Genomic DNA, 115,343 nt, shown 5'->3' with positions numbered 1-115,343 from the left:
GTGGTACAGCGCCGTGCGGATGTTGTCGGACATGCCGCCGTCCACCGCCACGTACTTGCGGATGCCCGGCAGCGTTTTCAGGATGCCCACCGTGTACAGCGTCACGCCTGCGGTGGCCACGAGGCTGCGGCCCGGCTCGGTGAGCAGGCGCGGCTCGGGCACGCCGAACTTCGCGCACGCCGCGTGCACCGCCGACGTGACCGTTTCGGCGAACTCGTCGATGGAGGCCGGCTTGTCGTCGGCCGTGTAGGCGATGCCCAAGCCGCCGCCCACGTCCAGCTCCTCGATACGATAGCCGTACCCGTCCTCGATGCGCGCCATGAGCTCCACCATGACCTCGACGGCCTCGGGGTAGGAGTGCAGCGCGAAAATCTGCGAGCCGATGTGGCAGTGCAGGCCCGCCAGCTTCACGTTCGGCGCCGCCAGCACGTCCTTCACGCACCCGTAGGCGAAATCCTCGCGCATGGTGAAGCCGAACTTCGAGTCCTCGCAACCGGTGCGGATGTACTGATGGGTGTCGGCCTCGACGCCCGGCGTGATGCGCATGTAGATGGCCTGCTCGACGCCCAACTCGCCGGCGATCTCGGAGATGCGCTTGAGCTCGATGCGGCTGTCGATGATGATGCGGCCGACGCCCGCCTGGATGGCCTCGCGCAGCTCGCGCGGCGTCTTGTTGTTGCCGTGCATGAACACGCGCTCCATCGGGAAGCCCGCCGCGCGCGCGATGGCCAGCTCGCCGCCGCCCGACACGTCGAGGCACAGGCCCTCGTCGGCCACGATGCGCGCGGCCTCCTTGTTGAGGAACGCCTTGCTGGCATAGACGACGTCGGAGTTCTCGTAACGGCTGCGGAACGCCGTGAGGTAGGTTTCCATGCGCGTGCGCATGTCCTGCTCGTCCATCACGTACAGCGCGGTGCCCTGCTCGCGCGCCAGCTCCACCATGTCGACGCCGCCCACGTACAGGTGGTCGTCCTTCACCTCGGCGGTCAGGGGGAGCACCGCGCCCAGCTCCATAGTGGTGCGATTGTCGGGTTGCTTGCTCAAGTCGGCTGCGGGAAGAGACATGTGATTCCTTTCGTGCATCCTGGGGATTCGCCTAGTTTACCATCCCACTCCGCACACGTATTGCACACCAAGAAAATGTGGCAATCATCCACCGCGCGGCGGGTGGCCGCGGGTCGCACGAACGGCGCCCAGAACACGCGCGGCAGCGACCTCGGCTGCACGTGCGGGCGCGCAAATCCGCTCGAAGTAAGCAATTTTTTCGTTTTGCGTACGATTTCGGAACTTTCGGGCCGCTCAGCGCACCTCCGAGATAAGGCGAGCTCGCATTTCCCCAGGTCGGATTTGTTCGCATCGACAAGAATCGTTGGAGCAGCAGCCCAAACGTACGCAAAACGCAAAAATTGCCTAGAACGCCGCGATTTGCGTGTCCGTGACACGCAAATCGCGATCGTCACGCACGCCAAGCTCCCGCCCTTGCGTCAAGCAGCTCTGCGCCACGCTGCGCTTGAGCAGGAATACGCTTGTACCCAAACGCCAACCACCCGTGGTATATTTATCCACCAAGGGGACAGGGGGTCTTTATGGCGAAAGACGACCGCGACATCAAGGGCGCATACGTCGCGGCCTTGCTTGAGCTGTGCGCATCGAAGCCCTTGAAGAAGATCACCGTGGGCGACGTGTTGAGCGAGGCGGGCACCGCTCGCCAGACGTTCTACAACCATTTCAGAGACATCAACGATCTGATCGCCTACGTCCACATTTCCATCCTCGAAGAAAACTACCCGCCGTTCTGCCCGCCCGATGCCTCGGAGCAGGTATTTCGCTTCATGCTCGAGCACAAGGAGTTCTACCGCCAGCTGCCGTACCACGACGGCCAAAACTGCTTCAGGGACAGCTATCTGGCATGGCTCAGGGAAAACTACTACGCGGTGGCGTTCAAAGACATCCCCGCCGGGAGCGAGGAGTATCTCAGGAGAAAGGCCCTCGTGGACGCCTATCTGTACGGCAACGTCGACCTCTTCATGGAATGGTGCAAAAGCGGGCTGGAATGGCCGATCGAGGCGCTCATGGCCGTGATCTACGAAACATCGCCCGACTTCATCCTCGACGAAATGCTGCCCGACTTCAAAGCGCCGCGCTAGGCGGCCGCACCGTCGACTAGACGACTGCACCCTCATTGTCTGTTTTCCCGCAGAACGCCGCTTCCTAGAATGAAAGCGGGAGGTTGCCGCATGCGGCAACCGAGAACATTTCTGGCTGAGAGGGGCAGACATGCACGCAGACGAGACCAAGCACGTGCAAGAACCGACGAATCACGAGGGGATCAAGCGCCGCGACTTTTTGAAGGGGGCCGCATTCGGAGCCGTCGGCATGATGCCCATCATGACGCTGTTCGGCTGCGCGCCGGAATCGGCGGCGAACGCTGCGGGCGCAACGGACGGCCAAGGCGCTGACGGAGCGCCGACGAAAACGTACGAATGCGTGCTCGATAGCGACGAGCTGATGGAGGCGGTCCTCAACGAATCCGAGGTGACCAACGACCTCACGCTGACCGACGGCACCGTCATTCCCGCTGTCTACCTGCGCATGCGCAATCGCATCAACCGCATCGGACGCGGCATCGGGTCGACGCCCGCCGAGAACAGCTGGGACATGATCAAGTACCTCTGGAGCGAAGAGGACGCCGAGCACTACCTGGAAATGCCGCTGCACGAGTACTTCACCGCCAGCGACTACGCCGGCGTGTCGGGCCGCTCGGAAGAGGAATGCGCCGCCATCCTGGAAGACCAGGCCGACCGCTGCCTCATCTGGCGCGTCCGCCGCGGGGGCCTGCCGTTCTACGCGCTCATGCCGTACATCAACGGCTTCTGGGAGTTCAACGAGCTCAAGGCCCTCTATTCGGGCGTCGAAGGTGCCGTTGCCGAATTCGACACCCAGGGAATCGCCGGCACCGACCCGAACGGCGAGAGCGGCTTCGACACCACGTTCCCGCTGTTCCGCTCCTATCCGGTAAGCGCCGAGGTCGTTGCCGAGGACCAGCTGCAGCCCTACCACGATTGGCGCGCCCTCATCAAGCGCAACTCCACTATCACCGTATCGGCCTGCCAGTGCCGCACCATGTGGGATGCGCTCGGCGTCGAGTTCCCCGAAGAGCACCCCCATCGCACCTGCCTGTCGCTGGGAGAGATGGCCGAGTACTTCATCGAGACGGGCATCGGCGAGCAGATCACCCAGGACGAAGCCATCGAGATCGTCGAGGACATCATCGAGCGGGGCATGGTAGTGGAATCCATCTGCGCCAAAAATGCCGACATCATCTGCTGCTGCCATTCGAAAAGCTGCGGCAACCTGATGGCCTATCGCGGCATCAACGGCGAGGGCGCGGCGTCGACATACTACAACGCGTATGTTCTCAGCTACGACGCGGATGCGTGCACAAAATGCGGAACGTGCATCGAGCGCTGCCCCATGGAGTCCATCAGCTTCGGCGACGACGGGGCCTGCGTCATGGACAAGGCGTGCGTGCGCTGCGGCCAGTGCGTTGCGGTGTGCCCTTCGAGCGCCCGCATCCTCACCGCCAACCCGAGCTATCCCGAGCTGCCCGCCGACTACGTGGAGTGCAACAAGTTCTTCGCGAAAGACCGCATGCAGCGAGGCCAGCTCGTCGACTTTGTCGCGTCCAGCCTGTAGGAGGGCGTTATGCACGAGATGGCGCTGGTGCGCAACGTGGTGGACGTCGTGCTCGACGAGGCCGAAGCCGCGCATGCAGCCGAGGTTCGCGCGGTTCACCTCGTCATCGGCGAGGGGCGCGACGTGGTCGAGGAGTATTTCGAGAGCCTGTTCCAGTTCCTCGCGCGCGGAACGGTTGCCGAGCGTGCCGAGGTGATCATCCGCCGCGTTCCCTACCGCGTGCAGTGCAACCGGTGCGGAGCCGTGTTCCACGTCAACGTGATCGACCGCGCGACGTGGGCATGCCCCGCGTGCGAGGCGTATCAGGATTACACGCTGGTCAGCGGTATGGAGTTCTCCATCAGCAAGATCGAGGCGGTTGAGCGAGAAAGGACGAGCGCATGAACGAGACGCGCGTTATCGAAGTCAAGCAGAACATCCTCGCACGCAACGACCGCGCCGCCGACGCGTTCCGCGCGGCGCGCAAGGCCGACGGCACGTTCTTCCTCGACGTGATGGCGTCGCCGGGCGCGGGCAAGACGACGCTTCTGCTCGCCCTCATCGAGCGTCTGCGGGCTCAGGCGACATGCGGCGTGATAGAGGCCGACCTGGAATCCGACGTCGACGCCCTCAAGATCAAGGAGGCGGGCGTGTCGTCCGTCGAGCTCAACACGCGCGGCGTCTGCCACGTGGAGATGGGCATGGTGCAAAAGGCGTACGACGCGTTCGGCGGAGCGCATTTCGACTACCTGTTCCTGGAGAACATCGGCAACCTCGTGTGCCCTGCGGAATTCGACACGGGCGCACACGCGCGCACCATGCTGCTGTCGGTGCCCGAAGGCTACGATAAGGTGTACAAGTATCCGCCCATGTTCGCCGTGGTCGATGCGCTCGTGGTGACGAAATCCGACTATCTCCCGCTCAACCCCGATTTCGACATGGAGGCGCTGCATGCGCAAGCGCGCGTGCTCAACCCCGGCCTCGACATCTTCGTCACGTCGGCCCGGACCGGCGAAGGCGTCGACGAGCTCGCAGCGTGGGTGCGGGAGCGCCGGGCGGCGGCGCTGGCGTAAACCCGGGGACGGGGGTGCCCTGCGGCGTGCGGGGTGCCCCTCCGGGTCGCGACACGCGAATCCGCTCGAAGTAGGCAATTTTTTCGTTTTGCGTACGTTTGGACCTCTGCTCCAACGATTCTTGCCGATGCGGACAAATCCGACCTGGGGAAATGCGAGTTCGCCTTTTCTCGGAGGGGCTCTGAGCGGTCCGAAAGCTCCGAAATCGTACGCAAAACGCAAAAATTGGTTACTTCGCCGCAATTTGCGTGTCCGAGCCGCCGGCTCACAAATAAGCGCGCAACAGGGCGATCTCTGGCACTACGCAGAAGCGGATGGTGAAGCGCGAGGTGCCGAGGCCCGTGTTCACGTGGAGCGCTTGGGTGGCCGTGCGGCCTTTGATGGTGTAGATGCCGTTCGTGTACGTTTTGCCCAGCTTCGTGGTGACGGGCGGCTTCATGAACGGGAGGCGCACCTGCCCGCCGTGCGTGTGACCTGCCAGAACGATATCGTAGTCGTAGTCGACGTACTGGTCCACCACGTCGGGTTCGTGGACGAGCAGGATCTGGAAGTCCCAGGGCGAGCTCTTCGACTCGTCGGGCATGTAGGGCTTGCCGCCCAGGTAATCGTCGATGCCCGTGACCATCACGGCGTGGCCGAGGTCGGTGTACAGGTAGCAGTTCTCGTCCTGCAACAGCGTGAATCCCGAACCCTCGATGACGTCGCGGTAGCCCTTCACCTCTCCGCCCGCGCAATCGTGGTTGCCCCAGATGGCGATCTTGCCGTACCGCGCCTTCAGGCGCCGCAGCTCGCGCACGACGTTCTCGTCGTCGCGATAGGCGTTGTAGCGGTCGTACAGGTCGCCCGTGAACACGATGAGGTCGGGGGCGAGCTCGTTCGCCTTGTCCACGATGCGTTTCAGCTGGCGGACGGTGTATTCCGGCTTGATGTGGATATCCGAGAGCTGCACGATCCTCAGCTCCTCGGACCCCTCGAACGGCTCGTTGAGGCGATGCTCGTTCACCGTCAAGCGGTACGGCTCCACCTTGAGGGCGTAAAGCAGCAACCCGGCCACCAGCAGCACGATCGCGCCCGCAATCGACAATCCCGCCATGGCCGCTCCTTCCCGTCGCCGCACCGCACCTTGCCGTCGCGCTGGACGATGCCGTTGCCGTAGCCGCATTATACCCTCCCCCATTGTCGCACGCCCGCGCGCCCAGCCGTTCGTCGCTGGCGTATAATGGGGCGATCATCCTCAAGGAAGGGAGCAGCATGGCTCAGCAGGAACCGTCGATCGACCAGTGGCTCGCGGAAGCGAAGCAGGACCCGAAGGCCGCGCAGTGCGGCATGTTCCTCACCCACAACGGCATCGTGCGCATCACGCCGAAGCAGCAGGTGCGCGAGGGCGTCGAAGGCCTGGGCGAGGTTGCCCAGGTGGAGTTCTCCTACGACGCGGCCGGCGTCGAGGCGGCGGTCGAAGAGGCCCTCACCTGGCCGGGCGTGTACTACGTGCGCACGTGGCTCAACGAGGGCGTGCTGAACGTGGGCGACTCCATCATGTACGTGCTCATCGGCGCGGACATCCGCCCGAACTGCATCGACGCGCTGCAAAAGCTCGTCGGCACTATCAAGAACGATCTCGTGGTGGAAAAAGAGATCTACGCGTAAAGCGAAGCCGGCTCCGCAAAGCGGGCGACTTCACGCGACGGCCTCCGGCGAAGGGCCGTCACTCGAGCGGCACGCGGAAAGCGGCGAAGCGGGCGATTTCCCGCTTCGCCGCTTTTTTCTCGTTCTGGGCACATTTCCGCACACCGCTTCGTGTTGACGGCAAGGAGGCGATACCCCGTATGCAACCAACGCTCAGGCAGGACGACTTCATGGAGCACGCCATGCGCACCTGGGGAAGCACCGTCTACCGCCTGGCCCTCAACCAAACGCAGTCCCCGCATGACGCGGACGACGTCTGCCAAGACGTCTTCCTGCGCCTGCTGAAAGACGCGACCAGCTTCGAAGACGACGAGCACCTCAAGGCGTGGCTGCTGCGCGTCACCGTCAACTGCTGTCGCGACCTGCATCGTTCGGCTTGGAAACGCCGTGCCGAACTCACCGATGCGGTTCCCGATGCAACGGCCGAAGACCCGTGGGGCGACGATGCCGTGCGCGCCCTGCACGAAAGCGAGCTCGGGCGCGCGCTGAGACGCCTGCCCGACAAGATGCGCTTGATCGTGCACCTGTATTACTACGAAGGGTATTCGACCGAAGAGATCGCGCACCTCGCGCACTGCGTGCCCGCCACGGTTCGCACGCGCTTGCGCCGGGCGCGCACGCAGCTGGGGAACATGCTGGGAAAGGAGGCATCCTTTGGGACGGACAGGACAATCGACTGAGCGGGACGACTACCATGCGCTGATGGACGACATCGAGATGCCGAACCGCGTGCACGACCGCGTCATGCGCGAGGCGCACCGCCTGCGGAGGGCCGAAGCGACGCGCGCGCAGCCGACCCGTCGCGGTGGCAGCCGACACCAGCGACGCCGTTTCGTCGGAGCCGTCATCGCGGCGGCTTGCGCGCTCGCCCTCGTGGGCGGCGTCGCGTTCGCCATCTCGCGACAGCTCGACGGGCCGCCAGCGGAAAACTCGTTCGCCCTCGACACGCACACCACCAACTTCGGCCACGGCGGCTTCTGGAAAGTGTGGCACAGCGATCCGGAAATCGACCCGAACAACGCCGACGACGCGCCCGACTCGGGACAACGCTACCTCTCGGTGGCCTACCTGTTCGACCTCACCTGCACGGGAACGAACGTCGCGTCGCTCACGTACACGGTGGAAGGCGACCGCGTCCCTTCTGGCAGATTCCGCTTACCGGGAGGGCGACGATCCCTTCGTGGAGGATCGCGCCACAAGCTTCACCGTCGGCTACGACGAGCAGAACGTGAACAATGCCGAAACCTGGCGCGCCTTGCGGGTGTCGTTCCCGCTGGAGGGCGAGACGGCGACGCTGCACGATGCGGCAACAGAGGAGTTTTACAGCGGCCGTCGCGAGCGGGACGTCGAGCTGCACGAAAACCTCAACGCGCTTCTCGTCCGCCGGTATGCCGACATAGTCTCCCAGGCGCGCCTCGAAGTTACGGCGACGTTCGAGGACGGGTCGACCGAGACGAAAACCTACGTCATCGCCCCGGTCGACAACCTCGAGGAAACGCTGCGCGCCTACGGCGACGCCCTGCGCGCGCAAGCCGCGGAGGCGGAGGCGAACCCCGGCCCGACCAACCCGATCGACCAACCGCAGCTGTTCACGTTCACGCAGGTCGAATAGGAGGGGGAAAGCGCCGCTCCGCGCGCCTACGCCTTGCCCAGGATGTGGAGCACGGCGTGGCGACCGAAGGTGATGGTGCGGCCGTTGGCGCTGCCAATCAGAAGCTCGGGGTACGAGCCCGCGAACAGGCTTCCCGAGCAGTTGCCCACGGCGTACAGGCCCTCGATGGGCTCGCGCGCCTCGTCGATCACGCGCGCATGCTCGTCGATCTTCAACCCGTCGAGCGTGCACAGCACGTGGCCGCCGAAGTACGCCCCGAAGTACGGGGGCGTGCCCAGCGCCAGCATGTCCTTCGACTCCTTGCCGAAGTCCTCGTCGACGCCCCGCTCGCACAGCTCGTTGTAGCGCGCGACCGTCGCCTTGAGGGCGTCGGCCGGCATCAGCAGCTTTTCCGCCAGCTCCTCAAGCGTGTCGGCCTGCTGGATGATGCCGTTCTCGATGGCCTGGAAGATCATGCCGTCGTTCGCCTCGAACGTCAGGCCCTCGCCGTTGGGGTTGCCCTCCGGCGTGAGCGTCTCGGACGGCGCGATTCGCGAGCAGCCGATGGTGTGGAACGCCTTGATGTGCTCCTGGTAGTTCGCGTCCCAGATGCTGGCCAGCTTGTGGCCGGGATGCGCCGTCCCCACGAACAGCGGGTAATCGTACGGCGAGCTCTCGCAGCACACGCGTTCGCCGCGCATGTTCACCTTGAGGAACGGCTGGTCGCCCATCCAGCACGACGTGCCCGCGTACGGATAGCCCAGCTCCACGTCGGGCGCCACGGCCGCGCGAGCGAAGGTCATGAGCGTGGGGATCTCGTCCTTGACGCCGCCAGCCCACAGGCCGGCCTTGATGCCGTCGCCCACGCATCCCATCTGCGCCATGGACACGCCGCCGATCGACGCCGCGTCGGGGTTGAGCTGCGCGAGCAGGTCGGGGTCGGCCTCGTAGCCGCCCGTCGCCAAGATGACGCCCTTCGATGCGTTGATGCGCACGTACGAGCCGTTGTTGTCGGCAATTGCGCCGGTCACACGCCCGTTGTCGTCACGCTCGAGCTGCACGAGCGCCGTCAGGTAGCGCACGTCGGCACCCCACTCCACGGCCTTCTGCAACAGATACGTGCTGGCCTTCGGAAGCGCCTGCACCATGGCTGACGGGTCGGCGTTGTCGCCCACCTTCTCCTGCGCGGCAGCCATCTCCTCATCCGTGTACGAGTAGCTGAACCCGTGCTGCAGCGGGTACACCGGCCAGCAGCCGTGGTAGGCGCCGCCCGTGTCGGTCTCGAAGTAGGGCGTCACGCCGAACTCGGCCACGGCGTCGCAGATCCAGTCGAACGCCTCGCCCGACTCGTTCACCCACACGCGCGCCACCCGGGGGTCGCACCACCCGTTCGTGTAGCGGGTGAACTCGTTGAGCACCGCCATCTTGTCCACGCTCACGCCCGCCGCCTCATCGATACGCGAGCCGACGACGCCCACGTACGTCTTCATGCTGCCCGACGAGCCGCCCTTCTCGATGCAGACGACCTTCGCGCCTTCCTTCGCCGCCACCGCGGTGGCCATGATGCCGCCCGAGCCCGCGCCGCACACCAAGATCTCCGTCTCCACCGTCTCGGCGATGTCGAGCGTCGACACGTCGAGCGGGCTACCGTACCACTCCGCAGCGGTCGCGACCTCGCTCTCCTTGGCCGCCGCGCTCGATCCCTTGGCCGCGCATCCGCCCAAAGCGCCCGCCGCGAACGTCGATCCCGCCACGACCAAGCCGCCCTTCAAAAAGGTCCTTCGATCCATCGTGCTCCCCTTTCGTATCCGAAGCCGAACCCATTCGGCATATCCAGATCAAGCGTAGAGCGGCATTCTCGACCTGCGTATCACCGATTGGTATTAAAGTGGAAAGGTGCAGGTAATTGAGGGTATGGGAGGTGCTCGATGGATATGGCGAACCGGCGCTGGCCGTCGCTCGCGCTGACGAGCGTTCTGCTGGTCGGCTCGTTCTCGTATCTTCAGACGCTGCTGTTCCGTCCCAAAATGCTAACCGCCTACCTCTCGGGCGACGCGCTGCTCGTGTCCGTGGAAGCGCAAACCCTCATCACCGTCGCCTTCATCGTGCTGTCGTGCGTGCTGGGCGCTGCGGCGATCCGCCGCCGCACGCGCATCGGCGCCGCAGCCCTGCGCCTTTCGTGCGCGGGCCTGCCGCTGGCGTGCTCGGTGCTGCTCGCCACCACGCAAGCCCCCTTCGTGCCGCTGACGGTTTCGGTGCTCCTCGGCGTATCGTGCGCCTCGCAGATGCAGCTCAACTTGAAGAAGCGCCCCTTCGATGCGCGCTCCTCGCTGGACGACTACGTGCTGAGCGCCCTCATCAGCCTCTGCCTCTCGTCGCTGCTGTCGCACGGAGGCTACGTGTTCGCGCAGACCGACGCCGAGGGTTCGCTCGTGCTCGCCTGCATCATGACCGTCACAGGATGCGCGATCTGCCTCGTGCGAGCAACGCCGTCCGGGCAAGACGAGCCGTCCGAACGCGCGCCGGGCGACGCGCCCCTGCGCTGGAAGATGGTCGCGAAGTCGGTGGCCCCCATCCTGCCCGCCGGCATCATCTGCTCCATCAGCTTGGGCATGTCGCTGCACAACGACCTGTTCGAGGAGGCGCTGCGCGCGCCGGGGCTGTTCGCCCTGGGCATCGCGCTGACCGTCGCGGTTCTGCTGGTGCTGTTCAGGCGTTGGCGCGAGCGCGACGACGAGCGCGACGCGGAGATCGTCCTGGCCATGGCCGTGCCGGCCACCATCGGCATCCTGGCATCGTTCCTCGCCGGCGTGCTGGACCTGTCGGCCACGTTCGTCCTGCTCGTGTGCTCGAACCTGCTGTTCCTTTCCCTCACCTGGGTGGAGGTTCTGCACCTCTACGGCAGGAAGGCCCTGTCGTCATCGGCGCTGCCCTTCCTCTCGATCATCCTGCTGCTGGTGGCGTTCGCGGCGGGCATGACGCTGTCCGCGGTGGTCCCAACGGCCGTGGCGAACATCGTCGTCCCCATCGCCGCGCTCGCCTACCTGGTGTTTCTCGTCTTCCATTCCCAGCGCGAGCTTGAGTACCGGCCGCGCGAGCAGCCGTCGGACAACCGGCTGTCGTACGATCTCATTCGCGAATCGGCCTGCCGGAGCATGGGCGAGGATTTCCGCCTGTCCGCCAAGGAGACGGAGGTGCTCGCGCTGCTGGTGACGGGCATTTCGGCCCCGGCCATCGGGAAGCGCCTGTTCATCTCGCATGAGACGGTGAAGACGCACAAGTACCACATCTATCAGAAGATGGGCGTGCACAACTTCGAGGAGGCGGTCGACGTGTTCCATCGCTACGCCGACCAGGCCTGCGAAGCGGAAGCGCGACCGTAAGGAAGCCCGGCCCCGCGCTGCGGAACCGGGCTCATGGAGGGGTGGGCGCAGTACCGGCCCACGGAGAGGGAGAAGCGGGCCGGCAGAGCCGACCCGCCGGGAGGATGCGTTACGCGAGGGCCTCGGCCACCACTTCGCCGACGTTCTTGCCGAACACGGTGATGTCGCACACCGCGTTGCCGCCGATGCGGTTGTTGCCGTGGATGCCGCCCGTCACCTCGCCGGCCGCGTACAGACCGGGGATGGGGTTGCCGGACGCGTCGAGCGCCTCGTTCTTCTCGTTGATCTTCACGCCGCCCATCTCGTGATGGATGCCCGGGGCAACCTTGATGGCGTACATGTTGCCGTCGGCGAAGGCGATGCAGCCCTCGGTGCGGCCGAACTCGTCGGTCGCGCCCGACGTGGTGATGGCGTTGTACGCGTCGATGGTGGCCTGCAGCGTCGCGGGGTCGACGTCGATGGCCGCCGCGAGCTCGGCCACGCTGGCGCCCTTCTGCACGAGGCCCGATTTGTCGTACTTCGCGATGGCCTTGTTCGCGTCGTACACCTGCTGGTCGAACGTGCACCAGGCGAAACCGCCCGGCTGCTCCAGCTCGGCCGCCGACACCTTGTCGCGCGTGGACATCTCGTCGAAGAAGCGCTTGCCCTCGCTGTTCACGAGGATGGCGCCGCCGCCGCGCACGCCCTCGGCGATGAGCGTCGAGGACTCCTGCTCCACCGTCGGGTGAATCTGGATCTGGTCCATCTGCACGAGCTCGGCTCCTACGCTTTCGGCCATGGTGTAGCCGTCGCCCGTGGCACCCGGCTGGTTCGTGGTCACGTAGCCCTTGAGGTCGGGGCGGTACTGCACCACCATGTCGGGGTTCGAGCCGAGGCCGCCCGTAGCCAGAATGACCGCCTTCGCGCCCAGCACCGTCTCCTTGCCTTCGAACTTCACCTTGACGCCCGTCACCGCGTCGCCATCCTTGACCAGCTCTTTCGCTTCGCAGTTCATCTTGATGGGGATGTTGCGCTCCTCGACGGCGGCCACGAGGCCGGGCACGAGCGTGAGGCCCACGGCCGAGCCGTCCGTCGGACGGTGGCAGCGCTTGACGGACATGCCGCCGGTCAGCGTGATGTTGTCCAGCGTCACGCCCAGACCGTCCAGCCAGTCGATGGCACCGGCCGAGTTGTCGCACATGAACTTCACCAGCTCGGGATCGCCCGTGTTGTGCCCGCCGTCGAGCGTTTCCTGCGCGAACAGGTCGTTGCTGTCCTCGATGCCCTGCTCCTTCTGGAACTTCGTCTCCGAGGCGTTCATGCCGCTCGACGAGTAGTTCGTGTTGCCGCCGTTCACGCCCATCTTCTCCAGCAGCACGACGTTGGTGAGACCCTTGTCGTACGCGGCGATGGCCGCGGAAAGGCCGGCGCCGCCGGTGCCGATGACCACCACGTCGTACGACTCGCCCGCAGCCGCGCCCGCCTCGCCGGACGACTCCTCGTCCTGAGGCGCGCAGCCCGTCAAGCCGAAGCTTCCCAGCACGCCCAGCGCGCCCATCGCGCCCACGCCTGCGATGAAGCTGCGGCGCGTCAGACGATGCGGTGCGTGCATGCCGTTCTCGAATTCTGCCATGGTTCTTACTCCTCCCTTGAGCCCGTGCGCATTCGACCGCGCCGGGCATTGCCTTGCGAATTCAACAGTATCGAAATGGTTGAAGTTGCCTACACCCATGATGGGCGTACTTGCATAAACCCGTATAATGATGCCCGCAATGAAAGTGCGCTATCCGGGAGGGAATTCGCACGCCAATGAAACCCGCACGCGAACAGAGTGCCGCGCGAAGCGTGCCGTTCGGCATGGTCGCAGCAGGATTGGCCTGCCTGTTCGCGGGAATCTGGACGAGCGACGGGGCCGCCTTGACGCTGCTCGAACCGCCCGGCGGCGACCTCGCCATGCGCGTCTCCTCGCTCATCGTGTACATCGCCCTGTTCGTCGGGGTGCGGCGGCGCATGCGCGGCGCCCGCACCGAGCAACGCGACCTCAAGCGCTTCCTGATCATCGCCGCCGGAGCCGCCCTCGTCGCCTACGCGTTCGGCACCGCGATCATGCTGAGCGCGGGCCCGTTCGACGGCTCCACGCGGGCCGTTGTCGCGTCTCTCGCGTTCTTCCTGCTCAAGGGTATCGGCGCGCCGTTGAGCGTGGCGCTCGTCTGCTTGAGCGCCACGCTTCCCTACCGCCTCGTGGCGCAGGTGTCGGCGCTGGGCATCCTGGGCGCATTCGTGCTGAAGGAGGCGGCGGAGGCGTTGGCCGCGTTCGCTCAGCTGGGAGACGTGGGCGCGTTCGCCGTCGGGAGCGTCCTGATCGCGGCGGCAGCCGGCCTCGTCATCGCGGCGCTGCAACGTCGGCGCTCGGTCGTCAGGCTCGACGCATCCGCAGAACCGCCGGAGGAACGCGCGACGGTGCTGCTGCCCTTCCGCACGCTCGCCAACCGCAACCTCGTCGTCGGGGTGGTGGTGGCGTCCATGATGCTGGGGTTTTTGCGTTCGAGCTCCTCCATCGGGCCGGTCGATTCCCCGCCCGCCGTGATGGTGGCGCTCGTGCTCATCATCGCGGCCATCGGGCTTGTGCCGAGCATCGGCGTGCACGAGCTGTTCCGCGGGGCGCTCGTGTGCACGGCGGCCGGCTTCCTGCTGGGACCCGTGCTGGATCTGTTCGCAACCGGCGGAGGGGACGTGCTGGTCAGCATCGGCACGTCGCTGTTCGAGGTGGTGGTGTGGGTGGTCGCCGTCGTCATCGTGCGCTCGTGCACCGAACCGCTGCTGGCCGCCGCGGCGGCGCGTCTCGTCATCGTCGTGGGGCATCTGGCCGGCGCGGCCCTCGGCATGCTGGCCGAAGCGTGGGCGCGGGTGGACGCCACTGCCCCCGAAGCGTTCTCCCTCGTCATCGTGTTCGCCTACGTCATCATGCTCGTGTACCTGTTCAACGACCCGGTGGCGAAGCTGCCGTTCACCGCGGGGCGCTTCGCCGCGCCGCAACCCGCAGCGCCCGTCGCTTCCTCCCCGACGACCGCCTCCTGCGCGCCCGCCGCCGCGGCAGCGCCCTCCGCCGGAGCGCCCGCCCCGAGCGACCCCGATCCGTGGGAAGCGCGCTGCACCGCCGTCGCGCGCGAGCACAATCTGACGCCGCGCGAAACCGACGTGCTCGAGCAGCTTGCGCGCGGACGCGACCTCGCGTTCATGGAGGAGAAGTTCGTCCTGTCGCGCAACACGGTGAAGATGCACATCAAGCACGTGTACGAGAAGCTGGGCGTGCACAGCAAGCAGGAAGTCATCGACCTCGTAGAGTCCGCGCGCCCGCAATCGTAGCCATCGCCTACAGGGTCTCAACGACACGGCAAACGTCCGGCGGCACTTCCGCACCATCAGCTACCCCGACCCTCGCTTTCTTCTAGAGTAGTCCCACTCTATCCGGCAGCGCATCGCCATCCGGCGTGCGCATTCAAGAAGAAAGGCGGCATCTATGGGAAAGTTTAAGCGCTTTTGCATGATCGTGTTCGTCGTTGCTGCCGTGCTGGGCGTGGGCGTGCTCGCAACCCTCTGGTTCGCCTGGGAACCGCTGTTCCCGGCAATCGCATGGCTCATGAGCATGCCTTGGTTCTTCATCGTCGAAGCCGTGCTGCTGGGCATCACGGCGCTGGGACTGCTGGTCGTGCTGATTCGCGCCATCACCGCTCCGGGCAAGAACTCGCAGCTCGAGCTTGAACGCGACAACGGCAGCATCGCCATCACGCAGAACGCCATCCAGTCGACGGTCAAGCACGTCATCGAGGGTCATCACGGTCTGGCGACGGACAACGTGAAGGTCCACATCACGAACAAGCACGATCCGCGCATGAGCATCCACGCGAAGATCGATCCGGGCCGCAACGCCGAGCTGGGACAGCTGGGCGCGAAGCTGCAGGACGAGATCGCCGCGACGCTCGAGGCCTTCACCGGTTACCCGGTGGATTCCGTGCGCATCACGTTCGCCGGCGACGCCGACGTGGTGACGCCCGCGTTCACGCAGCAAGCCACCAAGTTCACCGACGACACGCACCGCCAGCACCAGACCAAGCCGGTGCCGGCCCACGTGGTCGAGTAGGTGATGCGCTCATGACCCAATCCACGATGCGCATCCACACCGCGCCGGCCCCGGTGGCGGCGCCGAAACCGACGACGAAGCCGGTAATGAAGCCGCAGCCGAAGCCGACCGTGGCGACGGTGGCGACGAAGCCGAGTCCCGCGCCGGCGGCAGCGCCCGCGTCCGCGCCGGCGGCAGCAAGCGCTAAGCGCGAGGAGCCGCAAGCCCAGCAGCGCACGGCCGACACGCCGTCCGACGTCATCGCGAACGCGGCGTCCGAGACGAAGCGCGATAAGGGCGTGTACGCCAGCATGAAGCGCGCGGTGTCCCCCTACGTCGAGCACCACAGCCATGCGGTGCTGTACGGCATCCTCGGCTTCGTCGCGGCGGCCCTCATCCTCATCATCGGATTCTGGCCCACCGTGCTGCTGGCCGTGTTCGCCGCCATCGGCGTGCTCATCGGCAAGTACCGCGACGGCGACCGAGCAACGCGCCAGCAGATGAAGCACTTCCTCGATCGGTTCAACTAGCGAAACGCCTCGCGTGCCGCGCCCTTCCCGTTCCCGAGATTCGCGCAGCCCGAGGCGTTCGCTCCATTATTTTTCACGCTACAGAAAGGAACTACCATGACCCAGAGCACTATGGCCAAGCCCGCCACCTCCACGTACAACCCCTATTCCGACATGGACGCCGACCAGAAGAAGGGCGACGCGCCCGTCACCGCCTCCGACGTTCCTGCCGAGCCGGTATACAAGCTGGTCATCGACGAGAACGTTGTTGAGAAGATCTCCTCGATGGCCGCGCAGAAGATCAACGGCATCATCGACATGAAGGGCAACGTGCTGTCCCGCATCCAGGAAGGCCTCGGCGGAGACGACAAGACGAAGGGCGTCAACGCCGACATCGTCGACGACACGAACGCCAAGATCAACCTCGACGTCATCATGGAGTACGGCAAGTCCGCACCCGAGATCTTCGACGACATCAAGAAGGTCGTCGGCGGCGACCTCAAGGATATGACCGGCCTCAACGTGGTCGAGATGACCGTGAACGTGGTCGACGTCATGACGCCGGAAGAGTACGCCCAGAAGAACGGATCCAACACCGACGACGGGCAGCAGGACGGCTCCAACTAGCTTGGACACCCCCTCAGCGTCGTACCGCGGAGCCGCCCCGTCCGAGCTCCGCACCCCGCACTGCAAGCCCGCCCCGCCTCGAAGCGGGGCGGGCTTTTTGATGGCGGGAACAGGTTCTCGCGGTTGGCCCTACCCAGCCTTGCGCACGTCTTCCGTGATCTTCGCGAAATCGCCCTTTGCGGCACGGTAGCGAACGAGGTCGCGCGTGTTCACGCTCTCGACGCCGTCGAGACGCGTGACGGCGCCCAGGCCGAAGCCCACCTGCGGCGCGCCCTCGGCAGCCAGCCGCGCGAAGCGATCCTCCTTGGCCTCGCGCGCGAAGCGCAGCGGAAGGTACTCGGCGAACCCGCGCTCGACCAAGGCGTCGCGCATCCCGTCCAGCTGGCGCGCGACCTCTTCGGGCTCCGCCTCGAGCTCGGGAGCCACCCGCACCAGCTCCACATGCGTCGCGTGCGAACGCGCGGCCGCAAGCGCGGTGCGCCGCACGGTGAGCGCGCCGTCCTCCCCGTCGCGCGCCCTATGGCCGAACGCCAGCACGAGACCCAGCGTGTCGTTCGCATAGGAGTGCAGGAAATGGTCGCAGATGATGGGCAGGTCGTTCAGGTTGTCCACCCGGTTGAGGCGCACGAAGTCGACGGGGTTGAGCGACAGCATCTCGAAGTCGAAGCGCGTCACGCCGGCGCGGCGGAAGAACGGCATGGTGGCGCCGCTCACGTTCGCGATGGACGAGCGCATGGTGACGGGCGCATCTTCGGCCACGTCGCAGGCATGTCGCACGGCCCGCACGATACGGGCGATGTCCGCGCCCGCATTCGACGCTACGCCGCCGCCCAGCTGCACGGCGCGCACGCGGCAGTCGTCGAACTGCCCCGCGTTCGCCTCGATCTCGGCCACGAGCGCATCCGCGTAGCGCGCCATTCGCGCGCTGTCCCATCCGAGGATCATGCCGTCGCGCCTGAGCGCGTCGTCCTTCACGCAAAACGGGATGGACACCTGCACGATCGCATCGCGTTTCTCAGTCATGGTGGGTTGCTCCTTTTCCTCGCTTCTCGCGCGAAGCGGCGACCGCCCGAGAGCGACCGCCGCGCGCCATGGGCCGGCTGGCATCAGGGAGGGAGGGAGGGGGTGCGCCAGCCGGCCCCGAATCGGTTGATGCGGCGCTACGCCTTCACGTCCTCGATCACGCTTTCCGCAGCGCAATAGCCCGAGGTGAGCGCCGAGGCGCAGCTGTTGCCGGCCGTGGGCGTGGCGTACTGGATGCCGTAGCGCTGACCGCAGGTGTTGCCCGCGGCGTACAGGCCCGCAATGGGCTCCTTCGCGCCGGTGAGCACCTGGTAGCGCCCATCGGTGCAGATGGCCGCGTGCTGGCACAGGCCGCCGGAGGGGTTGCCGCCCGTCGTGCCGAACGAGGCGAAGAACGGCGCGTCCTTGATGGGGAACAGGTTCTGCGGGTCGCAACCCCAATCGTCGTCGTGCCCCTTTTCGCACAGCTCGTTGTAGTGCGCAACCTCGGCCAGGAAGTTCTCCTTGGCCTCGCCGGTGTAGCCGACGATCTCGGCCAGTTCCTCAAGCGTGTCGGCAGCGTACACCGTGGAGTACTCCTTGCCGAAGCGGGCGAAGGCGCGCACGTCGAAGCCGTCGTTGCCGGTTTTGTAGTTCGCCATGTTCTCGCGCACTTCTTCCACCATGTAGTCCGAGCTGCGGTCCATCGTCTCATGACCGTAACCCTGGTGGGACAGGTATTCCTCCCAGTTGGCGTCCGTCACGTTCACCAACAGCTGGCCCGCGGGAAGCATGTCGAGGTAGCCGTTGGAGCCGTGCTTCACCATCGTCTCGTTCATGAAGCGCTTGCCGTCGTTGCCGAAGCACGGCCACGCGCCGCCGAACGCGAAGCCCGGCACGCCGTTGATGCCCGCGGCCTGGCCGGCGCGGGGGCCGCCCTCCATCGTGCCGCCGGCCCACATGCACATACGGATGCCGGAGCCGTCGCGGCCCATGCCGCCGATGGAGGTGGCGTCGGTGCGATCGTTGCCGTACGACCAGGCGATGTTGCGCATCTGATCGGACAGGTCGAGGCGCATGTCGGGGTTGCCGCCGAAGTCGCCGGCTGCCACGATGGTCGCCTTCGCGTTGATCTGATGGTACGCGCCATCGACGTCCTGGAAGATGGCGCCGGTCACCGCGTCGCCGTCTTGCACGAGCACCACGCCCTGATAGCCCCATTTGATGGTGCCGCCGGCGTCTTCGAACGCCGTGTGGACCGAGCGGATGACGAACGGCCACATGTTGATGTTGGATTCCTCATCGCGCCATTGGGTCATGGCCGGCCACGACTTCTGGCCGCAGCACTCGCCGCTGAAGTTGTCGTTGCCCTTGTAGTTCGAGGTCTTGGCGTACTTCTCCACGTACTCGGCGGGGATGTGCTCCACCATCCAGTCGAGCATCTCGCCCGAACGCGTGGCGTAGTCGCGCACGATCTTCTGGTGCGCATGGCCACGCGAGAGGCGCATGTACTCGTTGAACACCTCGGTCGTGTCGATCTCGGGCGTGCCCTTGTCCAAGAACAGCTTCGAGTTGTAGCAGGCCATGTCGCAGGCGTACTCGTCGTACTCGTCGTACGTCTGCATCTCGGCGAGGAAGACGTTCGCGCCCTCCTCCTGGCAGCGCAGCGCCGCCACGGTGCCCGCGTTGCCCGCGCCGATGACCAGCACGTCGCACTCCTCGGTGTCGGCGATGTCGCTGACCTCGGGGGCGTCGCCCAGCCACGCCGGCTTGTTCAGCATGAAGTCGGCCGGCTTGATGCCCAGCTGCTCGCAACCGCCGCCGGCGGACAGCACGCCGTCGCCCTTGAGGGTGATGTACTCCTCGGGCGTGGTGGGCGCCTTCGCGCTGGCGTTCTGGCCACGATTGAACGTCGACAGCTCCTGCATCACATCGTACGTGCCGGCTTCACCGGAATCGGCCGCTGCTGCCGAGGCGGTGGATGCCGATTGCTGCGGCGAGCATCCGCCCAGCGCGCCGAGCGCGGCGACGCTCATCGTGCCGGCGGCCGCGCCCTTCAAGAAATCGCGACGCGACCAGCTGTGCTTCGAGGTGGTTCCCATGTTCCCGCTCCCTTCAATCAAATACCCGTGTTCCCGTTTCGTCACCGCGCGGTTTGTTGTGCGGCACCGAACGTTCGGCTACACTACGGTTCAGGCTAGGGTTCCGCCATCACTGAAAGCGATGATTTCGAGGTTCGCGCGGCGCACCCCCCGGGGGTCGCCCCATAGCTGAATTTGGTGATTTGCGCTGTCTACGAGGGAAAACGCTGCGGCGTTGCAGGGAGGACATGGGAAGCGCACAACAACACGTTTCTGAGCGGGCGCGTTCGACGTCCGTCTCGTTTAAGCCTGCGCTGCTGGGTGCGGGGTTGCTGTTCTCCGTCTTCCTCAACGCGATCCGGTTCTTCTCCGAAGGCGAGACGGACACCGCCTTCTCCTTGCACCCCTTCGCGGTGTACACCGGTTGGGGCCTGTTCGGCTGCGGCATCGTGCTTGCGGCGGTCGCCGTGCGCGCGAAACGCGTCGGCCGTCCCGCGCCCGACCTCACCCGCACCGGTCCGGTGCTGCTCGGGGCCTGCCTTACCGCCCTCGGCATGCAATTCATGCTGCCCCTGTACACGCAGCTGTCGCTGCCGTTCATCGAGCCTGTCGTGTTCGGCATGGCGTTCGGGGCGGGGCTCACGATGCTCACGACGGCCTGGGGATCGGTCTTCGCGCGGCTCGAGCCCGAGAACCTGCTGTTCAACAGCGCGCTGGGCATCATGCTGGCAGCCGTCACCCACGTTGCCGCCGAGCCGCTCTCGCCCACGCCGCTGGGGCTGGCGATGGTCGCGTGCACGCTGGTAGCGTCCATCGCGCTGCTGTTCGTTGCCCGCACGCTCGACGAGCCCGCCTCGTCGCAACCCGCCGACACCGAGCGCGAGGAGGACGGTGATCACCGCGCGCGGCTGCGCAAGGCACGCGCCATATTGTGGATGCCTCTCGTGGGCGCATGCATCACCTGTTTCATCTTCGGACTGACCTGGGACCCCGTCATCTCCAGCGAGCAGACGCGCCTGCCCGACCCGCTGGGAGCTTGGAAATCGCTCATCGGGCCGTCGCTGCTGGCGATCATCGTCGCGCTCATCGTGCTGCGGAAAGCAGACTCGTCGCCGCTTCGCTTGCTCAACCAGGCCGTGTATCCCATGGCCGTCGCGCTGCTGCTGGCGTTGCCGGTGATCAGCACCGACAGCAACGTCGTTGCAGGCACCATCGACGTGCTCACCCAGGCCAGCTTCGCCGTGATCGCGCTGGCCATCTGGTGCAGCATGGCCAGCGCCGCCCGCAGCGTTCCCCTCGCCGCCGCGGTCGTGTTCCCCGCCTGCCTCGTGCTGCTGGCGCTCGCGTTCGTGGCCGGCCTGTGCGGCATCGCCATCATCGGCACCGACGGGCGCGCCATATGCCTCATCATGCTCACCGTGTACCTGGCCCTCATCGCCATCTCGTTCGCGCAGGAGTCGCGACAGCGCGAAGTCCGCCGCACCGAGCCGCGCGGAGCGGACGACTCGCGCACGTACATCCACCGCCGGTGCGACACGCTGGCCGTCGAACGCGGGCTGTCGCCGCGCGAGCGCGAAGTGCTGTACTACCTGGGGCGCGGCTACAACCACGGCTACGTCGCCGAGAAGCTGTACATTTCCGAGAACACGGTGCGCACCCACGTGCGCCACATCTACGGGAAGCTGAGCATCGGCTCCCGGGAAGAGCTCCTCGCCCTCATCGACGCTGAAGACGCAGGAACTTCGGGAGCGCGACGATGAACATCCTCGACTATCTGGGTACCGAGTTCGCCTCGTTCGAGGAAAAGCCGTTCAACCCGGTCGATTCGGCGACGCTCTCGCAGTTCTGCATGGTGCGCGCCGAGGGCATCGTGCCGCCGCTGCGCGAGCGAAAAACGTTCGGCGCGTTCGGCACCGTCGTGAAAAACCTCCTGTCTCCGTCCGGACGTCCCGCTCGGTTCACCGACGCATTGCGCGCCGAGCGATACGAGCATATGTTCTCGGGCCTCATTCCCGGCCGCGTGAAAGAGAACATGCTCGCGCTTGCGGCCAGCCCGCGGTTCCGCGACGTCGCCGTCCGCGACTACCTCAGCCTGTTCGATACCGAGCGGCAGACGCAGTTCGCCGCCATGACGTTCGTGTACAAAAAAGAGTTCGCTTACGTGGGGTTCCGCGGCACCGACACGTCCATCACCGGCTGGCGCGAGAACTTCAACATGGCCTACACCGCGCCCGTCCCCGCGCAGGAGCAGGCCGCACGCTACCTGGAAGCCGTCGCCCCGCACCTCCCGCGGCGGCTGTTCGTCGGCGGCCACTCGAAGGGGGCCAACCTCGCGCTGTACGCCGCGCTGAACGCGCCCGCCGCCGTGCAAGAGCGTATCGATCGCGTCTACACGCACGACGGTCCCGGCTTCAAGGCGGGCGCGTTCTCGCCCGACGACTGGCGGAAGCTGGACGGGCGCATCCATCGCACCGTGCCGCAAGACTCCATCATCGGGATGCTCATGGAGTCGCACACGCCGCCACGCGTGGTGCACAGCACCGAGCGCGGCCTCATGCAGCACAGCCCGTTCTCCTGGGAGATCGACGGCGACGATTTCGTCTACCTCGATGACCTCACCGACAACGCGAAGTTCACCGACGCCCTGCTCACCGAGTGGCTGGCGCGTTATTCCGACGAGGAGGCCGCGGCCATCGTCGATGCGCTGTTCAAGGCCATCGAAGCATCGGGCGCCCAGAACGCCACCGATATATTCTTCGGCGGATCCAAAACGGTGACCCTGCTCAGCGAGGCTGCGAAGAACATCGACGGAACGGCGCGCGACACGCTCGTCGGCGCCCTCGGGTCGCTCGCCGAGCTGGCCACCCATCACGTCACCCAGGGTATCTTCGGCATGTTCGCCCCCAAGCCGAAAGAGCGCCCCTAGACGTCCGGTCCCTCCTCCGCGCGCCGCCCGTCACCGAGCTCGGCCGCAGCCTCTATCACCTCTCCGAGAACCCTCCGGAAATCCTGGGCGTTCTTCGACGTGACGACCGGCCTGCCTGTTTGAGCCTCGATCTCCTCGCGCGCGTTGCCCGCCACGGAACCGCCCCTTTGGGCCACCCCCTTGCTCTGCTCGAACGTCTCCGGCTCCTCAACCTTCGACAGCTCGGTCGTCGTCGCCTCGGCAAGCATGTTGAGCACCAGTTCGAGCGTGCTCATATTGTCTCGAAGGTTCTCCTTCGTCAGGCCCTTATGGTTCTTGTATTGGCGCGTGGTCATGCCCGCCCACGCTTTCGAAATCTCATCCGTGAGGATGGCGAATTCCGATCCTTTCGAGACGCCTCGCTCGATCCACTCATCCGTCAGCTCTTTGCGCACCGAGATCGCCTGCAAGCGCTGGTTCACCCATTCAGGGCTGTAGCCCTTTTTGAGATACGTCTCGAGCGCGCGGTCGATGCCCTGCTCGGGATCGACGGTTTCCTCGATGCGCTCGGTGCCAACCTGGGCGAGCCACAGCTTGAAGGGCTCGGCCTTCGGAGAGGGAACGGACTGGACGATGCGAAGGACGCCGTGAGTTGTCGCGCAATCGGTTGCGCGCATTTTCCCGTCACTCGCTTTCATTTTCAACTGGTGACAATATGTCACCGTTTGACTGCCCTCCTCCTTGAGCCGCTGCTTGAGCTTGTTCCAGTACTTTCGACCGTCTTTGCTCTCGGTCAGCACCGCCACAACGTCGACCACCGAGAAATACCACTCCTCCTCGTCTTCGTTCCAAAGAGCGCGAATGCGGGAGTCCTCGTACAGCTTGAGCGATTGGATGGGTGCCATGGCCACCTCCTTGCGTCCTGGGCGTCTTGGACTGGAGGTGCCTGGCTGAGCACAACGCCGCTTTTATCAGTAGATCCATTATAGCATCAAATGGGTACGTATGTTCGTAAATATCAAAAACTTGATCGCGCGGGTGCGAACCTGCGCTACAAGACGAACACCCCGTCGAGCGAGCCGTGCCTCAACGCGTTGTCGAGACGCGGCACGAGACCGGCCGCGGCCCAGCGCGCAAGCTCCCGCGCCGCTTCCTCGTCGGGGCCGCGCAGGCCCAGCTCGTCGCATGCCCGGTCCGCCGCCCCAACAAGCAGCTTCCGGCGCTCGGCAGCCGAACGATCCGCCAGCAGCCGGGCGATACGCGCGCGACCTCCCTCGCCGACGCATAGGCCGCGCACGTCGCCGCCCGCGAGCGCGCAGCCTACCGCGTTCGCCGCCACCGGTTCGAACAGATTCACGATGAGCTCGCCGTACGCAGGATGCACGCGCCTCAGCACCGCCTTGCAGCGCCCCAGATCGCACCGCCGCAGGAAGCGGCATTCCGCTAGCAGCCGCTCGAGGTACGTCGTCACGTACGCCACGCCCTGAATCTCCTCCGGCACGGGGCGGCAGAGCGGATAGTCGATGTCGGCCGGAATCTCGTGCGCGAAGAATCGCGGCTCGTAGCGCGCCCCGAAGTCGCGCAGGCTTTCGAGCGTATCCCGCAACGCAACGCTCTCCAGCAGTGGCATGCTGAGACACACGTCCTTCCACAGGCCTTTCACCTGAGCCGCCTGCTCCTCGATGCGATGCAGGCTGCGCGCGAACACCTCCTCGGCACCCTGTTCGAGCACGTCGAGCATCGCCGCCTCGTCGGGATCGTCGGCGTCCACGCCCAGCACGAAGCACACCGATTCCAGCAAGCGATGCGCGTCGTACTCGGGAATGGACGTGCTCTCGCCCATCGTGAACAACGCCACCTGCTTGGCCAGCACGCCCCACACCTGCGCCTGAAACGCCGCGCCTACGTCGACGGCATCGTCAAGCCGCATGCGCAGCGCCCGGCCTTCGTCACAGAAACGAGGATCCTCCGATGCGGCTGTTCGCGTCGAATCCGATGCGGTACAGCTCGCCGTAGCCGTCGTAATACCCTGCGGCGAATTCGTTGCTGGGCCGCTCGAGGCGCTCTTCGTCGAACACGCGGTCGAACTCATCGTGCACTCGTTCGTCGTCCTCGTCATCGCTCTCCTCTTCCGCCACCTCACGCTGCGTCTTCTCGTCATACTCCCCCGCCTGCTCACCCGCAGCCTGCGCGCGTAGTTCTACCAACTTCACGCCCTCGAGCGCATCCACTGCACCATGCGCTCGCTCGTCGAATGCCGTGCGCAGTGCGGAAACCAACTCGTCATCAGATATGCCGCCGTGTGCCTCAGCCTCTTCCTTATAGCGGTAGAACGCATCCTGCACGTCCGCGAGCGTCTCCTCGTAGGTCTCCTGGAGCAAGTATGGCGAATCGCGAAACGCCGCAACAATATCGCGCAACGCCCCGCGCCCGAACTCTACGCGCCCCGTCGCCCGAAGTGCTTCATGACGGCGCTCTGTCAGCCCGACCATCTGCTCTTCCGTGAGACTCAGCCCGTACGCGGCCGTCGCCTCGTTGCATGCGGTAAGCTCAGCTCGCCGAGCATCCCGCGAAAGTGCCATGAGAGATACACCTAATTCCACAAGCATCGCTCCTTCCCGGGCACGAGAGCCAGTCATCTCTCGTGCGCCAAAAGCTGGTTATAGGTATATACACCCGCGCTTCAAGAAATACACGACTCGATTTTTTGCGAGTTTTGTGGTATCATAACCCCAGATGAGAAGGAGAAATTGTGATTTCTCCTTCTTTGCATTCACGGACGAAATCGCTTGCCCCGCGCGTGCAGGAGCCCTTTCGGTGAAGGAGACACCGCTTCGGCAACCTGACTCCTGTTTGGCGCACAACTGAGTACAAGCGGGAAAAGACAGGACGCGTGACCGACGCCTCGTCGGGCACACTGCAGCGCGAAGCCCGGTCAAGTCACAAAAAGCCGGAAAACCATGCAATGGGGCGCAGCGCGGGGTCGCGGCCCGCAGCGCGCACACGCGGACACCCCAACCCCTAGGCAGCACAGCAGATTTTTCGCGGCGAAAAACGCTCCCCAGCCAATCTGCCCGACTCTTCCGAAACAGGTAGAGTTTGCCGTTCCCTGTGGTTATACGCCAAATAGGGAGTCAGATTCGACAATATGATGTTGCAGGGTGCAACGAGTGCCTATAGAACGGCGGCGAGAGAGCATCCGCCCTCTCGCCGCCGAAACACAATATGCAAGATGCCAGCCTCAGAACTACCGAGAACTATCCAGCGTTCAACGCAAGCACCTCCTGTCGCCCGAGTGGAGTTACCCAATACGCATTCTCAATCTGGGCGCCGCTTCGCAAGAACCGAGGCTCTATTCTGATAAAGCCCCCCTCTTGCAGCAACATGCATACGCGTCGTACCTGATCGCAGCCTAGATTAAGTTCTCTTCCCAACTCGCGATACGAGAGGCAGGGAGGCTCCGTTTGGATGTTTTCAACGTTTTCCAAGTATGCAAGAACGCGCATCTTGCGCTCGCGCATGACAGAGTGGGGTATTCTCGTCATGGTTTGCTCCTTCCTTTCCTCTCCTTGCTATTTGATATACCCCGATTTGTTCTTCATGCGACGCCATGCGACCAGAACACCAACGCCAGCAAGCGCAGCCGTGACCGAGAGAATACCAGCCCCCAAGACCCATGTATCACCGGTTTTGATTAGCTTGTCCCCAGGCGTCTGAGAACCAGCACTCGAACTGTTGCTCGAATTGTCAGGCAGCTCTTGCACCCGAGCCTCTACTGTAACCTTTATTGTTTTAACTGAAGAAGCACCCTTGCTGTCTGTCACCTTGTAGGTCACCTCATACACGCCGGGCTTGGAGGTATCCACGGTGTTGCTTAGCACCTCGACCTTGTCCGTGAGGTCACCGTCCTCTTCATCGGTGGCGCTCACACCCTCCAGCGGGTTGAAGATATCTCCGACCGTGAGTACCTTGTCGGAGGCAGCGATGGTCGGGATGTGGTTCAGGTCCTCCGTCTTCGGGTTGACCGTCACGCTGATGGTCTTGGTTGAAGAAGCACCCTTGCTGTCTGTCACCTTGTAGGTCACCTCATACACACCGGGCTTGGAGGTATCCACGGTGTTGCTTAGCACCTCGACCTTGTCCGTGAGGTCGCCGTCCTCTTCATCGGTGGCACTCACGCCCTCCAGTGGGTTGAAGGTATCTCCGACCGTGAGTACCTTGTCGGAGGCAGCGATGGTCGGGATGTGGTTCAGGTCCTCCGTCTTCGGGTTGACCGTCACGCTGATAGTCTTGGTTGAAGAAGCACCCTTGCTGTCTGTCACCTTGTAGGTCACCTCATACACACCGGGCTTGGAGGTATCCACGGTGTTGCTTAGCACCTCGACCTTGTCCGTGAGGTCACCGTCCTCTTCATCGGTGGCGCTCACACCCTCCAGCGGGTTGAAGATATCTCCGACCGTGAGTACCTTGTCGGAGGCAGCGATGGTCGGGATGTGGTTCAGGTCCTCCGTCTTCGGGTTGACCGTCACGCTGATGGTCTTGGTTGAAGAAGCACCCTTGCTGTCTGTCACCTTGTAGGTCACCTCATACACACCGGGCTTGGAGGTATCCACGGTGTTGCTTAGCACCTCGACCTTGTCCGTGAGGTCACCGTCCTCTTCATCGGTGGCGCTCACACCCTCCAGCGGGTTGAAGATATCTCCGACCGTGAGTACCTTGTCGGAGGCAGCGATGGTCGGGATGTGGTTCAGGTCCTCCGTCTTCGGGTTGACCGTCACGCTGATGGTCTTGGTTGAAGAAGCACCCTTGCTGTCTGTCACCTTGTAGGTCACCTCATACACACCGGGCTTGGAGGTATCCACGGTGTTGCTTAGCACCTCGACCTTGTCCGTGAGGTCACCGTCCTCTTCATCGGTGGCGCTCACACCCTCCAGCGGGTTGAAGATATCTCCGACCGTGAGTACCTTGTCGGAGGCAGCGATGGTCGGGATGTGGTTCAGGTCCTCCGTCTTCGGGTTGACCGTCACGCTGATGGTCTTGGTTGAAGAAGCACCCTTGCTGTCTGTCACCTTGTAGGTCACCTCATACACACCGGGCTTGGAGGTATCCACGGTGTTGCTTAGCACCTCGACCTTGTCCGTGAGGTCGCCGTCCTCTTCATCGGTGGCACTCACGCCCTCCAGTGGGTTGAAGGTATCTCCGACCGTAAGCACCCTGTCGGAGGCAGCGATGGTCGGGATGTGGTTCAGGTCCTCCGTCTTCGGGTTGACCGTCACGCTGATAGTCTTGGTTGAAGAAGCACCCTTGCTGTCTGTCACCTTGTAGGTCACCTCATACACACCGGGCTTGGAGGTATCCACGGTGTTGCTTAGCACCTCGACCTTGTCCGTGAGGTCACCGTCCTCTTCATCGGTGGCGCTCACACCCTCCAGCGGGTTGAAGATATCTCCGACCGTGAGTACCTTGTCGGAGGCAGCGATGGTCGGGATGTGGTTCAGGTCCTCCGTCTTCGGGTTGACCGTCACGCTGATGGTCTTGGTTGAAGAAGCACCCTTGCTGTCTGTCACCTTGTAGGTCACCTCATACACGCCGGGCTTGGAGGTATCCACGGTGTTGCTTAGCACCTCGACCTTGTCCGTGAGGTCACCGTCCTCTTCATCGGTGGCGCTCACACCCTCCAGCGGGTTGAAGATATCTCCGACCGTGAGTACCTTGTCGGAGGCAGCGATGGTCGGGATGTGGTTCAGGTCCTCCGTCTTCGGGTTGACCGTCACGCTGATGGTCTTGGTTGAAGAAGCACCCTTGCTGTCTGTCACCTTGTAGGTCACCTCATACACACCGGGCTTGGAGGTATCCACGGTGTTGCTTAGCACCTCGACCTTGTCCGTGAGGTCGCCGTCCTCTTCATCGGTGGCACTCACGCCCTCCAGTGGGTTGAAGGTATCTCCGACCGTGAGTACCTTGTCGGAGGCAGCGATGGTCGGGATGTGGTTCAGGTCCTCCGTCTTCGGGTTGACCGTCACGCTGATAGTCTTGGTTGAAGAAGCACCCTTGCTGTCTGTCACCTTGTAGGTTACCTCATACACGCCGGGCTTGGAGGTATCCACGGTGTTGCTTAGCACCTCGACCTTGTCCGTGAGGTCACCGTCCTCTTCATCGGTGGCACTCACGCCCTCCAGTGGGTTGAAGGTATCTCCGACCGTGAGTACCTTGTCACTCGCGACGATAGCAGGGATATGGTTGATGACGCTGGCATTGGGATTAAAGACCCACGTGCCCACGAAGTGCACGTTGCCGGAGGCCACTTTCGAGTCGGCGTCGTAGCCCTTAAACGTCCACACGCCGTCGGTCACCTCAACCGTCGTCTCGCCTGGCTGAATGGCCGAGACGGTAGTACCGTGAGCGTACCTCTTAGCGTCGATCGGAAGCAGGTTGGTCACCTCCTCCGGGAGCACCTTGTCCTTCGTCCCGCTGACGAACTCATAGGTCACGCCGTACTCGTGCGCCGAGAACTCCCACGTGCCCACGAAGTGCACGTTGCCGGAGGCCACTTTCGAGTCGGCGTCGTAGCCTTTGAACGTCCACACGCCGTCGGCCACCGGAATCGCTGTCTCATCCGGCTGGATGGCCGCGACGGTGGTACCCTCCATATAGGTCTTACTGTCGATTGGAAGAAGATCCATTATCGCTTCCGGAAGCTCCTTGTCCTTCGTGCCACTAACGAATTCATAGGACACAGAATATGAGGGCTTTTTCGCCACTTGCCACATGTAGTAGCTACCGTCGCTCACACCCGGATCCTCGACGCGCTTGAGGTACAGGCCAGCCGTAACAGTCGCCTCGTCATCGTTAGCCAGCACAAACGCCTCGTTCGAAGCACCGTTTGCCTTCCAGCCGGTAATGTAATTGTCGCCGAGAACAGGAGCCTGCGCTGCGCGCCAATCGCCAGAAGATACCGTCAGTACGGAGGCCGTTCCCGTCGCGGCACCCTTTATGCTGAGCGCTATATCTCCCGTCGGGTAGTTCAGATCGCTCGGTGTGCGCTGCACCGCCGGCAAGCGAAACTCGGCCGAATCCCCCGCAAATGTCGACTGAAACAGGGCGGGGTTCATAAGCGCCATCGTTCCGGAAGCGTCCACAGCACCCTTGACGCTCGTCGTGCCGAGAGATACCAGCGTACCGGCTTCCCCCACGGTCAACGAACCCTGTATCTCAAGGTTGGGTATATCTGCCGTCTGAACGAAACGCTGCTCCCACATACCCTCAAGCTGCACGTTGCCAGAAACCAACGACTGCGCTTTCACGGTTTCTAAACGGCTGTTGCCTTCAACAGCCAGCCCATACACCGTACGGAAAGGCAACCCCTGCGCCGATTGGACCTTGTTATCGCCCTCCCTATTATCGCCCAAGCGCAACGAAGCCCCATTGACAAGCTTCACGTTGTCAAAGCGCTTTAGAAATGCAACATCAAGCGGGTTATCCGATGCTCCGCTGCCGTCGAAGAGAAGGCTTGAAACATGCCCAGACACCAAGCCCTCACCGCCGACGCTGCCCTCGATACCCTTTATCCTTGCTGCTTTCGATACCTGCACGTCGAGGTCGCCCGCAATTGCATCAGTTAAGGCACCCGCATCGATAAAGGGGACTTTGCCGCCCGATACCTCGATAAGCGCATTACCTGCAAGGCCGCCCAGAGGACCCACTGCTATCACGCCGTCGTTATAGTAATGTTCCCACGGCACTGTGTAGTTGTTGATATCCCCCGATGTCATGCGAATGACAAGTCCGTTTTCCGCTTGCCCTTTGTTATGTATTTGCCCCGGAGTCCCTCTAAGACCCAAGTCGTTCGCAACGATGCTGCAGAGCTGCCCCCCGTTGTTTTCTATGGTTAAGGTTCCGTCGATTTCCGACGCATTCCACATTCCCACGACGTCTCCTCCGAGATCGCCCCCTTGGTAGGATTGCATGATGACGTTGTCGGCAATCGAGATGCGAACATCTCCCCCCACATGCGCAGAAGCTCCGAAATCTTCCCCGCACCCGGCTATCGACCAATTCCCGCCAACAACCACCGGTTCCGACACGCCGCTTTGACCAACGTTGATGGCGATATCGCCAGTAACATTGCCACAATTTTCTGCGATGACAGACCCTTCGCCTGTACCGGTCATACCATTGCTGGAACCCGTCATGACATCGATTAAGACGTCGCCATGAACGTTGCCCGCATTGCGGGCAGCGGAACCAGACCGGTTGCCCGCCCCATTGATACCAGCCACATGGCCATCGACACCCTGACGAATCAAGATATGCACATTGCCATATACGTTGCCCTTGTCATTGGACGAACTTACACCGCCACCTCGTACACGTTGTGCCATTTGGGCATCGCCATACACCTCAATAAGCACATCGCCTTGAACGTCTGCGTTGTATCCGCCGCCATAAACACACCCGCCATTAGCTCGCCCAAACATGCCGGAGCGAAAGATGAGGTGCGTCCCGCCTACTACGTCCTGGCCATTGCCTCCACCGTATATGCGGGCGCCTGTCATACCATCGGCACCGTCACCCTCATATTCCTCGCCAAATTCAAGCGTATGCCCATTCGCATAAATGGAGCCGTTACCCCACAAAACGTTTTGAACCGTAAGATCTCCTACGATATCAGATGCGCTGCTAATCGAGAACCGCTCGCCCTCGACACTGCGAAGCGTTACGTGTTTACCTTCGATTCCGCCGAAATTACTCTTGATCGACGCAGTTAGCATGACGGTGCAGTCGACAATATTCTGTTGATTCTTGAAATAATCGACAGCCGAATTCAACTCTTCCACCGAGCCTGCCTCACGCACTGCAGGCTCCTCGGCCGTGATTCTTGCCGTCTCGCCAGAATTTTCTACACGCTCGGCTGACGCATCCGAGACGATATCTTCAGGTTCTACCGAACCTGGGGACTCCTGATCAATTATCTCGAGGAGAGCCCCTCCCTCAACAGATTCGCCACTGCTTACTGAGTCAGCGAATGCCCCCCCCCCCCCCGCAGGGATCGACATGATGACCAAAATCGCCGCAACAGCCGACGCGGACATCCTCTTTGCATTCTTCCACATTTTACAGCAAACCCCCCTTTAATCATTGGAGCAGGTCAATGCCACTCCATTAGTTATAGTGAAATTATAGCATATAGAATTGGGGGGCCTACCGAATAACTATACCGGAGAAATCAACCCTGTCGCGTTTACCGCAGACACACCAGCTTCACTTTTAGGCGAAACTCAACCGCACGAAAAAAAGCTGTTCTTCGCAGTCTCACTTCTTGAGTATCCTCTTGAGGGTCGCGACGTCCAGCAGGTTCACGGTCTGGAACTTTCCCTTGTAAAACACGCCCCAGTTGTTGAACACGCCGGGCAGCTCCTTCGCTGTTTCCAGCGAGTCCACCTGGATGAGCGTCAACGGGACGCCCTCCTCATCGCAGTACCGCCGTATCGCCTCGATGCGCTCGGGGCCGTAGGGGCATTGCAGGTCGTAGTAGATCGTCAGCTCGTCGCTCTCGATCGTCTGAGCCCGAGCTCGCGACGTGAACGCCGGCACCGTGCCGTCGAACGATAGCGCGAGCAGCTCGTACCCGTCGTTGGTGGCGTCGACCGTCTCGAAGCCGAACTTCCGAGCGAACGACTGATCGGTCAACCATGCCTTCTGCTTCTTCGCTCCCAGCAGGCATACGCCCGACTTGCCCTGCGCCCGAGCGTCGTCCAAACAGTATTCCATGAGCGCGCGCCCGTACCCCTTCCCCTTGCAGCTGCCGGACGCCCAGAGGCAGTACACGTACAGATAGTTGTCGCCCACGATGGGAACCCACGCCGTTTCAAGCGGGGCGTATTCGATAAAGACAGGATCTTTCACCTGCAACTTCCGGAACACGTGACCCTCGAGCAGCCGCTCGGCAAGCCACTGGCGCTTCGCCTCGACGCCCGGATGAGGCTTCCTGACACGGATGATGCACGAAAGGTGCTCGTCGGCAAGGTTCTCCGGCGTCAGGTTGACGAATTCGACGTCCATACCAGGTTTCTCCTCGTCACGACGGCTTACAAATCCTGCATGAACTCTTGCTTCTTCGAGGCGTATTCCTCGTCGGTAATGGCACCACGCTTGCGCAGGTCGTCAAGCTGGGAAAGGCGCTGGTAGGCGAACACGCTGGCGCGCTGGCGTTCGTCGGGCAGGGGCTGTCGATCATTCGAACGCTTCGCCAGCACCACGACGAGCGCCACCACCAGCGCAATAGGCACCAGCAGCACCAGTAGCACTATCACCATTTCCGGAACGCCCATGCCGAGTACCCTCATGACGCCACCTTCCCTTCGACGGGGAGCACCGTGCCACCAGTATAGCAAGCGCGGCGCCCTCGGAGGTGCGCCGCGCTTGGGAACAGCTGCTATGCGGAACTGATTAGTCCGTGAAGTAGCCCACGCCGCCTTCGAAAAGTTGCTGGTAGCGATCGCCCGGGACGTTTTGATACAGACCATAGCCGCGACGCTCGCTGTGGCCCATCTTGCCCAGGATGCGACCGTCGGGGCTCGTGATGCCCTCGATGGCCAGCACGGACCCGTTCGGGTTCACCTCGAGGCTCATCGACGGCACGCCCCGCTCGTCCACGTACTGCGTGGCGATCTGGCCGCTCGCGCGCAGCTCGGCAACCAGTTCGGGGCTCGCGACGAAGCGGCCTTCGCCGTGGCTCACCGGCACCGTGTGGATGTCGCCCACCTCGCAGCGGCTCAGCCACGGCGAAAGGTTCGACGCCACACGCGTGCGCACGAGGCGGCTCTGGTGGCGTCCGATGTCGTTGAACGTCAGCGTGGGGCACGTCTCGTCCATCGGACGGATGTCGCCGAACGGCACGAGGCCCAGCTTCACGAGCGCCTGGAACCCGTTGCAGATGCCCAGCATGAGACCGTCGCGGTTCTGCAGCAGATCGCGCACCGCCTCGGTCACGGCCGGGGCGCGGAAGAACGCCGTGATGAACTTCGCGGAACCGTCGGGCTCGTCGCCACCGGAGAAACCGCCGGGCAGCATGATGATCTGGCTGTTGCGAATGGCCTGCACCAGCTGTTCGGTGCTTTCGGCCACCTTGTCCGGCGTGAGGTTGTTGATGATGATCGTCTCGGCCACGGCACCCGCCTGCTCGAACGCACGCGCCGAATCGTACTCGCAGTTGTTGCCCGGGAACACGGGGATGACGACGCGCGGCTTCGCGAGGATGCCGTTGTACACGAGCGGCGCGGCGCCGTCGAAGGACACCGCCTCCACGGCAGCGCCCTCGGCGCGGTACGGGAACACCGGCTCGAGGTGGCCCTCCCACGCTTCCTGCAACTCGGCAAGGTCGATAACCTCGCCGCACGCCGCGAACACGTAGGCCTCGGTCGTCTCTCCCACCTCGCCCACGCACACGGCGTCGGACGCGGTCGGCAGCTCCATGCACGGCGCAAGCTCCACGAGGAAGCTGCCGTACGACGGCGCGAACAGCTCGTCGGCGGTCACGCGGTCGGCCAGCTTCACGCCGATGCCGTTGCCCACGCACATCTTGAACAGGGCCTCGGCCGCGGCACCGTAGCCCGGCGTGGACACGGCCAGCGCCGCGCCGTCGCCGATCAGGCGCTCCACCAGCTTGAACGTCTCCACCAGGCCGGTAGCATCGGGCGTCACGCCGTCGTACGTGGCGGGCGCGATGCGCACCACGCGGCTGCCCGCCTGCTTGAACTCGGGCGAGGTCGCGCGATCAACCGAGCCCACGGCCGTCGCGAACGACACCAGCGTCGGCGGCACGTCGAGCTGCTCGAAGCTGCCCGACATGGAGTCCTTGCCGCCGATGGAGCCGATGCCCAAATCCACCTGCGCCATCAGCGCGCCCAGCACGGCGGCCGTGGGCTTGCCCCAACGCTCGGGCTCGTCGCGCAGCTTTTCGAAGTATTCCTGGAACGTGAGGTACATATCCTCGTGGAGGAAGCCGGCGGCCACGAGGCGCGCCACGCTCTCCACCACGGCGATGTAGGAGCCCGTGAACTGGTTGGCCTCGGTGAGGTACGGGTTGAAACCCCAGGCCATGCCGCTGACCGTGGTGGTCTCGCCGAACACGGGCAGCTTGGCCACCATGGCCATCGCCGGCGTCAGCTGACGCGACCCGCCGAACGGCATGAGCACCGTGCCCGCGCCGATGGTGGAGTCGAAGCGCTCGGACAGGCCCTTGTTCGAGCACACGTTGAGGTCGGTGACCAGCGAGGTCATGCGCTCGGCCAGCGTGTCGCCTGCCCAGGTGCGCTCGTAAGCGCCGCCGCGCACGATGCGCACGTCCTGGTGCTTCGCCGCGCCGTTGCTGTTGAGGAAGGCACGGCTCACGTCCACGATGGTGGAGCCGTTCCACTCCATGCGCACGCGCGCCTCCTCCGTCACCGTGGCGATGGGAGTGGCTTCGAGGTTCTCCTCGTGCGCGTAGCCGATGAACGCATCCACGCCCTCGGGTGCCAGCACCACGGCCATGCGCTCCTGGCTCTCGGAGATGGCCAGCTCGGTGCCGTCCAGGCCGTCGTACTTCTTGGGCACCTTGTTGAGGTCGATGAGCAGGCCGTCGGCCAGCTCGCCGATGGCCACCGACACGCCGCCCGCGCCGAAGTCGTTGCAGCGTTTGATGAGCTGGCACGCGTCCTTGCGGCGGAACAGGCGCTGGATCTTGCGCTCCACGGGCGCGTTGCCCTTCTGCACCTCGGCGCCGCAGCTCTCGAGCGATTCCAGCTTGTGCGCCTTCGAGGAGCCCGTCGCGCCGCCGATGCCATCGCGGCCGGTGCGGCCGCCCAGCAGCACCACCACGTCGCCCGGCGCGGGCGTCTCACGACGCACGTGGTCGGCCGGCGTGGCGCCCACCACGGCGCCGATCTCCATGCGCTTCGCGGCGTAGCCGGGGTGGTACAGCTCGTTCACCTGGCCGGTTGCCAGGCCGATCTGGTTGCCGTACGACGAGTAGCCGGCGGCCGCGGTGGTCACCAGCTTGCGCTGCGGCAGCTTGCCGGGCAGCGTCTCGGATACGGGGACCAACGGGTCGGCCGCGCCCGTCACGCGCATGGCCTGGTACACGTAACTGCGGCCCGACAAGGGGTCGCGGATGGCGCCGCCCACGCAGGTGGCCGCGCCGCCGAACGGCTCGATCTCGGTGGGATGGTTGTGCGTCTCGTTCTTGAACAGGTACAGCCAGTCCTGCTCCTCGCCGTCCACGTCCACTTTCACCTTCACGGTGCAGGCGTTGATCTCCTCGGACTCGTCCAAACCGGTCAGCACCCCGCGCGCCTTCAACCAGCGCGCGCCGATGGTGCCCATATCCATGAGGCACATCGGCTTCTCGTCGCGGCCCAGCTCATGGCGCATCGCCAGGTACTGCTCGAACGCAGCCTGCACGGCCTCGTCCTCCACCACGACGTTGTCCAGCACGGTGCCGAACGTGGTGTGGCGGCAATGGTCGGACCAGTACGTGTCGATCATCTTGATCTCGGTGATGGTGGGGTTGCGCCCCTCCTCGGCGAAGTACTGCTGGCAGAACACGATGTCGGCCACGTCCATGGCCAGGCCGCGATCGGCGATGAACGCCGCCAGGCCGGCCTCGTCGAGCTCCAGGAACCCTTCGACCGTCTCCACCATGCCGGGCACGGGCTGCTCCATGTGCAGCGTCTCGCGCGTCTTGAGCGACGCCTCGCGCGCCTCGATGGGGTTGATCACGTACTGCTTGATGGCGGCGATGTCCTCGTCGGACAGCGCGCCCTCGAGCAGGTACACCTTCGCGCTGCGCACCTCGGGGCGCTCGCCCTGGCTGATCAGCTGGATGCACTCGCTTGCCGAGTCGGCGCGCTGGTCGAACTGGCCGGGAAGGTACTCCACGGCGAACATGAACGCGTCCGCGTGCGTCAGGTCTTCTGCGGCAACGACGTTGTCGGACTGCGGCTCGCTGAACACGGTGGGCACGCACTGCTCGAACAGCTCGTCCGAGATGCCCTCCACGTCGTAGCGATTCACCATGCGGAGATTCTCAAGCGCCTCGACGCCCAACAGGCTGCGCAGCTCCTCTTTGAGCTGCTGGGCCTCGCCGTCAAAACCGGGCTTCTTCTCCACGTAGACACGAGAAACCATGGTCCCCACCTTACTTCGTCGAATCCTTCTCGGCCGCTTCGGCTTCCTGCTTCTCGGTCTTGGCCGCCTGGGCCTTGTTCAGGCGGAACCCGCTGCCGAACAGACCGCGCTTCTTCGGCTGCTCCTCGATGGCCGGCTTCTCGGCCTCCTCCTGCTTCGCGGCGCGCTGAGCAGCCTTCTGCTGCTTCTCGGCGGCGCGCATCTCCTTGGATTTCTTGGCCATCATCTCTTCCTGGTACGCGCGGCGCACCTTGCGGATCTTCGAGAAGTCCACGTACAGGGCGCCGATGATGCACACGTACGCCAGGCCGAGCACCACGTACGTGGCCGCCTCGGGCAGGAAGGAGCGGCCGACCCACGACAGCGCCGTCATCACGATGGCGCCGATCAGCAGGCCCCACCAGATCTTGCGGAGGCGCTTGTACTCCGCGGTGGGCGGGTTGTAGTACTGCCGGTCGATCTCGGTCTGCTTCGTGCGAGCGGCCTTCTTGTCGGCTTTCTTCTGCTGCTTCGTCTTTACGGTGGGCTGCACGCGCACCGACGAAGCCGCTTTCGACTTCGGCTTCATGGAGGCCGCGCTCTTACGCGTTTGACCCTGGTGCTCGTCGGTCTGGTACCGGTCGTTCATGGGATTGCGCTGGGACATAGGTTATTGCTCCTTCAACGACGGAATGCGCGCAGCCCCCTTGGCCGCACGCATTCCGCTCGACTAACGCGTTCTTAGTAGGCGAACTTCCTACCCGTGATCTTCTCGTAGGCCTGGATGTACTTCTCGCTCGTGCGATCGATGATGTCCTGGGGCAGGCGGGGCGGGTTGCCCTGACGGTCCCAGTTGGCGTTCAGCCAGTCGCGCACGAACTGCTTGTCGAAGCTGGGTTGGTCGGCGCCCTCGGCGTACTCGTCGCCCGGCCAGAAGCGGGACGAGTCGGGGGTCAGCACTTCGTCGGCCAGGATGATCTGGCCGTTCAGGCGGCCGAACTCGAACTTCGTATCGGCGATGATGATGCCCTGCTTCTCGGCATGGTCGCGCGCCGTGGAGTACACCTTGATGGACAGATCGCGCAGCTGCGAGGCATCCTCTTCGCCGATGATCTTCACGAGGCGCTCGAAGCTGATGTTCTCGTCATGGTCGCCGATCTCGGCTTTCGTCGACGGCGTGAAGATGGGCTCGGGCAGCTTCGACGAGTTCACGAGGCCTTCGGGCAGCTCGATGCCGCACACGGTACCCTGCTTCTCGTACTCTTTGAGGCCGCTGCCGGCCAGGTAGCCGCGCACGATGCACTCGGCGGGGAACATGTCGGCCTTCTTCACCAGCATGAAGCGTCCACGCAGGTAGTCGGCGTACGGCTGGAACTGCTCGGGCAGGTCGGCCACGTCGGAGGAGATGAGGTGGTTCTCCACCACGCCGTCCAACAGCTCGAACCAGAAGCACGACAGCTGCGTGAGCACCGCGCCCTTGTGGGGGATCTCGTCCTCCAGGATGTAATCGAACGCCGAGATGCGGTCCGTCGCCACAAGCAGCAGCTTGTCTCCCAGATCGTACAGGTCGCGGACTTTCCCTTGCGCATCAGGCTTGATGTCGATTCCGGTCATGCTGGTCCTTTCGTTGCTCTCTCGAAACGCCGCACGCGATGCGGCGGTCGGCGCTCCCCTTCTCCGTCGGCGCGCCCTATTATCGTCTATTTCTGATCTTTACGCGACTTCCCGCGCGATTTTTGCGATTTCTGCCCGCGCTGCGGATCGTCGCCCTGGTACAGCGGGATGTGGATGGTGAAGCACGCGCCCTCTCCCTTGCGTCCTTCCACCTGCACCCAGCCGTTGTGGCGCTCGACGATCTCCTTCACCACGGACAGGCCGATGCCGAGGCCGCCGCTCTCGCGGGTGCGGCCCGCGTCGGCGCGCCAGAAACGGGAGAACACCATCTTCGCCTCGTCGGGCGACAGGCCGATGCCCGTGTCCTGCACGCTGATGGACGCCATGATGTCGCCGCGCTTCACGCGCACGGTGACCAGGCCGCCTTCGGGCGTGTAGCGCACGGCGTTCGAGATGAGGTTGGCGGTGGCCTGGCGGATCATGTCCGCGTCGCCCAGCACGCGCACGCCCTGCTCCATCTCGTACTTCAACGTGAGGCCCGAGTCGGCCACGAACGCCTCGTGCGTGGCCACGATACCGGCGATCAGCTCGCCCACGTTGACCACTTCCTTCTTCATGGGCGTGGAGCGGCTTTCCAGGCGCGACAGCTTCAAGATGGCGTCAACCAGGCGGCTCAAGCGCTGGACCTCGGAGTTCACCGTTTCCAGTCGCTCCTCATCGGCCTCGAACACGCCGTCCACCATCGCTTCCACGGTGGACTGGATGGCCATGAGCGGCGTGCGCAGCTCGTGCGCTACGTCGGTGGTGAGGCGGCGCTCCAGCTCGCGGTCGCGCTCGATGGAGTCGGCCATCGCGTCGAACGTCTCGCCCAGGTGGGCGATCTCGTCTTCGCCGTGCAGCTTGGTACGGGCCGACAGGTCGCCTTCCTTGATGGCCTTCGCCGTGGTGGTCATGCGGTTGATGGGGCTGACCAGCGTGCGGGCGAACAGGAAGCCGATGCACGACGCCAGCACGATGGCGAGCGCCGTCGCGAAGACCATGGCCTGGTACGAGTTGTCGCGAAACTCCTCGTCGGTCTGGCTCAAAAGCGCTTCGGAACCGTACACCCACATGCGAACGGACCCGACGGCGACGTTATCGGACACGATGGGAGCCGTGGCGAATTGGTCGCCTGCACCCGAAGGCGCAAGCGAACCGCGACTGTAATCCCTGTTCGGCATGGTGCCGGGTTCGCCGTTCTCGGGCGTCGTCGAGGAGTCGAATACCGGCTTACCCGTTTGGTTGTCGACGATCATCACGCCCACGCCGTTGAGCTTCGCCGCATAGCGAGCCACCGTGCTCACGCCTTCGTTGTCGAACGAGCCCGTGTCAGTGTATATCTCCGCGATCTGCTCGGCCGTGGATTCGGCGAGCTTCTCGATGTTGGCCTGCGTGTACGTCTGGAAGTGCTGCTCCCACACGAACGACAGCACGCCGATGGCCACGAGCGCGGTCATGGCCGCCACGAAGGCGAACGCCGCCGTGACGCGCGTCGTGTACGTCAGGTTGTCCCAACCGAATCGGATGCCGCGGCGCTTCTTACCGCTCTCTTCGTGCGGCACGACGATGGGGCCCGTAGCGCCGGCGTTCCCGTCCGCATCGACCGTCAAACGCTCGACAACCGGAGGCTGCGATGCTTCAGGTGCATCGGCGGCAGATGAAGGAGCCTGTTCGTTGGTATCTCGCACGTTGGGTTACTGCGCAACCTTCGTGGGATCCTCGAAGCGATAGCCCACACCGTGCACGGTGTGCAGCCACTTCGGGCTCCGCGGGTTGTCGCCGATCTTCGCGCGCAGGTTCTTCACGTGCGAGTCGATGGTGCGCTCGTAGCCCTCGAAGTCGTAGCCGAGCACCTTCTCCACCAGCTCCATGCGCGAGTACACGCGACCCGGGTACCGCGACAGCGTGGTGAGCAGCTTGAACTCGCTGGCAGTGAGGTCGATTTCCTCGTTGTTGACGAGCACCTTGTGGCCCGACACGTCGATGGTGAGCTCGCCGAACTCCAGCACTTCGCGCTGCGGCTCGGAGTCGGCGTGCACGCGGCGCAGCAGGGCGCGGGCGCGGGCGACCAGCTCGCGCGGGCTGAACGGCTTCACCAGGTAGTCGTCGGCACCCAGCTCCAGGCCGATGATGCGATCCTCCACCTCGCCCTTCGCGGTGAGCATGATGATGGGAACGTCGGAGTTGTCGCGGATGGCGCGGCAGACGCGCTCGCCCGGAACGCGGGGCAGCATGAGGTCGAGTATAACCAGGTCAAAGTGATGCTTCGAGAATTCCTCGAGCGCTTCCTGACCGTCGCCGACCGCCGTCACCCAGTAATTCTCTCGTTCGAGGTAGGCCGTCACGGCATCGCGGATGGCCTTTTCGTCTTCCACCAGAAGGATGCGTCGTGTTTCGTTGCTCATGGATCACTCCTCAAGCTCGCTGTCATCTCGGATAGCACGCGCCTGCGTTCCCTACGTAGACCAGATCCGAGCGTAGTGGTCGTGTTTGCGTTTATTGTAGCAATTAGACCGAAGGGCGCTTGAACCTGTGCGTGAAATGACACAATAAACACCATGGTAACCCGCAGATCAACACACGCTAACCACGCGAAACCGACCGTTGCAAAGAAACGCCTTGCGAACAGGCGCGCAACCTCCGACGGGGGCGCGCTGTACGCCGACGGCAAGACCAGCTCGCGCGGCGGTCACGTCGGCAACGTAGCCGGGTACGGCGGTGCGCACGGCGGCGGCAGCCATCGCAGCAGCGCGCCCAACGTCGGCAACGTCGCCGGGTACGGAAGCGGCGGCTCCATCGGCTCGGCCGGCGCGCATCGGCGCTCGTCCGCCGCATCGTCCCCCACCCCGCGCGGCTCCTCGAACGGCGGCGGCAACGGCAACGGCGGCGTGCGCGTCCCTACGCCGAACGGCGGGGAGATCCTGCTCACCCGACGCCACTTCCTGTACGGCGCGCTGGGCGTAGGCGCCCTGGCGGCGGTCGGCGGCGGCGCATCCGTCATCATCGAGCAGACGAAGAGCGATCCCGACGACAATCTCGTGGTGCTCGAGGTGCCCGAGAGCGCGGTGCTGTCGTCCACCTCCGAGGAATTCACCAACACGTTCGCCGCGGTCGACGACCCCGCGACGCTCATGAACCAGGTGGGCAACTTCGAGCTGCCGTACGGCTCCCTCGTCTGGGCAAGCGACGACGACGTGGCCGCGTGCCTGCTGCCCACCGACACTGGCAAGCCTCTGACGCAGGTGGCCCTGCTCGCGCTGAACTCGGGGAACTACCCCATCGTTCTGGAGCAGGCCGTCGGCATCGAAGAGGGCTTCGAGATTTACGACGTACGCGCCACGTCCTCGGGTCTCATCTGGGCCGAGGCCGACATTCTCGACGGCGTCTGGCGCGTGTACACGGCGCGCAGCGACGGCGCCTCCCTGGGCAACCCCGCGCTCGTGGAAGAGGGCGACAGCGAATGGGAGATGCCCACCATCGCCGCCGTCGGCAACCGCGCGTTCTGGCAGGTGCTGCCGAAGGCGAGCGGCTCGAAGAGGGCCGAACCGTCGCTGTTCAAGCGCGCCACGATGGGCGCGACCGACACCGAGACGCTGTGGACCTCGATCGGCCGCATGGCGACGGCGCCCTACGCCACCGGCGATTCCGTGGTCATTACGCCGCGCACCGACACGTCGTCCATCCACTACCAGCTCGTGCGCGTGGACGCGAACACGGGCGAGGCGCTCGACACCATGGCGCTGCCCACGTCGATGAAGCCGCTCGAAGCGGGCTACGGCAACACCGGGTTCATGTTCTCGTTCGATGCCGGCTATCAGTACGGCGACGGCATCGCAAGCCTGGGCACGTACGCGCCGGCCAGCACCGTGACGAACGGCGACTACAGCGCCGCCCCGTGGTTCCGCTTCAGCCGCAACCCCACCGCACCTCCCGCCTGGTGCGGGTCGTACCTCATGGTGAAGTCGCTGACGCAGGTCGTGGGCATCAACTTCAACACGAGCCAGTGGTTTGCGTTCGACGTGAAAAGCGGCGCCGACGATTACGGCGAGTACCTGGCGTCCACCGGGTCGCGCGACACCGTGGTCACGTACACGAACGTCGACGACAAACCCCTCGACGGCGAGGCGAAGAAGTACTGCCTCGTCCGCGTCTGGACGCCTGCCGGGTAACGCAGGCTTAAACGCCTTCGGACACGCAACGCGCGCGGGGGCTTGCGCCAAGCCGCAAGCCCCCGCGTTGGACACAGCTTATCCGAGCGCCTTCACGTCTTGCTCGGCTTCCTCCCACTTCAGCTTCTTGCCGCTCTTGCGAGCGAAGATCAGCAGGCCCGCCACCACGACGTTGAGCGCGATGCACAACCCGAACACCGCGTTGAACGTGCCCGTCGACGCGTACACGCCGGTCATGACGGGCATGCCGAACGCACCGACGATGTAACCCGTCGAGCATATCAGGGCGAATATGCGTCCGAAATCGCGCGAACCGAATATGTCCATGATCAGCACGGTCAAACCCGCGCCCGCAACCACGTACATGACGTCGTTGACGCCCGCCGCGAATATGGCAAGCCATGGCTGGCCGGCGGCGAAGATCAGCATCACGAACGACAGTATGCTCACGCATATCCACGCCAACAGCGCCTTCACGGACCCGAACCTATCGCACGTCGAGCCGACGGCCGGATTCAAGAAGATATCGAACATCGAAGCGGCCGACACCATGAATCCACCGATGATGGGGCTGAATCCCACTTCGATCGCGTACGTGGGGAACAGCTGGTTCATGCACACCGTCAGCTGGACGAGGCACAGGAAGCCCACGCATGCGTAGAAGGCGGGCGACTTGATGGCAACCTTGAACGGCACGCCGCGAACGGCCTCGGGAGCCAAGCTCTGGGCATCGTCGCCCGTCTGCGGCTCATAGCCATACGGCAGCATGCCCTTGTCGGAGGGCTTGTAGCGGATGATGAAGATGGTTGACGGCAGCACGAGCACAGCGGATACGCCAGCCAACACCAAGTACGCGCTGCGCCACCCGATCGACTCGATGAGCGCGGTGATGACGGGGCTCATCACCAGCATGTACACCGAGTTCACCGTCCAGCACAAGCCGATGGCCAGACCGGCCTTCTTGCGAAACCATTGATCTACCACGGCGCTCATGCACACGCCCGTGGTAAACGCGAAGCACACGCCGATGACGAACGCGCTGACGAACCACATCCATGCCTGCGTGTAGAAGGACATCGCCGCGCCGGCCACCAGCAGCACGGCCGATATCGCCGTCAAGCCGAACTTCCCCACGACCTTCGGCAGAAGCTTGCCCACGAACGGCAGCGAGAGAGCCAGCGCCAACAGCGTGATCGTAAAGTAATACGACATGACGGATATATCGATGCCCAGGTCATCGCACACGGGTGTCAAAAAGCTGCCCGCGACCACGCTGTAGGAACCCGTCGTACCCGCAGACATAAGACCCAGACCCAGCACCAGCAGCCAAGCGTACTTGCTGCTGCTTTTCAGATTTGAGGTATCCATGCTTGTTCCCTTTCAGATAGGGGAGGTTGCGAAGCCTCGGCGCTGCGCGAAACCCATCGCCCGCGCAGCGCTCGACTTCGACTCCTGAGAAGAGGCTCCTACAGGCCCAGCACCGCAGCCATGATCGCCTTGATCGTGTGCTGGCGATTTCCCGCCTCTCGGAAGATGACCGAAGCATTCCTCTCGAAGCACTCGTTGGATATTTCCAGACCCTCTGCGATGAACTGGCGCTCTTCCTCGTTCGGCGCCTGGGACATCAAGCGGCGCCCGGTCGCATGGTCGGCATTGTGCGTCGAAGGCAGCTCGTGCATGCAGAAGATGTCGGGGTTCTTCGTACGCTCCATGATCTCGTTGCTCACCCGATAGGGACGCAAGTGCTCGAAATCGCCCATCCAGCTCTCGTAGAGGTTGGGGTCGCACACTTCCTCGCCGCATTCGGGATTGATATAGCGCCATTCCTCGGTGACGAGCGCATCCATGCCCTCGAGCGCGTCAAGATCGGACGTGATGACAAACCGGGCGTTCGGCGCGTACCGGTCGAACATGTCCTGCACGTCGTCGATCATGCGCTGGCACATCTGGTGACGGTCTTGATCGGGGCCGATCGCATAGAAATCCATATCGAGCATGGCGGCCAATCGGCCGTAGAACAAAGGGGCACCTGCGCAGTTGCCCACGAAAGCGAGCTTTTTGTGGCGGCACGAGCCGCGTCCGCCCCACTGCTCTTCCATGGTCAGCGCATCGGCGAGCATCTGAGTGGGATGATCGCCCAGCGACAGAGCGTTGATTAGCGGAACGCCCGCCCACTCGGCCATCTGGTAGATGTACTCCTCATCGCGCTGGGCGCGGATGACGATGATGTCGTACATCTCGGAGAACACGCGCATGGTGTCCTCGATGGTCTCGCAATCGCCCATGTGGGAATTCGTCAGGTAGGTGAAGCCCATGCCCAGGTCGTTGCACGACGTTTCGAACGCGCACCGTGTGCGAGTGGAACCCCACTCGAAGTTCGCCACCACGTTCTTTCCCGGAAAATAGTGCTGATCGACGCCGGATTGCTTCTGCGCCTTCAAGGTGGCAGACAGGTCGATCAAGTAACGGAACTCGTCTTTCGAGAGATCGCGAAGATTGAGGATGTCGCGACCCAGCAGGTTATGGTTCATGGCAAAACGCCCTTTCTGGTATACTTTGTTCAGCATTTCTGAGACCGCGCCGATTGTCGGGAGAATAATCGGCGCGGTCGCTTGTTCAGCACCTTTACGCGCCTCTGCACGCTTTTCCCGCAGCGGGAACGTTCTTCGTCCAGCAATGCACGCCGCCGCCCGACATGTTGAGCGCCAGACTGTCCACCATCACGACTTCGCGATTCGGGAAACACGCTTTCAGCACCGATTCCGCCTGCTCGTCCTTCGCCTTGATGGCCGGGTCCATGCCCTCGTTCCAATAACGCTGGCCCACCACGACGCCGTTGCAGATGAGGAAGTTGCAGTATCCGGTGGAAGCGATGAAGTGCAGGTCGCCTTCGGGCCACGGAGTGCCGTCCGCAAAGCAGCCGCCCATCTCGTCGATGAACCCCTTGTACAGCTCGTAATCGTCGTCATCGGCGGTCAGCAGGTAATCGATGGGTATCGACACCGGCATGCGCACGATGGTAAACGGGTTGCCCTGCGCATCGGTTTCGGCGCGAAGCACCTCGTACGCCGCGTCCAGACGGCGCTTGCTTTCCGCTGCGGCAGCGCTCTCCGCCGCCTCCTCGTCGGTCACTTCGGCAAGGAGGATGGTCGAGCCATCCACGAACCGGCACATTTCATCGACATGCGCGGCGAAGCTCGTTCCAAAGTACGGAACCCCGGCACGATACTCGAGTGGCCCCATCCGGTAGTCGTCGTCCTCGACGGTGGGATGCGGCAGCCAGATGATCTTCTGAACGTTGTACAGGCGCTTGTACTCTTCCTCCACCTGCGCTTTCGTGAATCCAGGGTTGCGTTTGCGCACCTCGGTATCCTCGATGCACATCATGATGCCATCGCCGCTGAACTCGCGGTCGCCGCCTTCCGAAACCAGGTTCGAGCTCACGATGTCGTAGCAGCCCAGCGAAACGGCCATATGCACGCCGGCCTTGCGAGCGCACACGGCTTCGGGCGCGTCTTCGCTCCATACGCCGTAGTAGGTCCACCCGGGGTTCACCATGACCCTGCCGCCATGGTCATCCACCATAATCGTGGGGCCATTGTCGCGAACGTACCAGTTCGTGTCGGGGAATTGCGTGAACTCGATATCGTCGAGGTCCACGCAGGCGGTGCGCAGCGCGACGCGCGCTTTCTCCAGCACGCCCTCTGCCCCGCAATTGATATGGAGCTTGACGTCGCCATACTGCTGCAGGGCTTTGATGATCTCGATGCAGGTAGCGCGATTGTCGTAGCCTTGCATCTGAATGTCGTCGGGAAGCCACGTCATGAACACATCAGATTGCGGTTCGAATTCTCCTGGATGCCGATAGCTCTCAAACACGGGTCTCCACCTCCTCCGTGCTCCTCGGAAGCGCAGCGAGAGAAGCTTGGCAAGCGCCCGTCCACGAGCGGCGCCCCTCGCATCCCCTCTTTCGCTCCCGATTGATGAATTTTATTTACCTACCGGTCGGTATACACTATAATACTGAGCGGGCTATCGTTCGTCAACCATTGATTTTGGAAGATGCGGGTACATTCCAGCAAGACCGCACCACCATTCGACATTACAATGATTTTCATGACCTTGGAGATCAGGTCACAGAGCGGAAGGAACACCATGGAAGAATCGAGCACGCGGGAAAAGATATTGAAGGCGATGTACCAGCTTATCGCCGAAAAGGGCTACGACAAGGCGTCCATCAGCCAAATCTGCACGCTGGTGGGCATCACGAAGCCGTCGCTGTACTACTACTTCCCCTCGAAGGAAGACCTGTTCCGCGCGGTCTCCGAAAGCATGTGGCCCACGCTCGACTTCCAGGACGAAAGCTTCCTCGCCATCACCGACGCGCCTGGTTACCATGCCTTTCTCGACGCCATGGGGCGATCCATCATCGCGAATTACCACGACGACGAGGAGCGGCGGCACGTTCTCGCCGAGATAGACCTGCAGGCCACGCGCATTCCCAGCATCGCGTCCCAACAGGAGCGGCTGGGCAAATCCATGACGGAGGCGCTCACTGCCGTGTTGCAGCACGGATGCGACATCGGCGTGTTCGGGGACGGGTTCGACGCCACGAGAAACGCCGAGTTTCTGTACGTGGTACTCAACGGCACGAGCCAGGTCATCTCGCGCCATGAGCCGGTGGACGTCTACGCCGTTTGGGAGCAGGCCATCGACGCCGTGTTCTCGCAAGCCAAGACAAACTAGAGAGCGCCCGCCACGTGTGTCGCGGCGGGCGCTCGGCATCGCAGGCCCCGAAGGGAACCCTGAGGACTGGGCTTTAAAACTCCAGCTCTTTGAGGCGGTCGAAGACCACGTCTTTGCGGGTGAGGAAGTCCCAGGGATCGAAGATCTCGTCGAGCACCTCGGCGCTGAGGTTCGCCTCGGGGTCGGCTTCGAGGTTCTCGCGGTAGGTGGGGCCGTCCACGGCGTTCTGGATGTCCTCCCACACCTTCATGGCGTTGCGCTGCACGATGACGTACGCGTCCTCGCGGCTGATGCCGGTGTCCACGAGCGCCAACAGCACCTTCGAGCTGAAGATGAGGCCCTTCGTGCGCCACAGGTTCTGCTCCATCTTGGCGGGGTAGGTCTGCAGGCCGTCGAGCATCCACTGCATCTTGCCGAACATGTAATCGAGCGCGATGAAGCTGTCGGCCAGCGCGACGCGCTCGGCGCCGGAGTGGCTGATGTCGCGCTCGTACCACAGCGCCACGTTGTCGAAGGCCACCTGCGCGTTGCCCTTCACGGTGCGGGCCAGGCCGCAGACGCGTTCGGCCGTGATGGGGTTGCGCTTGTGCGGCATGGCGCTGCTCCCCTTCTGGCCCTTCGCGAACGGCTCCTCGGCCTCGATGACGTCGGACTGCTGCAGCAGGCGCACCTGCATGGCGATGGACTCCAGCGTGGACGCCGTCACCGCGAGGCCGGCCATGACCTGCGCGTGGCGGTCGCGCGCCAGCACCTGCGTGGACAGCGGATCGGCCTCAAGCCCCAGGCGCTCGCACACGAACTGCTCGACGAACGGGTCGATGCTGGAGTACGTGCCCACGGCACCGCTGATGGCGCCCGTGGCGGCCACCTTGCGGGCGTCCTCCATGCGCGTCTGGGCGCGCTTGAGGGCCCAGGCCCAGCTGCCGAACTTCATGCCGAACGTCATGGGCTCGGCGTGGATGCCGTGCGTGCGGCCCACGCACAGCATCTCCTGGAACTCGAAGGCGCGGCGCTTGCACGTTTCACCCAGCTGCTTGATGTCTTCGAGGATGATGTCGATGGCCTGCGTGATCTGGTAGGACAGCGCCGTGTCGCCCAGGTCGGACGACGTCATGCCGTAGTGCACCCAGCGGCTGGGCGGCTCCTGGCCCTCGGGTACGTCGGCGTCGATGTACTCGGCCATGTTCGTGGTGAACGCGATGACGTCGTGGTTCGTCACCTTCTCGATCTCGTCGATGCGCTCCACGGTGAAGTCGGCGTGCGCGCGGATCCACGCGGCCTCCTCCTTCGTGATGCCCGACTTCCCCAGCTCGGCCTGCGCCTCGCACGCCAGCACTTCGATTTCCTTCCAGATGGAGAACTTGTTCTCAAGCTCCCAGATGGCGCCCATTGCCGGGCGCGTGTAACGGTTGATCACACCGGTCCCTTTCCCACGTCGTACCTGATGGCAACCAGCATACCGCAAACGCGCGCCCGCGCGGCGTATTTCACGGAAAGCGCCGAGGGAACAAGGCGGGCGCAGGGCGGTCAGCAGACGGCAGCGGACACGCCCGCTTGACTTCCCTATTCTTGTTCGAGTAGTATATTTCCTATTATTTCACTAGGTTTTAGGGAGGATCCGGGTCATGGAGCAAGCACGACAGCACGAGGGGAACGCGCGGGGGCGCGTTCGCTCGATCAACGTGTCGAAGCGCAAGGGCACGCGCAAGACGCCGTGCGACGCGGCGGTGAGGGTGATCGCGCATCAGGGCGTGGCCGACGATGCACATGCCGGCGACTGGCATCGGCAGGTGTCGCTGCTTGCTTGGGAATCCATCGAGAAAGCGCGCGCGACCGGCCTCGACGTGGTGGAGGGCGACTTCGCCGAAAACGTCACCACCGAGGGTATCGACCTGCTGGCGCTGCCTCTGGGCACGCGCGTGCGCATCGGGAACGACGTGCTGCTGGAGCTGTCGCAGATCGGCAAGGTGTGCCACACGAAGTGCGCCATCTACCACCTGGCCGGCGACTGCATCTTCCCGCGCGAGGGCATCTTCTTCGTCGCGCTCGAGGGCGGCGCCATCAACGTGAACGATCCGGTGGAAGTCATCGCCCTCGGCGACGGCACCTGCGCCTACACCCCGCCCGAGGCCCTCGCCGAGCTGGCCGCCGCGCAGGGGTGAAGCCGCGTCCCCTCACGCGCCCGTCGCTCCGCACGGGGCGGGGGCGTCAGAGGGACTTGAACAGCGCCCGCACGTCGTCGAGCACCTCGTTGTCGACGACGACGATGGCCTTGTCGCCGGGGTACAGCACCGTCTCTTCGTTGGCCACTTCCACGTTGTCGTCGTCTTTCGGCGATACGGCCGCGATCAGGCTGTTCTCCGGCATGGGAAGCGATGACACGAGGATGCCGGCCTCGTTGGAATGATGGCGCATGCGCGGCACCACGATCTCGGTGAGCATGACGTTGCCGTGCGTCAGCGATGACGCGACGCTCACGCTGCCCAGCAGCGTCTCCTCCTCGATGAGGTTCGCGATGAGCGTGGTGGACGACACGCATTCGATGCCCACCTCCTTGAAGATGCGGAGGTTCTTCGGGCTGTTCACGCGCGCGATGCAGCGCGGCACGTTGAACACGCGCTGCGCGATCTCGCACGACACGAGGTTGTCGTCGTCCTGGCCGGTGGTGGCCACGAACACGTCGGCGCGGCGGATGCCGGCGTCTTCCTGGTACTTCGAGTCGCATCCGTCGCCGTGGATGACGAGGTAGCGCCCTTGGAGCGCCACCGACAGGCGGTCGGCCGTCGCGAGGTTCTCCTCGATCACCGCCACGTCGTTGCCGCTCGAAAGCAGCACCGAAGCCAGATATTCGCCAACTTTGCCGCCACCTGCGATAACGATGTACATATGAGAGCTCCCTTAGTCCTGGATGTAGCGGGCGAACGTCTCGATGAGCTCGTGGCGCACGCAGGCGAGCACCGAGTCCCCGTTGTAGAGGATGGAGTCGCGCGTGGGGATGGAGCTGGCGGAGCCGTCGCTGCGCTCGAACGCGATGATGCGGATGTCGTGGTCGCGCTCGAGCTCGCCCACGCGGATGGTGCGCTTGTCCGTGGAGCTGAGGTCGAGTGAGAAGCGCAGCACCTCGAACTCGCCGAACGTGTCGAGGTGGGCGCCGTGGCCCGACACCACCTTGCTGAACACGTCCTCGGCCACGAGCGACGTGCCGCACACGTAGTCGATGCCCAGCTGCATGTAGGCGCGCTCGTGATCGGGGTTGTACAGGCGCGCGATGACGTGCGGCACGCCGAACAGGCGGCTGCCCACCTCGGCGCACATGAGGTTCGTGTTGTCGAACTGGGTGACGGCGGCCATGACGTCGCAGTCCTCGATGCCGGCCTTCACGAGCGTCTCCTCGTCGAAGCCCACGCCCTGCACCGTGGAGCCGTTGAAGTTGCGGCCCAGGTTCGCGAACGCGTTGGCGTTCTTGTCGATGACGCACACGTTGTTGCCGTTGTCCGACAGCATATTCGCCAGCTGAGATCCGACGCGGCCGCAGCCGACGACGATCACGTTGCTCATACCGATCCTTTCACCTGGCGCCCACGCGGCGCCGATTTTCTGCTGCGCCCTAGCATACTGCATGGACGCGGGCGCGGCCAGCGTCGCCATAGAACGGCGACAAAGGCGTAACGTGGAGCAATCAGGTACTTAGGAACGAATGTTTCACGTGAAACATTCAGCGGAACGCGCCTCGACAACCTCGAAGCCGTGCTCTTTGTACCACGCGACGACGGTTGGGAGGTCGATCCCCTTTTCGTGATGGGCCTCGATTTCGTAGCGAAGCTCTTCCAACGTCGTGCGCGCGAGGACGTCCCTCATCGCAGCGACGGCCTCCCGCAGATGGATGAGCAGCAACTCTCGAATGGAGCCGCCGACGGGGCATGCGCCCGACAGCGTATCGGAGAACTTGAACATCTCGTCGACGGAATCCGTCTCGACGGCGGCGTACACGTCCCAAAGCGTGATCTCGCACGCGGGCCGAGCCAGCGCGGTGAAGCCGGTCCCCCGCTGCACCGTCAGCAGCTCCGCGCTTTTGAGCTTCGCGTACACGTTTCTGACGGTGACGGGGTTGGTTCCCACGCTTTCCGCGACCATGTCGCTGGTAACGCGGACGTCCGAAAAGTACGCGATCATGATGAGCGCGTGAACGGCAATCGTGAATTGTCTGCCTACCCTCATAAAAGCCCACTTTCTCGCCTGCTGCACCAACCCATGGTACCGCAAGCGAAGCGCAGCGGCAGGGATAGCTCGCCGAATTCACCGCCAAGCTATCCCCGTCCCCTGCCGCGCGCCGTGTGCTCGCTGTGTTTACGCGAGCCAGGCTTTGGTGAGTCGGTCGATCAGGAGGCGCGCAACCACCTCGACGTGAACCGGCGGCAGCGCGTCCAAGGCGCCGGCTCGTATCGCCCTCAGGAGGTCGTCGTCGCGATCGGCACCGTAGGCAACCGTCAGATCGTAGTTGACGACGGGCACCGCGCCCTCGCGCAGGGCTTCCAGCTCGCGCGCCTTCATGTCCGCGAAATCCGCGAACCCCTCACCGGCCGCGGCGCCGTCAATGCCGACGTTGCCGATGGCCTGCACGCCGTGCCGCTCGGCAAATGCGCGCATGGTTTTCATCGCGTCCATGCTTCCGTACGCGAGATTGACCAGGTAATCGACCGTTTCGGGCAGCGCCCCCTCGAAGGCGGCCTCATCGTTGACGTCCACCTGCGCGTGATGCACGCGCTCGTCCTCGATCTCCCGACGGTCGCTGCGACTCGTCACGTACAGCTGCGCCTCGGGGTCCCGCTTCAACCACTGCCGCGTGATCTCGCGACCGATATAACCATTGCCTCCGACCAATACGATCGTTGCCATGTTCGCCATCCTTCGTTGCTTGGTTTGTAATAATCGTAGCTACAAACATAGCGTACCGCCTCACGTTTGTAATGTCAATAACTACAAACTGAGAGAACGCGAAGGTGCGTGCAAAAAGAACCGCCGGCTCGGGGCCGGCGGTTCGCTTAGATCATTTGCATCTGGCTGATGGTTTTGGTGTACCAGTCCATGTAGGTGGGTGGGCAGTACTTCTGCGCATTCGCCACGGTGATGGAGTAGCCGTATCCGCTTGCCAGGCCCGCCACGTGGGCGTTGATGGCCTCTTCCCAGCTGGACCAACTGCTGCTTCCCCAGCCCCAGGCGTTGTACGGCTTGAAGCACACAGCACCCTTGGAGCTTTCGGTGTTGGAGATGGCCGGCGACCAGCGCGGGTCGACGCCGTTGTTCCAAGCGGCCTCGGCGAACGTGGAGCCGTACCCTGCCAGCGGAGAACCGGCGAGGTAGTTGTCGATACGGGAGGTCCACTGGGTGATGAAGGCTTCCTTGCCTACGGTGAAATCAACTTCGGAAAGCATGGCGGCTGCATTCGCAGCGCTTTCCTGAGCGGCTCGAGCTTCCTGCTCGGCCTTCGCCTGCTCGGCGGCCGCGATGCGGGCCTCCTCCTCGGCGCGTGCCGCCTCTTCGGCGGCGATGCGGGCGGCCTCTTCCTCGGCCTCGATGGCCTCGATGCCCTGCGAGATGTCGCGCGACGCGGTGCTCGTGAGCACGGTGGTCTCGCGCGGGGAAGCGGCGGCGTCGGAGGTTGCGGCGGAGAAGTCCGCCGATTGCGTTGCGGTAGCGGCAGCGCTCGTGCTTGACGCATCGATGCCGAACGAGTCGATATCGTGCGCGGCGCCGCTTCCAGCAGAGGCGAACCCGAAGCCGATGCACCCGGTCAGCACGCAGGATGCGCAGCCAACCGCGAGGATCTTCGCAGCCAGGTTCGACTTCTTTTGTATGAAGCGCTTTTTAGCCAAAACGTCGGTTACCTTTCGTTGAACAGCGCACGACCTCGGGCCGCCGAAGCGGTTGACAGCGTAGTAAGTTGTGTGGGGGTTTGCTGCCGGAAGGCGATATGCTGTTGTGACAGGACGTATTCTAGCTGAGAAGGGGGGTCGAGGGCAAAGTTTTGTGGAGACGCCCTACATGATTTGTTCGCTTGACAAGGGGAGAAACCGCATTTCAGCAGGTGAATTGCCTTACTCTTCACCAGGAGAAAAAGCGAACGGAATGTGTTGGCTGAAGCGACATGCCCGCGCTTCAATCAACGGTCAAGGTTGCGACGGCCTCGCTGGAGCCGATTCCCTCCCACGGCTGCATGTCGAACCGATATTCGCGCCCGTACGGAGCCGATATGACCAGCTCCTCCGTGACGCCCGGAACCGAGTACCAGACCATGCCCACAACGCAGAACGCCACGAAGCACAGGCCCGCCAGCAGCGTGAGCGTCGGCGACTTCAACGCCCCGCCCAGCAGCAGCAATCCCGCAACCATGAGCAGCAGCGGCCACAGGTTGACCAGCATCCGCTCAAGGGATTGCCAGCCGATCACGTCGAGGCTCATCAGCACCAGCACCACGCCGGCGAAAAACGCGATGAGGCCGTCCACGAACTTGCGCATGCGGTGCCCCTCCTCGCCGGGGATCACCATGCGCACGATGCCCAGGATGACGAAGATGAGCGGCCAGTACTGCCACCACACCGCGTCTTCCATCATGCTGGCCACCATGGCCGACACGCCGAAGAACAGCAGGAACGACCCCACCCACAAGGCAACTCTCACGCCGGAGCGCGAGGTTGGCGCCGGCGACTGCTGCGGTTGCGGCGGAGCCGAGGACCAACCTTCGTACGGCGGCGTCGGGGGCGGCGTGAACGGCGGCTGAGGGGCGCCCGTCGCGTCGACGGGCGGCACGGGCGCGCGCGACGCGCCCGCAGGGGGCTCGGGCGGCACATGGGCGGCCGACGTATAGGTGGGATGCGTGTAGCGCCAGCTCGCCGCTTGAGCGGGGCTGGGAGCCTTCGGGGTTTTCGGGGCCTTCGCCGTGCCCGGCTCGCCCTTGCGGGGCGCGTCGAAGTCCACCGCTCCGTACGTTTCGGAATGGACGGACTGGGGCTCCACGTCGAACGGGGCCTCTTCCTTCGGCTCGAGCGGCAGCACGATCCACAGCACGATGTACGCGATGCCCAGCAGGCCCGCCGAGGCGAAGGTGAACACCACCATGATGATACGGACGATGAGGGGGTCGACGTTGAAATAATCGGCCACACCCGCGCATACGCCGCCTATGAGCGCCTTTCGCGAGCGGAGCAGCCGTTTTTCACTCGTCACGCTTCCTCCTGGTCGATCGCCTCAACGGCATCCACGCGGGATGGGGAGGGATCGTCCAGTCGTTCCACGCGCACCGTTGAAATGCGGCGACGGCGCATGGCCTGAATCTTGAACCGGTATCCGCCGAGCGCAAGCTCCTCGCCCACCTGAGGCACCGAGTCGAGCGTGTTCATGAGCCAGCCCGCGATGGTTTCGTAATCGGACGAATCCTCCACCGGCCACCCGAGTTCCGCGGCATCTTCGACGGGGAATCGCCCGTCAACCAGCCACACGTTTTCGCTCTCCTGCTCGACGAACGGGTTCTCTCGGTCCGTTTCGTCCACGATCTCGCCGACGACTTCCTCCACAATGTCCTCAACGGTAATTAAACCATCGGTACCACCGTACTCGTCAACGACGATGGCCATCTGTTGACGATTCGTTTGCATCTCGGCCAACAGCGGAAAGAGGTCCTTCGTCTCGGGCACGAACATGGCCTCGTAGGCGTACTCGGCCACGGGCTCGTGCTCCTTGCCGTCCATGAGCGGCGCCACGAGGTCCTTGAAGTGGACGATGCCCACGATGCGGTCGATGTCCTCATGGTACACCGGCAGGCGCGAGTAGCCCGTGCCGCGCATGCGTTCGACGGCCTGACGCACCGTGTCGACGTCTTCCACGAACATCATGTCCACGCGCGGCGTCACGATCTCGTGGACCGTCATGTCGCCCAGGTCGAGGATGTCGTGGATCATGCGCTTCTCGTCGTCAAGCAGCTCGTCGTTGTCCGTGACCATGTACTTGATCTCTTCTTCGGACACGTTCTGGCGTTCGTCAGCGTTCTTGATGCCGAACAGGCGCGACAGCCCATTCGCGGACGCCGAGGTGAGCGCGACCAGCGGCGAAGCGACCTTCTGGAACACCATGAGCGGGCCGGCCACCATCTTGCTGACGCGCTCGGCGTCGGCCAGCGCGATGCGCTTCGGCACGAGCTCGCCCACCACGATGCTGAGGTACGACACGATGAGCGTGATCAGCACGGGGGCAAGACCGGGCGCAATGACCGTGAGCCACGCGATGTTGAAGCCGGACAACCATTGCGCCAGCGGGTCGGACAGGTTCGTGGCCGCGGCCGCGGAAGCGAAGAACCCGACGAGCGTGATGGCCACCTGGATGGTCGCGAGGAACTGGCCCGAGTCGGCGGCCAGGCTCAGCGCGCGCTCGGCGCCCTTGTCGCCCTCGTCGGCGTCGCGCTGCAGCAGCACGTGCCGCGCGTTGACGAGCGCCATTTCCGACATCGAGAAGTACCCGTTCACCAGCACGAGCACGAACGTGACGACGATGCTAATCCAAATGTCCATGAATGCGATGCAACTCCTTCAGCAAGCGGATGATGCGCATCTTCTGCGCCCTCTTGTCGCGATGCGCCCCGGCCTCGCGACAACCGTGGGGCTGTCATGCCCGCGCGCTTGTGCACGCAGCCGCTTACATAACGTACAGGGAGATGGCCAGAAACTGCAGGACGCTTCCGGCGAGTACCCAGAGATGGAACAGGGAGTGCATGTACGGCACCTTCTTCAACACGTAGAAGATGCACCCGATGGAGTAGCAGATGCCGCCGCCCACGAGCAGCCACAGGCCCGGACCCGGGATGGCCTCGATGAGCGCGGGAAGGAACCACACGACGCACCAGCCCATGAGCAGGTACAACACGGCGGACACCCAGCGCGGGCGGAACACCCAGAACGCTTCGCAGGCAACGCCGGCCAGCGCCACGAGCCACACGAACGCGCACAGCCACACGCCGCCGGAATCGGCGAGCGAGATGAGGCAGAACGGGGTGTAGGATCCGGCGATGAACAGGTAGATGCAGCTGTGGTCGAGTACCTTGAACACGCGCTTCGCCCGATCGACCGCGATGGCGTGGTACAGCGTGGACATGGTGTACTCGAGCAGCATGGTGAGCGCGTACACGAGCGCGGCGAACAGGTAGATGCCGCCTCCGTCGTCGAGCGCGCGCACGACGAGAATGGGGATGGCCGCGATGGCCAGCAGCACGCCGATGCCGTGCGAGATGGAGTTCGCGATCTCCTCCCCCAGCGTGTACTCCCGGATGTTGCGCGCCTTGTTCGCAGCGCTGGCCGAGGTGTTGGACACCTCGTCGCGCAGCGCGTGCATGTTGACGTAGTCGTTCGGCTTGAACTGCGAAGGCGTCCAGCCGGGAACGGGTTTCTGCACGGCTGCGGGCGCAGCCGTGGAGGGGCGCTCGGCATCGTGGCCGGGGCCGGTACTTCGAGCGCCTTTGGTGTCGGATGTGGTTGATGCGTTCATGGTGCTACTGTATCACATTTCCATGGGGCTTGAGCCATGCGAGCCAGGCGCGGGCATCGTCCTCTCGGGCATCGATGAGCCTGATGGTGGTGCCTCCAATGCCTGCTGCAGTGCGCGCGCTGACCGTGGCGGTGCCGGCATTGCGTTGAAAAGGATTCGTCTTGGTGTAACCGAACTGTATCTTTTTGCGCGGGAAGCTGATGGTCTCGCGCGCGAAACCGCCGTTGCTCACCTGCATGAAACGCTCGTTGTACGCGAAGCCGGAACCGCGGAACCACAGCACGGCGCCCACCGCGTCGAGGATGAGCAGCACCACCGCCAGCGCGTAGCCGAACAGCGCGCCGTTGTTGACGAAGAACAGGGTCATCGCCTCGTCGGGCACCGCGGGGTTCGCGAGCACGTTCACCGCGATCTGCCCCACCGCCACGAGAACGGCCAGCCAGAACCCCGTACCCTGGATGAGGCAGCGACGGATGATGGCGCGGCGCAGCCCCACCGGCGCCACCGGGATGTTGTCGGTGGGCACGTCGGCGAACTCGGGGATGATGCCGGCGAGGATCTCGGGCACGCGGGTCATCTTCACGAAGGGGTGGATGACGAGGCCCTGCTGGTTGAGGCTTTTCTGCTGGTCGTCCGAGCCCTCAGCCGCGGCATCGATCTTGCCGAGGGACAGCTCGCAGTAGCCCAGCAGGCGGCGGATGAAGCTCTGCTTCACCACCACCGACTGCACGCGATCGACGTCGACGCCCTGGAAGCGATGCTGCAGCAGGCCGTGCTCCACCTCGATGCGGTTGTCGCGACGGCACGCGCGGAACCCGCCGTACGAGATGCAGGCGCCGATGGCGGATAGGAGCCACAGCACGAGCGACGCGCCGACGAAGGCCGCCACGCCCGCCGCGATGAGGTTGCCGCCGAACAGCTGGACGCTCGCGCCCACGACGTTTCCCACGAGCGGCTCCATCGTGCCGGACAGGAGGGGCGCCATCTCGCCCATGAACTGCGCGACCGCGCCGACGATGCCGATGACCACGACGAAAAACGCCGTGTTGTTCGACAGGCCGGTGAAGATGAGCTCCTTGTTGGACATGCCGTATTCGTAGGTGACGCGGCCCGTGTCCACCGCCGCGCCGCCGAACACGCCGCGCACGTCCTGCCAGATCTCGGCCGGCGCGTCCAGGACGTTGGCGTTGGCGGCCTCGTGCGCGCCTTGCGGGACGGCGCCCGCCGCGACGGCGACAGCCGCAGCCGCGGCTTCGGCCTCGGAAGCGGCGCCGTTCTGCACGGCAACGACGTACTGCTTGCGCGCGAACAGCTCGCGGCGCAGCTCTTCGGCCTGCGTCTTCTGCACGTACGGCACCATGACGGCCTTGTTCGACGCGCCGCCCGCCGTGTCGATGCTGACGCTGCACACGCCGAAGATGCGCTGGATGAGCGTCGCGCGCTGATCGACGGACTGGATGCGCTGGTAGGGCACGTGCACGCGCTTCTTGTTGAGGATGCCCGAGTACAGGTTGAACTCCTCGGGTCCCAGCTCGTAGTAGAGATGCTTGTAGGAAATCACCTGGTAGACGGCGATGAGCTCCACGAGCACGACGATGCCGACGATCACGGCCCCGATGATGAGCACGAGCGTGGGGATGTCGCCGCGCGTGATGACCTCGCCGTCGGAGATGGCCCCGATGATGGCCGAGAACGAGGAGAACGCCACGACGACCAGCAGCATGAACGCCGTGCGCAGGCTGCCGAGCCAGATGTAGCTGTGGTGGACGTGGTGCTTCTGCAGCTCCCTGGGTGCAGGTTGCGGTTGGGGCTGCGGCGCTTGCTGGAAGTCCGTCATCACACGTCCTCCTGGGCGAGACGCGCGAGCTCGGCGGCGCGATCGCGCAGCCGCTCGGCGACGTCGGCGCTGAGGCCGGGTATCTCATGCTCGCCGGCGGCCGTGGCCACCGTGACGCTGGACAGGCCGAACGCGCGCAGGATGGGTCCTTGGCGCGTGTCGGTGTTCTGCACGCGAATGAACGGGATGACGAAGCGCTTGCGCCACACGATGCCGCGCGCGATGTCGAGGTAGTCGTTGGACAGCTCGTAACGCCAGCGCATGAAGCGGATGGGCGGCAGCACCACGAGCCACACGACGAGGCACACGACGAAGACGATGGCGATGGCGACGAGCACGATGAACATCCACGGAGCCGGCTCCACCGCCGCCGCGATGGCGAATGGAACGAAGCAGCAGAGGAACACCACCGTGAGCCAAATCGCATCGTTGATGCGCCACACGGTTTTGACCTTCGGATCGAGCTGATGCGCCGGCAAGTCTTTCATACCTATCCTTCTCGTCAGTACCTTCACAATAGTGCTTTCATGATACCAGAGAGCGCATGCATACATTGTGCGCGGGAACAAGACCAGCTATGATGCTGCCAGTCGTGAAGGAGCAGCCATGCCGCATCGCCCGTCCCCATATCGCGCCGCCCACAGCCGCCGCACCGCCGGGTTCACCCTGGCCGAGCTGCTCGTGGTGGTGGCCATCGTGGCCGTCCTCGTGGCCGTCGCCATCCCCGTGTTCACGGGCGCGCTGGGCAACACCGAAGAAGCCACCTGCGCCGCCAACCGCCGCTCGGTGAAGAGCATGTACACCAACGCCTGGCTGCTCGACCAGAACCAGAATCAACAGACGCTGTTCGGCAATTGCGTCGCGCAGCTCAAGAAGCAAAACAACGATGTGTTGTGCCCGAGCGAAGGAAACTACACCGCCACGTTTACCTCCAACGGCGCCGTCATCATCAAATGCAGCAAGCACGGAGCGGGCATGGACGACGATATGAACGGCTGGATCTACGAAACGTATAAGGACAACATGACGCAATATCTCGGAGGCGAAGGTCTCCGCAACGCATACGCCACCGCCCACGGCCTGACCTCGTGGACCGAAGTGAAGCGGCCCGACGGAGAAAGCGGAGCGAAGCTGTACCTCCAAATGAAGAACTACCAGAACAATCCTGGAGGAGCCTTTCTGTATGCAGGCTACGAAAGCCAGATAACCGGCGGCGGAAAGCAATGGTACGCTCGCTACGTATGCGACAGCAACGGCCTGATTGGGCCTGCCGGCCAATGGTACGAAGTTCCCGAGAACACCAACGTGTCGCTCACCGACGACAAGAACGGTAAGGGCATGGACAAGATGCAGGCCCTGCTCGAAGAGAACAAGGACAACAAGGTCACGCTCGAAGGCGACAAGTTCGTCAAAGCCTGAATCTTGCGAGGAAAGCCTTGGTTTCTGCACAAAAATGACCGCTGTGAAGCGATTTCAGCGTCGTAAGGAGGACACGCCGAGTTCCCGACCGTCGCCCTCCTGTATACCCTGGACGTTTTCCCAGGTCGTGAGATATCGCCCCGGCGATCATTGGGGCGGCGGGCTTCACAGCGGTGATTTTTGTGCAGAAATAGGCCGGAGACGCATGCGACGCTCGAAGCGAGGACGAACCCGAAGGATGCGTCTACCCGATGCAGTATACTCAAGGGGATCAAACCTGCGAGTGAAACGAGGTTCCCATGCGCTACGACGAGCTGCAAGACGAAATCAAGAATGCGATGCGCGCGAAGGACAAGCCGAAGCTGTCCATCCTGCGCCAGGTGCACGGCGAGATCAAGAACATCGAGGTGAACGAGCGCCGCGACATCACGGACGCGGACGTGGACGCCATGTTCAAGCGCCTCATCAAGCAGACGAAGGAGACGCTCGACGGCTCCATCAAGGCCGGCAACGACCAGGAGCGCACCGACACCCTCGCCGCCCAGGTGGCCATCCTGGAAAGCTACCTGCCCAAGCAGGTGTCCGGCGACGAGCTGATCGCCCTCATCGACGAGGTGCTGGCCGAGACGGGCGCCTCGTCGAAGAAGGACATGGGCCGCGTCATGGGCGCCCTCACGCAAAAAACGGGCGGCAACTTCGATAAAGCCGCCGCCGCAAAAGAACTCGGTCAGAAGTTGGCGTAGTCCCTACAGCCCGAAGAGGTAGTCGAGCTCGTCGGACCAGGAATCTTCGTCCACCTGCCAGGCGTCGCCGGACTTGACGAGGTCGAGGCTCACGTAGTTCGTGGCCATGGCGGTGGTCTTGTCCATGGCGGCCTGGTAGAGCTCGCCGAGGAGGGCCTTCGCGCCAGCCTCGTCGAGGGTCTGCATCTCACCGGCGTCGATGGCCGCCTGCACGTCCTCCATGAACGTGGTGGCGAAGGCCATCGAGTCGCGCAGCGTCACGTCGGCGTAGGCGGTGCCCGTGCCGTCGCCGTTGTCGTACGCGCCATCAAGCTGGTAATCGAAATCGGTCAGCATCCACTCGACGAACACGGCAGGGTCGATGCCGAGGTCGGTCAGGCTGTAGCCCGTCGCGTCCGACAGCTGCTCGTCGGCGTCGTCGGCGATCTGCTGCATGGTGGCGGCGTCCTTGTTCTTCAACAGGTCGAGCTTGTCGGACATCGCCGCTTCCATCTGCTGGTCGCCCTCGGTGATGGCGGACAGGTCGGACGTGGAAGAAGAGCGGTATTCGACGTCGTCGTAGGCGGCCACGAACGCGAGCATGCCCAGGCCGAGCACCACGTACAGGAAGAACGCCAACACGGACAGCACGATGCCGACGATGCCGCACACCTTGCCGCCGGTCGCCTTGCTGTCCTTCCCCATCGCCTTGACGGCCTGCACGGCAAGCACGATGGCGACGATGCCCAGCACGATGCCCAGCAGGATCGTCGCCGAGAACAGGATGGCCAGGATGCCGCACACGAGCGCGGCGACGGCCTTGCCGTTGGACTGCGGGGCAACCGGCTGGTAATAGGGAGGCTGCTGCCCGTACGCCTGGCCGGGCTGCTGCGGCTGCCCGTAGGGAGCGGGCCCGGGAACGGGCGCCGTCGGCTGCGCGTAGGGGCTCGCCGGCTGCGCGGGTTGAGCCGGCTGCGCCGGCGTCGGGGTCGCAGGCGGAACAGGCTGCTGAGGCGGCTGCGGCTGGGTCTGGTCGTCCATGATGGTTCCTTCTCTCGCGCTTTGTTTCCGACAGTATAACGTAAGCGAAGCCGTCGGGTTTCCGACGGCTTCGCGAAGTTGAAGCTTTCGTTCAGACGGAGGCTATCCTAGTAGTGCGCCAGGTCCTCGTCCTTCACGCGGCCGCGGAACGTGCGGTAGATGATGACGTGGTAGATCAGCACGAGCGGCAGGCCGACGCACGTGATGATGGTCATCCACATGAGCGTCAGCTCGGACGACGCGGCGCTCATGGCCGTGATGGACGCGCCCACGCTGTCGGCCGAGGCCACCACGAAGTTCGGGAACATCGACGCCGCCAGCAGCAGCACGAGCAACGCCGCCGCGCCGGACTGGGCGATGAACGCGCCCAGGTCGCAATCCTTCTTCTTCGCGAAGAAGATCGACACGACGATGGCGGCCACGAACAGGATGGCCAGCACCCAGCGCACGGCGCCGAGCATCGGGTCCATCGCCGGCTGGAGGCCGATGAGAGCATAGGCCGACACCGCCACGAACAGCACGAGCGAGACGATCTGCAGCGGGAAGCGCAGCTTGGCGACGCGCGCCTGCAGGTCGCCGGGCTTCGGCGCCTTGAGCGCCAGCCACGAGGCTCCCTGCGTCAGGAACATCGACAGGCCCAGCAGGCCGCACAGCAGCGTGAAGGGCGTGATGAGGCCCAGCAGCGGGATGCCCGTGTAGTCGCCGTTGGCGCTCATGGGGATGCCCGCGTAGATGTTGCCCACGGCGACGCCCAGCAGCAGAGCCGGCAGCAGCGAGCCGATGAAGAAGCAGACGTCCCACACCTTCGCCCACTTGAGGTCGTGGCCGCGGTACTCCACGGACACGGCGCGCACGATCAGGCCGAACAGCACCAGCATAACGGCCAGGTAGAACCCGGAGAACGTGGTGGCGTACGCCGCCGGGAACGCCGCGAACAGCGCGCCGCCTGCGGTGAGCAGCCACACCTCGTTGCCGTCCCACACGGGCCCGATGCTCGTGCGCACGACGGCCTTTTCCTTATCGCCCTTCGCCACGAAGGGGTACAGCACGCCCGCGCCCAGGTCGAACCCGTCGAGGACGAAGTAGCCGGCGATCAACACGAAGATCAGGAGGAACCAAAGCCCCTGGAAGAACGTGATTTCCATGATTACTCACCTTCCTTCGCGACGACGCCTTCGGTCTCGACAACGGGGCCTTCCTTGATGAAGCGGCCCATCGTGCGAGCCCACGCCACCATGAGGAACGCGTACACCACGAGGAACAGCACCATCGTGATCATGAGCTCGGGGGCGGACACCGACTGCGAAACGCCCTCGCTCGTGAGCAGGCTCACGCCGTCGGGGCCGGTCGCGGACGGGTACACCACCCACGGCTGGCGGCCGACCTCGGCCGTGAACCAGCCCGCCTGGATGGCGATGAGCGGGAACACCGGCGAGATGAGCACGAGGCGCTGCAGCCACTTCATGTTCTGGATCTTGCCGCCGCGCAGCGTGAACACGAGCGTGAGGATGATCGTGAGCATGATGAGGCCGTACATCGCAACCATGAGGTGGTACGTCTGGAACACGAAGTTCACGGGCGCGGTCTCGGGGTCGATGGCGCCGTATTCGGCGGAGGCGGCCAGCTCGTTGAGGCCCTCGTACTCGGTATCCCACGTGCCGGTGGCGAGGAAGCTCGTGCCACCCGGGATGGAGAACGGGCTGATGACCTGCTGGTTCTCTTCGTCAACCCAGCCGAATGCGTACAGCGGGGGCACTTCGGAGTCGTACATGCCCTCCATCATCGCCAGCTTCGTGGGCTGCTCCTCGGCCACGACAACGGCGGACGAGTGCGCGGTCACCAGCATGACGCAGCTGACCACGATGCCCACCACGGCACCCAGCTTCATCGTCTTCATGGCAAAGTCGGTGTGGCGCTTCTTGATGAGGTACCACGCGGACACGGCCATGGCCACGAACGCGCCCATGATGAGCACGGCGACGATGGTGTGCGAGTAGCGCGGCCACACCGAGGGGTTCATCGCCGCGGTGAGGAAGTCGGTGATGACGGCCTTCGAGCCGTCGGCGGACAGCTCCGCGCCGGCCGGCGTCTGCATCCACGAGTTCGCGATGAGGATCCACAGGGCCGACAGGGCCGAGCCGAACCACACGAGCCAGGACGACACCATGTAGAACTTCGGCGAGACGCGCTTGCGGCCGAACAGCAGCACGCCCAGGAACGTCGACTCGAGGAAGAACGCGAGCAGCGCCTCGGCGGCCAGCGGCGCACCGAAGATGTCGCCGACGAACCTCGAGTAGTCCGCCCAGTTCGTTCCGAAGGAGAACTCCATCGTGATGCCCGTGGCCAAACCTATCACGAACGTCGCGGTGAAGATCTTCACCCAGAATTTGGTTGCTGCCGCGTCCTTGGGATCGCGGGAGCGGTAGTACCGTGTTTCGTTGATGGCAAGGATAAGTCCCAAACCGATGGTCAACGGCACAAAAATGAAGTGATATGCCGCTGTGCAAGCGAACTGCAAGCGCGCTAGCATCACGGGATCGGAGAAGATATCCATCGCACACCCCCTTACTCTCGTCTGTACCGACAGATGCCTATATTGGTCATTGTATCACCATTTGTTGAAAAAATGTTATTAGATGAATAACATTTTTTGACATACCGGGAACAAGGAGTTTACAGGAAGGTGCGGGGTGCGGGGGTGCGGGTGGGGTGCGGGGCCCTTCCCTTTTGGCGCGACGGAGGCTTTCGGGGCCGTGCATCGCGCGACGCGCCGATCGCGGGTCGCGCGCAGTGCTAGTCGGCGCGCCAGGGACAGAGGGAGAGAGTCGACCACCGCGTCGCAACGACGGAGCCGACGCCCCCTCCCCGGCACTCCGCAGCCGCATTGCGACCGGGAGCGTCGCCAACAGCCAGGGGCACCAACCAAGCCCGCAGGATGTTTCACGTGAAACATTTGTTCCTATTCCCCGTTTGGCGCATATCTCCCCGGCACGCGGCAGCGCGCAAGCCGGTGCCGAGCCGATCGCCTGTTCGGCTTTTGGGCGCAAAACGGCACCCATGCCAATGTTGCTCGAGGCGAACTCGGGTCACAGCAGCTAGGAGGATCTCGCGATCTGGGCATATGCCGTGCGTCTTTCCGAAAACCTGACGCGCCCGGCCCGAAACGCCGTTCGGAATTGGCATGGGTGCCGTTTTGCGCCCACATCGCTTGCGGCCGTCCCCGGACGGGCACGGATGTTTCACGTGAAACATTCGTTCGTTGCGTGGGGGGGGCGCAGCCCGCGCGCCCCGCCGGAGCGGGGCGCGGCGAGCACTACGAGATGTGGCCCAGGAAGTCTTTCGTTCGGTCGGACTTCGGGTGGTCGAACACGTCTTCGGGCGTGCCTTGCTCCACGATGAAGCCGCCGTCCATGAAGATGACGCGGTCGGCCACGTCGCGGGCGAAGCCCATCTCGTGGGTGACCACGATCATGGTCATGCCGCCCTTCGCCAGGCCCTTCATGACGCCCAGCACGTCGCGCACGAGCTCGGGGTCGAGCGCGCTCGTGGCCTCGTCGAACAGCATCACGTGCGGGTCCATGGCCAGCGCGCGGGCGATGGCCACGCGCTGCTGCTGGCCGCCCGACAGCTCGGAGGGCTTGTAGTCCACGCGGTCGGCCAGACCCACGCGGGTCAGCTGCTCGACGGCGATCTTCTCGGCCTCGTCGTGGGCGCGGCGCAGCACCTTCTGCTGCGCCAGCATGACGTTCTTCTTCGCCGTGAGGTGCGGGAACAGGTTGAAGTTCTGGAACACCATGCCCACCTTGGCGCGCACCTTGTTGATGTCGGTCTTCTTCGCGGTGATCTCGGTGTCCTCGAAGAAGATGCGCCCTTCGGTGGGCGTCTCCAGCAGGTTCACGCAGCGCAGCAGCGTCGACTTGCCCGAGCCCGACGGCCCCAGGATGACCACCACTTCGCCGCGCTGCACCTCAAGGTCGATGCCGCGCAGCACCACGTTGTCGCCGAACGCCTTGCGCAGCCCCTCGATGCGGACCACCGGCTCGCCGGTCAGATGCTTGGTTTCTTCGCTCGTTTCGCTCATATCCGCACCTCCTTAATGGCTGATATGGTTGGAGCCGGCCAGCGTCTCGGACATGCGCAGGCTCTTGGACACGGCGGCGTCGGAGTCGGGCAGCACGGCCTCTTCCGACGTGATGGCGATGTTCTTCTTGCGACGCCTGCCACCGGCCATGCGAGCCTCAAGCACGTTAATGAGCTTCGTCATGGGAATGGTGACGATGAGGTAGAAGCCGGCAGCCACGATGTACGGCGTCACATTGCCCGTGGCGGCCGTGATGGTTTTCGCGTACATCATGATTTCCATGACGCCCACGGCGGCGAGCAGCGACGTGTCCTTGTACATGAGGATGAACTCGCTCGTCATCGTGGGGATGACGCGGCGCACGGTCTGCGGGATGATGACGTAGAACATCGTCTGCGCGCCGTTCATGCCCAGCGAACGCGCGGCCTCGAACTGACCGCCGCTGATGGACTGGATGCCCGCGCGGAAAATCTCGGCCAGGTACGCGCTCGAATTCATCACGAGCACGATGGCGCCCAGCACGAACAGGTCCATCTTGATGCCGAGCAAGGGCAGGCCGAAGAACGCGATGTAAATCTGCAAGAACAGCGGCGTGCCGCGTACGATGTTGATGTACGTGGCGCCGATGGCGCGCGGGATGCGACTCTTCGCCATGCGCAAGAACGACCACAGCAGGCCGATGGGAATGGCCAGCGGGAAACTGACGATGACGAGCGCGATGGCGATGAGCCATCCGCTGAACACGACGGGAACCGACGTGACGATGATGGTGGGGTCGAAGAACAGGTGCAGGAACTTGTTGGAGTTCCACGCCTTCACCCAATCCTGCGTGCCCAGCCAGGTGGAGAACTGCTCCACCGGCGACGTGCTGACCACGTCGAACGTCTTGTCGGTGGCGGGCATGTCGCTCGTCTGCCCGTCGGAGGTGGTGTAGTTTCCGGCCAGGCCGAACGTGCCGCCTTCGCCGGGAAGCAGCGTGCGGTTGCACTCCACCATGATGAGCGAGCCGGCCGGCGTGGGCTCGGGGAACGTGACGGCGATCGACGAGCCGTTCTCCACCTGCACCGTGGAGGCCGTATCGAGGCGATCGAGGCCGTCCATGACGGTGACCTTGACGTTTTCCTCGTCAACCGTGGAGCCTTCGGGCAGGTTGATGGTCAAGCCCGACAGCGATTCCTCGGGGTCGGTTTGGCCCTGCCACGTCACACGAGTGGGCGTTGCGCCCAGAACCTTCTCGAGCGCGTCGTCGTTCGGCTGGGCGGTCCACCGCTCAACTTCCATCGCCTGGGCGCTCAACGGAAACGCGAACAACACGGCAAGTGCCGCAGCGACCAACAGCGCTGCGGCACTTGCGTGCATCCGCGTGCATCGAATAATACTCATGATGTCACGCAGACTGTATTATTCGAGCCACTTGGCGACAAGCTCGTCGTACTTGCCGTTGTCGCGAACAGCCTGCAGCGCCTTGTTGAGGGCCTTCGTGAGCTCCGGGTTCTCCTTGCTCACGGCAATGGCGTACTGCTCGCCCGTGGGGATTTCCTTGATGACCTGGCAGTCGGTGTAGGATTTCACGTAATAGTTCGCCACCGGAAGGTCGACGGACACCGCATCGATCTGACCGGAGTCGAGCGCGGCGAACACCGCCGTCATCTCGTCGTAGCCGGTGACCTCGGCGTCCTTGATGTTCTCAGCAGCCCACTCGTAACCGGTGGTGCCGGTTTGAGCGCCGATCTTCTTGCCTTCGAGCTGCGAGACATCGGTGATGCCCGAATCGCTGCGCACCGTGATGCTCTGGTTCACGTTGCAGTACGTGTCGGTGAAGTCAACCTGCTGCAGACGCTTGTCCGTGATGGTGAACGAGGACACGCCCACATCGGTTTTGCCGCCGGTCTGGACGAGCGGCACGATGGTGTCGAACTTCGTGGACGGCAGGTAGTTGATCTCGAGGTCGAGCTCCTCGGCCAAAAGACCCATGAGGTCGACTGCGAAGCCCTCGGGCTTGTCGCCGTTGAGGTTCTCGAACGGCGGGAAGTCGAGCGACGCGGCCACCGTCAGCTTGCCGTCGTTGATAAGCGTGTAGCCCGTGTCGGTTCCGCTCGCGCTGGTGGTGCTTCCCTGGTCTCCGCCGGACGAGCAGCCGAACAGCGTGAGCGATGCCGCCAACACGCCTGCGGCGATGAGAGCGCCCCATTTCTTGATATTCATGATCCTCCCCTTTCACTGCATCCGCTTTTCTCAAACAGGTATAAGTATGATGCAGGTGCACTACTATACGACCCCGCGCGCCCTTTATCAAAGGGCGACGCGCCAAGAGAGGGGTTAGTTGGGCGTGATGGCCCCCGAGCGGTCGTTTCGGCGGGCCGTGCGGTTTAGCGCTCTAAAGCGATAAAGTGTTACGACCAGAACGCGCACACGACGTACAGCACCGCAAGAAAGCACAGGTTGAACGCGGTGAAGCGCGCAACGAAGCCGCCCGCCGTCTGGCGCGCCAGCTCGGAGCGGCGGCCGAACGCGGCCCGCACGGCGCGGTACTGGTTGAACGTGATGAGGCTGGCGAGCGAGGCCACGAGCGTGCCCGCGCCGCCGATGTTCACGCCCACGAGCAGCGCCTCGTAGCTGTCGGTGAAGTGCGACAGCAGCACCGCGGCGGGCACGTTGCTGATGATCTGGCTGGCGCCCGCGCTGGCCAGCAGCGCGTTGTGCGCCATGGCCCGCGACAGCACCTCCTCCACCGCGGGCATGCGCGCCATGTTGCCCGCGAACACGAAGAAGCACGCGAACGTGAGCAGCAGCCCGAAGTCCACCGATCGCAGGGCGCGGCGGTCGAGCACGAACAGCCCCGCGATGACGGCGACGAGCGCTACCGGGTACGGCACGAGACGAAACACCGAGGCGATGACCAGCGCGAGCAGCGCCCCGCACGCGAGGGCGCGGCGGCGGTCGACGGGCGCGGAACGATCCTGCCCCAGCTCGCGCTCCGATTCTTGCGCGGGCCGCGCCTCGGGCACGCGGGGCGCGGGCTTCGCGAACGCGACGCAGCACACGCCGATGAGCAGCACCGACACGGCGAAGGGCAGCGCCATGACCGTGAGAAAGTCCGCGAGCGGAATGGAGAAGCGCTCGAACAGGTAGAGGTTCTGCGGGTTGCCGAACGGCACGATCATGCCGCCGAGGTTCGCCGCCAGGCTCTGCATGATGAAGGCGAAGGGCAGCGCGCGCTCCCACCCCGCCTTGAGCAGCGTGGCCGCGCACAGGGGCAGCATCATGACGAGCGCCATGTCGTTCGTGGCGATCATCGACAGCACGAGCGTGATGCCCACGATGGCCGCGATCGCCGCGCGGCAGGTGGAGAAGCGCGCCACCAGGGCGCGGGCCGTGGCCTCGAACACACCCGCGTTGCGCAGCGCGCCCACGAGGGCGAGGATGCCGAACAGGCAGGCCAGCGTTTTCAGGTCGAAGTAGCCCAGGTAGGCCGCATCGGGCGGCACGGCCAGCATGGTGGCCGCCGCCACCGCGGCCGACACGAGCAGCACCGCATGGGTCCGCGCGAAGCGCGCGCAGGCGGAAACCGCGTCCCTGCGCGCCAAAACGCCCCTTGCTTGAGGGGCGTTGATCGTTCGAGGCCGTGTGGGATCGTGCGTCATGGCATCAGCGTATCGCGTCGACCTCCGCAACGCAACCGGGCGCGCTCTTGGCGAGCTCCTGGAACGCGCGGTAGGCGGCGCCGTACACGCCGCACTCGTTGCCCAACGACGACGCGACGATGGGCGTGTCGCGGCACACGGACAACACGCACGCGCGGTAGCGGGAGTGCACGGCGTCGAGGTACAGGTCGGCGCGCTCGGACAGGCCGCCGCCCAACACGAACACGTCGGGATCGACGAGGCACGCCATCTGCGCGAGGCCGAAGCCGAGCGCGTCCGAGAACCGCTCGAGCGCGTCGCGGGCGGCCGGGTCGCGCTGCACCGCGGCGTCGAGCACCGCGCGGGCGTCGGGGAACGCGGCCAAGGCCTCGTCGGCGGCCGCCTCGCCGCGCTCCGCAACGAACGCCGCACGCGCATGATGCACGAGGCCCGACGCCGACGCGTACTGCTCGAGGCAGCCCGCCTTGCCGCACGAGCAGCGCGCTTCCTCGTCGGGGTTCACGCACAGGTGGCCGAACTCGCCCGCCGCGCCGTGCACGCCCGAGAACAGGCGCCCGCGCGCGATGATGCCCGCGCCCACGCCGGTGCCCAGCGTGACGAAGGCGACGTTCTCGTCCTGGCGGTCGTGCGAGGTGCCGCGCCAGCGATCGCCCAGCACGGCGGCGTCGGCGTCGTTCAGCACCGCCACGCGCGCTTTCGGGAACACGTCCAGCAGGAAGGCCTTGTACGACCGCAGGTCGAGGTCGAGATGCGGGCACAGCTTCAGCGACTCCTCGGAGGCCACCGCGCCCGGCACGGCCAGGCCCACGCCGATGACGGCGCGCCCGTCGATGCCCGCTTGCTGCAGCAGGGGCACGATCTCGCGCGACAGCTGGGCATGGGAGCCGTCGGCCAGCACGCGCTGCGAGTCGAACACGCGCGAGACGACGTGCTCGCCCGCGGCGGTGAACGCGCCCACCTTCGTGTGCGTGCCGCCCACGTCGATGCCGAGGACGTAGCGACTGGCGAGGTCGGGAACGGGCGCGTCGGGGGTTGCGGGAGCGCCCGTTGCGGGAGCATCGGGGGTCGCGGCGGGCTCGGACGCGGGCTCGCCGGAGCCGGCGGCGGCGGGCGCGGCGCGCCGGGCGAACCAGCGGGCCGGGTCGAGGCGGCTGCCGATGACGAGCCGCGACGCCCCCACGACCAGGACGAACACAGCCGTCGTGTCGATGAGTTTGTCCACCAGCAGCGCGCCGAACACCGCGAGCACGCCGGGGGCGCCCCAGCCTGCCAGCACGTCGCCGTACAGCTGCTCCGTCGCCGTGGTCAGCTGGCCGCCGGCCAGCGAGAACGACAGCGCCGTGGAAATGAGCGACTCCCCTACCACGAGGAACAGCGCGGCCCAGCCGAGCGAGCGCAGCGTGATGCGTGTGCCGCGCGCGAACACGATGCCGTACACGAGCGCGGTGATGGCGCTGAGGCCGTAGTACAGCAGGTTGCCCGCGTTGCCGAACTGCACGGCCAGGATGAGGTTGTTCGCGAATCCCACGATGAGCGCCGCCGCCGGCTCCAGCAGGATGGCGGCCAGCGCGGTGCCCGTGGTGTCGAGCCACACCGGCGTGCCGAGCGCCTGCGCCGCGAAGTACAGCGCTTCGTTGAGCAGCACGCACGCGAGCATGGTGACGCCGTACGCCGCCACCTTCGGATGCGCCTTCGCGTACGCACGCACACTGCCGTACGAGAAGGGCGTGCGTCCCTTGAACGGCTTGCGCTCGGGGGTGCGGAAGTAGGCTTCGCCGTCCTCGTCGCGCTGGCGAATCTGCTCGAGGAAGCCGCCGGTGATGATGCCGGCGGGCAGCGCGATGATGGCGATGCCGAACAGCGACGAGGCCATGGATATGAACTTCCCCAGATCGGTGACCGGGTACACGTCGCCGTAGCCCACCGTGGTGAGCGCCGTGGTGGCCCAGTACAGCGCATCGAAGAAGTTGTCGAACGTGTCGGGCTCGTTCACGAACATGACGAGGCCGCTGACGAAGATGTACATGAGCGCGACGGCCAGCACCGACAGCAGCGTGTTGCGCTGGGCGCGGAACACGTTCGCCACGATGGTGAGGTTCTTCGAGTAGCGGAACATCTTCGTGACGCGCAGCACGCGCAGGAACTTGAACGTCTCGGGCAGCACGCCGAGCGACGGCAGGATGGCCAGCAGGTCGATGATGGCGAACGGCGTGAAGGGGTAGCGTGCGAACGCGCGCCAGCCCTTCTTCCCCGTCTTGATGTCGTGCGTCATCCACCGCAGGATGTAATCGAGGAACAGGATGTACACCGTCACGACGTCGATCATGTTCATGGCGGCAGCCACGTCGGGGGTCATGTCCTGCGGGCGGAACATGAGCGGCACGATGCTCAGGAACGCCACCGCCACGATGAAGATATCGTAGCCGTGGCTCACTTTGTCGCCCGGTCGGGCGTGCTGCACGATTTGGAAGATTCGCTCTCTCATAGTGAGCGCTAGTGTATCGCGTCGCACCGAGCAGCCGAGGATGGAGGCCGGGTTCAACCGTCGGTTGAAGATCAGGAGGGCGGGAGTGCGAGGCTACCTCACCCCCACGCTTTCCACCGCCCCGAAGCGTCCGTGATAGTCCGACCCTCCCGTGCACACGAGGCCGTGCTCCTCCGCCAACGCTGCGCAGCGCTCGCGGTCGGCGGGCCCGTGGTCGGGATGGAAGCGCTCGACGCCGCCGAGGCCGCATGCCACGAGGTGGGGCAGCAGGTCGTAGCTGTCGAGCTGCCCGGGATGCGCGAGCACGGCCAGGCCGCCGTCTTCCACGATGGCTTGCACGGCGTCGCGCGCGTCCACATAGTCGATGTCGCGGTCGCAGATGCCGCCGTTCTTGAACAGGCTGCGGTACAGCGTGCGATAGCCCTCGCTCGTGAACGGCTCGTCGGTCAGCGCGGCCATGAGGTGCTGCTTGTACAGGCACGTCGACGCGCGGCCCAGTTCCAGCGCGCGCTCCACGTCCACCGCGTAGCCCGCTTCCACCAGCCGATCGAGCTGCCAGTGCGTGTTCGCGTTGCGCCGCTCCAGCACGGGTCCGCACAGAGCCGCCAGCGCGGGCGCGCCCTCCTCGATCCCCAGGCCCAGCACGTGCACCTTGCGTCCGCGTTCGAAGCCGTAGGCGCTCACCTCGATGCCGCCCACCACCTGCACGCCCATCCGCTCGCCCAGCTCGCGCGCCTCGGCCAACCCGGCGGTGGTGTCGTGGTTCGTGAACGCCAGGCGCTCGATGCCCCGCTCGCGCGCCTGGGCGAGCACCTGCTCGAACGTGTCCGAACCGTCGGACATCGTCGAATGCACGTGGAAGTCGGTTTTGCCGAGCGCCCCGGGCGCGCCGTCGTCAAGCCCCGACGCCAACGCCACTGCCCCGCCCGATGTTTCACGTGAACCGTCCGTTCGCCGCATATTCCTCACGCCATCATCCCTTCCTGCATGTTGAACTCATGATCGCACAAGCCTTCCATGAATTCGAGGTCGTGGAAGATGCCGAGCATCGTGGTGCCCTCGGCTTTCAGCTGCTCGATGAGGGCGCGCACCTTGAGCTTCGACGCGTTGTCGAGCGAGGCGGTGGGCTCGTCGAGCAGCAGCAGGCGCGGGCGCTTGATCATGGCGGCGGCGATGTTGAGGCGCAGCTTCTCGCCGCCCGAGAACGTGCGGGGATACAGCTCCCACAGGTTCTCGTCGAGGTCGAAGTGACGCAGCATGCGCTCGGTCTCCTGCTCGGCGCGGGGGCGCTCGTCCGCGCCGTACGCCTCGAGCGCGCTTTTCAGCACGATATCGTAGGCCGTTTGCCGCGGCAGCGCGTTGAGGAACTGCGAGACGTACCCCAGCTCGTAGGCGCGCAGGTACAGCATCTGGCGCTGCGTGGCCTGCGCCAGGTCGAGCATGCCGAAGCGCTGCGAGTCGTACAGGATGCGGCCGCGCTCGGGCAGGTTCGTGCGCCAGATGCAGCGCAGGATGGTGGACTTGCCGCTGCCGCTGCGGCCCGTGATGCCCACGAACTGGCCCGGTTCGATGGCGAAGTCGATGTCCTGGCACCCCTGCACGCGGCGGTTCACGCGATGGAGCAGGAACGTCTTCGACAGACCGTCGATTTCGAGAAGCGCCATGCTACACCGCCTCGACCAGGGGGCGGGACAGCTGCTCGAGCGAGACGAGCTGCTCGGTGTCGCGCCCGTACCCGCACGGCTGGTCGGGATAGTGCGAGCGGAACACCGAGCGCCCGCCCACGAACGCGCGGGTGACCACGGGCATCGTGCGCGCCGCGCCGTCGCAGGACGAACCGCACGAGCCGCACGAGATCTCGCGCACGAGCAGCACGTCGGCGCGCTTGCCCACCGCGATGGAGCCCACCTCGTCGGCGATGCCCGCGGCCTTCGCCGGGTTGATGGTGACGAGCGCGAACGCCTTGGTGATGTCGAGCCCGCACTGGTCGCGCAGGGTGAACACCGCGTCCAGCAGCGCCGCCGGGTAGTAGTCGCTGCACAGCACGTCGATGGCGCCGGCCTGCACGGCCTCGCGCGCGCTCAGGTTGCCGGAGTGGCTGTGACCCAGCATGACGTTCGGCGCGCCCGCGATGGTGTGCATGCCGCGCGCCCGCGCCGCGCGCGCGATGTCGAGCGAGATGGGGAACTCGGAGATGGTGGCTTCGAGGCCGTCCATGAACGCCAGCTTGTCCTCGCTGTCGTCGTCGTGCGAGGCGATGGACACGCCGCGCTCGCGGGCCACGCTGGCCAGCGCGGTGATCTGCGCGTACGTGAGCTTCTCGCTCTCCTGCTGCTGGCGCACGATGGCGCGCACCTCCTCGTCGCTGACGTCGCGGTAGCCCTTGAGCGTGTCGCCGAACACGAGCAGGTCGCGGTACTGGCCCTGCCCTGGCGTGTGGTCCATGAACGACACGAGGTCCACCTTGCCCGAGCGCAGGAAACCCTCGATGTCGTCGTACAGGTCGACCGAGTCCAGCTCGACGCGCATGTGCAGGCGATGGCGGATGAGGTGGTCGCGCTCCTCGCCTTCGCGCAGGCCCGCCACGCGGTCGATGAGGGCGCTCACGTTGCCGAAGTTGCGGATGGGCTTGTGGTCGAAGACGTGCGCGCCGTACACCGACAGCGAGTGGAAGATGGTGGTCACGCCGTGCGACACGAGCTCGCGGTCGGCCTTGTACAGCGACGTGGACAGGTCCATGACCACGCTCGGACGCGGCGAGGCCACGTTCTCCACGTAGTCCGAGTGGATGTCGATGAGGCCGGGCACCACGTACGCGCCGCGCGCGTCCACCACGGGCAGCACGCCCATCGTGGCGTCGGGCTGCGCGTCGAAGTCGGATGCGCCGGTGGGCTCGACGGCGACGATGCGCCCGTCGATGACCACGACGTCGCAATCGGGAAGCGCGCGGTCGGCGCACACCACCGTGCCGCCGCGAATGATGCAAGAATTGGTGTCCATGAAGAGGTGTCCTTTCGAGACTACAACAGCGAATAGACGAGTTGCTGGGTGTAGGCGTGCTGGGGGTCTTCCAGGATCTGGTCGGTCAGGCCGCTTTCGATGACGCGGCCGTCCAGCATGACGAGCGTGCGGTCGGCCAGCATGCGGATGACGCCCAAATCGTGGCTGACCACGAGCATACTGACGTCGAAGTCGCGGCGGATCTGCTGGATGAGGTCGAGCACGGCGGCCTGCACGGACAGGTCGAGCCCCGTGGTCACCTCGTCGAGCAGGAGGATGGGTGGGTTGTTCGACAGCGCCTTGGCGATCTGCACGCGCTGCTGCATGCCGCCGGAGAAGTTGCGCGGCGGCTCGGCGGCGCGCGAGAGCGGGATGTTCACGCGCTCGAGCAGCTCCTCGCCGCGGTCGCGCATGGCGCCCACGTGGCGGTTGCCGGCCGCGATCATCTGCTCCGCGATGTTCGACAGGCTGGAGAAATCCATGCGCAGCCCCAGGTAGGGGTTCTGGTACACCATGCCGAACACCGTGTTGCGGATGGCGCGCTGATGCTGGGACGACAGCTCCAGCAGGTTCGCCGCGCCGCCGTCGAACGGGCGGGCACGCACGTCGCCCTCGGTGGCTTCCTCGTCGAAGAACAGGCACTTCATGAGCGACGATTTCCCGCTGCCCGACTCGCCGACGATGCCGACGATCTCGCCCGGGAACACGTCGAGGCTGACGTCGCGCACGGCGTGTACCGTGCCGCACCGCGGGCACACGTTGCGCTCGAGCTGCGCGGCCGCGCCGAGGCAGTGCGGGCACCCCGCCCCGAAGCGCTTCGACAGATGCCGCACCGACAGGCACGGCTCCTCGTCGACGCCGAATCGTTGCGCATCAAGCATGAGGCGCTCCTTCCCCGCGCCGTTGCGCGCACCAGTTCGTGTCGTTGCATTGGTGGTATGTTTCGCCGGTGGCTTCGTCCACGAGCTCGTCGAGGTAGACGTCCGTGGCACCGCACAGGCGGCAGCGCTTCCCGTCGAAGCGCTCCACCGCGAAGGGGTAGTCCTCGAAGTCGAGGGGGACGACGTCGGTGAAGGGCGGCACGGCGTAGATCTTCTTCTCGCGGCCGGCCCCCAGCAGCGTGAGGTGCCGCGCCTGGTTGAGCTTGAGGTTGTCGAAGCGCGGGATGGGCGACGGTGCCATCACGTAGCGGTCATTCACCAGCACGGGGTGGTCGGCGCCGGTCGTGGTGGCGTCGTACCGCACGATCTGGTCGAACAGCTCGAGCCACGCGCCGGTGTAGTCGGCTTCGGCATGGAGGCGCTTGGTGGCGGCCTCGCTGGGCTCGAAGCTGCGCAGCGGCTCGGGCGTGGGCACCTGCAGCACGAGGATCTGGCCGTCGTCCAGCGGGCGCTCGGGAATGCGGTGGCGCGACTGGATGAGCGTGGCCTCCTCCGTGTCGTCGGTCACCTCCACGTCGGTGGTGTCCACGACGAGCTTCTTGATGTTGACGGCGTTCACGCTGTCGTCGGAGCCCTGGTCGATCACCTTGAGCGTGTCGTCGGGGCCGATGATGGCCAGCGTGATCTGCAAGCCGCCCGTTCCCCAGCCGCGGCCGATGGGCATCTCGCGCGAGGCGAAGGGCACCTGGTAGCCGGGGATGGACACGCCCTTGATGAGGGCGCGGCGGATTTCGCGCTTCGACGCTTCGTCGAAGAACGCGTAGTTATAGCGCTGCTGCATCGCAGGCCTCCTTCGACTCGGCGGCGGACTGGTCGCGCGTGCCGCGCACGCTGGACAGCTTCGACTGGAACGTGACGTAGTGGGGCAGCTTGAGGTGCGAGATGAAGCCGGTGGCTTCCACGCCGTCCACGTGGTAGAGCACGAACTCCTCGTCCTCGGTGGGGAACCGCGCATCTCCGTGTTCGAGGCAGTGATCGAGCACGCTCATGGCGATGGCCTTCGTCTCGGCGCGGCCGAACACGAGCCCGTAGCCGATAGCCAGCGACAGGCCGCCGGAACGCGCGTCCGAGCCCGCGCCGCCGTCGGCCGCGCCTTCGTCCTCGAACACGCTTTCCACCTCGGTCACCGGGATGGAGCCCAGGTAGTACGCGTCGTCGGCGGAGCCCGCCTCGAGCGGATGGTCCACGGCCACGGCCACGCGGCCCGAGCGCAACTCGCCCACCGTGGGGTGCGCGGGGCCGAAGCCGCGGATGGCGGCGTAGCCGAGCGCCTCCACCGCCTGCGTCATGCCGCGCGCGAGCGTCTGCAGGCGCACCGAGCGCGGCGCGGGGAACGACAGCGGCACCATCGTGGCGTCCACCGGCTCGGCGTCGTCGGCGTCGTCGGCGTCGACGTGCGCGAACAGGCCCTGGGCGCGCAGATAGTCCAGCACGCGCGGCATGACCGCGGGAGCGGCATCGCGCACGGACGCTTCGGCGGCCTCTTCGAAGTGGGCGGCCAGCTCGGCGCGCTTCTCGGCCAGCTCTTCGGTGCCTTCGGTTTCCAGATCGAACGCCAGCAACCGGTGGCTGTAGTCGCGCGTGGCGCCGAGCACCTGGCCCCCAGGCACGTCCTTGAACGCGGCCGACACGCGGCGGGCAACGCGCATCTGCGCCGTGTCCACCGGACGCGAGACGTAGGGGCGCTCCAGCGTGGAACGGAACGCGCGCAGCAGGAACACGGCCTCGTCGGGCGAGCCCTGCGCCTGCTTGAGCGCCAGCGCGGCCAGGCGCGGCGCGTAGAGCGAGGCCTCGCCCATCACCTGGTCGACGAGCTCGGGGAAGGTGTTCTCGATCTCGTCGGTGCCCCAGGCGGACGACGCGCTGACGCGCTCGTATTCCAGCAGCTTGAGGCTCTCCTCGATAGCCTTGCCCCCACCGCGGACGGCAACGTAGCCCATCTAGCGCACCCCCTTTGCTGCGCGCGCGTCGAACGCGTCGGAAGCGCCGAGCGCGACATCGGAATGTTTCACGTGAAACATTTGTTCCTTTATCGCACTACATTGCGTCGATTGTTTCACGTGAAACATCGACGAGGGGTCGCCGATGAGGGTCGCGCGGGAGCTGCGCGGGATGGCCACGATGCGGCCATCCGGGTCCACCAGCACGATCTCGATGCCGCACGGGAATTCGTCGCCGCGCGCCTCGCGGGCGCGCACCCAGTCGGCGCGGTCGACGGCGAAGCGGTTCTCGCACTCCACGCCCGGCCCGCGCAGCGCCACCACGTGCACGGCCGGCTCGGCGACCTCGCCGCTCTCGGGCACGTCGGCCAAGCGCGCGCAGCCCATGAGCACGGTGGCTCCCTTCTCCGGGGAGAGCAGCGTGCCGCGGCACGCCTCGGCCACCGCCTCGCACGCCGTTTGCGCATCCGCGCGGGCGGGCACCACCACGAAGTCGGCGTCGCGCAGGGGCACGCGGCGCGCGTGCGTCTCGCTCGTGAGGTAGGCGGCCGCGGCGTCAGCCTCGGAATCGGCCACGCAGAACGTCACCGCCTGGTCCACGAACAGGCGCGTCAGCAGCTCCAACGGCGCGTCGAGCGAGGCGGGGCGCGCCGGATGCTCGGGCGCCGACGCCATCTCGTGCACGGTGCCCGGATGCGCGAACGCGTCGAGCACGCAGCGGAACGCCCGCTGGGCGCGGTGCAGCTCCGCGTCTTCTCGTATCATCATGCTTCCACCTTCATCGTCGAGAAATCAACCTTCGTTGCCGCGGTGCGGCGCGCCTCGCGCTCGTCGCGAGCCTCGACGCGCGCGAGTTCGGCGCGCAGCGGGGCGTCCCAGCGGGACGCCCACGCGTCGCCGGCCGCTCCGGAGAACGCCGCATCCACCACGGCCAGCTCGTAGGCGCGGCAGCGGTCGCTGCCCAGCACGAGGCCGAGGCCCACCGCGTCGCCCAGGCGCACGCGGCACGACGTCATGAGCGCCTCGCCGAGGAAGAACAGGCTGCCCTGCGCCGTTTCGCGCGCCTGCACCATCACCAGCTCCTCGCGCGGCTCGTCGAGCACGACCACGGCGCCCTGCGCCTCATCGCGCTCGACCTCGCACACGATGGCCCGCGCCAGCGCGGGATCGCCCTCCACGAGGGCGCGCGTGCGTTCGTATCGTTTCAACATGAGGTCCTTTCTTCGAAGTTCAATCGGTTCATCAAGGGCGGCGTCTCGCGGACAGCGCGGACGACGTGAAGGGCTACCTCTGCACGATGTAGCGTTTGCGCAGCTTGGTGGCCACCACTTCGAGCACGATGGCGACGGCCAGGCACAGGTACACGATCAGGCCCACCTCGTGGATGTTGTAGTAGAAGCTGCCGGCCAGGAACAGCTGGTAGCCGATGCCGCCCGCGCCCGCCACGGCACCCACGGCCACGGCGTTCACGAAGTTGATCTCGAAGCGGATGAACGTCCACGACAGCATCTCGTTCACCTTCTCGGGCACCACGCCCTGGAACACCACCTGCCACCACGACGCGCCGCTGGCGCGCAAGGCCTCCAGCACGCCGGGGTCCACTTCCTCGAAGCTCTCCGAGTACGCCTTCACCAGGTACGCCACGCTGTGGAACAACAGGCCGATGACGGCCGCCTCCGGCCCCAGGCCGATGGCCACCGAGAACACGAGCACCCACAGGATGGTGGGCACGGCGCGCGCCACGCTCATGAACACCTTGATGGCGTTGCTCACGCCCTTGTTCGACAGGTTGCACGAGGCCAGCAGCCCCAGCACGAACGCGATGATGGCGCCGATGAACGTGGTCAGCAGCGCCAACGCCAGCGACACGAACAGGCCCTCGATCACGTCGGGCAACGTGAAGTGGCCGCCCAGGCCGGGCTGCGTCATCATCGTGACGAAATCGTCGACGGCCGCGGCCATCGCCTCAGGAAACGCCACCTTCCCGTAGTCCATCGTGACCAGCGCGAACACCGTCACCAACGCGAATGCGCCCAGCACCGCGTACAGCGACACGTTGGACTTGGAAGCCACGTGCACCTTGATCTTCCCCGACCGCGACGTGCGCATTCCGCGCGCTTCGTCCGTCAAGCCCGTCATATGATCCGCCTCCTGACAAAGTTCGAGATGAGCTCGCAGGCGATGACCACGAGGATGATGGACAGCAGCACGAGCCCCGCGATGTCGTAGCGGAAGCTTTTGTAGTACACGTCGAACACGAAGCCGATGCCGGTGCCGGTCAGGATGCCGATGAGCGTGGCGTCGCGGATGTTCGTCTCGATCATGTACAGCACCCAGCTGACCACCGACGTGATGCTCAGGGGAATCACCGCCTGCGCCACGATCTGGCCGTAGCTTGCACCGCACGCGCGCAGCGCCTCGACCGGGCCCGAGCTCATCTCGTCGATGCTCTCCAAAAAGCAGCGGGTCAAATAGCCGAAGCTCGTGAGGAACAGGGCGAAGAACCCGGTGAACTCGCTCTGTTTGAACGAGAACAGCAGGATGAACGCCCAGGCCACCACCGGGATGTTGCGGAACAGCGACGCGACGGCGCGCACGAGGAGGGGGAACGGGCCGCCCACCCCCACCGTCCGCGATCCCAGCACCGCGCAGATATACGCCAGGATCGCCGCCGTGCAACTGGAGGCGATCGAGGCGAGAATCGTCGAACCCAAGGCGGGCAGGATGGTGCCCAGCTTCTGGAGGGAGGCGAAGGAGGGGACGAATTGCGTCGCCATCCAAGCGAACCCGCCCGGGACGTCGAGGATTGCCTGCATGAAGTCGAAGCCGACGTACGTGCCCGACAGCGCGCCAAGCGCCACGAACACGAGCGCCATCGCCACGACGGCCAGCGTGCGCCGTCGGAAGAACGATCCGTCGTAGGTGCCGCGCGGGACCGCCCGGCGGGACCGCAGCCCCGCCAGCAGCCCCGCCGGCCGCAAAGCGCGTTCCGTCATGCGGCCACCACCTCGAGCGCGGGGGCGAGCGCAGGGGCGGCCGCCGTCGCGGTGCCGTAAATGCGCGCGATGGTGGCCTCGTCCAACTCGTCGGGGGTGCCGTCGAACACGAGCTTGCCGCCCGCCAGCCCCACGATGCGATCCGAGAACTCCAGCGCGATCTCCACCTGGTGCAGGTTCACGAGGCACGCCACGCCCAGCTCGTCGGCCGCCCAACGCAGATGCTCCATCACCGTGCGCGACGACTTCGGGTCGAGGCTGGCGATGGGCTCGTCGGCAAGCATGAGCAGCGGGTCCTGCACGAGCGCCCGGGCGATGCCCACGCGCTGCTTCTGCCCGCCCGACAGCTGGTCGGTGCGGGTGTAGGCGAACTCGGAGAGGCCCACCTGGTCGAGAATCTCGAACGCGCGGCGCTTCTCCTCTTCGCTGAACAGGCCTAACATGCCCGTGACGGTGGACTTGTAGCCCAGACGCCCCTGCAGCACGTTCTCGATGGCCGTGGCGCGGTGCACCAGGTTGTAGTGCTGGAACACCATGGCGATGCGGCGGCGGCACGTGCGCAGCGCGCGGCCGCGCACGTGCGTCACGTCGTCGCCATCGAACGTCACCGCGCCCTGCGTGGGGTCGATGAGACGGTTCACGCAGCGCAGCAGCGTGGACTTGCCCGCGCCCGACGAGCCGATGATGCTGACGAACTCGCCTCGATGCACCTGGAGATCGACGCCATCGAGAGATTTCGACCAGCCGTCGTAACTCTTCGTCAGACCGCGCAGGTCCAGCAACACCTCGCTCATTACGCAGCCCCGCCCAATTTGCGGATGGGCTCGTACCAGGCGTCGTCGGTCTTCACGAAGCACGTCTTCTCGGAATCCTTCTCGAAGATGCCCTTGGCGTTCTCGTCCTCGGGATCGACGAAGATCTGCGGGTCGTTCGCCACCTTGTCGGAGCAGAAGTAGTCGACGATCTTCGTGCGGTCCTCGTCGGAGATGGCTTCCTCGTTGAAGCAGATGGGCGAGTTCAGCACCGGCGTGATGGCGATGATGACGAACTCCTTGCCGCGCACGGTGTCGAAGGGAGCTTCGGCGTTGTCCTTCGCCTTGTACACGGCGCCGATGCTGTTGGCCTCGCCCGACACGAGGTCGAGGTACATGTCCACGTCCACGTCGTCGAACGCAGCCACGTCGGCGTCGCCGGACAGCAGGTTCACGGCCGAGCCCTGGTGCGAGTTGCCGAACAGCACCTCGGAGAAGAACTTCCCGCCCTCGAGCAGCTCGTCGGAGCTGTCGAGGCCGAATTCCTGGACGATGCCGCTCGAGGGCACCTTGAAGCCCGAGGTGGACGTGGCGGACACGAACGAGAACGACTTGCCCTTGATGTTCTCGATGGAGTAGGAGCCGCCGTTCTTGTACTGGTCGGCGTCCTCCTTGCGCACGCAGATGCGGCTGTAGTAGCAGGCGCCTTCGAGGCCGCCGTCCTCGTCGCTGTTCGTGAACGCGGCCAGCACCTTCGGATTCTTCTTGTTGGCCTGCACGTAGCCCTCGGGGCCCAGCAGCGCCATCTGCGCCTTGCCCGAGGCGATGGCCTCGATGGCCACGTTGTAGTCGGTGGAGGTCAGCAGGTTGGCCTCGCGGCCGCATGCGGCCTTGATGGCCGCGCCGATGGCCTCGCGCGAGGCGGTGAGGTCGGAGGACGAGTTGTCGGGCAGCCACACCATGGTGATGGGATCGGTGGATGCTGCCGCAGAGCCCGAGCTCGCGTCGGCCGAAGCCGCGCCCGCCGCGGCGCCCGAGCCGCCCGCCGTGCATCCCGTCAAAGCGCCGAACATACCCGCCATCGCCAGCGCCGCGCTGCCAGCAACGAACTGGCGCCTGCTCAAAAACCCTTCTGTCATGGTTGCGTTCCTCTCGTATCCCCGGCGCCCATCGCCGGGATCGCATGCGTCTTCGGCACGGGCCGTCTCTGCGGCCAACGTGCGAGAACCATCGTAAGAAAGGAAGGTAAGAACGAAGGAAGGGGTGCGTAAAGATGCCCCCAAGTTTGAGCAAAGGGGGCATCAGGAACGGGAAAGGTTTGGGTAAAGCGCGGAGGCGGCACCGTGCGCGGCCCCCTTCTCCGCGACGCAGGAGCTCGAGGAACGAGCCGCGCGCGAACTAATGTTTCACGTGAAACATTCGTTCGCCACGCCCTGCCGCCTTGCGGGGCGAGGCGAACGGGACGCGGAGACGACCCCCGCCCCCGCCGCCCCGGGCTACTCGAAGTGCTCGGCGGCCACCTCGAGCTGGTGGACGATGTCGATGCCCTGGGGGCACATGGCCTCGCAGGCGCCGCAGGCGATGCACGTCGAGGCGGGGCCGGGAGCGGCCTGCCACGAGTAGAGGCCCTTCACGAAGGCGCGGTTTTCGGTCATGAGCTCCAGGTTGAGCAGGCCGAGGATGGTCGGGATGACCACGCCCTGCGGGCAGTCCTTCACGCAGTAGCGGCAGTTCGTGCACGGCACGCTTGCCATGCCGCGCAGGGTTTCCACAGCCGCGTCCATCGCGCGCTGCTCCTCGGGCGAGAACGGGCGATTCGCCTGGTAGTCGGCCACGTTCTGCCGCACCTGGTCGAGGTTCGACATGCCCGAGAGCACGGTGAGCACGTTCGGCAGGTTGTAGCAGAAGCGGTACGCCCACGAAGCCAGGCTGGCGTCGGGGTTCGCTTCGCGCAGCACGTCGGCCACACGCTGGGGCAGCTCGACGAGGCGGCCGCCGCGCGCGGGCTCCATGACCACCACGGGCACGCCGTGCGCCGCGGCCACCTCCATGCAGCGGCGCGCTTCCACCACCGGATCGTCCCAGTCGAGGTAGTTTACCTGCAGCTGCACGAAGTCCATTTGCGGATGCGCCGTCAGCAGCGCTTCGAGCGCGTCGGCCCCATCGTGCATGGAGAAGCCGACGTTTTTGACGAGGCCGCGCTCCTTCGCGTCCAGCGCGAAGTCCCACATGCCGTATGCGTCGAACTTGGCGGTGCGCTCGCCGCCCACGTTGTGCAGCAGGTAGAAGTCCACGTAGTCGAGGCCCAGGCGCTCGAGCGACGTGGCCAGGTTGCTTTTTGCCTCCTCGGCGCTGGGCGCGGCCCAGGCCAGGCATTTCGTGGCCACGGTGTACGCGTCGCGCGGATAGCGATCGACGAGCGCCTCCTTGAGCGCGCGCTCGGACGTGCCCTCGTGGTAGACGAACGCGGTATCGAAGTACGTGCCGCCGCCCTCGATGAACGTGTCCACCATCTGCTTGAACTGCTCGATGTCGATGCTCTTCTGGTCGGCGGGGTCGAGCAGCGGCAGGCGCATGCAGCCGAAGCCCAGCTTCGGCGTGGTTTCGAATTCCGGTTTCATGGTGCTCCTCTCGATAGGTCCGCCTGTCATGGTAAAGGCTGGAGCGGACTCCAAGTCAAGAGGGGATTTTGGGGATGGACTGGGCGGGGGGGCTTGGGGCACCCTTGCATGCGCGCATACGAGGGCCAAACCGGTTTTGGAGACTCTCGTGCAACTTTTTCGACTTTGTGGCATGAATACGGGTCGAAAACGGGACCTCAGGCGGCTGTTGGGCCGCAGTCGGACGGGGTGTTCTCGGAAAACCCCTGGTCGGCTTTTCCGCAGACTCTCCCGGCTTGCCACAAAGTCGAAAAAGTTGCACGAGAGCCCGATTTTTCCGCTCCGCCCGCGCAGGCAGGAGGGGGCAACCCGTCGCGCGCAGGGCCGACGGGGGGGGGCGAACGAATGTTTCACGTGAAACATTCGGGGGCGACGGCGCGAGGGGGGGGTCGGCCCCCCGCGCGGAACCTGCCGCGCTCGCGGGGTTAGCCGGTGGGGAGCTCGTTGAACAGCGCCTGGAAGTCGCACTCGAAGATGCTGTTCTTCAGGCGGATGAAGGCTATGTCGTGCTCGATGGCGGGGCCTTCCAGCTTGACGGCGCGCAGCGTGCCGGCGGCCAGCTCGCGCGCGACGGCCGCTTCGTACAGAAACGAGATGCCCAGGTCGTGCTCGACGAATATCTTGATGACGTCGAGGCTCTCCACCACGCTCGTATGGGCGAAGCCGTCCACCGTGAGGTTCTGGGCCGCCAGCGCATGCTCGAGCACCGCGCGCGTGCCCGAGCCCGTCTCGCGCATGATGAGCCGCTCGCCGAATAGGTCCTCCACGCGCACGGGCTGCGTGGCGAACTCGTGGTCGGCGGCACACACGCACACGAGGCGCTCGGTGCGGAACAGGTCCCACGCGTACGCGCTCTTGTCGAAGAAGCCCTCCACGAACGCGCAGTCGATCTTGCCCGCATCGAGCAGCGCCAGCAGCTCGCCCGTGCCGCCCGAGCGCACCGTGGCGTTCAGCTCGGGATGTCGTCGCAGGTAGTCGGCCAGCGGCGGCGCCACGAGGTACTCGCCCGCCGTCAGCGTCATGCCCACGGCCAGCTCCACGCGCGCGCCCGTGACCGCGCTGCGCACGCGCTCGCGCAGCAGGTGCTCGTCGTGCGCCATCGTGGCGAGGGCGTCGCGCAGCAGCGCGCCCGCGTCGGTGAGCTGCAGCTTCTTGTTGCGATACACGAACAGCGGCGTGCCGTACGCGCGCTCGAGATGGGCGATGTGCTGCGACACCGCCGGCTGCGTGATGTTCAGCTCCTCGGCGGCGCGCGTGTAGTTCATCGTCCGGCAAACGGTCAGGAACGTTTCGACGCGGAAATCCTGCATTGCGGCCCCTATCAGGCAAAGTTCTAATCATAAGTTAAATTTATCATAACATAATTATATAAAAGTTTTCTTTTGCATGAGGAGGTGCCAGAATGGGCAGCAGCCCGAAAGGCCACCCCCGTGCGTGTTTCAGATGGAGCATCGCACGGAACCCCTCCCACCCGCGCGCATCAAGGAGTATGATGCGCGGCAGTAGAAAGGTTGCGCCGTGCGCGAGATTATCAAAAAGGTTCCCATCCCCACCGCAGGCGTTGCGCTCGGCCTGGCCGCGCTGGGCAACTTGCTGCAGCCCTACACCGAGATCGTCCACATCGTCTGCGGCGCGCTGGCGCTGCTGCTCATCGCCATGCTGGCCGCCAAGATCATCCTGTTCCCCGGCATGATTCGCGACGACCTGCACAACTCCATCATGGCCAGCGTGAGCGCGACGCTCTTCATGACGCTCATGCAGCTGGCGGGCTACCTCGCCCCGCTCGCGTACGCTCCGGCCTTCGTGCTGTGGTCGGCCGCCATCATCGCGCACCTCGCCCTCATGGGCTGGTTCACCGTACGGTTCGTCGCTCACTTCAAGCTGCACGAGGTGTTCCCCACCTACTTCATCTGCTACGTGGGCATCGTCGTGGCCTCCGCCACCGCCCCCTCGTTCGGCATGCAACCGGTGGGCCATATACTGTTCTGGTTCGGCTTCGCGTGCTACGTGGTGCTGCTGGCCCTCGTGACGTACCGCTACGTCAAGCACGAGATCCCCGAAAGCGCGCGCCCGCTGTTCTGCATCTACACCGCCCCGATGAGCCTGTCCATCGTGGGCTACCTGGCCACGGCCCCCGAGCCGAATCCCCTGTTCGTCGGCGTGATGCTGGTGCTGGCGCAGGTGCTGTTCGTGGTGGTGCTGACGCGCCTCCCCGTCCTGCTGCGCCTCAAGTTCTACCCCAGCTACGCGGCCATGACGTTCCCCTTCGTCATCACGGCCACGGCGCTTGGCAAGGCGCTCGCGTTCTTCCAGGCCGGCGGGGCGTTCGTGCCCGATGCGCTGTACGTGCTGTTCGCGGCCGAGGCGGCGGTGTCGGTGGTCATGGTGGGCTACGTGTTCGCTCACTACCTGCACTTCTTCTTCAAGCGCATCGAGGCGCCGGAAAGCGCCGCCGTCGTCCGCGAGAACAAGCAGATCGCCCGCTTCTCGGAGAACTTCGAGAACTAGGAAAGCCCTACCCCCCCCCGGGGGGGGCCTGCCAGGCGGCGAATGTTTCACGTGAAACATTCGTTCGCGAATTCGTTGGCGAAGGGGTGGGGCGGCTACTCGCCCCACGCGCAGGTCACGATGCCGTGCGCGGGAACCTCCACCGGCGCCGTCCAGGGGCGCTCGGCCAGCTCGAAGCGCACCGGACGGTCGCCCCGGTTGAGCGCCACCAGCACGCGCCCGCCGTCGGGATTCACGAAGCCGGCGCACTCCACCGCATCGTCGAAGCGCGACACGAGGAAGCGCCGCGCGCCGGGGCGCACGAACCGCGACACGTGGCCGAAGTAGTGGAACGACCGGTTCACGATGAGCTCCTCCGCCTCGCGGTCGTACATGAGCGGCGCCTCGCAGAAGTTGCCCACGTGGTTCGGGCCGCCGCGCTCGTCCAGCAGCAGGTTCCAGTCGATGAAACCCTGCGCGCCCGCGTTGAGGTGCCCCAGCAACGCATGGGCGTACTGCTCGGCCTTGCGCTCCTGCGTGGCCTCCTCCGCGCGATCGCGCGAGTACTCCACGCACCCTTCCGTGAACAGCAGCTCCTTGTCGGGATAGGCCTCGGCCACGGCGCGCACCTGCTCGAAGTGGTCGCCCGCGTACCAGTGGAACGCCACGCCGCCGAACGCGGCCGCGGTGTCGGGCCGCGCGAGCACGGCGTCAGCGCGGTCGAGCAGCCGATCGGTGTTGTGGTCCCACGCGAACAGCTTCACGTCCGCATGCCCCGCCGCATCGAGCGCCGGTCGCAGGTGCTCGGCCGCGAATTCGGCCTCCTCTTCGGGCGTGAACAGGCACGAATCCCACGTCTGCCGCGCCATCGGCTCGTTCTGCACGCTCAGGCGCCCCACGCGCACGCCCTCCTGCGCGTACGCGCCCACGTAGCGCGCCAGCAGCTTCGCCCATGTGCCGTAGTGCGAGCGGCGCAGGTGTCCCCCACCGTTCATCAGGCGATTCGTCTTCATGAACGCGGGTGGGCTCCACGGCGAGGCCAGCAGCTCCAGCGAGGGGTTCGCGGCCAGGCCGCACTGGATGAACGGCAGCAGCAGGCGCTTGTCGCGCGCCAGCGAGAACGTTGCCAGCCGCTTGTCGAAGGGGCGCACGTAGGCGTAGTTGCCCAGCGCGAAATCGCAGCTTTGGATGTGGGTGCGGCACAGCGTGTAGGCGTTGCCGCCCTGCGCGGGGTCGCCTCCGCGCGCGCCGCCGAAGCACAGCTCGATGAACCGATCTTGCAGGTCGGGCGGCATGTGCGCGAACACGTACGCACCGGCCTCGGTGAACGCCCCGCCGAACCCGACGATGCGCTGGTACGTGCGATCGGGCCGGCACACCACGAGGCCCATCTCCGCGCGCTCGTCGCGCCGAAACGGCACGTCGTCGCACGCCATCACGCGGCGCTCGTCCGTAGTCCACACGCGCATGGCGACCTCCCTAGCGATCGTCCTCCCGCTCGAGCGCGCGGGCCAGGATCTGCATGCGGGCTTCCACGTCCTCGATGATGCGGCTGCAATCCTTGAGCTCGTCGTAGGAGTCGATCCCCTGCACCTCGCTCACGGACTTGTACTTCAAATCGTGCTCCAAGCTGGCCCAGAAGTCCATGGCGATGGTGCGCAGCTGCACCTCGACGGGGATGAGCTCCTTCTTGTCGAGGAAGTACACGGGGATACGCACGATGACGTGCAGACTGCGGTAGCCGTTCGGCTTCGGATTGTAGATGTAGTCCTTGATCTCGACGATCTCGAGGTCGTCCTGCTTCTGCAACAGCTCCAGCAGGTTGTACACGTCGTGGATGTACGAGCAGATCACGCGCACGCCGGCCACGTCCATGATGTAGCGCTCGAGGTTCTCGAGCGTCGGCTCCTTGCCGTAGCGCTCCAGCTTCTCGAAGATGCTCGCGGGCTTCTTGATGCGCGATTCCACGTGATGGATGGGGTTGCGATGCTTCTTGAGGTTGAGGTCCTGGTCGAGGATCTCGAAGCGCACCATCATCTCGCGCATGGCGGCCTGGTACTTCTGGATGATCTCGCGGGTTTTCACCTCGGCGTCGCGCAGGCGCTGCAGGTCGTCGATGGGGCCGCGCAAGTCGTCGGTCAGCAGGAAGGGGTAGCGGTGGATGTCCTCGCTCTTCTGCTCGTCAACCGCGAGACGGCGATCGGAGGGATGCTGCGCTGCGTCTGCCATGACGGAAACTCCTTCGGGCAACGATGTTCTTCTGGCCCCCTATGATAGCCAAGCCGGAGCGCCCGCGCGTCCCCGGCCGCCGAACCCCGCGCAATCACCAAATGCGTTACTTGCGCTACTTCTCGTGCACGCAGATGCGGTCCTTGCCGGAGCGCTTGGCCTGGTAGAGCGCCTCGTCGGCCTTCACGAACACGTCGCGGTACGCCACGTCGTCGTCTTCGGGAACGTACACGCCCATGCTGACCGACGGCGCGCTGTCCAGCGAGCCCACCTCCACGGCAGCCAGCTGGCGCTTGACCTCTTCCAGCTTGGCCAGGGCCACCTCGAGATCGATGCTCTTCAACAGCAGCACGAACTCGTCGCCGCCCACGCGGCCCACCACGTCGGACTCGCGGAAGTTCGACCGCAGCACGCTTCCCACCTCGTGCAGCAGCATGTCGCCCACGATGTGCCCGTACGTGTCGTTCACGTGCTTGAAGTCGTCGATGTCGAGCGCCACGCACACGCTGTGCCGCCGCACCGACGCATCGGAGAGCGCGGCCGCCACCAAATCCTGCGTGGCCGCGTGGTTGCTCAGCCCCGTGGTGGCGTCGTATTCGGCCCGGAACCGCAGGTCGTGTTCGTTGTTGATGTCCTCGATGAGGCCCACGAGGTGCCACGACCCCGCGTCGTCGTGCGCCACGAACAGGTTGGCGCGGTACCAGGCGTACCCGGTGCCGAAGTAGTTGGCCCGGTACTCGATGCCCACCTCGTTCACGCCCGAGCGGGCGTTCTCGAACATCTTGCGCACGGCAGCCATGCTGTCGGGATGGACGACCTCGCTGCGCGTCGTCGTGAGCGTCTCCAGATAATGAGGGATGACCTGGGCTTCCATGCCGTTCCCCGTGCGGTCCATGTACAGCAGCACCGTGTCGGAATCGGAGTCGTAATCGAAGCTCATCTTGTGCGTCATCTCGCTGAGCAGGCGGTAGCGCTCGTTTTGCCACGAGCGTTCGCGCTGGTCGCGCAGCTCGGCCGTCACGTCGCTCACCACGGCGTACAGCGCCAGCGCGTCGTCCGACTCCCGCATGACGCGTCCCTGGATGCGCACGTCGATGGGAGCGCCGTCGTCGCGCACCGTGCGAAGCCCCACGTCGAGCTCGCCGCCGTCCTCGATGAGGCCGTGCTGCAAGCAGTAGTCGTCGAGCGCCCGCACCTCGTCGCTCAACGCGAGAGGCGCGTCCCACTCCATGTTGTCGGGTGCGCCCGGCAGCTCGTCGCCGAACATCGTGCGCAGACGGTCGTTCGCGTACCGCAGCCGCACCTCGTCGTCCCGCGAGGTGAACACGCCCACGCCCACCGGCAGCTTGCCCATGGTGTCGAGCACGCGCATCGTGACCTTGCGATCCTCGCTCGACATGCGCTCCGTGACGTCCTTGCTGCAGCACAGGATGCTCGACTCCGACACGCGCAGCAGGATGCTTTGGTACCAGCAGCGCCGATCTTCGAACTCCATGCGATACGTGCAGGTGATGGGGCTGGAACCGTCGCTTTCGAGGCATTCGTCGAGCGCGGCGCGCAGACTGACGCGATCCTCGGGATCGGGCAGGCGGTCGGTCCAGAAGCGGAATGCGTCGTCGAGCGGCATCGTCTTGTCGGAGCGCGGCCGGCCCGCGGAGAACAGCGAGCGATACGTCTTGCGCTCGCCGTCGAACTCGATGATCTCGTCGTACACCGAGCACAGCACCATCGCGTAGCGGCGCATGTCCAGCTCGTTGCGCTTCTGCTGGCGGTCGGACACGTCCAAGAACGCGCTTTGGATGAGGGCGCGGCCGTCGATGTCGCGCTCGAGCGCCGACGTGCCCTCGATCCAACCCGTGGTGCCGTCGCTGCGCACGAACCGGTAGGTGAAATCGATGGGCGCCGAACCGTTCTTGAGCGCGTGCACCGTCTCGCTATGCAGGACGTCGTCGTCATCGTGGATGGGGATGATCTTGCTCCCGGACATGCCGGCAAAGTAGGCGTCGATCCCCTCGTAGCCGAAGATCTCGCAGCCCTTCTTGTTGATGAACAGCAGATGCGAGTCGTCGTCCACCGTATAGCGCACGATGCCGCACGGCACGGAGTCGCTCAGCCGGCGTTGCGCTTCGCCCTGCGCTTGGAGGCGCTGCTCGTTCTCCTTCTCGTGCGTCACGTCGATAAGCACGGCCACCACGTACAGCGCCACCTCGTCGCGATACATCGTGGACGCCGAAAGGTGCAGCCACGAGATGCCCCCGTCGCTGCGGACGGCGCGCATGATGCACGACGAGCGGGAGGCGCCGGCGCTCAGCTCGGCGGCCACGCCCCTGACCAGCGCTCGGTCGTCCGGATGCACCACCGCGAAGGCGTCCGCCTGCGAGCGCTCCTGGTACTGCTCGCGCGTGTAGCCGATCATGCTGGCGGTCATGTCGCTGAAATCGAGCAACCGGACGCGGTCGGACACCTCGTAGAACGCGAGGCCGCCCGGGATGGTGTCGCGCGTGGCCGCGAGCCGGTCGCGCAGGGCCTGTTCCTGGGTGGTTTCCTCGGCGAGCAGGTACAGGTTGCTCAGATCGCCGGCGCGCGACAGCAAGCGGATGCGGATGCGGATCCAGCGGCCGTGGCCGTTGCTGCGGAAGCGCAGCTCGCTCTCGGCATCGCTCTCGCCGGCCACCGCGCGGCGGATGGCCTCCTGCAGGGGCGCGCGATCTTCCTCGATCAGCTGACCCAGCATGTCCTTGCGCAGCCGCTCGGCCAACGCAAGGTCGTCGGGCATGCCGAACAGGCTGGCGAACTCGTGGTTCGCGCGCACGATTTCCAGCGTTTGGCTGTCGTACTCGGCGATGGCCGCCGCGCCCACATAGCTGTTGAAGATGAGCGCCATCTGGGAATCCGCGTTCCAGAATTCGGTCACGTCGTCCTGCACGTTCTCCGTGAGCGGCCGCTTGGGGTTCTCGTGGGTGCCCTCGACCAGCATGCGCTCGAACGTCTCGCGATCCACCGGCCGCGAGAACAGGTAGCCCTGCATGTACTCGCATCCGATGCTGGCGAGGTAGGCCGCCTGCTTCGACGTCTCCACGCCCTCGGCGATGGTGGGCAGGTCCAGCCAGCGCGCCATGCGCACGATGGAGGCCAGGATGAGGCCGCCGCGCGTGCTCTCGTGCGTGTCGAGGAAGCCCATGTCCAGCTTCAGCACGTCCACCGGCACGTCTTTGAGCGTGTTGAGCGACGAGTAGCCGCTGCCGAAGTCGTCCATCTCCACGGTGAAGCCGGCGGCGCGCAACCCCTTGACCGCCCCGATCAGCTGATCGGGCGATTCCATGTAGGCGCTCTCCGTGATCTCGAGGTTCAGCAGGCTGGCGGGTATGTCGTAGCGCTCCACGAGGCCCTTGAGGTACGAGCACAGATCCGATCGGTAGATGTCGGCGCGCGACAGGTTCACCGACAGGTGCGGGACGGCGTCGATGCCCCACGCGTCGATCCACTCGCGCAAGCAGCGGCACGCCTGATCCCACATATAATAGTCGAACCGGGAAATGAGGCCGTTGCGCTCGAACACGGGGATGAACTCGGCCGGGCCCAGCAGGCTGCGGTCGGGGTGCTGCCAGCGCGCGAGCACTTCGGCGCCGGTCATGAGCCCGGTGGCGTAGCGGTACTGCGGCTGGAAGAACGGCACGAACTGGCCCAGGTCGAGCGCCGCGGTCATCTCGCCGGCCAGCTGCTGCTCTTTCAGCAGCGACACGCGCAGCGTTTCGTCGTACAGGACGTAGCCGCTGCCCACCGAGCCGCCCTTCGAGGCGCGCAGCGCCAGCAGGGCGCGGTCGCACATGAGGTTGACGTCCAGCTCGGGCTCGTCGATGGGGTACACGCCCATGCGCACGAAGAAGGTGAAGTCCTGGCGGTACGCGCTGAACCACTCGTTGAACACGGCCAGCATGCGATCGGGATCGAATAGGGAGCGGGGGAAGCAGGCGATGAAGTGGTCGGCGCGCAGACGGGCGGCCACCGCGTTGCCCGGCAGCTTGCGGCGGATCATGTCGCCGATGTCGGCGAGCAGGCCGTCGCCCGCGACGGTGCCGAAGAGGTCGTTGTACGCCTTGAACCGGTCGATGTCGCCGTACACAAGGACGTACGCCTCATCGGGATGGGCGTCGATCAAAGCGCGCACGCGCGCGTTGAATCCGCTGCGGTTTAGGAGACCGGAAAGAGCGTCGCGCTCAGAAGGGCTGGAATACGCCCCCCCCCCCCGTCGGCTTTTTCTTCCTCCAGCGAGTTTTTTTCGATTCCATATTCCCATGCAGGACGCATCGCCCCCCTCGCCTTCTTGGTAGGAATATCTGATGGTGGGGATACAGTTTACCGCTTTGCGTCAGGGTATGCTATCAAATGCGCCAAAGAGTTGATGTGATCGCCGAACAACCTGCTTGCCCTGCGCCCGCCGTCGCGCCGCGGAGCGGGCGGAAGCGTTCGGGGGCCTGGCGGCTACGCGCGTTCGGTGCGTTTAGCCTCGTTCCACAGCGCTTCGCGGTCGTCGGGGGTGAGGTCCTCGATGGCGCGACCCTGCTCCTCGGCGGCGCGCTCCATGTACGCCCAGCGGTCGCGGAACTTCCGGCACGTGGAGCGCAGGGCGCCCTCGGCGTCCACACCCATGCGGCGGCCCACGTTCACGAGCGAGAACAGCACGTCGCCGAACTCGTCCTCGACGGCGGCGACCGCCGCGCGCGCGGCCTCGGCGGATGCGGGGTCGCCGGTGGCCAGGGCGGCGTCGGCGTCCGCCTTGCCGTTCGCGGCCTTGGGAGCGGCTTCGTAGGCCTCGCGCAGCTCGCCGACCTCCTCGCGCACCTTGTCCCACACGTCGTCGAGCGAATCCCACTCGAACCCGGCGGCTGCGGCCTTGCGCGAGATCTTCTGCGCCTGCATGAGCGCCGGGAAGCTGGTGGGCACGCCGTCCAGCAGGCCCTCGCGCTGCGCTCCCGCGCCGTCGGCGGCCTCGTCGGCGCTGCCCTTCTCGGCCAGCTTCACCTTGTCCCACAAATCGAGCGTCTCGCTCGCGTTCGCCGCGTGCGCGTCGCCGAACACGTGGGGATGGCGGCGGATCATCTTTTCGTTTACCTCGGCGCACACGTCGTCGATGGTGAATTCGCCATCGTCCGCGGCGATCTGGCTTTGCAGCACCACCTGCAGCAGCACGTCGCCCAACTCCTCGCGCAGGTGCGCGACGTCGCCCATCTCGATGGCGTCGACCGCCTCGTAGGCCTCCTCGATCATGTTGTGCGCGATGCTCTCGTGCGTCTGCACGCGATCCCACGGGCACCCGTCCGGGGCGCGCAGGGCGGCGATGGTGGCGACGAACTGGTCGAACGAGGGATGGCTTGCGCTGGGGGCGGGAGATGCGGGGGCGGTCATGGCGATCCTTTCTTCGGTTGCTCAACAGCAGTATACCGCCGCGCGGCGGCCGTGGTATGCTGCACGGCGATGCGAAAGGATACCGGTATGAACCAGCCCGCCACCACGAACGACCGCCCCGCGCGCGTGCGCCGCGCCGCATGGCTGGTGCGCCTGGCGTTTGCGCTGGTGTTCGTCATCAACGTGCAGTGCGCCGTGTCGTTCGTGCTGTGGCCCGACGCCTACGCGGCCTCGTTCGAGGTGGCGGGCGTGCCGGGCGCCGCGGCCGTGCAGGGCCTCGGCATCGCGTTCCTCATGTGGAACGCCACCTACCCCGCCGTCATCGCCAGCCCGCTGCGCTTCCGCGCCGTGGCCGTCATCGTGCTGGTGCAGCAAGCCATCGGCCTCGTCGGCGAGTCGTGGCTGCGCCTGGGCCTGCCCGCCGGCCACGCCGCCCTCTCGGCCAGCATCGAGCGCTTCGTGCTGTTCGACGCCGCCGGCCTCGTGCTGATGGCCGCCGCGTTCGGATGGCTGCTGTGGGTGGAGCGGGGAGCTTCCTCCTGATGGCAGATGCCAGGACCCCGCGCCGCCCCGACGCCTCGACGCGGCAGCGCGCCTTGCGTGCTCCTGCGGCACCTCGATTTGCACAAAAATCACCGCTGTGAAGCGATTGGGCCGCCTTTTGCGCCCCATCGACCGTCCTGCGACCACCGATTTCCCTCTGCAATCGGCATCGCCCCAGGTGGCAAAATATCGAGATGCCCGGATCGAGACCGCCGGGCTTCACAGCGGTGATTTTCGTGACTCAGCGGGAGTTTTTCGACAGGCAGCCGCACGACCCGAAGCGCGATGTTTCACGTGAAACATCCGTTCCCTCAAACGCGAAGCTCGACGGAATCGGATATACTGGCTGCTGATTTGAGGATGCGGCGGTGAGGAGCCTGGCATGGCAACAAGTTCGGGGGCGGCGGCCCTGTCTTCCGGGGCGCTTGCGCAGATTCGGGTGTTTCAGCAGAACGAGGTGACCGAGTCCGAGGTGTACCGACGCATCGCCGCCAGCACCAAGGACGCGGACAACCGCACCACGCTGCTGCGCATCGCCGACGAGGAGGCGAAGCACGCCGGCATCTGGCAGCGCTACACCGGCGAGCAGATGAAGCCCCAGCGGGGCGCGGTGCTGCGCTATTCGCTGATCGCGCGCGTGTTCGGCTTCACGTTCGCCGTCAAGCTCATGGAGAGGGGCGAGGAGAAGGCCCAGATCTCCTACGAGGAGCTGGCGAAGGAGGCGCCCGAGGCGCTCGGCATCCGCACCGACGAGGAAGCGCACGAGAAGGCGCTGCTGGACATGCTCGACGAAGAGCGGCTGTCGTACGTGGGCAGCATGGTGCTGGGCATGAACGACGCGATGGTGGAGATGACCGGCACGCTGGCCGGCCTGACGCTGGCCATGCAGAACACGCGGCTCATCGCGCTGTCGGGCCTGATCACCGGCATTGCCGCCACGCTGTCGATGGCGTCGAGCGAATACCTGTCGTCGAAGAGCGAGGGGCGCCCGGACGCGCTGAAGTCGGCCACGTACACGGGCATCGCCTACCTCGTGACGGTGGCGCTGCTGATCATGCCGTACCTGCTGTTCGACGAGTCGCACTACCTGTGGGCCATGGGCACGATGGTGGTCATCGTGCTGCTCATCCTCGTGGTGTTCAACTACTACCTCTCGGTGGCGCAGGATCTGCCATTCAAGAAGCGGTTCGGCCAGATGGCCGGCATCAGCCTGGGCGTGGCCGCGCTGTCGTTCGTCATCGGCATCCTGGTAAAGCAATTCCTGGGCGTGGATATCTAGGGAAGCGCTTGCGCGCATGATGCGACGCGGGCGAGCCGTTGGTCGGAGGACGGCGTGGCTCGCCCGGTCGCGCGAATGGTCGTGAGGGGCGGGGCGGCGCACGGTTGTCGCGCCGCCCCGCGCGCGCCTACCCCAGGATGGCGGCCAGGTCCTTCTCCGGGGTGCTGATGGGACGCACGTCGAACTCGCGGACGAGCACGTCGAGCACGCCCGGCGACACGAACGCGGGCAGCGTCGGCCCCAGGTAGATGCCCCTGATGCCGAGGTGCAGCAGCGTCAGCAGGATGCTGACGGCCTTCTGCTCGTACCACGACAGCACCAGCGTCAGCGGCAGGTCGTTCACGCCGCACCCGAACGCCTCGGCCAGCGCCACGGCCACGCGGATGGCGCCGTACGCGTCGTTGCACTGCCCCATGTCCATGATGCGCGGCAGGCCGCCGATGGTGCCCAAGTCCAGGTCGTTGAAGCGGAACTTTCCGCAGGCCAGCGTCAGGATGATGCTGTCCTCGGGCGCCTGCTGCACGAAGTCGCGGAAGTAACTGCGGCCCGGGCGCGCGCCGTCGCAGCCGCCCACGAGGAAGAAGCGGCTGATGGCGCCCTGCTTCACCGCGTCGACCACCGTGTCGGCCACGCCGAGGATGGTGCCGTGGCCGAAGCCCGTGGTGAACGCGCCGTCCGCGTCGGTCGCCGTCGCGTACCCGCCCAGCTCGAGCGCGCGCTCGATGAGCGGCTCGAAGTTCTTGCTGCCGTCGGGCGCCCCCTCGACGTGCGCCATCCCGGGGTACGCCACGGGGCCCGTGGTGAACACGCGGTCGGCGTAGGAGGCCGCCGGCGGCATGAGGCAGTTCGTGGTGAACAGGATGGGCGCGGGCAGGTCGGCGAACTCGACGCGCTGGTTCTGCCACGCGGTTCCCAGGTTGCCCTTGAGGTGCGGGTACTGCTTGAACTGCGGATAGGCGTGCGCAGGCAGCAGCTCGCCGTGCGTGTAGACGTTCACGCCGCGACCGGCCGTCTGGTCGAGCAGCAGCTTGAGATCGTGCAGGTCGTGGCCCGAAACCACGATGAAGGGGCCGGCCTCCACCGCGCGCGCCACCGTGGTGGGCTCGGGCGTGCCGAAGGTTTCGGTGTTCGCCTGGTCGAGCAGCTCCATGCAGCGCAGGTTCACCTCGCCCACCTTGAGCGACAGCGGCAGCAGCACGTCGGCGCCCGCCTCGGCGTCGGCCAACGCGGCCAGCCCCTCGTGCAGGAAGGACGACACCGCGTCGTCGCGATAGCCCAGCGCGGCCGCGTGGTACGCATACGCCGCCAGGCCGCGCAAGCCGAACAGCACGAGCGACTTGAGCGAGCGCACGTCCTCCGGCGCGTTCCACAATGCGGCCAGGTCGTAGTCGGGCGCGGCCTCCACGCCGGCCGCCGCCGCGACGGCGTCGCGCTCGGCATGGGCGCGCTCCCGCAGGTCGGCCAAGGCCGCATCGTCGAAGTCCACGTTCGTCAGCGTGGCGAACAGGCCCTCCATCGCCAGGTCGTCCGCCGCGCGGCGCGCCTCCGCGTTCGTCTGCGCGCCCGCCGCGCGCACCGTCTGCGCGAGGCCCACGAGCGCGCCCGTGACCTCGTCCTGCAAGTTCGCCGTGCTGGCCTGCTTGCCGCACACGCCCGCCGTCCCGGTGCAGCCGGTGCACCCGGCCGTCTGCTCGCACTGGAAGCAGAACATCGTCGTTGTATCGCCCACGTCTCGTCCTCTCTCGCGCCTGCGCCCCGCATGTCCCCAACGGGGACGTACCCCAATGGGACATCCGCCGTTCGCGGCTCGGGGCGCAGCGCTCGGTCATCGTTTGCTTGCCTGATGACGCTCACCCTACGATACTGGTGCAAGCATTTCCGTTGTATTTACAACAAAGGAGCCTCATGGACCGCTACCTGCCCCTCATCGGCCGCTCGCCCCTGTTCGAGCGCATCGACGCCGCCGACCTCGAGCCCATGCTGCAATGCCTCGGCGCGCGGCAGCGCTCGTTCCCCAAGGGAGCGTACGTGTTCCGCATGGGCGACCACACCACGTCGATGGGCATGGTGCTGGAGGGCTCGGTGCGCCTCGAGAAGGAGGACTACTGGGGCAACCGCAGCATCCTCGCGTCGTTCGGCCCCGGCCAGTCGTTCGCCGAAGTGTACGCGTGCGAGCCCGACCTGGCCCTCGACATCAACGTGGTGGCAGCTGAAGACGCCGTGGTGGTGCTCCTCGACGTGGGGCGCATCACCAGCATGTGCCCGTCGTCGTGCGCGTTCCACGCGCGGCTCATCCGCAACCTGCTGGGCATCATCGCGAAGCGCACGCACGCGCTGACGCGCAAGATCGAGCACACCGCGAAGCGCACGACGCGCGCCAAGCTGCTGTCGTACCTCTCCGACCAGGCCGAACGCGCTGAGTCGAGCCGCTTCGCCATCCCGTTCGACCGCCAGGAGCTGGCCGATTACCTGTCGGTGGATCGCAGCGCCATGTGCGCCGAGCTGTCGCGGATGAAGAAGGACGGCATCATCGACTACAATAGGAACCGGTTTGAAATCGTGCGAAGGAGTGCCCTATGATCGACCCGCGCAAGGCGGCCCTCATCATCATCGACATGCAGCACGGGTTCGTGGACCCCTCGTCCGCGCTGTGCGTGGACGGCGCACTGTCCACGGTGCTCGCCTGCGCGCGGGCGCTCGACCAGGCGCGCGCGTTGGGGATGCCCGTGATCCACGCCGTGCGCGAGTACGCCGCCGACGGCTCGGACGTGGAAGCCGTGCGGCGGCGCACGTGGCTCGAGGGCGGCAAGCCCGTCTCGCGCGCCTGCGCCAGCCCGCGCACGTTGGAGGAATACGCGCCGCTGTCGCCGCAGCCGGGCGACCGCGTGATCGTGAAGCCGCGTTTCTCGGCGTTCTTCGGCACGTCGCTCGACCTGATTCTGCGCCGCCTGGGCGTGGGCACCGTGGTGCTCATCGGCACCACCACGCCGAACTGCATCCGCACCACCTGCTACGACGCGTTGTCGCTGGACTACAACGTGGTGCTGCTGGAAGACTGCACGTCGTCGCGCACGCCCGAGGTGCAAGCGGCGAACATCGAGGACATGGCGCACATCGGCGCGCACGTGATGGAGTGCGACGAGTTCTGCGCGCAGGGCCTGGCGAACGTCGCGGACACGGTGGCCGAAGCCCGCGAGGCGTGCGAGAACGGGACCGCCCTATGATCATGGAAGTGGCCACGCTCGACGACCCGCGGCTCGATGCGTTCGCGCGGCTGACGGAAGCGCAGCTGCGCAGCAAGCTGGAGCCCGAGAAGGCGCTGTTCATCGCCGAGTCCGGCAAGGTGATCGAGCGTGCGCTGGCGGGCGGCATGGAGCCGTTGTCGCTGCTCATGGAGCCGAAATGGCTGCCCGCGATGCAGCCGTTGATCGACGAGATCGCCGCGCGCTGGGGCGACGGCGTGCCCGTGTTCGTCGCCCCGCACGACGAGCTGACGAAGCTTACCGGGTTCGAGCTGACGCGCGGCGCGCTGGGCGCGTTCCGACGGCCGGCGCTGCCCAGCGTGGCCGACATCGTGCGCGACGCGCGGCGCATCGCCGTGCTGGAGGATATCACGAACCACACGAACGTCGGGGCCATCTTCCGCTCGGCCGCCGCGCTGGGCATCGAGGCCGTGCTGGTGACGCCCGCCTGCTACGATCCGCTGTACCGTCGCGCCGTGCGCGTGTCGATGGGCACCGTGTTCCAGGTGCCGTGGACGCGCATCGGCGAGGAGGCCGGAGCGGGCGCAACCGGCACGGGCGGCTGGGCCGAAGCCGGCGTGCCGCTGCTGCACGAGCTGGGCTTCAAGACCGCGGCCTTCGCGCTGACGGACGATTCGGTGTCGCTCGACGACGCGGCCCTCAACGCCGAGGAGCGCCTCGCGCTGGTGTTCGGAACCGAAGGCGACGGCCTGGCGCACGACACCATCGGACGCTGCGACTACACCGTGCGCATCCCCATGGCCGGCGGCGTGGACTCCCTCAACGTAGCCGCCGCCAGCGCCGTCGCCTTCTGGCAGCTGCGCCCGCGCTAACGCGAGGGTGGCCGGACGAGCGGGCGACGGGTGGCCGGGCGGGCGAGCTTACACCTCGTCGCCGGGGTGGCCGGCGTGATCCACCTTGGTGGCCAGCGGGTGCTCCTTGAGGGTGAGCATGAACACGAAGCCGACGGCCAGCAGCGGCACCACGTACAGGAAGATGGGCACGAGGGCGTCGCTGTACGCGGTGGCGATGGCGTGGCGCACCGGTTCGGCAAGATGCTGCACGAACTCGGGCGTGATGCGGTTCACGTTGATGTTGTCCACGCGCGGCAGCTGCGCGGCGAGGTCGGCCGACAGGCGCGACGTGAACAGCGCGCCCACGAGCGACGCGCCCAGCGTGGAGCCGATCTGCCGGAAGAAGCTGTTCGCCGCCGTCACCGTGCCCACGATGTCGTGCGAGAACTCGTTCTGCACGATGAGCACGAGGATCTGCTGGCCCAGGCCGATGCCCACGCCCAGCACGAACAGGAACACGCCCGTCATCAGGAGCGTCGTTCCCACCGTCAGCTGCGACAGCAGCACGTAGCCGACCGCGGCCACCACGGTGCTGGCGATGGGCATCCACTTGTAGCGGCCGGTTTTCGTGGCCAGGAAGCCCGTGAGCACCGACATCGCCAGCACGCCCGCCATCATGGGAAACGTCATGAGCCCGGCCTGCTCGGGCGCGAGGCCGTCCACGATTTGGAAGTACGTGGGAAGGTAGGTCACGGTGCCCATCAGGCCCATCATGATGATGAGGCCCGTGACGGTACACTTCACGAAGTTGCTGTTCTTGAACAGGAGCAGCGGGATGATGGGCTCGGCGGCGCGGCTCTCGACGAGCACGAACGCGATGGCCGCCAGGATGAACAGCGCGAACAGGCCGAACACCTCGGGCGACGTCCAGGCGAACAGCGTGCCGCCCCACGCCGTGGCCAGCACGAGCGACGACACCGCCACCGCGCTGGTGGCCACGCCGAGGGCGTCGAAGGGCGGGCGGTTGTCGCGCGGAGCCGGCTTCGCCAGGAACAGCGCGATCACCGCGATGGCCAGCAGCGCCAACGGGATGTTGAACGCGAACAGCCAGCGCCATCCCGTCACCTGCACGAACCATCCGCCCAGGATGGGGCCGATCACTGTGGACACCGCGAACACCGAGCCCATCACGCCCATGTACTTGCCGCGCTGGCGCGGCGGGATGATGTCGGCGATAGTGGCCTGCGCCAAGATGATGAGGCCGCCGCCTCCCAGGCCCTCCACCGCGCGCCCGGCGATGAGCCCGTCCATGCTGGTGGCGAACCCGCAGGTGGCCGATCCCACGATGAACACGCTGAGCGCGATGATGAATAGGTACTTGCGCCCGTACAGGTCGCCGATCTTGCCGTAGACGGGCATCGTGATGGTCACCGCCAGGATGTACGCCGTTTCCACCCACTGCATGTGCTCGACGCCGCCCAGGTCGCCCACGATGGTGGGCAGCGCGGTGGCCGTGACCGTCTCGGACAGCGAGCTAACGAACATGGCCAGCAGCAGGCCCGCGAACACGGCCGCCACGCTGCGCGTGCGATGCGCGTTCGAGGGCGCGGTGCCGCCGCCGGAGGGCGGGCGGCTGCCGGAGGGCGGGGCGGCGGGCTTGCCCGTCGCCATCGTGTTGGGTTCGTCGCTTTCGCGCACGCGCGCCGCATCCGCCGCCGCGCCCGCCGTCCGGTCTACGCCTTCCATAGGTGCTCCTTATCGCTGCATGATCCTTCCCAGTATGGCCGCGCTCCGCGCGCGTCGCGCACGCGCGGAACACACGGAAACCGAACGGTCAGCAGCGCGTCGCGCACTCGTGGGATGGCAGAATGCCGACCAGAGTGGAGAAATGGGCGCAAAAGGGCAGCCATGACAATGTTACTCGTGGCGAACTCGGGTCGCAGCCGTCTCGAGCGTTGCGCGACCTGGGAATATGCAGGACACCTTTCCGAAAACCCGATACAAACGACCCGAAGCACCGCCTGAAATTGTCATGGGTACCGTTTTGCGTCCAAGTCGAAAGCAGCTCTACGGGGAACGGCATCGACGTCCCGCAGCTCCAGCCCGTTTCCATCCCATGGCGAGCACAAGCGAGTTCGTCGGATCCCGTGCGACGCCAGCCGGAAGCGTGCCTGTTGGCACCGCACGGGGCACGGGACCCTTCGCCTCCGCTCGAGATGACAACCCGAACGGAGGCATAGGTCGATGATGGTTCAAGAGAGAGGCTTACGACCGCCCCCTCCGGTTGGGGCGTCGCCCCCGTCTCGCCACCGGAATGTTTCACATGAAACATTCGTTCTGGCTCCCCTGCCTGCCTCGCTCCGTTTCCGTGCAGTATTCGCCCACATGTTGCGGTTTTGCGGCACCGAGGGCGGAATGAGGCAGCGCGGCGAAGGGCGACCTGGGGAAACGCTCCCGATCGGAAAGGCACACGAATGCCGTAGCTCGTTCGATTACGCGCCGAGCGAGGAGTCGGGGCATTCGTACGTTTTGCTCGTGCGCCGCCCCCGTGCGCTATGCGTTTTGCATGCGGGCGAAAGCCGTCCGCGGTTCCGCGCGCGCGTCGAGTAGAATACGGGGGACGAGGAGGGAGGGGTCATGCAGCTCGAAGCGAAACCGGAGGCCGCGCGCGCGAAACGTGCGCTCGTGGGCAGCGCCTTGGGATACGGCATCGTGTGCGGGCTGACGTTCCCCCTCATGATCTCCAGCACGTTCCTCCAGGAAATGAGCCTGTCGCACGGGGCGGGCGACGCGTTCGGCGCGCTGTTCTTCCTCGCGTACGCGCTGACGATGGCCGGCACCGCGCTGGCCTACGCGCTGCGCCGCAAGCCCACGCGCCGCGCGCGCATCGTCGGCGCCTTCGCCGCCGCCTTCCTGGGCAACGCTCTCATGTTCGCGCGGCTGGTGGGGCTCATCGAGGGCGGCTGGCTGTACGCCATCGCCGCATCGGGCCTGATCGGCTACGGGCTGGCCACTGCCGAACTGGCGTGGATGGCGCGCATCACCAGCCTGCACGAGCGCGGCGAGGTTTCGCTTGCGCGCGCCGTGCCGCTCGCGTTTTTGTGCGGCGGCGTGGTGGCGGCGGTCATCTTCGCCGCATCGGGCACCTTCGAGCTGCTGTTCGCGCTTGGCATCATCGTCGTTTCGGCGCTGCCGCTCGTGCGCACGTCGCCGCTCGACGCGGCGGCGCGGCGCGTCAGCCTCGCGCAGGGCGGCGTGGGCGATTTCGTGAAAGCGGTGTCGTACTTGGCGGTGTTCTCGTTCGTGTTCGGCGCGGTGAGCCAGGTGGCCACCGTGGTCGAGGAGCCCATCCCCATCGCCGCGCAGGCCGTGCTGGGCATCCTGTTGGCGGCCGGCATCATGCTGGCGTACGTGGTGCGCAAGAAGCACGCGCTATCGGTGGGCGACCTGTACGACATCCTCTTCCCCATCGTGGCCGTGGCGCTGATCGCGCTGCCGTTCATCACCTCGCCCATCGTGCACGTGATCGCGGCGGTGCTCGTGTTCGTGGCGTTCTATCTGTCGGGCATGAACGTGCGCATCGCCGTGTGCCTGCTGGGCGAGCGCGACCGCGTGTCGATGTGGGTGTACCTGAGCGTCGCGCTGGGGGCGTCGGCGCTGCTGATCCTCGCGGGCGTCGCGTTCGGCGCGGCGGTGATCGCGCAGGACTTGCTGGTGACGGGGCTCGCGCTCATCTCGCTCGTGTCGCTGTTCGTGCTGGCGCTCAACCCCATCGTGGCGAAGCGGCTGGAGGGCCGGCGCGCGCGGGCGGACGCGCCGTCGTCGCCCGCCCCGGAGACGAGCGACGTGCGCACGATGCAGGTTGACCTGCTGCGCTCGTTCGCCGAGGCCCACCGCCTCACCGCGCGCGAGACCGACGTGCTCATCCTGCTGTGCCAGGGCCGCACGCGCACCTACATCGCCGACGAGCTGGGACTGTCGCCGAACACCATCAAGGGCTACATCCACAACGTGTACCAGAAGAGCGGCGCCGTGGACAAGCAAGACCTCCTCGACCGCGTCGAGCTGCACGCGGAAGGGCGGTAGGAGGCTCGACAGCTGCGCGCGGGTCCGAGGCGCGGGTCCGCGGCACGGGTCCGAGGCGCGGGTCCGCGCCAGCGAAATCCCGTTTCGTGGCAGAGTTTCGTGGCAGGTTTTGCCCGATATTCGTCGTCCGGACGTGCGAAATTCGGCCGTAACCACCGTTTCGCCTTCTGCGTATTTCGTTTCCCCAGGTCGGCGGAACGAGCCGAGCGCCAATCGCAGCAAAGGGGCCAAACGAGGACGAATATCGGGCAAAACCTGCCAGAATTTTGGATTTCGCTAGCACAGCCCCGCCCCCCCCCCCGCACGCTTTTCCCAGAAGCGCACCCTCCACTATGGAGGGTTTTTCCAATCCACCCACTTTGGCGCTGGTGGGGCGCAGCGCGGCCTGACAGGATGGCGACAGCGGATCGGCCGGAGGAGGGCCGACCGTCGGACAGGAAGCATCGTCACAGGGAGGATCATCATGACCAAGCAGGGACACACCATCGCATCCGCAGGCGTTTCGCGCCGCTCGTTCCTCATGGGGCTGGGCGCCACGGCCGCCGTCATGGCCGGCAGCGGCCTCGCCGGCTGCGCGCCGCAAACCACCGCAGCCCCCGCAAGCACCGGCGACGGCTCGGGCTCGGGCTCCGCGGACGCCACCGCCGGCTCCGGCGCGACCGGCGCCCAGAAAGCCGACACCATCCAAGCCGCCGCGGAAACCCCGGCCGAAAAGCAGGAAACCAAGGATGTCGACTTCGTCGTCGTGGGCAGCGGCGTGGCCGGCATGAGCGCGGCCGTGGAGGCCTCGCGCGCCGGTGCCACGGTGGTCGTGCTCGAGAAGCACACTATCACGGGCGGCGACTCGTCCATCTGCAGCGGCAACTTCTACTGCTGCGGCGCGAAGAAGCAGGACGAGCTGGGCTACACGGACTACGGCACGCCCGAGGAGGTGGCGCAGTTCTTCTTCGACCAGTCCGACGGCGACGCGAACATGGACATCTGCCGCCTCGTGGCCGAGAACGGCGGCGCGGCCATGGACTGGCTCGTGGAGCTGGGCTGCGACTTCGACAAGAAGCCCGGCGACAACGTGTCCGACCGCTCCATGGTGTCGACGACCGGCGGCAAGGGCATCGTGGACAACCTCATCGCCGAAGCGGAGAAGAACGGCGTGGAAATCATGATGGAAACGCGCGCCATCGAGGTGCTCATGGACGGCGGCAAGGCTGCAGGCGTGAAAGCGCGCCAGGGCAAGACCGAGTACACCATCAACGCGAAGGCCGTCATGCTGGCCTCGGGCGGTTTCGACGGCCAGGATTGGGCGAAGGAGCTGTACGCGCCGGGTGCCGTGGGTTGGCACACGTTCTCCAGCCCCAGCAACACGGGCGACGGCATCGAGCTGGCGAAACAGGCGGGCGCGATGACGCTGCTCAAGGGAGGGCTGTCGCAGATCCACCTCGTGGGTCGCGAGCCGCTGCCGCTCAACGACGAGCTGAGCGCGCTGCGCATGGTGAACACGGGCGTGTTCGTCACCGACCTGGGCTATCGTTGCGCGAACGAGTCCATGACCAGCCAGTTCGACTACTTCACCCCGTTCGTCGAAAGCGGCCGCAAGGAATTCACCATCATCTGCGACTCGCAGCAACCCGAGAAGCGCCTGGAGCTCATCAAGAAAGGCGTGGAGAAGGGCGTGGTCGACACGGCCGACACCATCGAGGCGCTGGCCGAGGCGGCCGGGCTGCCCTCCTACCCGCTGGCGAAGACCATCGAGAAGTACAACGCGCTGTGCGAGGCCGGCGAGGACACCGACTTCCACAAGAAGCCCGAGGACCTGCAGGCCATCACGCAGGCGCCGTTCTACGCCATCCAGATCACGCCGAACACGAACGACTCGTTCGGCCAACTGGCCATCAGCACGAAGGCCGAGGTGCTCGACGCGAACCGCCAGCCCGTCCCTGGCCTGTACGCTGGTGGCACGCTGGGCAACGCCGAGCTGTTCTACATGCGCTACGCCGTGAGCGGCTCGTCCATGTGCATGGGCACCGTCACCGGCCGCATCGCCGCCCAGTCGGCCATGGAATACTACGGCGCCTAGCGCGCGCCAAGCGCTTGCGCCCGCGCGCGCCATCCGCATCGCCTTCCCTCCCCTCGCGCCCTCCGGTTTCCGGAGGGCGCCTTGCATTGGCCGAATGTTTCACGTGAAACATTCGTTCGAATAATATTGTCCCGGGTCGCAACAGCTTGGGCATTTTCCGACCTGGTCATATGCCGCGCGGGCTCCCAAAAATTGCCGAACATTGGCATGGCTCCCCTTTTGCGCCCACGCTTCCACGGCCGACCCCATTGGGTGAGGAATGTTTCACGTGAAACATTCGTTCGACAAACGGGGCGGGCGTCGCGCACCCGCGGGCGTTGCGCACCCCACGGCCGCGTGCGCCGCTCGCGCCGCGTGCGCCTGCCGCGCCCCACGGCCGCCGCACGCGCGTCATCACGCACGCCCCACATCACACGCACGCACCCGCCGCACGCGCGCCCCACGCACCCGCCGCGCGCGCGTCGCACCGAGTTTGTGAATTTTGACTTGCGTGCTTGACTTCGCTATCTGTATGCAATAGTGTTACAGTTACCAACTGTACAAGACAGAATTACATTTCGAGAGACGGGGAACATCATGAAAGCTCGCACGAAGATGCGCGGTCGCTTGGTAGCCGTCGTGGCACTGGCGCTGACGGGGGCCCTCGCCCTGGCGGCCTGCTCGAGCGCACCCGCAGAGTCCGAGGACGCGTCGATGAACGCGAGCGGCTCCAGCACCGCCCCGTCCACCAGCGCGTACACCAAGATCACCGCCGATGAGGCCCAGGTTATGATGGATGCCGGCTCCCCCACCATCGTGGACGTGCGCACCGCGCAGGAGTACGCCGAGGGCCACGTCCCCGGCGCCATCAACATCCCTGTGGAGAACATCGGCGCCGACAAGCCGGCCGAGCTCGCCGATACGGACGCCGACCTCATCGTGTACTGCCGCACGGGCGTGCGCAGCAAGCAGGCCTCCGATAAGCTGGTCGAGCTGGGCTACCAGCACGTCAACGACATGGGCGGCATCGTCGACTGGACCGGCGACAAGGTCACCGGCGACCAGCCGAAGTAGTCGAAGTAACCAAAACAGCATCACGCGCGGGTCTTACGAGGCCCGTGCGCGCTCCGACAGAATACTGACACGTGGACAGGTATGGGCAAATACTTCCCGCTTGCAAGCTATCGGAACGCGCACGAACCTCGGAAGACGCACGGGGACCGCACTTCCCTCGGAAAGGAACCCTCATGAAACACTACGATGCAGCCATCATCGGCTTCGGAAAAGGCGGGAAGACCCTGGCCGGCGCGCTGGCGGCCGCGGGCAAGGACGTCGCCGTGATCGAGCAGTCGCCGCGCATGTACGGCGGCACCTGCATCAACGTGGCCTGCATCCCCACGAAGACCCTCGTGCACGCCGCCGCGCTGTCGCAGGCGCAGGGCGGCACGTTCGCCGAACGCGCCGCGCGCTATGCCGCCGCCATCGACGAGAAGGATCGCGTGACCGGCATGCTGCGCGGCAAGAACTACCACAAGATCGCCGACCTGCCGAACGTCGACGTCATCGACGGCCGCGCCTCGTTCGTGGACGCGACGCACCTCGCCATCGAGCCCGCAGCAGCGGCCGACGCCACAACCGACGCCGCAGACGGCGCCACCGCAGCCGCACCCGAGCAGATCGAAGCCGACCGCATCTTCATCAACACCGGCGCGCGTCCCTTCGTGCCACCCATCCCCGGCATCGACAGCCCGCGCGTGTTCGTCAGCGAGACGCTGCTCGACCTGCGCGACCTACCGGAGCGCTTCGTGATCATCGGCGGCGGCTACATCGGCCTCGAGTTCGCCTCCCTGTACGCGAACTTCGGCTCGCAAGTGACCGTCGTGCAGGACACCGAGGAGTTCATCCCGCGCGAAGACGCCGCCATCGCCGCATCGGTGCTGGCCAGCCTTGAGAACCGCGGCATTCGCGTCGTGCGGAGCGCGCGCGTCGTGCGCATCGACCGCGAAGCCGCACAGGACGCCGTCGTCGTCGAGGTCGCCGGCACCGAGGAGCGCATCCCGGCCGACGCCGTGCTCGTGGCCACGGGCCGCCGCCCCAACGTGGAGGGTCTCGCGCTCGACGCCGCCGGCGTGGAGCTCACCGAACGCGGCGCCGTGCGCGCCGACAAGCACCTGCGCACCACCGCGCCGAACATCCACGCGATGGGCGACGTCGTGGGCGGCCTGCAGTTCACCTATATCTCGCTCGACGACTTCCGCATCGTGAAGGACGACCTGCTGGGCGACGGCGCACGCACCACCGAGAACCGCGGCGCCGTGCCCTACAGCGTGTTCCTCGACCCGCCGTTCTCGCGCGTGGGCATGACCGAGCAGGAGGCGCGCGACGCGGGCTTCGCCGTGAACGTGGCCGAGCTTCCGGCGGCGGCCATCCCGAAGGCGCAGCTGCTGGGCAAGCCCGTCGGCCTGCTGAAGGCCGTCGTGGACGCCGACACCGACCGCCTGCTGGGCGTGCACCTGTTCTGCGAGGAGTCGTACGAGATGATCAACACGGCGAAGCTGGCCATCGACGCCGGGCTGCCGTATCAAACGCTGCGCGACGCCATCTACACGCACCCCACCATGAGCGAAGCCTTCAACGACCTGTTCGCCGCCGTTCGCTAAACGCCGCGAACACGCGCTTCACGTGAACCATGCGAAGGCCCCGGAAATCCGGGGCCTTCGTCGATTCGGCGCATGCCGCAGCGCGGCAGCAGACTACTTCGCGATGAGCACGGGGATAGGGGATGCGTGCAGCAGCTTGTGGCTGACGCTGCCCATGTATTCCTTGAGCCCGCTCAGGCCGCGGTTGCCCACAACGAGCAGGTCGTAGTCGCGCTGGTCGATCAGCTTGACGATCTCGGTGGCGGGGTTCGTGCCGGTCAGCAGCAGCGAATCGGTGCGCGCGGCAACCTCCTCGCCCATCTTCTGCTCCGCCTCGGCAAGCAGGTCCTCGCCGTCGGAGATCATCATGTCGAGAATGTCCTTGAAGTTCGCCATCTGCGTCTCGTCGAGCAGCGGGATGGGCACCACGTACACGATGTCCACGTGCGCTTCGGGATTCACTGCGGCCAGGCTGGCGGCCATGTGGAGCGCGCGGTCGGCGCCCTCGGATTCGTCGAACGCCACGAGCAACTTGTCAACGGCCATGGTGGGCCTCCTCTCGGTCGCGGCGGGCGCGGTGCGCCGCCTGAAAACGTCCTACCTCCAGTATAGGGCTTTCCGCGCGAGCGGGGAAACAACTTGCAAACGCTTTCATGACCGCTTCCGCGCGGATCGCCGGCCGTCGCCCGTCGAGGTGGCGCGCACGGTACCATGAGGCGTCGCGGCGGGCTTCGGCGCGCAGCTGCAACTCTGACGAAAGGACGACCATGGAACAGTTCGACGCAGCGATCATCGGGTTTGGAACGGCGGGCCGCGCCCTGGGCGGTGCGCTTGCCGACGCAGGTCAGAACATCGCGGTCGTGGAGCAGTCCGACACCATGTACGGCGGCGCCTGCGTGAACAACGCCTGCATCCCCACGAAGTCCCTCGTGGAATCGGCGCGCCTCTCGGCCGCCATCGGCGGCCCCATCACCCAGCGCGAGGAGCGCTATACCGCCGCGGTCGACGACATGGACGAGCTGCGCACCGCCTCGCGGATGCGCAACTACCACGCGCTGGCCGACCGGTCGAACGTCAGCGTCATCGACGGTCGCGCGTCGTTCGTGGACGCTTCCCACCTGCGCGTTTCCACGGCAAGCGGCACGCGCGATATCGAGGCGAAGCGCGTGTTCATCGACACCGGATCGCTGCCGAAGCTGCCCTCCATCCCCGGCGTGGACAGCCCGCGCGTGTTCGTCAGCAGCTCGCTCATCGACCTGCGCGCGCTTCCGCGCCAGCTCGTCATCATCGGCGGCGGCTACGTGGGCCTCGAGTTCGCCTCGTTCTACACCGACTTCGGCGCGCAGGTGACCATCCTGCAAGACGGCGACGCCATCCTCTCGCACGAAGACCCGGAAACGGCCGAAGCCGTGCGGAAAAGCCTCGAGGACCGCGGCGTCACCATCGTGTACAACGCCGACGTGACGAGCATCGACGACGAGCACGATCAAGTGCTGGTGTTCGCCCAGGTGAACGGCGAGGAGAAGCGCTACCCCGCCCACGCAGCGCTCGTCGCCATCGGCCGCACGCCGAACACGGCGGGCCTCAACCTGGAAGCCGCCGGCGTCGATCTCACCGAACGCGGCGGCATCAAGGTGGACGAGCATCTGCGCACCACGGCCGACAACGTCTGGGCCATGGGCGACGTGACGGGCGGCATGCAGTTCACCTACATCGCCTACGACGACTTCCGCATCGTCGCGTCCGACCTCCTGGGCGACGGCTCGCGCACCACGAAGAACCGCGGCGCCATCCCCTACTGTACGTTCGTGCACCCGCCGTTCGCGCGCGTGGGCATGACCGCGGACGAGGCGCGCGAAGCCGGCCACGCCGTGAACGTGTACGCGCTGCCGGCCGAAGGCATCTCGCAGGCGCACATCCTGCGCGATCCGGTGGGCCTCATGAAGGCCGTGGTGGACGCGGACTCCAACGTGGTGCTGGGCATGGACCTGTTCTGCGAAGACGCCCAGGAGCTGGTGAACACCGTGAAGCTGGTCATGGACGCGCGCATCCCCGCCTCCGTGCTGCAAAGCGCCGTGTTCTCGCATCCGTCCATGACCGAGGCGTTCAACAACCTGTTCACGCCGGAGAACCTGCAGCAGTAACGACGAGGGCGGGCACCAGCCCGCCCCAGGGCCCCGCGCCGCGCCAGGGCACCAGCCCGCCCGAGGGCCCGCCCCGTGCCAGTGCACCAGCCCGCCCCAGGGCCCCCGCCCCGCGCCGCGCCTCCACACGCACCCCCTTCCACGCCGCGAGAACGCGCGGCGGAAGGGGGTGCGATATACTCTTTTTTCTTATCTGCGTCGAGGCCTCAACTTAATATTTAAGGGTATTGACATGGGCTTTCTCTCAGCAGACTATGTTTATCGCTTCGCACTACTACGACGAATTCCCCACGCGACAACCGTGTGCTTTCGCACGCCCTGTCGCGCCGGTGGGCGCGCAGCGCGCGATTCGTCGCCACGAGAAAGGAACACCGTTATGGCCATTGAAGCGTATTGCATGAAGTGCAAAGAGAAGAAGGAAATGAAGGATCCCGTGGAGGGCACCACGAAGAACGGCAAGCCCATCACGAAGGGCACGTGCCCCGTGTGCGGCAGCACCATCTGCCGTATCGGCGCGGCGAAGTAGCCACGCCCCGCGCATTGCGCGCTGCACAGACGAGAAGCGGAGCGCGACGCCGTGGGAAGGGCGCCGCGCTCCGTTGGAGATAGACCACCAGGAGGATACATGGAAGTTTCACCTATGAAGAAGTATGCGGCAGAATGCTTCGGCACCTTCGTGCTGACGCTGTTCGGCTGCGGCAGCGCTGCGGTTGCCGGCGCCACGCTGGGCACACTGGGCATCGCAATGGCGTTCGGCCTGTCCATCGTTGCGATGGCATTCGTTATCGGCAACGTATCCGGCTGCCACATCAACCCGGCCGTCTCGTTCGGCCTGTTCCTCGACAAGCGCCTGTCGGCCAAGGACCTCATCGGCTACTGGGTGGCCCAGTTCATCGGCGGCATCATCGCTGCGGCCGTGCTGGCGCTCATCATCAGCATGTGCGACCTCGGCGGCGTGCTGGTTACGGGCCTCGGCTGCGACGGCTACGAGGCCGCGTCGGCCGTGGGCATCTCCGTCGTGGGCGCGGTGATCGTCGAGATCATCCTCACCTGCATCTTCGTGCTGTCGGTGCTGGGCTCCACGGCCGACGAGAAGACGGCTCCGTTCGCCGGCATCATCATCGGCCTCACGCTGACCTTCGTGCACATCATGGGCATCCCGCTGACGGGCACGTCCGTGAACCCCGCGCGCAGCTTCGGCCCCGCCCTCATGATGGCCTTCAACGGCGATATGACCGCGTTGTCCCAGGTGTGGGTGTTCATCGTGGGCCCGCTCGTGGGCGCCGCCTGCGCAGCCGGCATCTGGATCGCGTTCAAGAACAAGAAAGCGGCGTAACCGCTTGCACAGCCGCGCGGCTGCGTCGCCCGGACGCAGCCGCGCACCGGAAAGAGGCCCCCGAACTGCACGTTCGGGGGCCTCTTCGCGATTCAGGGGCTTTTCGAGCGAGACGGGAGGCTTGGGAGTTCGGGAGGATTCGAGGGAGTTTGGGGGTTTGGGGATTCGGCAGGGCTTCGAGGAGCCTGCAGGCTCGGGAAACGTCAAAAGCTCGGAAGGCTCGGGAACGGCCCGAGGGTTCAGCCCAGCGCGCGCCGGCGCTACTTCTTCAAGCGCGCCGCAGCGGTTGCCGTCACGAAGCGCTTCACGGGATCGGTTCCCATGAGCATGCGCTCGTTGATCAGCCAGCGCTCGAGGGCCAGGTACGCAGGCGCTTTGTTGTTCTTGAGGCTGACCATGCAGATGGGGATGGCGACGGCGTCTTCCGGCGCGATGAGCTTCATGTCGGTGCCGGGATGCAGCTGGCCGAGCGCCGGAATGCCCACCGCGAACGACAGCCCGTTCTCCTTCGTGATGAACGCGTCGAAGCGCTCCGGGGCGGTCGGGCAGAAGCGGATGTCCACGCCGCGCGACCGGTACACCGACACGATGGACTCGTTGAAGGTGTCGAAATGCTCCGAGACCGCAACCGGGTAGGGACGGATGTCGGCCAACGTCACCGTCTTGTTCTGCGCGAGCGGGTGGGCACGCGCCATCACCACGCCCGGCATGACCTTGCCGATGGTTATGCAGTCGAACTCGGGGTGGTTGAACAGGCCCACCATGATGAGCGCGTCGAGACGGCCCGCGTGCAGGGCGCTCGCACCGCGCGATCCCGTCTCCAGGCTCACGGATGTTTCGATGTTCATACCCTTGCCGATGAAAGAGGCTATGCTGGCACGCGCCTGCTCATGTCCGTAGAACGGGGGCGTGCACAGCCCCAGTCTTAAAGAGGAGACGCCCTCCGCGCGCCGGTTGTGAGCAAATGCCTCCAGCTCGTCGAAGTCGCGCAGCACGGGCTCGGCCTTGGCGTAGAAGGCCTTGCCGAACGGCGTGGGATGCACGCCGCGGCTTTCGCGCACGAACAATTCGTTCTTCAATTCTCGCTCGAGGTCCGCGATAGCTTTTGAAACCGCTTGCACGGTTACGTACTGCTCCTTGGCGGCTGCCGACAGGCTGCCATCCTGGAATACAGCGACGAAATATCTGATTTGTTTGATATTCAAAAAAGTCTACCTCAGGGCTTATGGAGCACATTTCATTTCGGAAATTCTACCCCTCCCATGCGTTATTCCATCCGAGACGCGTTCCGTTCAACTATCTTTTGAACAACCGTTTGACAAGCGAGAACTCCCGCGCACCGTCGCGCCTCTTGCGCGCTTGAAATATGCGTGTCACTTGCACGCACCTTGCCGCGAAGCGAGCCGGTTGGTGTAAGCTTCGAAGGGCATCAATCGCACGTGAAAAGGAGCACGCATGGCATCCCCCGGCTTCCCTCTCCGCACCGCCGCCGACGGCTCGCCGCGCCGCATCGGCATGCCGCGCGCGCTGCTGCACTACCGCTACGGCACGCTGTGGACGGCGTTCTTCGAGGAGCTGGGGTGCGACGTGGTGGTCAGCGACCCCACCGACCGCAGCACCGTGGCGCGCGGGGACGCGCTGTCGAACGACGAATGCTGCCTCGCTTCGAAAATCTACCTCGGCCATGTGGCGTCGCTCGTGGAAACCGATCGCTGCGACGCGGTGTTCGTGCCGAGCATCGCCAACGTGGGGCGCCGGCGCGGGTTCTGCACGAAGTTCCAAGCGCTGCCCGACCTCGTGGCCAACACGTTCGCCGACAAGCGCATCGAGCTGGTGTCGTGCCTGGTCAACGAAGTTGAAGAACACAAGGGCATGAAGGATGCGCTCATCGCGTTGGCCACCGAGCGTTTCGCCGGTCCGCGCGAGGCGAAGCGCGCCTGGAAGGCGGCCTCGCGCGCGCAGGAGCAGGCCGAACGCGCCGCCCTGCTGGGGCAGACCCGCACGTTGGCGCGCCTCGACGCCGCGCGGGCGGCGGCCCGGCGGCCCGAGGACGCACCCCTGGGCATCCTGTTGGCGGCGCACCCCTACATCGCGCACGACGCGTTCATGGGAGGCGCGCTGGTGGACATGCTCGAGCACATGAACGCCGAGGTGCTGTTCGCCGACGAGGCCGACCGCGAACGCGCGCTGAAGGCCAGCTTCGACTTTTCCGACACGCTCCCGTGGATCGTCAGCCGCGAGCTGGTGGGCGCCATCACGCAGCTGCACGACCGGGTGGACGGCATCGTGCTGGTCAGCGCCTTCCCGTGCGGCCCCGACTCCATGACCGACGACGCCATCGTGCGCTGCATCCAGGGACGTCCCGTGCTCAACCTCACCATCGACGCGCAGAGCGGCACCGCCGGCCTCGAGACGCGCGTGGAGAGCTTCGTCGACATCCTGCGCTACCAGAAGAAAGGGGGCTACGTTGGCGCGTGATACGAAACGCGACGTGGTCAACCCGCTGCACACCGACAGCGAGGAGGAGGCGCGCGGCGTCCGCGTGGTGGTGGGCACCGAGCGCGGCCCGTTCAAACTGCTGCCCGCCTTGCCGAAGAAGAAACGCGCGAAACGCGATCGGCACGCCCGCACCCGCGTGGCGTTCTTCCGTTACAGCTACTACGATATCGCGTTCAAGTTCTTCGTCGAGAACGTGCTGGACGCCGATTT

95 protein-coding genes (2 of these 95 cut by a window edge) are annotated in these 115,343 nt (G+C 65.4%); 34 read left to right on the top strand and 61 right to left on the bottom strand.

The features are described from left to right. Window positions 1–1,065: the 5' portion of a diaminopimelate decarboxylase gene (lysA, locus tag GS424_RS01630; protein WP_160942042.1), read on the bottom strand. Its footprint begins 291 nt before the window's first position; only the first 1,065 of its 1,356 coding nucleotides appear in the window; it begins with the start codon at window positions 1,063–1,065; the stop codon falls past the left edge of the window. A gap of 521 nt (window positions 1,066–1,586) precedes the next feature. Between lysA and GS424_RS01625 the strand changes: the two genes are divergently transcribed. From GS424_RS01625 to hypB, 4 genes are all read left to right on the top strand, one after another. Next, the gene (locus GS424_RS01625) at window positions 1,587–2,147 is read left to right on the top strand and encodes a TetR/AcrR family transcriptional regulator C-terminal domain-containing protein (protein WP_160942043.1); all 561 of its coding nucleotides are present in this window, start codon (window positions 1,587–1,589) and stop codon (window positions 2,145–2,147) included. Window positions 2,148–2,277: 130 nt separating this feature from the next. Then, window positions 2,278–3,696: a 4Fe-4S binding protein gene (locus GS424_RS01620; RefSeq protein ID WP_160942044.1), complete on the top strand. Its 1,419-nt coding sequence runs from the start codon at window positions 2,278–2,280 to the stop codon at window positions 3,694–3,696. 9 nt (window positions 3,697–3,705) lie between these two features. Next, window positions 3,706–4,080, top strand: coding sequence for a hydrogenase maturation nickel metallochaperone HypA/HybF (locus GS424_RS01615; protein WP_160942045.1), 375 nt, complete (start codon window positions 3,706–3,708; stop codon window positions 4,078–4,080). Next, window positions 4,077–4,748, top strand: coding sequence for a hydrogenase nickel incorporation protein HypB (gene hypB / locus GS424_RS01610; protein WP_160942046.1), 672 nt, complete (start codon window positions 4,077–4,079; stop codon window positions 4,746–4,748). Before GS424_RS01615 ends, hypB begins: the two co-directional genes overlap by 4 nt. Window positions 4,749–5,013: 265 nt before the next feature. Here hypB and GS424_RS01605 read toward each other — a convergent pair whose 3' ends face one another. Beyond that, window positions 5,014–5,841: a metallophosphoesterase gene (locus tag GS424_RS01605; protein ID WP_160942047.1), complete on the bottom strand. Its 828-nt coding sequence runs from the start codon at window positions 5,839–5,841 to the stop codon at window positions 5,014–5,016. Window positions 5,842–5,999: 158 nt separating this feature from the next. Between GS424_RS01605 and GS424_RS01600 the strand changes: the two genes are divergently transcribed. From GS424_RS01600 to GS424_RS17880, 3 genes are all read left to right on the top strand, one after another. After that, on the top strand, window positions 6,000–6,395 hold the full coding sequence (locus GS424_RS01600) for a molybdenum cofactor biosynthesis protein MoaE (RefSeq protein ID WP_154333394.1): 396 nt from the start codon (window positions 6,000–6,002) through the stop codon (window positions 6,393–6,395). 179 nt (window positions 6,396–6,574) lie between these two features. Continuing rightward, entirely contained in the window at window positions 6,575–7,114 is a 540-nt protein-coding gene (locus GS424_RS01595) for an RNA polymerase sigma factor (RefSeq protein WP_160942048.1), read from the top strand. 500 nt (window positions 7,115–7,614) lie between these two features. After that, window positions 7,615–8,046, top strand: a complete 432-nt coding sequence (locus tag GS424_RS17880) for a hypothetical protein (protein ID WP_244977638.1) — start codon at window positions 7,615–7,617, stop codon at window positions 8,044–8,046. Window positions 8,047–8,072: 26 nt separating this feature from the next. Here GS424_RS17880 and GS424_RS01585 read toward each other — a convergent pair whose 3' ends face one another. Beyond that, complete coding sequence (locus GS424_RS01585; protein WP_160942049.1) at window positions 8,073–9,815, bottom strand: FAD-dependent oxidoreductase; 1,743 nt, start codon at window positions 9,813–9,815, stop codon at window positions 8,073–8,075. Between the two features lie 138 nt (window positions 9,816–9,953). Between GS424_RS01585 and GS424_RS01580 the strand changes: the two genes are divergently transcribed. Beyond that, window positions 9,954–11,408 (top strand): helix-turn-helix transcriptional regulator, encoded by a 1,455-nt coding sequence (locus GS424_RS01580; protein ID WP_160942050.1) that lies wholly within the window; start codon window positions 9,954–9,956, stop codon window positions 11,406–11,408. Between the two features lie 109 nt (window positions 11,409–11,517). Here GS424_RS01580 and GS424_RS01575 read toward each other — a convergent pair whose 3' ends face one another. Further along, the gene (locus GS424_RS01575; RefSeq protein WP_160942051.1) at window positions 11,518–13,020 is read right to left on the bottom strand and encodes a flavocytochrome c; all 1,503 of its coding nucleotides are present in this window, start codon (window positions 13,018–13,020) and stop codon (window positions 11,518–11,520) included. Between the two features lie 224 nt (window positions 13,021–13,244). Between GS424_RS01575 and GS424_RS01570 the strand changes: the two genes are divergently transcribed. From GS424_RS01570 to GS424_RS01555, 4 genes are all read left to right on the top strand, one after another. Next, window positions 13,245–14,753 carry a helix-turn-helix transcriptional regulator gene (locus GS424_RS01570; protein WP_160942052.1) on the top strand — a complete coding sequence of 503 codons (1,509 nt, stop codon included), beginning with the start codon at window positions 13,245–13,247 and terminating at the stop codon, window positions 14,751–14,753. A gap of 154 nt (window positions 14,754–14,907) precedes the next feature. Continuing rightward, the gene (gene amaP, locus GS424_RS01565; RefSeq protein ID WP_154333387.1) at window positions 14,908–15,528 is read left to right on the top strand and encodes an alkaline shock response membrane anchor protein AmaP; all 621 of its coding nucleotides are present in this window, start codon (window positions 14,908–14,910) and stop codon (window positions 15,526–15,528) included. A gap of 11 nt (window positions 15,529–15,539) precedes the next feature. Continuing rightward, window positions 15,540–16,037: a DUF2273 domain-containing protein gene (locus GS424_RS01560; protein ID WP_160942053.1), complete on the top strand. Its 498-nt coding sequence runs from the start codon at window positions 15,540–15,542 to the stop codon at window positions 16,035–16,037. A 96-nt stretch (window positions 16,038–16,133) separates the two neighbouring features. Then, complete coding sequence (locus GS424_RS01555) at window positions 16,134–16,643, top strand: Asp23/Gls24 family envelope stress response protein (RefSeq protein ID WP_154333386.1); 510 nt, start codon at window positions 16,134–16,136, stop codon at window positions 16,641–16,643. Window positions 16,644–16,772: 129 nt separating this feature from the next. Here GS424_RS01555 and GS424_RS01550 read toward each other — a convergent pair whose 3' ends face one another. Further along, complete coding sequence (locus GS424_RS01550) at window positions 16,773–17,666, bottom strand: coproporphyrinogen III oxidase (protein ID WP_160942054.1); 894 nt, start codon at window positions 17,664–17,666, stop codon at window positions 16,773–16,775. 137 nt (window positions 17,667–17,803) lie between these two features. Further along, on the bottom strand, window positions 17,804–19,747 hold the full coding sequence (locus GS424_RS01545; protein WP_160942055.1) for an FAD-binding protein: 1,944 nt from the start codon (window positions 19,745–19,747) through the stop codon (window positions 17,804–17,806). Between the two features lie 227 nt (window positions 19,748–19,974). Between GS424_RS01545 and GS424_RS01540 the strand changes: the two genes are divergently transcribed. Then, a complete protein-coding gene (locus GS424_RS01540; protein WP_160942056.1) occupies window positions 19,975–21,486 on the top strand; it encodes a helix-turn-helix transcriptional regulator in 1,512 nt (503 codons plus the stop codon). Continuing rightward, a complete protein-coding gene (locus GS424_RS01535) occupies window positions 21,483–22,652 on the top strand; it encodes an Mbeg1-like protein (protein WP_160942057.1) in 1,170 nt (389 codons plus the stop codon). Before GS424_RS01540 ends, GS424_RS01535 begins: the two co-directional genes overlap by 4 nt. Here GS424_RS01535 and GS424_RS01530 read toward each other — a convergent pair. The 11 genes from GS424_RS01530 to GS424_RS01465 all read right to left on the bottom strand — a co-directional run bounded on the left by GS424_RS01530 (window position 22,649) and on the right by GS424_RS01465 (window position 40,837). Continuing rightward, entirely contained in the window at window positions 22,649–23,536 is an 888-nt protein-coding gene (locus GS424_RS01530; protein ID WP_193666533.1) for a BRO-N domain-containing protein, read from the bottom strand. The genes GS424_RS01535 and GS424_RS01530 overlap by 4 nt on opposite strands. 146 nt (window positions 23,537–23,682) lie before the next feature. Beyond that, window positions 23,683–24,561, bottom strand: a complete 879-nt coding sequence (locus GS424_RS01525) for a DUF6179 domain-containing protein (RefSeq protein WP_160942058.1) — start codon at window positions 24,559–24,561, stop codon at window positions 23,683–23,685. 19 nt (window positions 24,562–24,580) lie between these two features. After that, window positions 24,581–25,234, bottom strand: a complete 654-nt coding sequence (locus tag GS424_RS01520; protein ID WP_160942059.1) for a DUF6323 family protein — start codon at window positions 25,232–25,234, stop codon at window positions 24,581–24,583. A gap of 969 nt (window positions 25,235–26,203) precedes the next feature. Continuing rightward, a complete protein-coding gene (locus GS424_RS17815) occupies window positions 26,204–31,744 on the bottom strand; it encodes an immunoglobulin-like domain-containing protein (protein ID WP_218958875.1) in 5,541 nt (1,846 codons plus the stop codon). Window positions 31,745–31,943: 199 nt separating this feature from the next. Then, window positions 31,944–32,693, bottom strand: coding sequence for an N-acetyltransferase (locus GS424_RS01495; RefSeq protein ID WP_160942066.1), 750 nt, complete (start codon window positions 32,691–32,693; stop codon window positions 31,944–31,946). Window positions 32,694–32,719: 26 nt separating this feature from the next. Continuing rightward, complete coding sequence (ccmI, locus tag GS424_RS01490) at window positions 32,720–32,977, bottom strand: c-type cytochrome biogenesis protein CcmI (RefSeq protein WP_160942067.1); 258 nt, start codon at window positions 32,975–32,977, stop codon at window positions 32,720–32,722. A 103-nt stretch (window positions 32,978–33,080) separates the two neighbouring features. Then, window positions 33,081–36,800: a phosphoribosylformylglycinamidine synthase gene (locus GS424_RS01485; RefSeq protein ID WP_160942068.1), complete on the bottom strand. Its 3,720-nt coding sequence runs from the start codon at window positions 36,798–36,800 to the stop codon at window positions 33,081–33,083. Window positions 36,801–36,810: 10 nt separating this feature from the next. Then, window positions 36,811–37,446, bottom strand: coding sequence for a hypothetical protein (locus GS424_RS01480; protein WP_154333377.1), 636 nt, complete (start codon window positions 37,444–37,446; stop codon window positions 36,811–36,813). 74 nt (window positions 37,447–37,520) lie between these two features. Further along, the gene (locus GS424_RS01475; protein ID WP_160942069.1) at window positions 37,521–38,393 is read right to left on the bottom strand and encodes a phosphoribosylaminoimidazolesuccinocarboxamide synthase; all 873 of its coding nucleotides are present in this window, start codon (window positions 38,391–38,393) and stop codon (window positions 37,521–37,523) included. 86 nt (window positions 38,394–38,479) lie between these two features. After that, entirely contained in the window at window positions 38,480–40,120 is a 1,641-nt protein-coding gene (locus tag GS424_RS01470; RefSeq protein WP_160942070.1) for a sensor histidine kinase, read from the bottom strand. A gap of 6 nt (window positions 40,121–40,126) precedes the next feature. After that, window positions 40,127–40,837 (bottom strand): response regulator transcription factor, encoded by a 711-nt coding sequence (locus GS424_RS01465; RefSeq protein WP_009305830.1) that lies wholly within the window; start codon window positions 40,835–40,837, stop codon window positions 40,127–40,129. A gap of 153 nt (window positions 40,838–40,990) precedes the next feature. Here GS424_RS01465 and GS424_RS01460 point away from each other — a divergent pair, with 153 nt between their 5' ends. Next, window positions 40,991–42,601, top strand: coding sequence for a Tat pathway signal protein (locus GS424_RS01460; RefSeq protein ID WP_244977637.1), 1,611 nt, complete (start codon window positions 40,991–40,993; stop codon window positions 42,599–42,601). A gap of 78 nt (window positions 42,602–42,679) precedes the next feature. Here the strand turns inward: GS424_RS01460 and GS424_RS01455 are convergent, their stop codons facing one another. From GS424_RS01455 to GS424_RS01445, 3 genes are all read right to left on the bottom strand, one after another. Next, complete coding sequence (locus GS424_RS01455) at window positions 42,680–43,969, bottom strand: MFS transporter (protein WP_160942071.1); 1,290 nt, start codon at window positions 43,967–43,969, stop codon at window positions 42,680–42,682. A 98-nt stretch (window positions 43,970–44,067) separates the two neighbouring features. Continuing rightward, the gene (locus GS424_RS01450) at window positions 44,068–45,132 is read right to left on the bottom strand and encodes an ornithine carbamoyltransferase (protein ID WP_154333373.1); all 1,065 of its coding nucleotides are present in this window, start codon (window positions 45,130–45,132) and stop codon (window positions 44,068–44,070) included. A 94-nt stretch (window positions 45,133–45,226) separates the two neighbouring features. Continuing rightward, window positions 45,227–46,480 (bottom strand): agmatine deiminase family protein, encoded by a 1,254-nt coding sequence (locus GS424_RS01445; RefSeq protein ID WP_160942072.1) that lies wholly within the window; start codon window positions 46,478–46,480, stop codon window positions 45,227–45,229. Window positions 46,481–46,756: 276 nt separating this feature from the next. Between GS424_RS01445 and GS424_RS01440 the strand changes: the two genes are divergently transcribed. Then, window positions 46,757–47,347 (top strand): TetR/AcrR family transcriptional regulator, encoded by a 591-nt coding sequence (locus GS424_RS01440; protein ID WP_160942073.1) that lies wholly within the window; start codon window positions 46,757–46,759, stop codon window positions 47,345–47,347. Between the two features lie 73 nt (window positions 47,348–47,420). On the opposite strand, the gene purB is transcribed toward GS424_RS01440, so the two are convergent. Continuing rightward, window positions 47,421–48,764, bottom strand: a complete 1,344-nt coding sequence (purB, locus tag GS424_RS01435; protein ID WP_160942074.1) for an adenylosuccinate lyase — start codon at window positions 48,762–48,764, stop codon at window positions 47,421–47,423. Window positions 48,765–48,972: 208 nt separating this feature from the next. On the opposite strand from purB, the gene GS424_RS01430 reads away from it, so the two are divergent. Continuing rightward, the gene (locus tag GS424_RS01430; RefSeq protein WP_160942075.1) at window positions 48,973–49,509 is read left to right on the top strand and encodes an MOSC domain-containing protein; all 537 of its coding nucleotides are present in this window, start codon (window positions 48,973–48,975) and stop codon (window positions 49,507–49,509) included. Between the two features lie 46 nt (window positions 49,510–49,555). Here the strand turns inward: GS424_RS01430 and GS424_RS01425 are convergent, their stop codons facing one another. The 10 genes from GS424_RS01425 to GS424_RS01380 all read right to left on the bottom strand — a co-directional run bounded on the left by GS424_RS01425 (window position 49,556) and on the right by GS424_RS01380 (window position 59,203). Further along, a complete protein-coding gene (locus GS424_RS01425; protein ID WP_160942076.1) occupies window positions 49,556–50,233 on the bottom strand; it encodes a potassium channel family protein in 678 nt (225 codons plus the stop codon). 12 nt (window positions 50,234–50,245) lie between these two features. Next, on the bottom strand, window positions 50,246–50,905 hold the full coding sequence (locus GS424_RS01420; protein ID WP_154333369.1) for a potassium channel family protein: 660 nt from the start codon (window positions 50,903–50,905) through the stop codon (window positions 50,246–50,248). 144 nt (window positions 50,906–51,049) lie between these two features. Then, entirely contained in the window at window positions 51,050–51,592 is a 543-nt protein-coding gene (locus tag GS424_RS01415; RefSeq protein WP_244977714.1) for an Rrf2 family transcriptional regulator, read from the bottom strand. A gap of 102 nt (window positions 51,593–51,694) precedes the next feature. Then, window positions 51,695–52,243: a saccharopine dehydrogenase NADP-binding domain-containing protein gene (locus GS424_RS01410; protein WP_160942078.1), complete on the bottom strand. Its 549-nt coding sequence runs from the start codon at window positions 52,241–52,243 to the stop codon at window positions 51,695–51,697. A gap of 146 nt (window positions 52,244–52,389) precedes the next feature. Further along, a complete protein-coding gene (locus GS424_RS01405) occupies window positions 52,390–53,220 on the bottom strand; it encodes a CMP-2-keto-3-deoxyoctulosonic acid synthetase (RefSeq protein ID WP_160942079.1) in 831 nt (276 codons plus the stop codon). Window positions 53,221–53,503: 283 nt separating this feature from the next. Next, the gene (locus GS424_RS01400; protein WP_160942080.1) at window positions 53,504–54,571 is read right to left on the bottom strand and encodes a PspC domain-containing protein; all 1,068 of its coding nucleotides are present in this window, start codon (window positions 54,569–54,571) and stop codon (window positions 53,504–53,506) included. Beyond that, the gene (locus tag GS424_RS01395) at window positions 54,568–55,908 is read right to left on the bottom strand and encodes a hemolysin family protein (RefSeq protein WP_160942081.1); all 1,341 of its coding nucleotides are present in this window, start codon (window positions 55,906–55,908) and stop codon (window positions 54,568–54,570) included. The genes GS424_RS01400 and GS424_RS01395 overlap by 4 nt, the downstream gene beginning before the upstream one ends. Before the next feature lie 124 nt (window positions 55,909–56,032). Next, window positions 56,033–56,725: a PAQR family membrane homeostasis protein TrhA gene (gene trhA, locus GS424_RS01390; protein WP_193666563.1), complete on the bottom strand. Its 693-nt coding sequence runs from the start codon at window positions 56,723–56,725 to the stop codon at window positions 56,033–56,035. A gap of 157 nt (window positions 56,726–56,882) precedes the next feature. Further along, window positions 56,883–58,715: a PH domain-containing protein gene (locus GS424_RS01385; protein WP_160942082.1), complete on the bottom strand. Its 1,833-nt coding sequence runs from the start codon at window positions 58,713–58,715 to the stop codon at window positions 56,883–56,885. Continuing rightward, a complete protein-coding gene (locus GS424_RS01380; protein ID WP_160942083.1) occupies window positions 58,715–59,203 on the bottom strand; it encodes a PH domain-containing protein in 489 nt (162 codons plus the stop codon). The genes GS424_RS01385 and GS424_RS01380 overlap by 1 nt, the downstream gene beginning before the upstream one ends. 118 nt (window positions 59,204–59,321) lie before the next feature. Here GS424_RS01380 and GS424_RS01375 point away from each other — a divergent pair, with 118 nt between their 5' ends. Together GS424_RS01375 and GS424_RS01370 are read left to right on the top strand one after the other, a co-directional pair. Continuing rightward, on the top strand, window positions 59,322–60,134 hold the full coding sequence (locus GS424_RS01375) for a prepilin-type N-terminal cleavage/methylation domain-containing protein (protein WP_160942084.1): 813 nt from the start codon (window positions 59,322–59,324) through the stop codon (window positions 60,132–60,134). Between the two features lie 299 nt (window positions 60,135–60,433). After that, window positions 60,434–60,877 carry a GatB/YqeY domain-containing protein gene (locus tag GS424_RS01370; protein ID WP_160942085.1) on the top strand — a complete coding sequence of 148 codons (444 nt, stop codon included), beginning with the start codon at window positions 60,434–60,436 and terminating at the stop codon, window positions 60,875–60,877. A 3-nt stretch (window positions 60,878–60,880) separates the two neighbouring features. On the opposite strand, the gene GS424_RS01365 is transcribed toward GS424_RS01370, so the two are convergent. The 22 genes from GS424_RS01365 to GS424_RS01260 form a co-directional block, all read right to left on the bottom strand. Further along, window positions 60,881–61,897, bottom strand: coding sequence for a DUF4190 domain-containing protein (locus tag GS424_RS01365; protein WP_160942086.1), 1,017 nt, complete (start codon window positions 61,895–61,897; stop codon window positions 60,881–60,883). Window positions 61,898–62,004: 107 nt separating this feature from the next. Next, window positions 62,005–63,042 (bottom strand): cytochrome d ubiquinol oxidase subunit II, encoded by a 1,038-nt coding sequence (cydB, locus tag GS424_RS01360; protein WP_160942087.1) that lies wholly within the window; start codon window positions 63,040–63,042, stop codon window positions 62,005–62,007. Between the two features lie 2 nt (window positions 63,043–63,044). Continuing rightward, complete coding sequence (locus GS424_RS01355) at window positions 63,045–64,451, bottom strand: cytochrome ubiquinol oxidase subunit I (protein WP_160942088.1); 1,407 nt, start codon at window positions 64,449–64,451, stop codon at window positions 63,045–63,047. 759 nt (window positions 64,452–65,210) lie between these two features. After that, entirely contained in the window at window positions 65,211–65,978 is a 768-nt protein-coding gene (locus tag GS424_RS01350; protein ID WP_160942089.1) for an amino acid ABC transporter ATP-binding protein, read from the bottom strand. 12 nt (window positions 65,979–65,990) lie between these two features. After that, window positions 65,991–67,259, bottom strand: coding sequence for an amino acid ABC transporter permease (locus GS424_RS01345; protein ID WP_244977636.1), 1,269 nt, complete (start codon window positions 67,257–67,259; stop codon window positions 65,991–65,993). Between the two features lie 120 nt (window positions 67,260–67,379). Further along, on the bottom strand, window positions 67,380–68,183 hold the full coding sequence (locus tag GS424_RS01340; RefSeq protein WP_160942091.1) for a transporter substrate-binding domain-containing protein: 804 nt from the start codon (window positions 68,181–68,183) through the stop codon (window positions 67,380–67,382). Between the two features lie 188 nt (window positions 68,184–68,371). Continuing rightward, window positions 68,372–69,565, bottom strand: a complete 1,194-nt coding sequence (locus tag GS424_RS01335) for an SLC13 family permease (RefSeq protein ID WP_244977635.1) — start codon at window positions 69,563–69,565, stop codon at window positions 68,372–68,374. 61 nt (window positions 69,566–69,626) lie between these two features. Further along, window positions 69,627–72,107: an ROK family protein gene (locus GS424_RS01330; protein ID WP_160942093.1), complete on the bottom strand. Its 2,481-nt coding sequence runs from the start codon at window positions 72,105–72,107 to the stop codon at window positions 69,627–69,629. A 93-nt stretch (window positions 72,108–72,200) separates the two neighbouring features. Next, window positions 72,201–73,067 carry a PHP domain-containing protein gene (locus tag GS424_RS01325; RefSeq protein ID WP_160942185.1) on the bottom strand — a complete coding sequence of 289 codons (867 nt, stop codon included), beginning with the start codon at window positions 73,065–73,067 and terminating at the stop codon, window positions 72,201–72,203. Window positions 73,068–73,072: 5 nt separating this feature from the next. Next, a complete protein-coding gene (locus tag GS424_RS01320; RefSeq protein WP_101721317.1) occupies window positions 73,073–73,771 on the bottom strand; it encodes a phosphonate C-P lyase system protein PhnL in 699 nt (232 codons plus the stop codon). Between the two features lies 1 nt (window position 73,772). Continuing rightward, a complete protein-coding gene (locus GS424_RS01315) occupies window positions 73,773–75,107 on the bottom strand; it encodes an alpha-D-ribose 1-methylphosphonate 5-triphosphate diphosphatase (protein ID WP_160942094.1) in 1,335 nt (444 codons plus the stop codon). A gap of 20 nt (window positions 75,108–75,127) precedes the next feature. Continuing rightward, window positions 75,128–75,988: an ATP-binding cassette domain-containing protein gene (locus GS424_RS01310; RefSeq protein WP_160942095.1), complete on the bottom strand. Its 861-nt coding sequence runs from the start codon at window positions 75,986–75,988 to the stop codon at window positions 75,128–75,130. Further along, a complete protein-coding gene (locus GS424_RS01305; protein WP_160942096.1) occupies window positions 75,981–76,829 on the bottom strand; it encodes an alpha-D-ribose 1-methylphosphonate 5-phosphate C-P-lyase PhnJ in 849 nt (282 codons plus the stop codon). Before GS424_RS01305 ends, GS424_RS01310 begins: the two co-directional genes overlap by 8 nt. After that, complete coding sequence (locus GS424_RS01300) at window positions 76,813–77,988, bottom strand: carbon-phosphorus lyase complex subunit PhnI (RefSeq protein WP_160942097.1); 1,176 nt, start codon at window positions 77,986–77,988, stop codon at window positions 76,813–76,815. Before GS424_RS01300 ends, GS424_RS01305 begins: the two co-directional genes overlap by 17 nt. Beyond that, the gene (phnH, locus tag GS424_RS01295; RefSeq protein WP_160942098.1) at window positions 77,989–78,756 is read right to left on the bottom strand and encodes a phosphonate C-P lyase system protein PhnH; all 768 of its coding nucleotides are present in this window, start codon (window positions 78,754–78,756) and stop codon (window positions 77,989–77,991) included. Next, window positions 78,753–79,199, bottom strand: coding sequence for a phosphonate C-P lyase system protein PhnG (phnG, locus tag GS424_RS01290; protein WP_160942099.1), 447 nt, complete (start codon window positions 79,197–79,199; stop codon window positions 78,753–78,755). The genes phnH and phnG overlap by 4 nt, the downstream gene beginning before the upstream one ends. Window positions 79,200–79,272: 73 nt before the next feature. Beyond that, entirely contained in the window at window positions 79,273–80,127 is an 855-nt protein-coding gene (locus GS424_RS01285; protein WP_154333348.1) for a PhnE/PtxC family ABC transporter permease, read from the bottom strand. Next, window positions 80,124–80,984 (bottom strand): PhnE/PtxC family ABC transporter permease, encoded by an 861-nt coding sequence (locus GS424_RS01280; protein ID WP_160942100.1) that lies wholly within the window; start codon window positions 80,982–80,984, stop codon window positions 80,124–80,126. Before GS424_RS01280 ends, GS424_RS01285 begins: the two co-directional genes overlap by 4 nt. Further along, window positions 80,981–81,778: a phosphonate ABC transporter ATP-binding protein gene (gene phnC, locus GS424_RS01275; protein ID WP_160942101.1), complete on the bottom strand. Its 798-nt coding sequence runs from the start codon at window positions 81,776–81,778 to the stop codon at window positions 80,981–80,983. The genes GS424_RS01280 and phnC overlap by 4 nt, the downstream gene beginning before the upstream one ends. Further along, window positions 81,778–82,875 carry a phosphate/phosphite/phosphonate ABC transporter substrate-binding protein gene (gene phnD / locus GS424_RS01270; protein WP_160942102.1) on the bottom strand — a complete coding sequence of 366 codons (1,098 nt, stop codon included), beginning with the start codon at window positions 82,873–82,875 and terminating at the stop codon, window positions 81,778–81,780. Before phnD ends, phnC begins: the two co-directional genes overlap by 1 nt. Window positions 82,876–83,232: 357 nt before the next feature. Then, window positions 83,233–84,357, bottom strand: coding sequence for an aldo/keto reductase (locus GS424_RS01265; RefSeq protein WP_160942103.1), 1,125 nt, complete (start codon window positions 84,355–84,357; stop codon window positions 83,233–83,235). Between the two features lie 464 nt (window positions 84,358–84,821). Continuing rightward, window positions 84,822–85,706, bottom strand: coding sequence for a LysR family transcriptional regulator (locus tag GS424_RS01260; protein ID WP_160942104.1), 885 nt, complete (start codon window positions 85,704–85,706; stop codon window positions 84,822–84,824). Window positions 85,707–85,914: 208 nt separating this feature from the next. Here GS424_RS01260 and GS424_RS01255 point away from each other — a divergent pair, with 208 nt between their 5' ends. Next, entirely contained in the window at window positions 85,915–86,904 is a 990-nt protein-coding gene (locus tag GS424_RS01255; protein ID WP_160942105.1) for a TDT family transporter, read from the top strand. Between the two features lie 95 nt (window positions 86,905–86,999). On the opposite strand, the gene GS424_RS01250 is transcribed toward GS424_RS01255, so the two are convergent. The 4 genes from GS424_RS01250 to mazG all read right to left on the bottom strand — a co-directional run bounded on the left by GS424_RS01250 (window position 87,000) and on the right by mazG (window position 94,518). Further along, window positions 87,000–88,352 (bottom strand): glycoside hydrolase family 30 protein, encoded by a 1,353-nt coding sequence (locus tag GS424_RS01250; protein WP_160942106.1) that lies wholly within the window; start codon window positions 88,350–88,352, stop codon window positions 87,000–87,002. Window positions 88,353–88,362: 10 nt separating this feature from the next. Next, window positions 88,363–89,112 (bottom strand): GTP pyrophosphokinase, encoded by a 750-nt coding sequence (locus tag GS424_RS01245; RefSeq protein WP_160942107.1) that lies wholly within the window; start codon window positions 89,110–89,112, stop codon window positions 88,363–88,365. Between the two features lie 115 nt (window positions 89,113–89,227). After that, window positions 89,228–93,280 carry an EAL domain-containing protein gene (locus tag GS424_RS01240; RefSeq protein ID WP_244977634.1) on the bottom strand — a complete coding sequence of 1,351 codons (4,053 nt, stop codon included), beginning with the start codon at window positions 93,278–93,280 and terminating at the stop codon, window positions 89,228–89,230. 314 nt (window positions 93,281–93,594) lie between these two features. Further along, window positions 93,595–94,518: a nucleoside triphosphate pyrophosphohydrolase gene (gene mazG / locus GS424_RS01235; protein ID WP_160942109.1), complete on the bottom strand. Its 924-nt coding sequence runs from the start codon at window positions 94,516–94,518 to the stop codon at window positions 93,595–93,597. Window positions 94,519–94,605: 87 nt separating this feature from the next. Between mazG and GS424_RS01230 the strand changes: the two genes are divergently transcribed. Then, window positions 94,606–95,061 carry a hypothetical protein gene (locus tag GS424_RS01230; protein WP_160942110.1) on the top strand — a complete coding sequence of 152 codons (456 nt, stop codon included), beginning with the start codon at window positions 94,606–94,608 and terminating at the stop codon, window positions 95,059–95,061. Between the two features lie 382 nt (window positions 95,062–95,443). Further along, complete coding sequence (locus GS424_RS01225) at window positions 95,444–96,340, top strand: VIT1/CCC1 transporter family protein (RefSeq protein ID WP_160942111.1); 897 nt, start codon at window positions 95,444–95,446, stop codon at window positions 96,338–96,340. Between the two features lie 127 nt (window positions 96,341–96,467). Here GS424_RS01225 and hcp read toward each other — a convergent pair whose 3' ends face one another. Continuing rightward, window positions 96,468–98,069: a hydroxylamine reductase gene (gene hcp / locus GS424_RS01220; protein ID WP_160942112.1), complete on the bottom strand. Its 1,602-nt coding sequence runs from the start codon at window positions 98,067–98,069 to the stop codon at window positions 96,468–96,470. A 176-nt stretch (window positions 98,070–98,245) separates the two neighbouring features. Between hcp and GS424_RS01215 the strand changes: the two genes are divergently transcribed. Genes GS424_RS01215 through GS424_RS01205 form a run of 3 tightly spaced genes read left to right on the top strand, consistent with a single transcriptional unit; the run spans window position 98,246 to window position 100,415 of the window. Continuing rightward, a complete protein-coding gene (locus GS424_RS01215; protein WP_160942113.1) occupies window positions 98,246–98,920 on the top strand; it encodes a Crp/Fnr family transcriptional regulator in 675 nt (224 codons plus the stop codon). After that, complete coding sequence (locus tag GS424_RS01210; RefSeq protein WP_160942114.1) at window positions 98,917–99,564, top strand: cysteine hydrolase family protein; 648 nt, start codon at window positions 98,917–98,919, stop codon at window positions 99,562–99,564. The genes GS424_RS01215 and GS424_RS01210 overlap by 4 nt, the downstream gene beginning before the upstream one ends. After that, a complete protein-coding gene (locus GS424_RS01205) occupies window positions 99,561–100,415 on the top strand; it encodes a TrmH family RNA methyltransferase (protein ID WP_160942115.1) in 855 nt (284 codons plus the stop codon). The genes GS424_RS01210 and GS424_RS01205 overlap by 4 nt, the downstream gene beginning before the upstream one ends. Window positions 100,416–100,463: 48 nt before the next feature. Here the strand turns inward: GS424_RS01205 and GS424_RS01200 are convergent, their stop codons facing one another. Then, complete coding sequence (locus GS424_RS01200; protein WP_160942116.1) at window positions 100,464–102,122, bottom strand: MDR family MFS transporter; 1,659 nt, start codon at window positions 102,120–102,122, stop codon at window positions 100,464–100,466. A gap of 891 nt (window positions 102,123–103,013) precedes the next feature. On the opposite strand from GS424_RS01200, the gene GS424_RS01195 reads away from it, so the two are divergent. From GS424_RS01195 to GS424_RS01180, 4 genes are all read left to right on the top strand, one after another. Beyond that, entirely contained in the window at window positions 103,014–104,462 is a 1,449-nt protein-coding gene (locus tag GS424_RS01195; RefSeq protein ID WP_160942117.1) for a helix-turn-helix transcriptional regulator, read from the top strand. 463 nt (window positions 104,463–104,925) lie between these two features. After that, window positions 104,926–106,536, top strand: a complete 1,611-nt coding sequence (locus tag GS424_RS01190) for an FAD-dependent oxidoreductase (RefSeq protein ID WP_160942118.1) — start codon at window positions 104,926–104,928, stop codon at window positions 106,534–106,536. Window positions 106,537–107,112: 576 nt separating this feature from the next. Beyond that, on the top strand, window positions 107,113–107,589 hold the full coding sequence (locus tag GS424_RS01185; RefSeq protein ID WP_160942119.1) for a rhodanese-like domain-containing protein: 477 nt from the start codon (window positions 107,113–107,115) through the stop codon (window positions 107,587–107,589). Window positions 107,590–107,762: 173 nt separating this feature from the next. Next, the gene (locus GS424_RS01180) at window positions 107,763–109,175 is read left to right on the top strand and encodes an FAD-dependent oxidoreductase (RefSeq protein WP_160942120.1); all 1,413 of its coding nucleotides are present in this window, start codon (window positions 107,763–107,765) and stop codon (window positions 109,173–109,175) included. 93 nt (window positions 109,176–109,268) lie between these two features. Here GS424_RS01180 and GS424_RS01175 read toward each other — a convergent pair whose 3' ends face one another. Then, window positions 109,269–109,700: a universal stress protein gene (locus GS424_RS01175; protein WP_154333325.1), complete on the bottom strand. Its 432-nt coding sequence runs from the start codon at window positions 109,698–109,700 to the stop codon at window positions 109,269–109,271. Window positions 109,701–109,921: 221 nt separating this feature from the next. Here GS424_RS01175 and GS424_RS01170 point away from each other — a divergent pair, with 221 nt between their 5' ends. The 3 genes from GS424_RS01170 to GS424_RS01160 all read left to right on the top strand — a co-directional run bounded on the left by GS424_RS01170 (window position 109,922) and on the right by GS424_RS01160 (window position 112,634). Continuing rightward, entirely contained in the window at window positions 109,922–111,298 is a 1,377-nt protein-coding gene (locus tag GS424_RS01170) for an FAD-dependent oxidoreductase (RefSeq protein ID WP_160942121.1), read from the top strand. A 376-nt stretch (window positions 111,299–111,674) separates the two neighbouring features. Continuing rightward, window positions 111,675–111,824 carry a DUF5679 domain-containing protein gene (locus GS424_RS01165; protein WP_170139530.1) on the top strand — a complete coding sequence of 50 codons (150 nt, stop codon included), beginning with the start codon at window positions 111,675–111,677 and terminating at the stop codon, window positions 111,822–111,824. A gap of 99 nt (window positions 111,825–111,923) precedes the next feature. Then, on the top strand, window positions 111,924–112,634 hold the full coding sequence (locus tag GS424_RS01160) for an aquaporin (protein WP_160942122.1): 711 nt from the start codon (window positions 111,924–111,926) through the stop codon (window positions 112,632–112,634). Between the two features lie 260 nt (window positions 112,635–112,894). On the opposite strand, the gene GS424_RS01155 is transcribed toward GS424_RS01160, so the two are convergent. Continuing rightward, entirely contained in the window at window positions 112,895–113,839 is a 945-nt protein-coding gene (locus GS424_RS01155) for a LysR family transcriptional regulator (RefSeq protein ID WP_160942123.1), read from the bottom strand. Window positions 113,840–114,089: 250 nt separating this feature from the next. Between GS424_RS01155 and GS424_RS01150 the strand changes: the two genes are divergently transcribed. Together GS424_RS01150 and GS424_RS01145 are read left to right on the top strand one after the other, a co-directional pair. Further along, entirely contained in the window at window positions 114,090–115,112 is a 1,023-nt protein-coding gene (locus tag GS424_RS01150) for an acyl-CoA dehydratase activase-related protein (RefSeq protein WP_160942124.1), read from the top strand. Continuing rightward, window positions 115,102–115,343 carry the 5' portion of a 2-hydroxyacyl-CoA dehydratase gene (locus GS424_RS01145; protein WP_160942125.1) on the top strand. Its footprint extends 982 nt past the window's final position, so 242 of the gene's 1,224 nt are visible here — the first part of the coding sequence; its start codon is at window positions 115,102–115,104; the stop codon falls past the right edge of the window. The genes GS424_RS01150 and GS424_RS01145 overlap by 11 nt, the downstream gene beginning before the upstream one ends.

Source organism: Eggerthella guodeyinii (assembly GCF_009834925.2).
Classification (GTDB): Bacteria; Actinomycetota; Coriobacteriia; order Coriobacteriales; family Eggerthellaceae; genus Eggerthella; species Eggerthella guodeyinii.
The sequence above is the reverse complement of the archived record's forward strand: the minus strand, read 5'-3'. Positions and strand labels throughout refer to the sequence as shown.

Excerpts from the sequence above, each read along its gene's own strand:
- GS424_RS01625 (WP_160942043.1), top strand. The coding sequence starts at position 1,587 with ATGGCGAAAGACGACCGCGACATCAAGGGCGCATACGTCGCGGCCTTG.
- GS424_RS01620 (WP_160942044.1), top strand. The coding sequence starts at position 2,278 with ATGCACGCAGACGAGACCAAGCACGTGCAAGAACCGACGAATCACGAG.
- GS424_RS01615 (WP_160942045.1), top strand. The coding sequence starts at position 3,706 with ATGCACGAGATGGCGCTGGTGCGCAACGTGGTGGACGTCGTGCTCGAC.
- hypB (WP_160942046.1), top strand. The coding sequence starts at position 4,077 with ATGAACGAGACGCGCGTTATCGAAGTCAAGCAGAACATCCTCGCACGC.
- GS424_RS01605 (WP_160942047.1), bottom strand. The coding sequence starts at position 5,841 with ATGGCGGGATTGTCGATTGCGGGCGCGATCGTGCTGCTGGTGGCCGGG.
- GS424_RS01600 (WP_154333394.1), top strand. The coding sequence starts at position 6,000 with ATGGCTCAGCAGGAACCGTCGATCGACCAGTGGCTCGCGGAAGCGAAG.
- GS424_RS01595 (WP_160942048.1), top strand. The coding sequence starts at position 6,575 with ATGCAACCAACGCTCAGGCAGGACGACTTCATGGAGCACGCCATGCGC.
- GS424_RS01585 (WP_160942049.1), bottom strand. The coding sequence starts at position 9,815 with ATGGATCGAAGGACCTTTTTGAAGGGCGGCTTGGTCGTGGCGGGATCG.
- GS424_RS01580 (WP_160942050.1), top strand. The coding sequence starts at position 9,954 with ATGGATATGGCGAACCGGCGCTGGCCGTCGCTCGCGCTGACGAGCGTT.
- GS424_RS01575 (WP_160942051.1), bottom strand. The coding sequence starts at position 13,020 with ATGGCAGAATTCGAGAACGGCATGCACGCACCGCATCGTCTGACGCGC.
- GS424_RS01570 (WP_160942052.1), top strand. The coding sequence starts at position 13,245 with ATGGTCGCAGCAGGATTGGCCTGCCTGTTCGCGGGAATCTGGACGAGC.
- amaP (WP_154333387.1), top strand. The coding sequence starts at position 14,908 with ATGGGAAAGTTTAAGCGCTTTTGCATGATCGTGTTCGTCGTTGCTGCC.
- GS424_RS01560 (WP_160942053.1), top strand. The coding sequence starts at position 15,540 with ATGACCCAATCCACGATGCGCATCCACACCGCGCCGGCCCCGGTGGCG.
- GS424_RS01555 (WP_154333386.1), top strand. The coding sequence starts at position 16,134 with ATGACCCAGAGCACTATGGCCAAGCCCGCCACCTCCACGTACAACCCC.
- GS424_RS01550 (WP_160942054.1), bottom strand. The coding sequence starts at position 17,666 with ATGACTGAGAAACGCGATGCGATCGTGCAGGTGTCCATCCCGTTTTGC.
- GS424_RS01545 (WP_160942055.1), bottom strand. The coding sequence starts at position 19,747 with ATGGGAACCACCTCGAAGCACAGCTGGTCGCGTCGCGATTTCTTGAAG.
- GS424_RS01540 (WP_160942056.1), top strand. The coding sequence starts at position 19,975 with ATGGGAAGCGCACAACAACACGTTTCTGAGCGGGCGCGTTCGACGTCC.
- GS424_RS01535 (WP_160942057.1), top strand. The coding sequence starts at position 21,483 with ATGAACATCCTCGACTATCTGGGTACCGAGTTCGCCTCGTTCGAGGAA.
- GS424_RS01530 (WP_193666533.1), bottom strand. The coding sequence starts at position 23,536 with ATGGCACCCATCCAATCGCTCAAGCTGTACGAGGACTCCCGCATTCGC.
- GS424_RS01525 (WP_160942058.1), bottom strand. The coding sequence starts at position 24,561 with ATGCGGCTTGACGATGCCGTCGACGTAGGCGCGGCGTTTCAGGCGCAG.
- GS424_RS17815 (WP_218958875.1), bottom strand. The coding sequence starts at position 31,744 with ATGTGGAAGAATGCAAAGAGGATGTCCGCGTCGGCTGTTGCGGCGATT.
- GS424_RS01495 (WP_160942066.1), bottom strand. The coding sequence starts at position 32,693 with ATGGACGTCGAATTCGTCAACCTGACGCCGGAGAACCTTGCCGACGAG.
- ccmI (WP_160942067.1), bottom strand. The coding sequence starts at position 32,977 with ATGAGGGTACTCGGCATGGGCGTTCCGGAAATGGTGATAGTGCTACTG.
- GS424_RS01485 (WP_160942068.1), bottom strand. The coding sequence starts at position 36,800 with ATGGTTTCTCGTGTCTACGTGGAGAAGAAGCCCGGTTTTGACGGCGAG.
- GS424_RS01480 (WP_154333377.1), bottom strand. The coding sequence starts at position 37,446 with ATGTCCCAGCGCAATCCCATGAACGACCGGTACCAGACCGACGAGCAC.
- GS424_RS01475 (WP_160942069.1), bottom strand. The coding sequence starts at position 38,393 with ATGACCGGAATCGACATCAAGCCTGATGCGCAAGGGAAAGTCCGCGAC.
- GS424_RS01465 (WP_009305830.1), bottom strand. The coding sequence starts at position 40,837 with ATGAGCAACGAAACACGACGCATCCTTCTGGTGGAAGACGAAAAGGCC.
- GS424_RS01460 (WP_244977637.1), top strand. The coding sequence starts at position 40,991 with ATGGTAACCCGCAGATCAACACACGCTAACCACGCGAAACCGACCGTT.
- GS424_RS01455 (WP_160942071.1), bottom strand. The coding sequence starts at position 43,969 with ATGGATACCTCAAATCTGAAAAGCAGCAGCAAGTACGCTTGGCTGCTG.
- GS424_RS01450 (WP_154333373.1), bottom strand. The coding sequence starts at position 45,132 with ATGAACCATAACCTGCTGGGTCGCGACATCCTCAATCTTCGCGATCTC.
- GS424_RS01440 (WP_160942073.1), top strand. The coding sequence starts at position 46,757 with ATGGAAGAATCGAGCACGCGGGAAAAGATATTGAAGGCGATGTACCAG.
- GS424_RS01430 (WP_160942075.1), top strand. The coding sequence starts at position 48,973 with ATGGAGCAAGCACGACAGCACGAGGGGAACGCGCGGGGGCGCGTTCGC.
- GS424_RS01425 (WP_160942076.1), bottom strand. The coding sequence starts at position 50,233 with ATGTACATCGTTATCGCAGGTGGCGGCAAAGTTGGCGAATATCTGGCT.
- GS424_RS01420 (WP_154333369.1), bottom strand. The coding sequence starts at position 50,905 with ATGAGCAACGTGATCGTCGTCGGCTGCGGCCGCGTCGGATCTCAGCTG.
- GS424_RS01410 (WP_160942078.1), bottom strand. The coding sequence starts at position 52,243 with ATGGCAACGATCGTATTGGTCGGAGGCAATGGTTATATCGGTCGCGAG.
- GS424_RS01395 (WP_160942081.1), bottom strand. The coding sequence starts at position 55,908 with ATGGACATTTGGATTAGCATCGTCGTCACGTTCGTGCTCGTGCTGGTG.
- trhA (WP_193666563.1), bottom strand. The coding sequence starts at position 56,725 with ATGCACGCGCTGCGCGACGAGGTGTCCAACACCTCGGCCAGCGCTGCG.
- GS424_RS01385 (WP_160942082.1), bottom strand. The coding sequence starts at position 58,715 with ATGACGGACTTCCAGCAAGCGCCGCAGCCCCAACCGCAACCTGCACCC.
- GS424_RS01380 (WP_160942083.1), bottom strand. The coding sequence starts at position 59,203 with ATGAAAGACTTGCCGGCGCATCAGCTCGATCCGAAGGTCAAAACCGTG.
- GS424_RS01375 (WP_160942084.1), top strand. The coding sequence starts at position 59,322 with ATGCCGCATCGCCCGTCCCCATATCGCGCCGCCCACAGCCGCCGCACC.
- GS424_RS01370 (WP_160942085.1), top strand. The coding sequence starts at position 60,434 with ATGCGCTACGACGAGCTGCAAGACGAAATCAAGAATGCGATGCGCGCG.
- GS424_RS01365 (WP_160942086.1), bottom strand. The coding sequence starts at position 61,897 with ATGGACGACCAGACCCAGCCGCAGCCGCCTCAGCAGCCTGTTCCGCCT.
- cydB (WP_160942087.1), bottom strand. The coding sequence starts at position 63,042 with ATGGAAATCACGTTCTTCCAGGGGCTTTGGTTCCTCCTGATCTTCGTG.
- GS424_RS01355 (WP_160942088.1), bottom strand. The coding sequence starts at position 64,451 with ATGGATATCTTCTCCGATCCCGTGATGCTAGCGCGCTTGCAGTTCGCT.
- GS424_RS01350 (WP_160942089.1), bottom strand. The coding sequence starts at position 65,978 with ATGAGCGAAACGAGCGAAGAAACCAAGCATCTGACCGGCGAGCCGGTG.
- GS424_RS01345 (WP_244977636.1), bottom strand. The coding sequence starts at position 67,259 with ATGGAAGTTGAGCGGTGGACCGCCCAGCCGAACGACGACGCGCTCGAG.
- GS424_RS01340 (WP_160942091.1), bottom strand. The coding sequence starts at position 68,183 with ATGAATATCAAGAAATGGGGCGCTCTCATCGCCGCAGGCGTGTTGGCG.
- GS424_RS01330 (WP_160942093.1), bottom strand. The coding sequence starts at position 72,107 with ATGAGAGAGCGAATCTTCCAAATCGTGCAGCACGCCCGACCGGGCGAC.
- GS424_RS01325 (WP_160942185.1), bottom strand. The coding sequence starts at position 73,067 with ATGCGGCGAACGGACGGTTCACGTGAAACATCGGGCGGGGCAGTGGCG.
- GS424_RS01320 (WP_101721317.1), bottom strand. The coding sequence starts at position 73,771 with ATGGCGCTTCTCGAAATCGACGGTCTGTCGAAGACGTTCCTGCTCCAT.
- GS424_RS01315 (WP_160942094.1), bottom strand. The coding sequence starts at position 75,107 with ATGGACACCAATTCTTGCATCATTCGCGGCGGCACGGTGGTGTGCGCC.
- GS424_RS01310 (WP_160942095.1), bottom strand. The coding sequence starts at position 75,988 with ATGCTTGATGCGCAACGATTCGGCGTCGACGAGGAGCCGTGCCTGTCG.
- GS424_RS01305 (WP_160942096.1), bottom strand. The coding sequence starts at position 76,829 with ATGCAGCAGCGCTATAACTACGCGTTCTTCGACGAAGCGTCGAAGCGC.
- GS424_RS01300 (WP_160942097.1), bottom strand. The coding sequence starts at position 77,988 with ATGGGCTACGTTGCCGTCCGCGGTGGGGGCAAGGCTATCGAGGAGAGC.
- phnH (WP_160942098.1), bottom strand. The coding sequence starts at position 78,756 with ATGATGATACGAGAAGACGCGGAGCTGCACCGCGCCCAGCGGGCGTTC.
- phnG (WP_160942099.1), bottom strand. The coding sequence starts at position 79,199 with ATGTTGAAACGATACGAACGCACGCGCGCCCTCGTGGAGGGCGATCCC.
- GS424_RS01285 (WP_154333348.1), bottom strand. The coding sequence starts at position 80,127 with ATGACGGGCTTGACGGACGAAGCGCGCGGAATGCGCACGTCGCGGTCG.
- GS424_RS01280 (WP_160942100.1), bottom strand. The coding sequence starts at position 80,984 with ATGACGGAACGCGCTTTGCGGCCGGCGGGGCTGCTGGCGGGGCTGCGG.
- phnC (WP_160942101.1), bottom strand. The coding sequence starts at position 81,778 with ATGAGCGAGGTGTTGCTGGACCTGCGCGGTCTGACGAAGAGTTACGAC.
- phnD (WP_160942102.1), bottom strand. The coding sequence starts at position 82,875 with ATGACAGAAGGGTTTTTGAGCAGGCGCCAGTTCGTTGCTGGCAGCGCG.
- GS424_RS01265 (WP_160942103.1), bottom strand. The coding sequence starts at position 84,357 with ATGAAACCGGAATTCGAAACCACGCCGAAGCTGGGCTTCGGCTGCATG.
- GS424_RS01260 (WP_160942104.1), bottom strand. The coding sequence starts at position 85,706 with ATGCAGGATTTCCGCGTCGAAACGTTCCTGACCGTTTGCCGGACGATG.
- GS424_RS01250 (WP_160942106.1), bottom strand. The coding sequence starts at position 88,352 with ATGCGCGTGTGGACTACGGACGAGCGCCGCGTGATGGCGTGCGACGAC.
- GS424_RS01245 (WP_160942107.1), bottom strand. The coding sequence starts at position 89,112 with ATGGCAGACGCAGCGCAGCATCCCTCCGATCGCCGTCTCGCGGTTGAC.
- mazG (WP_160942109.1), bottom strand. The coding sequence starts at position 94,518 with ATGACCGCCCCCGCATCTCCCGCCCCCAGCGCAAGCCATCCCTCGTTC.
- GS424_RS01230 (WP_160942110.1), top strand. The coding sequence starts at position 94,606 with ATGAACCAGCCCGCCACCACGAACGACCGCCCCGCGCGCGTGCGCCGC.
- GS424_RS01225 (WP_160942111.1), top strand. The coding sequence starts at position 95,444 with ATGGCAACAAGTTCGGGGGCGGCGGCCCTGTCTTCCGGGGCGCTTGCG.
- GS424_RS01215 (WP_160942113.1), top strand. The coding sequence starts at position 98,246 with ATGGACCGCTACCTGCCCCTCATCGGCCGCTCGCCCCTGTTCGAGCGC.
- GS424_RS01210 (WP_160942114.1), top strand. The coding sequence starts at position 98,917 with ATGATCGACCCGCGCAAGGCGGCCCTCATCATCATCGACATGCAGCAC.
- GS424_RS01205 (WP_160942115.1), top strand. The coding sequence starts at position 99,561 with ATGATCATGGAAGTGGCCACGCTCGACGACCCGCGGCTCGATGCGTTC.
- GS424_RS01200 (WP_160942116.1), bottom strand. The coding sequence starts at position 102,122 with ATGGAAGGCGTAGACCGGACGGCGGGCGCGGCGGCGGATGCGGCGCGC.
- GS424_RS01195 (WP_160942117.1), top strand. The coding sequence starts at position 103,014 with ATGCAGCTCGAAGCGAAACCGGAGGCCGCGCGCGCGAAACGTGCGCTC.
- GS424_RS01190 (WP_160942118.1), top strand. The coding sequence starts at position 104,926 with ATGACCAAGCAGGGACACACCATCGCATCCGCAGGCGTTTCGCGCCGC.
- GS424_RS01185 (WP_160942119.1), top strand. The coding sequence starts at position 107,113 with ATGAAAGCTCGCACGAAGATGCGCGGTCGCTTGGTAGCCGTCGTGGCA.
- GS424_RS01180 (WP_160942120.1), top strand. The coding sequence starts at position 107,763 with ATGAAACACTACGATGCAGCCATCATCGGCTTCGGAAAAGGCGGGAAG.
- GS424_RS01175 (WP_154333325.1), bottom strand. The coding sequence starts at position 109,700 with ATGGCCGTTGACAAGTTGCTCGTGGCGTTCGACGAATCCGAGGGCGCC.
- GS424_RS01170 (WP_160942121.1), top strand. The coding sequence starts at position 109,922 with ATGGAACAGTTCGACGCAGCGATCATCGGGTTTGGAACGGCGGGCCGC.
- GS424_RS01165 (WP_170139530.1), top strand. The coding sequence starts at position 111,675 with ATGGCCATTGAAGCGTATTGCATGAAGTGCAAAGAGAAGAAGGAAATG.
- GS424_RS01160 (WP_160942122.1), top strand. The coding sequence starts at position 111,924 with ATGGAAGTTTCACCTATGAAGAAGTATGCGGCAGAATGCTTCGGCACC.
- GS424_RS01150 (WP_160942124.1), top strand. The coding sequence starts at position 114,090 with ATGGCATCCCCCGGCTTCCCTCTCCGCACCGCCGCCGACGGCTCGCCG.